This is a genomic window from Bradyrhizobium sp. HKCCYLS3013 (assembly GCF_051167615.1).
Taxonomy (GTDB): Bacteria; Pseudomonadota; Alphaproteobacteria; order Rhizobiales; family Xanthobacteraceae; genus Bradyrhizobium.
Window position 1 is genome coordinate 1 of the sequence record NZ_JBNPTK010000013.1, and the last position, 114438, is coordinate 114438.

Here is a 114438-nt window from a genome sequence, read left to right on the forward strand (position 1 = left end):
CGGGCTCAGATCCAGCGACGGGCGGTTGGTCAGAACCGCCCGTTCGCACATTCTGGCAGGTTTCGAACACACAAGAGTGCGAAGCAGCCGTAACACCATTGCGCAGGGAAGGCCGGGCAAACCCGGCTGAACCTGTGGTTCCTGCCCCGTGCATTCCTTTCCGCACGGGGGCCGCAGGAATCAGCCGATGCCTGGTCTTCCCTGCGCCCTCGATGACGTGAGGGCTTCGCTGCACAAAGCTCGGGCGCCTGACGCGTCGCGACGACGAAACTCCGTGGGAACTCGACACCTGACCCACCGGAACTGGCAGGGAACCGGCCGTCTCCTTGGACGATACCTTTGATTATCGCATGTTAATTCGAACGATCGCCACCCCGGGTCGGGTTGGTTGTTCTCTGGCCTGAGTTCGCGTGAGTGGATGATTTGTCCAAAAACTAATTAGTTCGCCGGGGTTCGGGCGGCACGGATAGCAAACCATTAATGTACGGTTGGTATCGTGCATACAGTCCACGCAACGAGAACCAGAAAATGCGACACCTGACTGTCTATCAGCGTCTCGCGGCGATCATCGCCGTGATGTCGATCGCACTGTTCGCCGTCTCCGCCATGCAGATCCTGATGCTGCGCGGAACCGTTCTCGAGGAGCGGCAGACCATGGTCCGCAACCTCGTCGAGTCCGCCGTCAAGGTGCTGAGCTATTATGACGCCGCTGCGACAGCCGGCAAGATGGCGCCGGAGCAGGCGCGGCAGCAGGCTTACGCCGCGATCGGCGCCATGCGCTGGGGCCAATACAACGACTATCTCGGCGTCTACGGAACAGGATCGTCGGATGCGGGCGTGACCTACGTCCACGCCAACCCGAAATACATCAACGTCAACCGCTGGGACTTCAAGGATTCCACCGGCAAGCTCCTGATCCAGGACATCGTCCGCATGGCCCGCGCCGGCGGTGGATTCGTCGAGTACAAGGTGCCGCGTGCCGGGGGCACGACCGAGCTGCCGAAGATGTCCTATGTCGGCGCCTATGGCAGCGGAGACAAGATGCTGGCGATCCAGGCCGGCGTGTATGTCGACGACGTCGATGCGGTCGTCTATCAGCGCGCGATGTGGGCCGGCTTCGGCGCGCTTGCCGGTCTGCTGGTTGCCGCGATCGTCGCCTTCTGGCTCGGACGCAGCGTCGTCGTTCCGCTCGACCGCACCTGCGCCGTGATGGACGAGCTGAGCAAGGGCAATCTGAGCTTCGAGGTGCCGTTCACCGATCGCCGGAACGAGATCGGCCGCATGGCGCGCAGCCTGCAGATCTTCAAGGAGCATCTCGCCGAGAGCGAGCGGCTCCGGGCCGAGCAGGAGCAGTCCAAGCAGCAGGCCGCCGAGGAGCGCCGTACGGTGCTGGTGCGGATCGCCGACGAGTTCGAGCGCTCGATCGGGGGCGTGATCCAGACCACCGCGACCGCCGCCGGCGAGCTGCAGACCTCGGCACAGTCGATGTCGAGCATCGTCTCCGGCACCACCGACCAGAGCGCGAAGGTGGCCGCGGCCGCGGAGCAGACCGCCAGGAACGTGCAGACGGTGTCGGCATCCGCCGAGCAACTGTCGTCATCGATCCAGGAGATCGCCAAGCAGGTTACGCAGTCGTCGTCGATCGCCCAGAACGCGGTCGGGCAGGCGACGCGGACGGAGGCGATGGTCGACCGGCTGGTCCACGCCTCGCAGAAGATCGGCGAGGTCATGGCGCTGATCCAGACCATCGCCGGCCAGACCAACCTGCTGGCGCTGAACGCCACCATCGAATCGGCGCGTGCCGGCGAGGCCGGCAAGGGCTTCGCGGTGGTCGCCAACGAGGTCAAGGCGCTGTCGGCGCAGACCGCCAAGGCGACCGAGGAGATCACCAGCCAGATCGAAGCCATCCGCGACGCCACCGGCTCCACCGTCAACGCCATCCGCGAGATCGGCGCGACCATCGGCCAGATGAACGAGATCACCGACGCGATCGCGGCCGCGGTTGAGGAGCAGGGCGCGGCGACGAAGGAAATCGCCCGCAGCGTGCAGCAGGCGGCGCAGGGCACGCAGGGCGTCATGCAGCACATCGTCGGCGTGCGCGAGGCGTCCGGCCAGGTCGGCGCCGCGGCGGCGCAGGTGCTGAGCGCAGCCTCCCAGCTCGGCAGTCAGTCGGATCAGCTCAAGACCCAGACCGGACGATTCCTCGGCAACGTCCGCGCGGCGTGACGCCGGCGGCGGATGGTGACAGCTCACCCTCCGCCGATCGCCACGAGGCGGTCGAGCAGTGTGGCCTGGGCCGGATTGATCCGGACCCTCGCCTCGGCGAGGTCGAACCAGGCGGCGCGGTCGACCTCGGGAAAACGCTGGAGACGGCCGCTGCGCGGCGGCCATTCGAGCTCGAATGCGTTGCTGGTGATGCCGCCGGCATCGAGATCGGTCTCGGCGGCGAATGCCTCGACCACCTTGCCGCCGCGCTGCTTGATCTCGCCGAGCGGGACGAGCGGCACCGTCAGCGCGGTGCCAAGCTCCTCGGCGAATTCGCGCCGCGCCACGGCTTCGGCCGCCTCGCCGGCGCCGAATTCGCCCTTCGGGATCGACCAGGCGCCGAGATCCTTGTGGCGCCAGAACGGGCCGCCGGGATGCACCAGCAGTACTTCCAATCCGTCGGCGGTCCTGCGAAACGCGAGCACGCCCGCGCTGCGCGCCGGCATGCCGCTACGCCTCGCCGGTGCGCTGGATGAGATCGCGCTCCCAGCCGAACACCGAGCGGCCGTCGAGCTCGGGCGAGGCGGCGCGCTCGGTGGCGATGTAGGCCTCGAGCGAGGGGCCGGTCGCGCTGCGCTCCAGCCGGCGCGCTTGGTCGTCGAGCCGCTTCAGGGCCGACAGCGCCTCGTCGCGGCCGAGCCTGGCGTTGCCGACGGCTGATTTGAGCACGCGGATGGTCTCGTCATAGACCTTGATCGGCACCGGATAGGGATGCCGGTCCTTGCCGCCATGCGCCAGCGAGAACCGCGCCGGATCGCTGAATCGATAGGGCGCGCCGTGCACGACCTCGGCGACCATGGCGAGCGAGCGCACGGTGCGGGCGCCGACGCCCGGCGTCAGCAGCAGGTCGGGAAAGTCGACGGGACCGCGCTCGGCCGCGGCAGCGAGCGTGCCGTGGAGGCGGCGGGCGAACACGTCCTTCGGCCTGACGTCGTGATGATCAGGCATGACCAGATGCGGCAGCAGGCCTTGGGCGGGCTCCGGCGTGCTCAGCCGCTCGAACTCGGTGACGACCCGGTCGGGGCCGAGATCGGTGAGCAGCTCGAGCTGCGCGTCGCGCGACGGCGCGGCGCGCTTGTCGGTGAGGTTGACGATCTCGCCCTGGACGGGACCATCGATGGCGCTGTGCGGCGCGTCGACGAAGCTCGCAAGCTCGCGCGAGTGCCAGTGATAGCGCCGCGCTTGGCGGGCGTCGCCATTCATGCCCTGCTGCACCACGGTCCATTTGCCGTCCGCGGTGACGAAGAAGCCGTGCAGATAGAGGTCGAAGCCGTCCTGCACCGCGGCGCTGTCGACCTTGGCGACCAGCTTGCTGGTCCGCACCAGCTCCTCGCCGTCGAGGCCGAGCCGGTCGCTGAGCAGGCGCAACTCGTCGGGCGTCTTGCGCGAGTGTTCGCCGCGGCCGCCGCAGACGTAGATGCCGAGCTCGCCGGACAGCGGCTTCAGTCCGCGCTTCAGCGCGCCGATCACGCTGGTGGTGATGCCGGAGGAATGCCAGTCCATGCCCATCACGGCGCCGAACGACTGGAACCAGAACGGATGCGACATCCGCGCCAGGAATTCGTCGCGGCCGTAATGATGCACGATCGCCTGGGTGATGATGGCGCCAAGCGAGGCCATGCGCATGCCGAGCCAGGCCGGCACGCGTCCGGAATGGAGCGGAAGATCGGCGCTGCCGGTACGTCGGGCCATCGGAACCTTGCAGAGGAGGCGTGTCGCACCAATCTAACAGAAGGCGCGCCGATGCGCGATCGATCCGATGTCGGGCGGACTTTGGCGTTAGCCGGTCTGCCCGAGATGGGCGATCCAGTTCCTGAACAGCGTCTGTGCAGCGCTTTCGGCGGCGAGGTCAGGCCGCAACGTCAACCCCGGAAGCTCGGCCGCCAGCGTCGGGTCGCGCCTTTCCTTGGCCCGCCACTCGAACGCGTTGAGCACCGCCTCGCTCTCGGCGCTGAAGTAGGATTTCGGCAGCCGCGGATAGTCGTCGCGCTGACCGGCGAGAAACCGCGCGATGTCGCGCATGTATTCGCGCTGCAGGGAGAGCGCGTCATATTCGGGATGGCCCTGGAAGAACACGAACCGGCTTGGCATCGAGCGCGCGAAGATGTCGACGCCGACCTCGTCAGACCGGGTCAGGATGTCGTAGCCGCGCTCCGCCAGCAGCGGCTCGTTGACGGCGTTGAGGCGGGAGTGCGGCACTTGGAGCGGCAAATGGATGCCGTGCGTGAGCCAGTCGTCCTGGACCTTCTCGCAGTCGAAGATGCCGGAGCATTTGCTCGCCAGCCGCTGCCGCTCGATGTCGTCGAGATGCAGCACGGCCGCGTGGGCCGCGAGACAGGACCAGATCGTCGAGCGGGTGTTGGTTCTGGCCCAGTCGATGACCGAGGTGAGGTCCGACCAATAAGGCTCGTCGCGCAAGGCCGCCGCGACGGGCTCGGCGCCGGTCACGATCAGGCCGTCGATGCCGAGCCGGTCGAGCGACCCGATGTCGGCGTAGGACTGGGCGACGTGGTGCCTCGCCGCCTGCGAGCGCATGATGGAGGGCAGCGAGAAGCAGTGCAGGCGGATGCGGACGTGCCGCGGCGCGCACTGTTGCAGCAGGCGGGCGATCTGGAGATCGGTCGCCTTCAGGGCGCTGTCCGGCATGTTGTTGACGAGGCCGATCGACAGCTCGACCGGGCGCCGTCCGCTGTCATCGAATTCGGCGGGCGCGAGGGCAGGGCTCGCGATCCTGCGATGTCGGTCGAACAGCAGGGTCATCGGCTGATCGCTCTACTCCGCCGCATCCAGCTGGCGCGGGCGAGGGCAGGCCTGGGCTAGCGCCTGGTCGAGATCCTCGATGATGTCGCTGATGTGCTCGATGCCGATCGACAGCCGGATCGTCTCGGGCAGGACGCCCGCCTTGCGCTGGTCGTCCGGCGGCATCTGCCGATGCGTGGTCGATGCGGGATGGCAGGCCAGCGACTTCGCATCGCCGATATTGACCAGCCGCGTGACCAGCTTCAGGGCGTCGTAGAACGCTTTGCCCGCCTCCATGCCGCCCTTGATCCCGAACGTGAACAGCGACGACGCGCGACCGTCGAGATATTTCTGTACCAGCGGGTAATAGCGGCTGTCGGCGAAGCCCGCGTAGTTGACCCATGCCACGCGCGGATCGTTGCGGAGGAATTCGGCGACCTTGCGCGCATTCTCGACGTGACGCTCCATGCGCAGCGCGACGGTCTCGATGCCCTGCAGCAGCAGGAAGGCATTGAACGGCGACAGCACCGCGCCCATCGTGCGCTGATAGACGCTGCGCGCGCGCTGGATATAGGCGCTGCGGCCGAAATGATCAGTGTAGACCATTCCGTGATAGGACGCGTCGGGCTGCGTGAAGGCGGGAAAGCGGTCGGCGTGATCCTTCCAGGGAAAGTTGCCGCTGTCGACAAGCATGCCGCCCAGCGTCGTGCCGTGACCGCCGAGAAACTTGGTCAGCGAATGCACCGCGATGTCGGCGCCGTAGTCGAACGGCCGCAGCAGGATCGGCGTTGCGACGGTGTTGTCGACGATCAGTGGCACGCCGTTGCGATGTGCGACCTTCGCCAACGCTTCGATGTCGCAGACATTGCCGGCGGGGTTGCCGATCGTTTCGGCAAACACGGCCTTGGTGTTGTCATCGATGAGACGCTCGATGGCGTCGGGCGCATCGCTGTCGGCAAAGCGTCCAGTGATGCCCTGGCGCGGCAGGATGTGACCGAGCAGCGTGTGCGTGGTGCCGTAGAGCTGCGGCACCGAGACGATGTTGCCGCCGCCATCGGCGAGGTTGACGAATGCAAAGTGGAGCGCCGCCTGTCCGGTGCCGACGGCGAGCGCGCCGACGCCGCCCTCGAGCTCGCTGACGCGCTTCTCGAGCACCGCCGTGGTCGGGTTGGAGATGCGGCTGTAGCGGTAGCCCTCGGTTTCGAGATTGAACAGGGCGGCGCCGTGGTCGGCGCTGTCGAAGGCGTAGGCGGCGGTCTGATAGATCGGAACCGCGACGGCCTTGGTGGTCGCCTCCGGCTCATAGCCGGCGTGGATTGCAATCGTCTCGTTGCGCATCGGCGATCTCCCCGCTCGCTTCGATCAACGCGGCGAGCTGCTCGTATTCCGCGAGTGGTGCCGTTGTAGGAGCGCAGGCGTAAAGCGGGCAATAATTCGCGACAACAACGACGAAATAACCCTAACGAGATGTGGCCGAAGAACTTCGAATTAGCGCATAGAAGAAACCCGCAGCAGCGACCGGATCTGCTGCCCGACCAGCTCCAGCGCGACCTTGGCCTGCGGCAGGATCGCACCGAGCGCGTGGAAATTGTGGACCATGCCGTCGTGACAGACATGCGCGACCGTGACGCCGGTCTCCGCAAGCCGTGCCGCATAGGCATTGCCCTCGTCACGCATCGGATCGAACTCTGCGGTGTGGATCACGGCGGGTGGAAGCCCGGCCAGCGTCTCGCGGCACAGCGGCGATATCAGTGGATGCGCGACATCGGTCTTGCCGTCCAGACAGTCGGCGAGGTCCGCCTGCCACGTTCCCCTGTCGATCAGGTAGCCAGTCCCGAACAGCTCGCGCGACGGCCAGGGATTGAAAAAGTCGAGCACCGGGCAGATCAGGCACTGCACCGCGATTCTGAGGTCGGCGCGGACGTGGGCCTGCTGACAAACCGCGGCGGCGAGCGTCGCGCCCGCGGAATCGCCGCCGATCACCATCCGATTGCCGTCGATGCCGAGTACGGCCGCGTGATCGATGGCGAAGTGAACCGCGGCGATTGCATCCTCGACCGCTGCGGGAAACGGGTGCTCGGGCGCGAGGCGATAGTCGATCGAGAGCAGCCGGCAGCGGGAGGCGGCGGCAAGCGCGGCGGCGACCTTGTCGTGCGTGTCGATGCTGCCCGCCACGAGACCGCCGCCATGAAAATAGACGAAGCCAGGGCGCGCTCCGCTATCGTGCGGATCTGCTGCCGGCGTATAAAGGCGATAACGAAGCGGCCCGGAGGGGCCGGCGAACGTGCCATCCCGCGTGATGACGGCGCCGCAGTCGTTCCGCGCGAACTGCATCAGCTTGGCCAGCGACTGCCGGCGTTGCCCGACACTCGGATGCTGCCGGCTTTCCGGCATAGCGGCAGCTACCATCGAAAGCAGGCGCTGGGCGCGAGGGTCGAGCGGCATGACAGCTCCAGTTAACCAAGGCAGCGACCATTGTGCCCATCAGCAGTGAATCGATCATGAGCGGCAGGCCGCGGCGGGGAAATCCTTAAAATCTTCAAGCCAGAAGTGCAGATACGATCGATGCCGAACGGGAGCGCCGCCATGACCCACATCGTCAAGCCTGTCAGCTACTCGCAGACCTGGACCTTCTTCGACGGCGAATGGCGCGAGGGCAATGCGCCGATCATGGGCGTGCGGACCCACGCGACCTGGCTCGCATCGACCGTGTTCGACGGGGCGCGCGCGTTCGAAGGCGTGACGCCCGATCTCGATCGGCACTGCGCGCGTGTGAATCAGTCCGCGATCAATTTCCGGCTCAAACCCGTGGTGGACGTCGAGACCTGGATGGGGCTGGCGCGGGAAGGGATCGCGCGGTTCGGAGCGGGAGCCGAGCTCTACATCCGCCCGATGTACTGGGCGCAGCATGGCGCCGGCGGCGGTGTCCTTTTCGATCCCGAGACCACCAATTGGTGCCTCTGCATCTATGAGGCGCCGATGCCGCAGCCGACGGGCAACGCCATCACGCTCTCGCCGTTCCGGCGGCCGACGGCCGAATGTGCACCGGTCGATGCCAAGGCGGCCTGCCTCTATCCGAACAATTCGCGCGCGCTGATCGAAGCGGCCTCGCGCGGCTTCAACAACTGCCTGATGCTGGATCTGCTCGGCAACGTCGCGGAGTTCGGCAATGCCAACGTGTTCATGGTCAAGGACGGCGTTGTCTTCACGCCGGTGCCGAACGGAACCTTCCTCAACGGGATCACGCGACAGCGCGTGATCGAATTGCTGCGAGGCGATGGTGTCAGTGTGGTCGAGACGACGCTCCGATATGACGATTTCCTGAACGCCGACGAGATCTTCTCGTCGGGCAACTTCGCCAAGGTCGCGCCGGTGATCCGCATCGACGACCGGACGCTGCCAATCGGTCCCGTCTTCAGCCGCGCACGCAGGCTGTACTGGGACTATGCCCACCGGGTCAGGGCCGCGGCATAGGTCAGGACCCATAGACGGGAAGTTCGGTATCGCTGAGCTCGCCGAGCCGCCCCGGCTCCGGTCCCTTGATGTATTTGCGGCCGCGGCGTTCGGTGTAGACGCCGTAGAGCCCGGCAATCGGCCCGTCGGCGTCGACGACGACGGACACGCGTCCGCGCGGCAGCAGAAAACGGCCCACGGCGCCGGCGCAGGCAACATAGTCGGAGGTGTCACGGCAGTAGATCAGCTGCATTGCCGGCAATGCGAACCGTCCTTGCCGGACCCGGAGCTGCTGCAACACCAACGGAATCGGGCCATGCTTCGACCGGACCACGATGCTGAGGCAGCCATAGCCTGCGTGGCGGATCAGCAGGTCGGCCTCGCTGGGCGGAAGTCCATCAAGCGCCTGGGCGTCAGCGGCGACCTGCTCCACTTGCGCGCCGCGGCCGGCAAATGACATGGCGGGCACTGAAAAGAACAAGCCGTGACAATAGGGACGAAAGCCCTGCGCCTCGATGATCGGCCATGTCTGGCGCGCGGCGCTGATGTTGATGTAGGTCACCTCAGGCAAACGCTGTGCGATCCGGGTCAGCATCGTCGCATAGTTGCGAAACGACGGCTCGACATACCAGCTCGACAGGTTGCACCAGATCTGCGGCTGCGCGGGTGTGCCCCGGTTGCTGTAGATCAGCAGCAGCACGCCGGCGGCCGCGCCGTCGTTCTCGAGCAGATAGCCATAGCGGGGATAGCCTCCGGGCGCCGGACGCGTCGTCTGTCGGTGCAGGCCCGTGGCCCAATACGCGCGGGACCGCCGCGGAAATCCGCGCGTGAGCAGATCGGCGACCGCGTCGAGATCGGGCTCCCCGATCTCCCGGCAGCGGATCAGCGGCTTGCGCGCGGTCATGAGATTGCCTGCCGATCTCCCGACGATGGCGGTAGGACGTCAGCCGACGACGTCGGGCTGACGCTCCACCAGCAGCGCGTCGCGCACGCGCGACGGCCAGCGCGTCGGATCGATGCCGTGCGTGTGGAACAGCGCGACCGCGAGGCGGTCCATGCCGAACGCCACGCAACCGGTGTGCGCCGGCGCGCCGTCGGCGTCGTCGATGCCCCAGGTCGTGCCGAAATGCTCGCGGTGATAGTTGAAGCTCATGCAGGCGGTCGGCTGCTCTTCCGATCGCAACGGCACCAAGAGCTCGAATTTCAGCGCCTGCTGCTTCTGGCTGACCGCCTTCATCTGGCCGACGCGACCGAAGAACGGGTCGCTGGCGTGATCGACGCGGAACGACAGCCCGAGATCGTGGGCGATCGTTTGCGCCTTCACCATCCAACGGTCGCGGAATGCCGAGACGTCGTCGGGTGTGCCGATGCAGACATATTCGCGCATACGGAACGACTGCAGGCGGTCGAGATGCCGCGACGGCTCGCGGCGGAAGCAATCGGCCGCGACGTCGAAGCGTAGGCCGCCGACCGGCAGTGCACCACGGCTCGCCGCGATCGGATACACCGGATAGCAGGCTGCGGGCGACAGCACGAGGTCGGCCGGCGACAACGAGGTGGTCCAGTCGCCGCCCTTGTCGAAACGTGCCACGGCTTCGTGGATGTCCCGCTCGGTGCCGTGCAGGCCACAGACGCAGCCGAGCAGATTTGGAAAGCTCTTGAGATAGCCGGACTTCTCAAGCTGCGTCCGGCTCATGACCGGCGGGAAGCGCATGACCTCCGTGCCGGGCTCACGATGCCGCGTGATGAGCGTCGTGAGCCGCTCCACAACACCTTCATACAGCGCGGTCCGTGCATAGACGCCATCCGCGCCCATGCGATGGAACAGGGCGTCGGTCAGATGATCGAGCGCGTCGGCCGGCTGGGGCGCAATCTCGGGCGACTGCGGGAGAACGGGGATCGTCATTGTGCAAATCCTGGGTGGAGGCAATGGCTGCGATCGGCGCGGTCATTCATGGAGCGAGGCCGGTACCGTGCTCATCAAATTGGCCGTGGCAACGTTCGTGAGAATACGGTCGTTGTTGATCATGATCGGCGCCGACAGAACATCGCGCAGGTGGCGGCCGATCGAGAACTCGCCGTCGTTGCGATAACCCGAGAGCCCGCAGGCGCGCATCGCATGCATCACGGTCTCAACGGCAAGCTCCGAGGCCTGCACCTTCAACAGCGTGATCGAGGATTGGAAGTCGAGCGAGCTCAGCGCCCGCTCGTCATATTCATGGGCGACGAAGGCATCCGTGTTGGTGACGATCATTGCGCGCAGCCGGGCCAGCGCCATCTTAGCCGCGGTGTAATGTGCAGCTGCCGGCGGCATCTGTCCGCCGGCGCCGCGAGCGGCCTTGCGCAGGAAGCGCTGGGCGCGCTCCACCGCGGCCGCAGCAATGCCGGCCCAGGCCGATGACCAGCAGAGATGCGCGAACGGCGTCATCGTCTGGCCGTGGATGCGGTCATAGGATTCGGTGAACATGCGGTCGGACGGACAGCTCACCTCCAGCGCGAATCCTGTCGAGCAGGTGCCGCGCATGCCCAGCGTTTCCCAGCCAAGGGTACGCGAGATCGTATAATCGTCCGTCGTCAGCGCCAGCAACACCTGATCAGAGGCGGCTGCGCTGTCGGCGCGACGGGCAATGGTGACGAGGCCGTCGGCTTCGGCACCATAGGAGATCACCGTGGCGTCGCGCTTCAGCGAGATGCGGTTACCGTCGTGGCCGACGGCCGCGGCGCTGGCGCGGATGTTGCCGCCGTTCTGTCCCTCGGTGGTGGAAGAGGCCATCAGCAGCTGCTCGGATGCGATACGGCGCATCAGGGATTCCATGTAGGCGCTGCCGCGGCCGTGACGCACAAGGCAGGCGACCTTGGTCTGGTGCATGGCGAAGATCATGGCGCTGGAGGCGCAGGCGCGGCCGAGCGCATAGCAGACGTCGGCGATGTCGTGGATCGAGGCTCCGAAGCCGCCGAACTCGACCGGGATCTGCATCCCGAGCAGCTTGTGCTCGCGTGCCGCATCGATTGCGGCCTTGGGGAAGCGGCCGTCACTGTCGACCTCGTCGGCTTCCGCGGCGGCCTGCGCCGCAACAGCGGCGGTCCGCTGCAGGAACAAGGAGCTGCGATCGAGCAGAAGGCTCTCGCCATCATCGGGGATCGGGTTGCGAAGCGCGGTTCCCTGGAGAGTCATGACCGATCGATACTCCGGATTTTGTCTCGTTGAGAGATCGGCACGTGCGTCCTCGCAAGATCAGGACAGATGCACTGCGCCTTCTTTTTTGGGCTGCACGCAGGGTATGGATTTGATTCAAATACGTCGACGAAATTCAGGGTAAACGCTGTGCGATCGACGGGTGGGGGTTAATTCCTGGTTGTTTCGGTCCGAGAATTTCGGGCCAAGCCGTTAGCGTTAAGACGAGTTCAGACCTGGAACGGGGATGCGGCGTAACTCTTTCGCCGCCGGATTGCGTTATCTCCTGCGCGAGCGTCGATCAGATTCGACGTGCCGGAACAAGCCGCGAGTGAAGAGGTCCCCATGCCGAGTTTCGATGTCGATGTCAGTCACAGGATCGTGGCGCTCGTGCGCGATATCCTCGCGCAGAACGCCAGTTCTACCGACGTGACGGCGGATGCAAAGCTCGTCGACATCGGGCTGACGTCCATGGACATGGTCAACCTGATGCTGGCGCTCGAATCGGAGTTCGATTTCACCATTCCGCAGGAGCTGATCACGCCGGAGAACTTCCAGTCTGTCGCCACGCTGGAGCGTCTGGTGAGCGGTCAGCTGGCGGCAGCGAAGGCCGCCTGACCCGCTGCCACGCCCCGCGGTTCACCGCGTCGCTGTTTTCAATCCGTCGCAAAGCTGGCATTCTCGTCTCCGTTGGAGATGGGGACGTCATGACGAAGGCTGTGCTTGGCATTATCGGCGGCTCGGGCATCTATGATCTGCCGGGACTGGAAGATGCCCGCGAAGAGGTGATCGCGAGCCCCTGGGGCGAGCCGTCGGCGCCATTGCGCCGGGGAACGATCGCGGGGCTGCCGATCGTGTTCCTGCCGCGCCATGACAAGGGACACCGGCTGTCCCCGTCCGACATCAACTACCGCGCCAACATCGACGTGCTGAAGCGCGCTGGCGTCACCGACCTGGTGTCGCTGTCGGCCTGCGGCTCGTTCAAGGAAGAGCTGCCGCCGGGCACCTTCGTGCTGGTCGATCAGTTCGTCGATCGCACCTACAAGCGCGAGAGCTCGTTCTTCGGCAGGGGATGCGTCGCTCACGTCTCGATGGCGCATCCGGTTTCACCGCGGTTGCGCATTCACCTGGCGGCGGCGGCCGAGGCCGAAGGCATCGCGATCGCGCGCGGCGGCACCTATGTCTGCATGGAGGGACCGCAATTCTCGACCTATGCCGAGAGCATAACCTACAAGGCGTCGGGCTATTCGGTGATCGGCATGACCAACATGCCGGAGGCGAAGCTCGCTCGCGAGGCCGAGATCTGCTACGCGACGGTCGCGATGGTGACCGACTTCGACTGCTGGCATCCGGATCACGACGCCGTTACCGTGCAGGACATCATTCGCGTGCTCACCACCAACGCCGACAAGGCCAAATCACTAGTGGCGCGGCTCGCCCGCGAGTTTCCGCGCGAGCACGAACCGTGCCCGATCGGCTCCGACCGTGCGCTCGACACCGCCTTGATCACTGCGCCGGAGGCGCGCGATCCCGAGCTTCTGAACAAGCTCGATGCGGTCGCAGGCCGTATCTTGCGCGGTTGAAGGGGGATCGAACATGAAGGTGGACGGCCGGCACTATCGCAGCATCTGGCTCGACTCCGACGGCTGGTCGGTCTGCGCGATCGATCAGCGCCGGTTGCCGCACGAGTTCGTGGTGGCGAAGATCACGACATGCGAGGTGGCGGCGGACGCGATCCGCGGCATGCTGGTTCGCGGCGCGCCGCTGATCGGCGCCACCGCCGCCTTCGGCATGGCGCTGGCGATGCGCGACGACCGCTCCGATCCCGGCATCGACCGCGCCTACGAGATGTTGATCGCGACGCGGCCGACGGCGATCAACCTGAAATGGGCGCTCGACACGATGGGCACGATGCTGCGCCGGCTGGCGCCGTCGGAGCGGCGAGATGCGGCGTATTCCCGCGCCGTCGACATTGCCGGCGAGGACGTCACGATCAACCAGGGCATCGCCACGCATGGCCTCGCGCTGATCGAAGCGGCCGCGGCGCGCAAGAAGCCGGGCGAAATCGTGAACGTGCTGACCCACTGCAATGCCGGCTGGCTTGCGACCGTCGATTGGGGCACGGCGACCGCGCCGATCTATCTCGCGCATGATCGCGGCATTCCGATCCATGTGTGGGTCGACGAGACCAGGCCGCGCAATCAGGGCGCGTCGCTGACCGCCTGGGAGCTCGGTCATCATGGCGTGGCGCACACCGTCATCCCGGACAACACCGGCGGCCACCTCATGCAGCATGGGATGGTCGATCTCGCCATCGTCGGCACCGACCGCGTCGCCGCCAACGGCGATGTCTGTAACAAGATCGGCACCTATCTCAAGGCGCTCGCGGCGCACGACAATGGCGTGCCGTTCTATGTCGCGCTGCCGTCGCCGACGATCGATTTCGCGGTCGCCGAGGGACGACAGATCCCGATCGAGCAGCGCAGTGCGCAGGAAGTGACCGAGATGACCGGCCGCACCGCCGACGGCCGTATCGAGACCGTGCGCATCGTGCCGCCGGGATCGCCGGTCGCAAACTACGGCTTCGACGTCACGCCGGCGCGGCTGGTGAGCGGGCTGATCACCGAGCGTGGCGTGCTGCGGGCCGACGGCGCGGCACTGGCGGCGGCATTTCCGGATCGGGCCAAACAGACGAACGATTAGGATCAGCGCCGTTGCGAGGGCAGCGACGTAATCCAGAATCCCACGAAGCCTTCGGATTGCTTCGGCGCAAGGATGCCTCGCAACGACGATCAGCGCAGGCTCAGACCCGTCGCGGCTTCCAACTCGGCGATCGCCTGCGCTGCGCTGATCACCTTGATCGTCGTCATGCCCATCTCGCGCGCCGGCTTCAGGTTGATGCCGAGATCGTCGAGGTAGACGCAGTCCGCGGGGCTGACGCCCAGCGTCTCGGTCATCATCTGGTAGATCCGGGGATCGGGCTTGCGCAGGCCGATCTTGGCCGACTCGATCACGTGATCGAACAGCGCCATCACCTCCGCGACGTACAACGAGCGGCCGCCCTGGCTGCCGATTGCGTTCGCCGGCAGATTGTTGGTGATGCAGCCGGTCTTGCACTCCGCCTTGATGCGGCGGAGCGCCTCGACCATGTCGGGACGGAGGTCGCCGGTGAGCAGTGGCAGCACCTCCCGCCCGCTGACCGCAGCGCCGCCCAGCGCCAGCGACTCCTCCGCGAACAGCCGGTCGAAAGTGTCGAGGTCGATCTCGGCCCGCTCGAATTTCGCCCAGGCGTTCTCGAGATGGTTGGCGGCATTGGTGTTGCGGATGATGTCGACAGGATAGCCGCGCTCCTTCTCGAACCGTGCGAATGCCTCGAACGGCGATGTCGTCAGCACGCCACCGAAATCGAAGATCACCGCCTCGACCATGTCAGTCCTGTCCTTCCTTGATCCCTGGATGATCGCTAGCATGGGATGCCGCACTTGGCGACCTCGGTCGCACTTGGCGACCTCGGCGTCAGCCGCTATTGCTGCCGCGATGAAGCCGTATCACGCAATCATTGCAGCCGCCGCTCTGCTGGCGCCGTCGCAGGCCCTGGCCATCGTCGGCAATGCGCCGGCGCTGAATGATGGCATCGGCCGCGCCGTGGTCACGATCGTCGGCTCGCGCGGCAATTTCTGCAGCGGCGCGCTGATTGCCCCGAAGCTGGTGCTGACCGCCGGGCATTGCGTGCAGCCGGGTCTCGATTACCGCATCGTGGAATACGATCGCGACCGCAGGCCGGTTCTCAAGACGGTCCGGCGGGTGGCGGTGCATCCCAGCTTCAGCGTGCAGGCCATCCTGGCGCATCGCGCCACCGCCGATGTCGCGCTGCTGGAATTGGAGGCGCCAGCGAAGGAGCGCGTGCCGGTGGCGCTCGGCGTGCCGCAGCCGCCGCTTGCCGCCGGCAACGCATTCACGGTCGCAGGCATCGGTGTCGCCGTCCCCGGCGACGGCAAGAGCGGGGGCGTGGTGCGCGGCGCGGCGCTGGTGGCCACAGGCAGGCCGGGCACGTTGCAGATCCGGCTGGTCGATCCGGCGACGCAAGGCGTGCGGTCCGGGCTCGGTGGCTGCACCGGGGATTCCGGCGGGCCTGCATTCGAGACGCAGGCGCAAGGACAGGTGCTGATCGGCGTCATCTCATGGTCGACCGGGCCAAATCTCGGCGATGGCTGCGGCGGCATGACCGGCGTCACGCCGCTCACGTTGTATCGCGATTGGGTCGTGCAGACCGCGCGGCAGTGGGGCATGCCGCTCGGCGGAAATTGAGGCGCAGCGTTCACGACGCCGCGCTTCGCGATGGGTTGACCGTCGCTGTGATCGGGTTCAGCCTGTCACGCGAGGAAACAACATCAAGACCAAAGCCCAGGGACTCCCATGAACGTCATCGCGCCCATCCGGGAGGCCGCGTCCTCTCACGCGACCGAACATTTCGACGTGCTCATCGTCGGCGCCGGCATCTCCGGTGTCGGCAGCGCCTATCAGTTGACCAGGCAGATGCCCGACAAGCGCTTCGTGATCCTGGAGAGCCAGGACGGCTTCGGCGGCACCTGGCGGACGCACCGCTATCCCGGCATCCGCTCCGACAGCGACCTGCACACGTTTGGATACAGCTTCAAGCCGTGGGTCGGGCCGCCGATCGCGACCGCGGAAGAAATCCTCAGCTACATGGGCGAGGTGATTGAAGAGAACGATCTCGGCCGCCACATCCGCTACGGCCATCGCATCGTGTCGGCCAGTTGGTCGAGCGCGACCAATCTCTGGACGGTCCAAGCCGTGAAGGGCAGGGATCAGCAGCCCGTCACCTTCACCACGAATTTCCTCTGGATGTGCCAGGGCTACTACCGCCACTCCAAGGGCTACACGCCGGAGTGGCCGAACATGGCGAAATTCAAGGGCCGCATCGTGCATCCGCAACTCTGGCCCGAGGATCTCGATCTCACCGGCAAGCAGGTCGTGGTCATCGGCTCCGGTGCGACGGCCGCGACCATCCTGCCGTCGATCGCCGGAAAATGCGCGCATGTGACGATGCTGCAGCGCTCGCCGACCTACTTCCGCATCGGCCGCAACGCGATCGAGCTGGCCGAGGAGTTGCGTCGGCTTGATGTCAAGGAGGAGTGGATCCACGAGATCGTCAGGCGCAAGATCCTGTTCGAGCAGGATTGGTTCACCAAGCGCTGCTTGACGGAGCCCGAGCAGGTCAAGAAGGAGCTGATCGGCCAGATCAGCGCCATCATCGGCCCCGAACAGGCGGCCAAGCATTTCACCCCGAGCTATCGCCCGTGGCGACAGCGCATCGCGTTCGTGCCGGATGCCGATCTGTTCGAGGGCATCAAGAGTGGCAAAGCCTCCGTCGTCACCGACGAGATCGAACGCTTCACCGAAGGCGGCATCAAGCTGAAGTCCGGCGACGAGCTCAAGGCCGACATCATCATCACTGCCACCGGCTTTGATCTTTGCGTGCTCGGCGACATTGCATTCTCGATCGACGGCAAGCCGCTCGACTTTGCCGACACCGTGACCTATCGCGGCATGATGTTCACGGGTGTGCCGAACCTCGCCTGGGTGTTCGGCTATTTCCGCGCCAGCTGGACGTTGCGCACCGATCTGGTCGCGGATTTCGTGTGCCGCCTGCTCGCGCACATGAAGGAGAAGGGCGTGAGCAAGGTCGTGCCGGCGCTGCGCCCGGAGGATCACAACATGCCGCTGCTGCCATGGATCGACCCGGAGAACTTCAATCCCGGCTATATGATGCGCAACATGCATCTGCTGCCCAAGCGCGGCGACAAGCCGGAGTGGCAGCACAGCCAGGACTATTGGAGCGAGAAGGACCAGATTCCGGCGATCGATCTGGATGATCCGGCGTTCGTATATGGGTGAGCGCCGAGGGGTGGAGTACTCGCTGTCGCTCTAACCTCGGTGTCATCCCCGCGAACGCGGGGATCCATAACCACAGCCGGATATGTGAGGCACGACGCCAGCTTACATCCTGCCCCAAGCGAGATCACGCGGTATGGGTCCCGGGTCGGCGCCCGTTGACGCTGTGCGTCAGCGGGCTTGCCCGGGACGACAGCGAGTTTCAGAGCGCGCTTCTGAGTGCGCCGCCCGTCTCATCCCTCCCGCCGCGTCACCCCCGTCGCGATCGCCGCGGCGGCGGTTCGGTTCTCGACGCCGAGCTTGGCGTAGATCTGCTCGAGGTGCTTGTCGACGGTCCGCGGGCTCAGTCCCAGGATCTGTGCGATGTCGCGGTTGGTCTTGCCCTTAGAGAGCCATGACAGCACTTCGCCCTCGCGCGTCGTGAGACCGAACTCGCTGGAGAATTCCTTTGGCAACTCACCGGAGGACTCCTTGGCGAGCCGCAGCAGGAACTCGTTGGGCCCGGCTCCGCCCATGTAGTAGAGGCGCAATTCGGGATGATCGGGGATCGAAGCGGCGGCCTTCCCGCCGCCGTTCTGCGCCTGATCCAGCCAGAGCCGCAGCGCTTCGGGAAGAACGAGCTCCTCGGCGGTGCCAAAACTGTCCGACAGCAGCTTCTGCGCCTGCGGCGTTGCCCACATCAGCCGTCCCTCGCGGTTGACGGCGAGCAGGAAGCGGCCGGAGACGTCGAGCGCGGCGCGCGCACTCTGCGTCATCCGGGCGTTGGCGAGATGCACGCGGATGCGCGCCAGCATCTCCGAGACGGCGATCGGCTTGGTGACGTAGTCGACGCCGCCGGCCTCCAGTCCCTTCACGATATGCTCGGTATCGGCGAGCCCGGTCATGAAGATGACGGGGACGTTGGAGAGACCCGTCTCGCGCTTGAGCTTGCGGCACGTCTCGAAGCCGTCCATGCCGGGCATGACGGCGTCGAGCAGGATGATGTCCGGCGTGATCTGGTCGATGATGCGCATGGCCGCGGCGCCATCGAGTGCGACCATGACCGTCATGCCGGCACCATCCAGCGCGTCGGTGAGCAGCCGAAGCGTCTCCGGCGAGTCGTCCACCACCAGCGCGACATCGCGCTTCCTGCTGTCAGTGCTCATAGGCATGCAAGGTCTTCAGAGTGGCCATGTACTGATCGAGATCGAAGCGGTCGATAAGCGTGCGCATCTGGGCGACGAAGTCGGCATGCTCCGGATGCGCGTTGCTGATGTCGTCGAGCTTGAGCTGAATGGCCCTGATGTAGCCGATCTGGCCGAGGCTCATCAGCTCCTCGACATAGTTGAGCGGGGGCCGGGACCCGGTGTCCGGCCGCCAGCGTGGCGGCGCCGCTGGGATGTCGGTCTGGTAGCTCCATTCGAGCTTCAGCAATTGACGTATCGCCTCCAGCAGCCTTGGGATGTCGATCGGCTTCATCAGGTAGCTGTCGTGGAATGGTTGCGCCAGCGGCCGGCCATGCGCTTCGAGCGCGCTCGCAGATGTCATCAGGATCCGGGCCTGATGATGACCGCTGTTGCGCAAGGTCTCGGCCACCGTCCAGCCGTCCATGCCGGGCATCGAGATGTCCAGAATGAACAGATCCGGCTGGCAGTGCTGTGCGAGCGCGAGGCAGGCGGGACCGTCGGGCGCGCTCAGCAGGATGAATCCGAGCGGCGTCAGCACCTCGCGCAGGAGGTCGCGATGAACGGGATCGTCGTCGGTGATCAGGATCGTCCTGCGCGGTCCGAGATAGCCGGCGACCGGCGCCTTCACCGGTGCATGCCGCGTCGGGTTGGTGACCTCGGACAGCAGGATCTTGACCTTGAACGTGCTGCCGACGCCGACCCTGCTCTCGACCTTGATGTCGCCGCCCATCACCCCGGCGAGCAGGCGGCTGATCGTCAGGCCCAGTCCCGTGCCGGTCTGCGGTTGAGCGACCCCGAGCGCGCCGCGCTCGAACGGCGCAAAGATGCGCTCGAGGTCGTCGGGCTGGATGCCGGGCCCGGTATCAATCACCTCGAACTCCGCGACCGGACTGCGATAATGCACGACGAACTGGACGCTGCCTTCCGCGGTGAATTTGATCGCATTCGACAGCAGGTTGATCAGGATCTGGCGCAGCCGTTTCTCGTCGGCGTAGACGACCAGCGGCAGCACCGCCGGCCGCTTGAACACGAAGTCGACGCCCTTGGCGGCGGCTTGCAATCGGAACATGCCCACAAGCTGGTCGAGGAATTCGCTGAGACGGACCTCGTCGCGCGACAGATACAGCCGCCCGGCTTCGATCTTGGAGATATCGAGGATGCCGTCGATCAGGCCGGACAGATGATCGGCGCTGCGGCGGACGACGCGGACCTGGTCCCGCGGCTTTGGTGCGAGGCTCGTGTCCTGCTCGAGCAGTTGCGCATAGCCGGAGATCGCGTTCAGCGGCGAGCGCAGCTCGTGGCTGAGGCCGACGACATAGCGGCTCTTGGCAAGGTTGGCGGACTCCGCAACCTCCTTGGCGCGCTGCAGCTCGGCGTCGGTGCGCTTGTGCGCCTCGATCTCCTGAATCAACAGCTGCGTCTGCCGGCGTGTCTCGGCCTCGGCGGCGCGACGGCTCTGCTGCGCCAGCACGAACAGCCAGGTCACGACGCCGATGATGATGGAGAGAGCGAAGAACACCTTCCACAGCACGTCGGAGATGATGCCCTTGAATCCTGGCAGCGCCGCCGAGGTCTCCAGATAGATCATGCCGAGCGTCAGCGCGACGAGTCCGGCCGATGTCAGAAAGACACCGACATAGTGACCGAGCTGCGAGTTGATCTTGGCGAGCACCGACCCCGGCAGCATGCCGCCAAGCGCCGCGGCGACCTGGGCTTGCGCCCGCGCGTGCGGTTTGCACAGATCGTGACAGCGAGCGTCGAGCGAGCAGCACAGCGAGCAGATCGGGCCGGCATAGGCCGGGCAGGAGGCGGTGTCCTCCGGCTCGAAATGATGCTCACAGATGCAGCATTGGATCTGCTCGATGTTCTGCCAGCTCCGCTTCGGCTTGCGCGCCAGATAGTACTTTCCGTCGGTCAGATAGGCGATCGCGGGCGCGGTGACGAGCGCGACGCCGAGCGCGACGAAAGTCGACAGCGCCTTTCCGGTCGGACCGAACAGGCCATAGAAGGCGCAGATCGAGACGATCGTGGCGATCGTCATCGCGCCGACGCCGACCGGATTGATGTCGTAGAGATGGGCGCGCTTGAACTCCATCTGCGGTGGGCGCAGGCCCAGCGGCTTGTTGATCACGAGGTCCGCGACCAGCGCGCCGACCCAGGAGATGGCGATGTTGGAGTACAGCGCCAGCGTCTGCTCCAGCGCCTTGTAGACGCCGATCTCCATCAGCAGCAGCGCGACAACGACGTTGAATACGAGCCACACGACGCGTCCCGGATGACTGTGGGTCAGGCGGGAGAAGAAGTTCGACCAGGCGATCGAGCCGGCATAGGCATTGGTGACGTTGATCTTGATCTGGGACACGATCACGAAGGTACCTGTCAGCGCAAGCGCCAGGTCCGGCCGGGCCAGCACGTAGCGGAACGCCTCGAGATACATGTGTGCCGGTTCGGCGGCGCGGTCGGCCGAGACTCCATGGCTGAGCGCGAAGTAGGCCAGGAACGAGCCCGCCAGCAGCTTCAGCGCACCGAGCACGATCCAGCCGGGGCCTGCGGATAACAGCGCAATCCACCATGACCGTTTCGACGTGCGGCGATCGCGCGGCAGAAAGCGCAGGAAGTCGACCTGCTCGCCGATCTGGGCGACCAGCGAGAACACGACCGCCGCCGCGGTCCCGAACAGCGCCAGATCGAGATGGCCCATGGGATCGCCATGCTCGCCGGGAAACTGCAGCCAATCGGCGAAGGAGTGCGGGCTCGCATAGGCGATTGCGGCAAAGGGCAGGACGTGCAGCACGACCCACAGCGGCTGCGTCCATAGTTGGAAGCGGCTGATCAGCGTGATGCCGTAGGTCACGAGCGGGATGATGACGACGGCGCTGATGAGATAGCCGACCGGGCGCGGAATGCCGAAGCACATCTCGAGGGCGGAGGCGAGGATCACCGCCTCGATGGCGAAGAAGATGAAGGTGAAGGAGGCGTAGATGAGCGAGGTGATGGTGGAGCCGATGTAGCCGAAGCCGGCGCCACGCGTCAGCAGGTCGATGTCGATACCGCATTTCGCCGCATGATAGGCGATCGGCAGGCCGCAGCAGAAGATGATCACGCTGGCGACCAGGATGGCGGCGGTCGCATTGGTCACGCCGTAGTTCAAGGTGATTGTGCCGCCGATGGCCTCCAGCGCCAGGAACGAGATTGCGCCCAGCGCGGTGTTGGCGACGCGGGCGGCCGACCAGCGCCGCGCGCTCTTGGCCGTGAAGCGGAGCGCATAGTCCTCCAACGTCTGGTTGGCGACCCACTGGTTGTACTGGCGCCTGACGCGGTCGATCCGCTGCCGCCCTGCCACTTTCGAACTCCTCACCCGCGGGCGCTTGTCCGCAACTCGCCTGCCCCTCGCAAGACCTACGCAGAGCCTACGTCGCGCTTTTGCGGTGCAGTATACGCAATCTTGCGTATCCGTGCGTTGCACAAACCGCGCCATCCTTCGTCTGACCCAACGCGTGTCCTCGAACCAATGAATGGGGTGCTCATGTCAGACGAAACCAAAAAGGGCCTGAAGTCGCCGCTTCGGCGCCAATTGCTGATGGGAATGGCCGCAATCCCGGCGCTGGCCATGATGCCGCGGCCATCCTTTGGCGCCGGTCCCGCAACCTCCGCTGTCAACACCACCGGACTTGCAGTCACCGATAGCGAAGTGACGGTCGGCATCCTGCATTCGGTCACCGGCACGATGGCGATCTCCGAGACAGGGTCGGTGCAGGCCGAGAAGCTCGCGATCGAGCAGATCAATGCCGCCGGCGGCGTGCTCGGCCGCAAGATCAAGTACATCCAGGAGGACGGCGCCTCGGATTGGCCGACCTTCGCGGAGAAGGCCAAGAAGCTCCTGGTCAACGACAAGTGCGCCGCCGTGATGGGCTGCTGGACCTCGGCCTCGCGCAAGGCGGTGCTGCCGGTGTTCGAGCAGTACAACGGCATGCTGTACTACCCGACCTTCTACGAAGGCCTCGAGCAGTCCAAGAACGTCATCTACACCGGCCAGGAAGCCACCCAGCAGATCATCGCCGGCCTCGACTGGGTCAACAAGACCAAGGGTGCGAAGACCTTCTACCTGCTCGGCTCCGACTACATCTGGCCGCGCACCTCGAACAAGATCGCGCGCAAGCACATCGAGGGCCATCTGCAGGGCTGCAAGGTCGTCGGCGAAGAGTACTTCCCGCTCGGCCACACCCAGTTCAACTCGGTCATCAACAAGATCAAGCTGACCAAGCCGGACGTGATCTACGCGATCATCGTCGGCGGCTCCAATGTCGCGTTCTACAAGCAGCTGAAAGCCGCCGGCATCGACATGTCGAAGCAGACCTTGCTCACCATCTCCGTGACTGAAGACGAGATCGATGGCATCGGCGGTGAGAACATCGCGGGCGCCTATGCCTGCATGAAGTACTTCCAGTCGCTCGACAACCCCAACAACAAGGCCTTCGTCGCCGATTTCAAGAAGATGTGGGGTGAGAAGACCGTGATCGGCGACGTGACGCAAGCCGCCTATCTCGGTCCGTGGCTGTGGAAGCTGACCGTCGAGAAGGCCGGCAGCTTCGACATCGACAAGGTCGCCGCCGCCTCGCCCGGCATCGAGTTCAAGGGCGCGCCGGAAGGCTATGTCCGGATCCATGAGAACCACCATCTCTGGTCCAAGACCCGCGTCGGCCGCGCCAAGGCGGACGGTCAGTACGAGCTGATCTACGAGACCGCCGACCTGGTCGAGCCCGATCCGTTCCCGAAGGGCTATCAGTAAGTCGCGAGTCGCGCATTGCGACGGCCGATGAAGCGACGCCGTTGCCGCACAACCAGTGCGCTCCCTCCCCCCTTGTGGGGGAGGGTTGGGGAGGGGGGTACCCCACCCACAGTTCGTCGTGTGGACCCCCCTCCCTGGCCCTCCCCCACAAGGGGGGAGGGAACGACCTTACCGGCGGCAATGCTGCGGGCGCCAACGCGCATCGCAAGTCAGTGCGCACCGACACCACGCATCACGAGAGGACGGATCATGTTCGGTGACTATTCCATCGGCGACCTCGGGGCCATCTTCGCGATGCAGGGGTTCGCAGGCCTCATCCTGTTTTCGGTCTACGTGCTGATGGCGCTGGGGCTTGCCATCATCTTCGGCCAGATGGGCGTCATCAACATGGCGCATGGCGAGTTCATGATCCTCGGCGCCTACGTCACCTGGATGACCTCGAACGCCTTCCAGCATTTCCTGCCGTCGTTGTTTCCAGGCTACTTCTTCGTCGCGATGATGCTGGCCTTCATCGCCTCCGGAGCGCTCGGCATGCTGGTCGAGTGGGCGATGATCCGCCGGCTCTACAAGCGGCCGCTCGATACGCTGCTCGCGACCTGGGGCCTCAGCCTGATCCTGCAGCAGGCTTATCGCTCGGTGTTTGGCGCGCGCGAGGTCGGCGTCGAACTGCCTGAGTGGATGATGGGCTCCTGGCAGGCGACTGACGCGATCCAGATTCCGATCAACGGCATGTTCGTGATGTGCCTGACCATTCTGATCACGATCGTGGTCGCCTATGTCCTCTTCCTGTCGCGCTGGGGCAAGCAGGTCCGCGCCGTCGTGCAGAACCGCGTGATGGCCGGCGCCGTCGGCATCAACACCGAGAAGGTCGACCGCTACACCTTCGGTCTCGGCTGCGGCATCGCCGGTGTCGCCGGCTCCGCCTTCACGATGATCGGCTCGACCGGCCCGACCGCCGGCCAGCTCTACATCGTCGACACCTTCCTGGTCGTCGTGTTCGGCGGCGCCGCCAGCCTGATCGGCACCATCGCCTCTGCCTTCACCATCTCCCAGGCGCAGTCGACGATGGAGTTCTTCATGTCCGGCTCGATGGCCAAGGTGCTCACTCTGCTGGCGATCGTCGCCATCCTGATGCTGCGGCCGCAGGGCCTGTTCGCCCTCAAGGTCCGCAAATAGCCGGAACGCGCAGGAATCGGGAATCAGAAAGCACCGTCATGATCATCAATACGCGCTTCTTCAATCGCTCCGAGCTCATCGGCTTCGTCTCTCTGCTGCTTCTGCTCGTGGTCATCCTGCCGCTGGCGGTCGACATCTTCCGCCTCAACCTGGTCGCGAAGTACCTGACGTACTCCTTCGTCGCCATCGGCCTGGTGCTGTGCTGGGGCTATGGCGGCATTCTCAGCCTGGGGCAGGGTGTGTTCTTCGGCCTCGGCGGCTACTGCATGGCGATGTTTCTGAAACTGGAGGCCTCCAGCGTCGCCAACACCAAGATCCAGTCGACCCCTGGCATTCCCGACTTCATGGACTGGAATCAGCTGACGCAGCTGCCGTTCTTCTGGAAGCCGTTCCAGAGCTTCCCGTTCGCGCTCGCCGCGATCATCCTGGTGCCGGCGATCTTCGCCTTCATCATCGGCGCTGCGATGTTCAAGCGGCGTGTCGGCGGCGTCTACTTCGCCATCATCACCCAGGCGATCGCGGCCATCATGACCATCCTGATCGTGGGACAGCAGGGCTACACCGGCGGCATCAACGGCATCACCGACCTGCGCACCCTGCACGGCTGGGACATCCGCACCGATCACGCCAAATACATCCTCTACTTCGTCGAGGTGTTCTTCCTGTTCGCCGCCATCCTGGTCGCGCAGTTCATCCGTCTCACCAAGCTCGGCCGCATCCTGGTGGCGATGCGGGAGCAGGAGGACCGGGTCCGCTTCTCCGGCTACAGCGTCGCGAATTTCAAGATCTTCGCCTTCTGCGCCGCGGCGGTATTCGCCGCGGTCGGCGGCGCGCTGTTCACGCTCGAGGTCGGCTTCATGTCGCCGTCCTTCGTCGGCATCGTGCCGTCGATCGAGATGGTGATCTACACGGCGGTCGGCGGCCGGCTCTCGATCTTCGGCGCGGTCTATGGCTCGCTCCTCGTCAACTTCGCCAAGACCAGCCTGTCGGAGACCTTCCCGCAGCTCTGGCTGTTCGGCTTGGGTGCCTTGTTCATCGCCGTGGTTCTCGCCTTCCCGAACGGATTGGCCGGAATCTGGGGTGACTACGTGCAGCCGCGCATCGACCGGCTGCTGGCGTCCCGCAGCAAGAAGCCCGGCAATGGCGGCCTGGTCGCCAACGGCGCCCCCGCAGAGTGAGGAGACAGCGATGCTCATCGGTCATCAGCCCAAGGAATTCCTGCTCGCGGTCGAAGCCCTCACCGTCTCGTTCGACGGCTTCAAGGCGGTCAACGATCTCTCCTTCTACGTCGAAGAGAACGAGATCCGCGTCATCATCGGCCCGAACGGCGCCGGCAAGACCACGGTGCTCGACCTGATCTGCGGCAAAACCAAAGCGACCTCGGGCTCGATCCAGTTCCGCGGCAAGGAGCTGACCAAGCTGCGCGAGAACGAGATCGTCAAGACCGGTGTTGGCCGCAAGTTCCAGACGCCGTCGGTGTTCGAGGATCTCAGCGTGTTCGAGAATCTCGAGATATCCTTTCCGCGCGGCCGCACCGTGTTCGGCTCGCTGACCTTCCAGCGCGACGCGGTCGTCAAGGATCGCGTCGAGGAGGTCGCGGAGATGATCTTCCTGAAGGATCGTCTCAAGACCTCGGCGGCCGAGCTCAGCCATGGCCAGAAGCAGTGGCTCGAAATCGGCATGCTGCTGATCCAGAACCCGGACCTTCTGATGCTCGACGAGCCCGTGGCCGGCATGAGCGTGAGCGAGCGCGCCAAGACCGCCGAGCTGCTCAACCGCATCATCAAGGACCGCTCGGTGCTCGTGATCGAGCACGACATGAAGTTCGTCGAGGACATCGCCCACAAGGTCACCGTGCTGCACCAGGGGCAGATCCTGTCCGAGGGCACGATGGACAAGGTCAAGAACGACCCCAAGGTCGTCGAAGTCTATCTGGGGCACTGAGCGATGATCGCGATCTTGTTTGCTCCGAGTGACGCTGCGTTCCCCTCCCCCTTGTGGGGAGGGGCTAGGGGAGGGGGCCCACGGCGGCAGTATCGCTTGGGGCTACCCCCCTCCCCAACCCTCCCCCACAAGGGGGGAGGGAGCGCACTGCCGATGTTGCTGCAGCCTTGTCCCAATTCATCACTTTGCAGGAGCCATTGATGCTCGCAATCTCCGATCTCCATGTCGCCTATGGCCAGAGCGAAGTGCTGCATGGCCTGAATGTCAAGGTCGCGCCCAACGAGATCGTTGCGATCATGGGGCGCAACGGCATGGGCAAGACCACGCTGATGAAGTCGCTGATGGGCATCCTGCCATCCAAGAGCGGCTCCATCGACATGAACGGCACCGAGCTGTCGGGCCTGAAGAGCTACGAGCGCGTCGCCAAGGGTCTCGCCTACGTGCCGCAGGGCCGCATGATCTTCTCGACGATGACGGTCAAGGAGAATATCGAGACCGGCCTCGTCGTCTCCGGCGAGTCCGAGGTGCCCGGCGACATCTACGAGCTGTTTCCAGTGCTGCTCGAGATGAAGGGCCGACGCGGCGGCAATCTCTCCGGCGGCCAGCAGCAGCAGCTCGCGATCGCCCGCGCGCTCGCCACCAAGCCGAAGGTGCTGCTGCTCGATGAGCCGACCGAGGGCATCCAGCCGTCGATCATCAAGGAGATGGCGCGCACCCTGAAGCGCATCCGCGACGAGAAAGGGCTGTCCATCGTTGTCTCCGAGCAGGTGCTGAGCTTCGCGCTCGACATCGCCGACCGCGTGCTGGTGATCGAGAACGGCGAGATCGTCCGCGACGATCCGCGCGAGCAGGTCGATGCCGCGCAGGTCTCGAAATATCTGTCCGTCTAACCACTCCGTCCAAGCAAAGGTAAAGGGGAGCTCTTGATGCCTGACACACTGATCAAGGTCGATCTGACCAAGTCGGCCTACGAGAACGACAAGGTGCACAACCGCTGGCACCCGGACATTCCGATGGTGGAGTGGGTCAATCCCGGCGACGACTTCATCATCGAGACCTATGACTGGACCGGCGGCTTCATCAAGAACAACGACTCGGCCGACGACGTGCGCGACATCGACCTGTCGATCGTGCACTTCCTCTCGGGCCCGATCGGCGTCAAGGGCGCCGAGCCGGGCGACCTGCTGGTCGTCGACCTGCTCGACGTCGGTCCGCTGAAGGAGAGCCTGTGGGGCTTCAACGGTTTCTTCTCCAAGCAGAACGGCGGCGGTTTCCTGACCGACCACTTCCCGCTGGCGCAGAAGTCGATCTGGGACATCAAGGGCCTCTACACCTCTTCGCGTCACGTCCCTGGCGTGAACTTCGCCGGCCTGATCCATCCCGGCCTGATCGGCTGTCTGCCTGATCCGAAGCTGCTCGCGACCTGGAACGAGCGTGAGACGGCGCTGATCGCGACCAACCCGACCCGCGTGCCGGGCCTCGCCAATCCGCCATTCGCGCCGACCGCGCATGCCGGCCAGGCCAAGGGTGACGTCAAGGCCAAGATCGGCGCCGAGGGTGCCCGCACCGTGCCGCCGCGCGAGCATGGCGGCAATTGCGACATCAAGGACCTGTCGCGCGGTTCGAAGATCTACTTCCCCGTCTATGTGCCCGGCGGCGGCCTCTCGATGGGCGATCTGCACTTCAGCCAGGGCGACGGCGAGATCACCTTCTGCGGCGCCATTGAAATGGCGGGCTGGCTGCACATCAAGGTCGACGTCATCAAGGACGGCGTGGCGAAATACGGCATCAAGAACCCGATCTTCAAGCCGTCGCCGATCACGCCGAACTATCGCGACTACCTGATCTTCGAGGGCATCTCGGTCGACGAGGCCGGCAAGCAGCATTACCTCGACGTCCATATCGCCTATCGCCAGGCCTGTCTCAACGCGATCGAGTACCTGAAGAAGTTCGGCTACTCCGGCGCCCAGGCCTATTCGATCCTCGGCACCGCGCCGGTGCAGGGTCACATCTCCGGCGTGGTCGACGTGCCCAATGCCTGCGCGACCTTGTGGCTGCCGACCGAGATCTTCGACTTCGACGTGATGCCGTCGGCGGCAGGCCCGATCAAGCACATCAAGGGCGACATCCAGATGCCGATCTCGCCGGACAAATAACCCTCTCCCTGTGCGACGGGATGCGGGACGGCCGCGTATTTGGCCGCCCCGCATCCGCCGCGCGGACGAGAGAGACGATGTTGCGCAGGAGACGAGACAATGCCGGTCTATGAATATCTCTGTGACGAATGCGGCCCCTTCACCGACATGCGCCCGATGTCGGAATGTGATGAGCCGCAGGTCTGTCCGCAATGCCAGAACATGGCGCCGCGGGTAATCCTCACCGCGCCCGCCTTCGCCTGCATGCCGGCGGAGCGGCGTACGGCGCATGCCACCAACGAGCGCAGCCGCCACGCGCCGCAGACAGTGGCCGAATACAAGGCCAAGCACGGTGCGGGCTGCGGCTGCTGCTCGCCGAAGAAGCCGGCGCGGCTGATGACCAAGTCCAAGAGTGGCGCCAAGGGCTTTCCGACGGCGCGACCGTGGATGATCAGCCACTGAGCGAATGCGAGGGGCGGCGCGGCCGCCCCTCAGCGTGACGCCGGCACCCGCCGCGGTCCCGGCGCGGGCTGGCCGCCGAACTTGACGCTCATCGCATTGGCGCCGTCGCTGATGTCGAGCAGCGTCTTGCGGCTCTCGTCGATCACCTTGGCGGACTTGCGCTTGAAGCCGTCGACGAGCTCGCGCATCGATTTGATCTGATCGAACAGCTGCCCGGGATTGCCGTCGGCGAAACCGGGAATGGCGCCGTCGATCTTGGTCACCAGCGTGTCGAAGCCCTTGAAGATGTCCTCGGCCTTGTCGATCGCGGAGTCGAAGGCCGCGGTCTTGGCCTGGAGCGAGGCGGTCTCGGTCTCGAAGCTCTGCAGCGCATCCTTGATCGCCGGCGCATTGCTGACGATGTATTTGTCGATGTTGTGCACCGTCTCGACCATCGTCTCCTGGTCCTTGAGATCGGCCGTCAGCACCGGCACGCCGTCGCGATCGAGCGGGACCGGCGGGGCCGTTGGCGCGCCGCCGACCAGCGAGATCGCGGCGATGCCGGTCAGGCCCTGGAACTCGATGCCTGCCGTTGTGTCCCTGCGGATCGGCGCCGAATTGTCGAGCGTGATCATGGCAACGATCTTGCGCGGGCTTTCGAGCTTGATCGACAGGATCTGCCCGGCCTGTACGCCGTCGAAATTCACCGGCCCGCCCTTGCGCAGGCCCGCCGCCGAGCCGCCGTCGAACACGACACGCATCATGCTGCGCTGCTCGGCAATGCGACGCTTCTGTTTGATCAGGACGCCGCTGATCCCGGCCGCGACGGCGGCGATCGTCAGGGTTCCCACGATGAGATTGATGGCGCGCATTCCGTGTCCACTGCTGCCTCTGCTCGATTTTAACCGCAATGTCTCCCGGTTGAAAGCTCAGCGCGCGAGGCCCGGCCGGGAGGGCGCGGCGAGGCCGGCCAGCAGCACCGCCAGGATACCGGTGAGAAAAATGCCATCGAACGTCCCGGCGCCGCCGATCGAGGCCACGGGCGCGCCGAGGCTGCCGATCTTGTCGAGGTTCATCAGGTCGGCGCCGACCAGCGTGCCCATCGAGCCGCCGATATAGGCCAGCGGCGCGGCATATTCGCGCGACAGCAGGAACGCCAGGATCGCGGTCACGACCACCGGCGCGAACACCGGCACGGCGATGCCGACGCCCTGCACCGGCGTCGCCATCGCGTGGATGATCACGGCGATCACCAGCACCGCGATCGCGGCGCGCAGCCAGAGCTGGTAGCGCAGCATGAGATAGGTCGACATGATCGTCGGGATCACCGCGCCGCCGACATTCACGGCGAGCAGAGTACCCGGCCATTGATGCACCAACGGCACGACATATTGCATGCCGAAAAAGTCGATGATCTCGCCAGAGCGCGCGACCTGCCCAGGCAGCATGGTGATCGGGATGTTGAAATAGCTGCCGACCAGCGAGCCGAACAGCAGCAGCATCGCGGTGCCCGAGCTGACGCCGAGCTTCATGTAGGCGTAGCGCAGGATGCCGAGCTGGATCAGGACGATCAGGACGCCGAAGGCGAGCACCAGGATCGCAAAGAATACGGGCGTGATCGGCAGATATTGGATCTGGGAATGCATGTCGAAAGCGCTTCGATGATGGACCGTGCCGCCCGCGCAGGATCATCTCACGCGGGCGACAGGGTGACAAATGGTCATTCGGCGCCTGGTTCCCAAGGGCAGCCATGGTCTCGTTCATTCTTCAGACGCGATCAGCGTGGCGTGCAGCACGTAGCGCTCCGGGCCCTGCGTCAGCGCGTCGAACGGCCAGCAGGTGGAGAGCACGAGCTCAGGGCGTTCGGTGTCCGGATCGATGCCGGACGCATCGAAACGCACGACGCTGGCCCCGTCGGCGCGATAGCGGAAGGTCTTGCCGTCGCGCCTGACGATGTCGATCTCGTCGCCGATGCTGACGTCCTTCAGGAAGCGGAAGTGCGTGTCGCGATGGGCGGAATAGACGGCGATTCCGGTCTCGCCCGGCTCGGCCGTGCCCTCGACATGGCCGGCGCCGAAGGCGAGTGCCTGGCCGCTCGAGCCGGCCAGCGCGATGGTGGAGACGCCGAGGCTCTTCACCTCGATGCGCGCCACCGGGACCATGTCGGCCCAGGACCACGGCTTGACCGCATGGCCGGTCGCAATGGTCTGGGTGAAGGCGCGATCGAGCAGCACCTGCGCCACGATCGCCTTGGCATGGATGAGGGCGCCGTGGCCGAACAGGATGAGGCCGACAAGCGCGACTGCGAGCGGGATGACAAATCGTGGCATTCTCTCTCCTCCGTCATTGCGAGCAAAGCGAAGCAATCCAGAGTCGTTGTGCAGCCCCTGGATTGCTTCGTCGCTTCGCTCCTCGCAATGACGACATTGCTTAGTTGGCAGCCCGCCGCCTGATCGCGACGAGCCAGATCAGTTCGAGCATCAGCAGGCCCAACCCGAGCAGCATGCTGAGCTCCGCATCGGTCGCCGTCTTCGGCAGCGTGACCGTCGCAGGCGCTGCCGGCACCACCGGCCGCTTCAGCGCGGCGAGCTGGACGTCGTGGTCTGCTTCAGCGCGGCGCTCCTTCTGCATCGCCGGAATCCGGCCGCGTTCGCCGAACACCTTCTCGTAGTCCCAGCCGGCCGGCAGGTTGATCGGCAGTTCGGCGAGCCTCAGCGGCTCGCCGTCGGGACGGCGCGGCGTCTTGTCGACGGCGACGAGGCTGGTCAGGCGGCTCACCAGCTGGTGCTCCAGCGCGAGCTTCAGAATGGCGCCGTCGGCTTCCTCCGGCGTCATCTGCCGCATCGTCTTCGCCACCTCGGCATCGCCGATCTTGCGCCGCGCCCACAGCTTTGAGAGGCCCTTGCCCTCGGCGGCGCCGGACAGCGGCAGCGTGATGGTCCAGGGCTGGTCGCCGATGCGGCCCTTGAGCTGCAGCGATCCGGCGAGGCGATCGATTTTGGCGGCCAGCACCAGCGGCTCGTTGCGATAGACGTCCGGCAGCACCGTGGGCGTGAGGTCGGCAGAGGCTTCGGAGAACGTCGCGCTCAGCCCAGTCACCACCGGGTTCTCCAGCTTGGCGAACAAATCGCGCATGCGGTCCTCGACCTGCTCGACCGAACCGATATGGGTGAAGGCGCCGCGTCCGAGCTCGGCGGCGCGCGTCATCAGATAGGTGTTCGGCGCCGAGCCGATGCCGACCATGAAGATGCGCGAGCGGCCGCGCATCGCGGTGATGGTCTCGAACAGCTGCTGCTCGTTGCCGATGGCACCATCGGTCAGAAACACCACCTGACGCACGCGGTCGGAGTCGCTGCCGTCGTCGGTCAGCGCCGCGCGCATCGCCGGCACCATCTCGGTGCCGCCGCGCGCGTCGAGCGCACTGACGAAGCTGGTCGCGCTGCCGACATGCTCGGCATCGGCCGGCACCGAGGCGGGAAACAGCACGGTCATGGTGTCGTCGAAGCGGATCACGTTGAAGCGGTCGCCCGGCTGCAGGCGGTTCAGCGCATAGAGCAGGCTGGCCTTGGCCTGGCGGATCGAGGTGCCGCCCATCGAGCCGGAATTGTCGATCACGAAGATCACGTCGCGCGGCTGCGGACGCTGTGCCGACGCCGTCACTGCGGGAGGCGTGACGAAGGCGAGCAGATAGTCGGCATCGCCGACCTGCTCGTGGAACAGGCCGACCGACGGCGTCGCGGCGGCCGCCGGCTTCCAGGTCAGCTCGAAATCGCGATCGGCCGGCACCACGCCCTCGGCGAGTGTCACGACACGCGTCTTCGCATCGGGGCTGTCGATCGTCACCTGGTGATGGTGGCTCTTGACCTCGCCGATGACGAAGCCTGCCTGCAGCCGCACCGTGATCCTCGTCGGATTGACCGGATCGGTCTTGGCTGGGTCGAGCACCTCCGGCGAGATGCGGTCGCGATCAGGCACGGGATCGTTGCTCGCTGCGCCCCAGCCGTTGCCGCCCGGGCGCAGATCGACGCTCTGCACGATCGGCGCCGGATTGTAGCGCGGCGCCACGACCAGCGGCACCCGCAGCGAGAACTCGCCGCCGCTCGCGGCCACCGGCTGCTGATATTCGATCTGCACCAGCACGGTCTCGCCGGGGCCGATATTGGCGAGCGAGTTGGTGAAGATGTTCGGTCGCTCCTGCTCGGTGAGCGCCGCGGTCTTGCCGTCGCGCTTGGCCTGCTCATAGATCACCTTGGCTTGTTCGCGCGGCTTGATGTCGCCGACCACGACGCGGTCGCCGACGATCATCTTCAGTGTGTCGACCGCGCTGTCGGGTGGCAGCGGATAGACATAGACCGCCTCCATCCATTGCGAGCTGGTGTTCTTGAACAGCTGCGTCACGCGCACCCGCGCGGTCGGGCCGGAGACGACGATGTCGACATCGATGCCGAGCCGCGGCGCCTCGGCATAGCGGCCGTCGGACTTGAACAGCAGTGCGCCGGAGCGGGCGTCGCCCGGCCTGGTCAGCGGCGCCAATGGCCCTTCGGCGGACCAGCCAGGGGTGACGCTGAGAAACAGCGCCGTGAAGCCGACCAGCAGCACGGCGGCGGCCTGGAGCAGCAGGAATAGCAGCATGGTCACGATCCATGACCTGACCGGATGGGTGCTGCTCCTGATATCGTGGTCCATTGTCTCGCTCATCATTGCCTCCGCAACGAACAAATTCGGCAGGCCGAGACTGGGCGCAGCGCGCCGGCACCGCGAGCGGAATGGTCGGTCTTGTTCGGCCGCCGCCCGCCCGCGCATGTCCTGTCGTGGTCGAGAGCGCGGCTGATCTGTCCGGGTTTGTGCTGATTTGTCCGTCTGCTAGAAGAGGTGCGCATCACGCGGCAGGGGACAGGATGTCGATACCGGACAACAGCGAGCTTTCCGACGAGCAGAGCCGGCAGGTCGCCGAGACCGTCCGCGAGGAGATCGCGCGGCGCCGGATGTCGCGGCAGGCGCTGGCGGAGCAGGCCAAGCTGAGCCTCTCGACCCTTGAGAAGGCGCTCGGCGGCCGCCGCCCGTTCACGCTCGCCACCATTGTCAGGCTCGAGCAGGCGCTCGGCATGTCCCTGCGCAAGGCGCCGAGCGCACCTCTCGCCGCGCCTGCCGCGAGCGGCGGCATTGCACCCGACAGCCTCGGCTCCTATTCGCGGCGGGCTGTGGAGTGGATCGAGGGCACCTACGTCACCTTGCGCCCGTCATTCGGCGACAAGGACGCGATCTACGCCTACCGCACCGACATCGTCTGGGACGATGCCGCGTCGTCGCTGACGTTTCGCGAAGGCGCGCGGCTCGATGCGTCGTTCACGCAGTTCGGCGAGGTGGCCGTGCCAAACCAGTCCGGCTTCGTCTACCTCGTCACCAACCGCCACGGCCAGCACCGCCTGATCACGGTCTCCAGGCCGACCATCACCGGCGAGATGTACGGCATCATCACGACGCTCCTGGCGGGCCGCGGCTCGCTGCTGACGCCGATCGCCGCGCCGATCGCGCTGCTGCCGCTGCGCAATGTGGTGGAGCCGAGCTTCGGCAGACTAGGGACTGACGATCTACATTACGGGTTTTATCGCGAGCATCTGCGCAAGACCGTCGAGGAGCCGTTTGCGCTGTTCGTGCAGGGCGTGCCGTGAGATTTGGGCACACGACTAACCACCGTCATTGCGAGGAGCGAAGCGACGAAGCAATCCAGAGTCGTGAACTCGGCCCTGGATTGCTTCGCTTCGCTCGCAATGACGGAGTTTGTAGTTGCCGCCGTGCTTCTAGCCATGCAGCGTCGTCCCGGCGAACGCCGGGACCCATACCCCCAGGGAGCGGTTTGAGTCCGGCTGGTCATTGGCTTTTTCGCGCCACATCACCGCCGCGGAGTATGGGTCCCGGATCGGCACCGTGCCGCGCTTCGCGCGTCACGGCTTGTCCGGGACGACGGCGGTGGGGTGAGGCGGATTCACGGGATCAAACAGCGCGACGTTCAAGCAGCCGAACGTCTCAACGACAGATCGGATCGATCAGCAGACAATCGACTAAGGACGTGTCATCGCAGTCTCGCGGCGACACTCGCCCGAGGTTTCAATCAGTCCGTCCCTCTTCACGTGCAGAGGGCGCAGGGAATGCCGGGTGAAGGCCTCACCCATGGCCCGCCTGCGAAAAAAATGCAGGCGGCAGGTACCACAGGCAAAGCCGAGCACGCCGGCATTCCCTGCGCGATGGGTTGAACGCTTATACGCAGTCTCCCTGGTGCACCGGCTTGTTGGCCACCATGCCGCGACAATGCTTGCGCGTTGCGCGGGAGACACCAGCTTCGGGGTGTCAGGACGCTGCGACTTCACGTCCGCAAGCGATCGTTCGTCCGCGCCTTCGTAAGAAGACGCTGCGATCTCTCGCGGCCACCGCATCCCCGCCTCGCGTGTCGTGACGATCGCGCGTAACGCCCCTCCGCAGTGAGGCGGGATGGCGAGAGAGAAACATGGATTCGGAAAAATAGCAAGAAGATTTTGCTTGGCAGAATTTGACCCGATACCGGTCGACTCCCCTCCCCGCAAGGGGGAGGGGAGTCGACCGGTATCGTGGTTAGAACGTGGGCATCAATTGCGCGCGGGTCTACCACCCGGCGCGTGCGTGAACCTACCCCCCGACGTCAGCGCTGATGATGTCGCCGAACAGATCCCACTTGCCGCCCTTGAACTGCATCATCTTGAGCTGCTCGATCGGGGCGAAATCATTCGGGCCGGTGTTGACCTTGATGCCGGGGATCAGGGTGTCCGGTGCAAAATCCTTCAGGCTGGCGGCCTGCTTCATGACGTTCTCGCGGGTCAGAGTGTCGCCGCACTGCTTCAGGGTCTGCACCATGGTCTGCGCCGCGGCATAGCCATAGGCGAGGTTGGCGTCGGAGATGTTGGCGCCGGGCATGTACTTGTCGATGAAGGCCATGAACTTCTTCATGCCCTCGTCGTCCTTCCACTGCGGATCCGACGGGTCCTTGAGATAGCCGGCGGAGAGCACGCCCTCGGAGGCTTCGAGGCCGGCCGGCTTCATCACGGCGCCGATCGAGATCGAGACGTCGGTCATCAGGTGCATCGGCTTCCACTCGAGCTCGGCGATCTTCTTGATCGCCTGGGCTGCGAATTTCGGCGTCGCGATGTTGACGAACACGTCGGCGCCGGTGCCCTTCAGCTTGACGATATGAGCATCGATCGACGGCTCCGAGGTCTCGTAGCTCTCCTCGGCCACGATCATGGTCTTGGCCTTGTCGCCCAGTACCTCCTTGATGCCGAGGACATAGTCCTTGCCGAAATCGTCATTGGCGTAGAAGATCGCGATCTTCGCGTTCGGCTTTTCCTTCAAGATATACTTGGCGAAGATCCGCGCCTCGACGCGATAGCTGGGCTGGAAGCCCATCGTCCAGGGGAATTCCTTCGGGTCGTTCCACTTGCTGGCGCCGGTGGCGAGGAACAGCTGCGGCACCTTCTTGGCGTTGTGATATTTCTGCACGGCGGTCTGCGTCGGCGTGCCCAGCGCGTTGAACACCAGGAACACCTCGTCGCTCTCGATCAGCTTGCGCACCTGCTCGACCGTCTTCGGCGGGCTGTAGCCGTCGTCATAGGAGATGAAGTTGATCCGGCGACCGTTGATGCCGCCCTGGTCGTTGATCATCTTGAAATAGGCTTCCTCGGTCTTGCCGATGATGCCGTAGGCCGAGGCCGGGCCGCTATAGGCCTCGACATTGCCGATCTTGATCTCGGTGTCGGTGGCGCCGGTGTCGTATTTCTTTTGCGCAAGGGCGCTCTGGCTCGCCAGTACGGAAAAGGCGGCCGCGGCCGCGAATGAGAGCAGTGTCCTGGTCGTCATCGGCAACATTCCCTGGGCTTCCTCTGGTTGAATTTTCGTGATTGTCGTTCTTGCTCTTGGCCTGCGGCGATGGCGACCGTGCAAGGCCGCTCACCACAACGAGTGGGCAGATGTGTGCAATGCACTGTCTTGCGTCCAGGCGCTGGCCCTGGGAAGCCGGCCGGGCCGACCGGGCGCGCCGCAGGTGATTTTGCCAGCCAGCCACTCCACGCAAGTTGATACGGGCGTTTCCGGCGCATCTTCTGAGGCGCACGAAGCAGGATCCTCCCGGCACCGCCATGACGAAAAGCCCGTTCTATACGGCCGAGCACGAGGCCTTCCGCGACGTCATCAAGCGCTTCGTCGACAAGGAGATCGCGCCGTTCGCGAGCGCGTGGGACGAGGCCGGCGAATTTCCGCGCGCGCTGTATCTGAAGGCGGCGGAGATCGGCCTGCTTGGGCTCGGCTTCCCGGAGGAATTCGGCGGTGTGCCGGCCGACCAGTTCATGAAGATCGTATCGTCGCAGGAATTGGCGCGTGCGGGGGCCGGCGGCATCAGTGCCAGCCTGATGAGCCATACGATCGGCGCGCCGCCGATCGCGCGCGCCGCGCAGCCGCAGGTGAGGGCGCGCGTGCTGCCGGAGATTCTTGCGGGGCGCAAGATCTCGGCGCTGGCGATCACCGAGCCGAGCGGTGGCTCTGACGTTGCCAATCTCAGGACCAGGGCCGTCCGCGACGGCGATCATTATGTCGTCAGCGGCGAGAAGACATTCATCACCTCCGGGATGCGGGCCGACTACATCACCGTCGCGGTGCGCACCGGCGGACCGGGGCCGGCGGGCGTCAGTCTGCTGCTCGTGCCCGGCGACACGCCGGGGCTGACGCGCACCAGGCTCGACAAGATGGGCTGGTGGGCGTCGGACACGGCGACCCTGCATTTCGACGGCTGCCGCGTGCCCGTCGAGAACCTGATCGGAGAGGAAGGGCAGGGCTTCAAGCTGATCATGCACAATTTCAACAGCGAGCGGATGGGCATGGCGGCGAGCTGCACGGGCTACGCCCGTGTCTGCCTCGACGATGCGATCTCCTACGCCCGGGAGCGCCACACCTTCGGCAAGCCGCTCGCGCAGCACCAGGTCATCCGCCACAAGCTGGTCGACATGGCGCAGCGCGTGGCGGCGTCGCAGGCGATGCTGGAAATGCTGGCGTGGCGGCTCGAACAGGGCGACAATCCGGTCGCCGAGATTTGCATGATGAAGAACCAGGCGACGCAGACGATGGCCTACTGCGCCTCGGATGCCGTGCAGATCTTCGGCGGCGCCGGTTTCATGCGGGGTGTCCGCGTGGAACGGATCTATCGCGAGGTCAAGGTCAACGCCATCGGCGGCGGCACGGAGGAGATCATGAAGGATCTGGCCAGCCGGCAGATGGGATTGTGAGTCGCGGCCTCTCCAAGCCCGTCATTCCAGGTTCAAGGCCTGCGGCCTTGAACCGGACTGACGATCGTGAAGCAGTTAGATAAGACATAGCGAGATTCCGGGGTCGGCCGCTGCGCGACCGCTCGGAATGACAGGGAATGAAACATGCTCTTCACCGCCGACCACGACGAACCGCGCCGCATCCTGCAGAAGTTCATCGCCGCCGAGATCAATCCTCACGTCGACGCATGGGAGGAGGCCGGCATCTTCCCCGCGCATGAGCTGTTCAAGAAGCTCGGCGACCTCGGCTTTCTCGGCCTCAACAAGCCGATCGAGTTCGGCGGCCAGGGGCTGGACTATTCCTACGCGCTGATGATGGCGGAAGAGCTCGGCGCCATCAATTGCGGCGCGATCCCGATGGCGATCGGCGTGCAGACCGACATGGCGACCCCGGCGCTGGCGCGGTTCGGCTCCGACGAGGTGCGCAAGGAGTTCCTGGCGCCCGCCATCTCAGGCGACTACGTCGCCTGCATCGGCGTGTCCGAGCCCGGTGCCGGCTCCGACGTCGCCTCGATCAAGACCCAGGCGCGCTCCGATGGCGACGACTACGTCATCAATGGCGGCAAGATGTGGATCACCAACGGCACCCAGGCCGATTTCATCTGCCTGCTCGCCAACACCAGCGACGGACCTGTCCATCGCAACAAGTCGCTGATCTGCGTGCCGATGAAGAGCAAGGGCGTGCAGGTCGCGCGCAAGCTCGACAAGATGGGCATGCGCTCGTCCGACACCGCGCAGATCTTCTTCGACAATGTCCGGGTGCCCAAGCGCAACCGCGTCGGCGAGGAGGGGCAGGGTTTTACCTATCAGATGATGCAGTTCCAGGAGGAGCGGCTGTGGGCCGGCGCCGCCTGCCTGAAGGCGCATGAGGCGATCATCAATGCGACCATCGAGTACACGCGCAACCGCAAGGCCTTCGGCCGCTCGATCCTCGACAACCAGGTCGTCCACTTCAAGCTCGCGGAGATGCAGACCGAGGTCGAGCTGCTGCGCGCGCTGACCTATCAGGCGGCGGAGGCGATGATCGCCGGCGAGGACGTGACGCGGCTCGCGACCATGGTGAAGCTCAAGACCGGCCGGCTCGGGCGCGAGCTCACCGACGCCTGCCTGCAATATTGGGGCGGCATGGGCTTCATGAACGAGACCCCGGTCAGCCGCGCCTATCGCGATTCGCGCCTGAGCTCGATCGGCGGCGGCGCCGACGAGGTCATGTTGACCATCCTGTGCAAGATGATGGGGACTTTGCCCGGCACCGCCAAAGCGGGGAACGCCTGATGATCACGCTGTATCATTGCGACGGCGCCCGGTCGTTTCGCCCGTTGTGGATGCTGGAAGAGCTTCGACTTAACTACGAGTTGAAGATGCTGCCGTTCCCGCCACGGGTGCTGGCGAAGGAATATCTGGCGATCAATCCGCTGGGTACGATCCCGCTTCTGATCGACGGCGAGACGAAGATGACGGAGTCTTCCGGCATCTGTCACTATCTCGGCATCAAGCACGGCCCGACGCCGCTGATGGTCGGACCTGAAGAGGCGGCCTACGGTGCGTTCCTCAACTGGATGTATTTCTCCGACGCGACGCTGACGTTCCCGCAGACGCTGGTATTGCGATACACTCAGCTCGAGCCGGAAGAGCGGCGTTCGCCGCAAGTCGCCGCCGACTACGCCAAATGGTTCCTGGGCCGGCTGCGCGCCGTTGAGGCAGCGACCGCGGGTGCCGAGTTCTTATGCGCCGGTCGCTTTACGGCGGCGGACATCGTGATCGGATATGCGTTGCGGCTCGCCGACACGCTCGGCCTTTCCAAGGAGTTCGGGCCGAATGTGGCGGCCTATTGGGCGCTCCTGCAGCAGCGCGATGGCTACCAGAGGGCGCGCGCCGCCGAGCAGCGCGCAGGTGTGGAGCAGGGCGTCAAGCCGCGCGTCAGGCCGTGAGTTGCGCACGTCATTCGCGGAATGACGGATGCATCCTTGAGCACTGGGTTAACCGCGACAAAAATCGGCAATCGTCGCCGATGACAGCGGCGCGAATTGCGCTATGGTTCTTCTCCAAAGAAGCGGCCGACAGAGCCGCGCCTCAGGAGGAAGACCATGGATGTGAAGACCATGGACGTGACGCGCCGGGACTCCGGCCATCTCATGCTGATCACGCCCGAGCGCGTCTTCTACGCCGGGCTGCTCGGTCGTCCGCGCCAGCGCTGCTCGGGCGCGTGCCATATCTACGTCGCGCTCACCGGCAGCCTGCGGCTGATTCCCGACGGCGGCGAGGAGCGTTGCGGCGAGCTGCTGGTCGTGCCGCCCAACAGGCAGCACACGATCGAGAGTGATTATCGCACCGTCATCGTCGTGACGATCGAGCCGGAGAGCGTGCCGATCGGCGCCTTGGACCGCTTCGCGAGCAAGGTCACCCGCGAGGCGGAGGCCTATGCCTGCCGCATCCGCGCCGCCTATGAGGAGCTGGTGCAGCGGCCGCTGAGCGGCGACGTCACCAGCGCCGTGTTCGACCGGCTGTGCTTCGGCGAGGTGCTGCCGCAGCGGACGCTCGATCCCCGCGTGGTCAAGGCGATCGGCCTGATCAGCCGCTTCTCCGGCGAGCCGGCGACCGCCGAGAGCTGCGCCGCCGCCGTCGGGCTCTCGACGTCGCGCTTCCTGCATCTGTTCAAGGAGGAGACCGACATCTCCTTCCGCTCGTTCCGCGCCTGGAAGCGCGCGCGGCATCTGCTCAACTACGCCAACCAGGACCTCAACCTGGCGCATCTCGCGCAGGACATCGGCTATCCCGATTCCACGCATTTCAGCCACTCGATCCGCCGCTTCTACGGGCTGAAGCCGCGCGCGATCTTCTCCGGCTCGCGCGATCTCGCGATCTACCGCGCCGGCGAGGCGGCCTTGACCACCTGATCCGGCTTGTCCGCGCGCCGCGACAGGGCGGCGCGCAGCGGAAACTTCGACAGTTCGAGCATGATCAGCGTCGTGATCGCGGCGGCTGCAGTCAGCGCGAGATCGTCGGCGTGCAGCGGTCCGAACCGGAACAGCGCCGCAGCGGCAGGCAGCGTCAGACTTGTCGCGAGCACGGCAACGACGAAGCCGATCACCAGCAGCAGCATGCGGTTCGGCCGCAGCAGCGCCTCGCGCAGCGAGCTCGAGAACGAGCGGTTGACGAAGATCAGGCTGACGATCACCGACACCAGGCTGAAGAACACCAGCGCGCGGAGCTCGTCGTCCGGCATGCCATTGCGGTGTGCAAGCAGCAGTACGCCACCCGTGGCGAGCATCGCCAGGATGCCCTGCAACGCCCCCCACAGCACCAGCGGCCGCGGCAGCAAAGGCTCCTGCGGATCGCGCGGCGGCCGCCGCATGATGTCGCTCTCCTCGGTCTCGGCCTCGAACACCAGCGAGCAGACGGGATCGATGATCATCTCGAGAAACGCGATGTGCACGGGTCCGAGCAGGAGCGGCAGGCCGGTGACGAGCGGCAGCAGCGCCAGCCCGGCGATGGGAAAGTGCACGGCGAGGATGAAGCTCATCGCCTTGCGCAGATTATCGTAGATGCGCCGGCCGAGCCGGATCGCCTTGACGATCGAGCCGAAATCATCGTCGAGCAGCACGATCGCCGAGGCCTCGCGCGCGACGTCGGTGCCGCGGCCGCCCATGGCGATGCCGATATGCGCGGCCTTGAGCGACGGCGCGTCGTTGACGCCGTCGCCGGTCATCGCGACGATCTCGCCGTCGGCCTTGAGCGCGGTGACGATGCGCAGCTTCTGCTCCGGCATGATGCGCGCGAACGCCGTCGGCGCGCGCGCCGCAAGCGCCAGGGCGTCGTCGTCGAGATCGGCAAGCTCGGGGCCCGCGATGACGTGCTCGGGATCGATCCCGGCCTGCCGCGCAATGGCGGTGGCCGTCGCGGGATAGTCGCCGGTGATCATGATGACGCGGACGCCGGCGGCGCGGCACTCGGCGACGGCATCCTTCACCTCCGGGCGCAGCGGGTCGGCGAAGCCGACGAGACCGCGGAATGAGAACGCGAAGTCCTGCTGCGCGTCGGGGAGCGCCTCGCCGCTCCAGCTCGCCTCGGCGACGCCGAGCACGCGCAGGCCCTCGGCGGCGAGCGTCTCGACGCGCGCCTGCAGCGCCGCCAGCGCGCCGCCGTCGACGCCGCACAGCTTCGCGATCGCTTCCGGAGCACCCTTGGCCGCCGCGACACCGGCGCCGTCGCGCGACCAGACGTTGGTCATCGCCAGCAGGTCGGGGCGCAAACCGTAGCGCCGCTGCAACGTGGCGCCCGCGGTGGCGTCGGCGCCGAGCGCGTGCAGCGCCTTCTCCATCGGATCATGCGACTGCGGGTCGCAGGCGAGCACGGCGGTGGCGACGAGATCGCGGAACGGCGGTGCGATGGCTTCCGGCGTCGCCGTCGCAGGCTGCAGCACGCCGCCGTCCGGCAGCACCAGCCGGGCCACCATCATGCGGTTTTGCGTCAGGGTGCCGGTCTTGTCGGAGCACAGCACGGTGGCGGCGCCGAGCGATTCGATTGCCGAGGCGCGCCGCGTCAGCACCCGCGCCTGCGAGATGCGCCAGGCGCCCATCGCCAGAAACACCGTCAGCACCACCGGGAATTCCTCAGGGAGCATCGACATGCCCAGCGCGATGCCGGCGAGGATTCCCTCCAGCCAGCCGCCGCGGTACATCGCATAGAGCACGACCGTGATCGCAACCACGATGGCGCCGCCGATCGCGAACGCCACCACCAGACGCCGGGTCTGCTGCCGCAGCCGCGGCGTCTCGGTCTCCAGGGCGGTCACCGACTGGCCGATCCTGCCGATCGCCGTGTGCGGCCCTGTCGCCATCACCTCGGCGATGCCGCCGCCGCGCACCACCAGGCTGCCGGAGAATACGAAGGGCTGGTCGTCGCCGCCGGCGATGGTTGCCGCGTCCATCGCTTCGCCGGCGGCCGGCCGCTTGCGCACCGGCACGGATTCGCCTGTCAACAGCGATTCATCCGTGAGCAGATCGTCGCAGTCGCGCAGCACCGCATCGGCTGCGACGCGATCGCCCTCCGAGAGCACGATGAGATCGCCGCGCACCACCTCGCGGCCGGCGATGCGGATGCGCTCGCCGTCGCGGATCACCAGGGCGCGCGGGCTGGACAGGTCGCGCAGCGATTCCAGCACGCGCTCGGTCCGCGCCTCCTGCACGATAGTGATGAAGACGGAAGCCGAGGCGAATACGCCGAGCAGGATCGCCTCCGCCATGTCGCCCAGCGCGAGATAGATGCCGGCGCCGCCCAGCAGCAACAGCAGCATCGGTTCCTTCAGAACGTCGGCGACGAGGCGCAGCATCGAGCGCGAGCCTGCTTGCGGCAGCTCGTTGAAGCCCTCCGTCTGCAGCCGGCGCGCGGCTTCCGCCGCGCTCAAGCCATCGGGAAACATCGGCGCAGGTTGTGGGTCGGTCGACATTGCACGCCCGTGAGGAGGAGAGCAGGAACCGCTTAGCGCCGTTTCCGGCCGCGGACTTGACGCAAAGCAATATCCGGTTGCGCTGCATGTCACCAGCGAGTCAACGCAAGCAGATCCCGGCGTGCGACCGTCATATACGGACCCTATCAGCACAGCGCCGCCTGCGCGCAGCCCATCGAACGAGTGCCATGAGCGACAAAGCCGTCATCACCTGCGCGCTGAACGGCGTGCTCACCGATCCCAGGCAGCATCACGTGCCGGTCACGCCCAAGGAGATGGCGCGCGAGGCGCGGCGCGCCTATGACGCGGGTGCGGCGATTATGCACATCCATCTGCGCCAGCAGGCCGCTGGCAAAGGGCATCTGCCGTCCTGGGACGTCGACGTCTCCCGCGAGATCCAGCAGGCGATCCGCGAGGCCTGCCCCGGCGTGATCATCAATCACACCTCGGGCGTGTCGGGACCGGACTATCAAGGCGCGCTCGACTGCATCCGGCAGACCCGGCCGGAGATCGCGGCCTGCAATGCCGGCTCGCTGAACTACCTCAAGGTCAAGGCCGACGACACCTGGGCCTGGCCGCCGATGATGTTCGACAACTCGGTGGAGAAGATCCAGGACTATCTCGCCGCGATGAAGGACGCGCACACGATCCCGGAATTCGAATGCTTCGATGTCGGCATCGTGCGCTGCGTCGGCATGTATCGCCAGACCGGCATGTATGACGGCCCGCTCGAATACAACTTCGTGATGGGCGTCGCGTCGGGCATGCCGGCTGATCCCGAGCTGCTGCCGATCCTGCTCAAGCTGAAGCTCGCCGAGGCGCATTGGCAGGTCACGGCGATCGGCCGCGCCGAGATCTGGCCGCTGCACCAGCGCTGCGCCGAGCTCGGCGGCCATCTCCGCACCGGGCTGGAGGACACGTTCTATCTCGCCGACGGCACCAAGGTGACCTCGAACGGCCAGCTGATCGAGGCGATCGCCGCCTGCGCAAGGCGGGCGGGCCGCGAGATCGCAAGCCCCGCCGAGGCGCGGAAGATGTTCGGCACCGTCAACTGATGCGAAGTGCTCCGTCATTGCGAGCGCAGCGAAGCAATCCAGAGTCGTGGGCGGGGCCCTGGATTGCTTCGTCGCTGCGCTCCTCGCAATGACGCCGATGGGGAGGAGTAAATCAATGACCAATCTTGAGACCACCGGCGGCGTGCCCGGTCCGGGCCGGATCGGCCGGGTTGCGATCGGCGATCTCCTGAAGCGCGCGGCGCGGCGCTTCCCGGAGCGGGTTGCGATCACCGATGGCGGCCGCCAGGTGACGTTCACCGAGCTCGAGCGCGATGCCAACCGGTTCGCGAACCATCTCCTCGCCAAGGGGCTGAAGCCGGGCGAGACAATCTCGACGGTCTGCAACAACTCGGTCGAGTTCGTCAAAGCGCTGTTCGGCATCCACCGTGCCGGCCTGGTCTGGGTGCCGATCAATACGATGCTCGGGCCCGCCGACATGGACTACATCCTCGGCCACGCCGAGGTCCGCTTCGCGCTCATCGACGACAATCTGTTTGCGCAGCCGGAGCGGCGGGCGGCGCTGGAACAGCGCGGCGTCGAGCTGATCGCCGTCGATCTCACCGGGACGGCGGGGGCCGCGGGGCTTGCCAGCTTCAACGACCTCATCCAGGGGCATTCGGACGTCGAACCCGAGATCGAGATCAACGACCGCGATCTCGCGATGATCATCTACACGTCGGGCACGACGTCGCGGCCGAAGGGCGCGATGCATTGTCACCTCGCCGTGGTCATGGCCGTGATGAGCAACTGCATCGAGATGCAGCTCTCGCGCGACGACGGCATCACCGGGCAGTTCCCGCTGTTCCACTGTGCCGGCCACGTGCTGCTGCTCAGCTATCTCTCGGTCGGCGGCCGCATGGCGCTGATGCGCGGCTTCGACCCGGTCGCCTGCATGGAGGCGATCGTGCGCGATCGGCTGACCGTGTTCGTCGGTCTGCCGTTGATGTACCAGGCCATCCTCGATCATCCGCGGCGCAAGGAGTTCGACCTCTCGCATCTGCGCACCTGCCTCTACACCATGGCGCCGATGGGTCGGCCGCTGCTCGAGCGCGCGATCAAGGAGCTGTGTCCGAACTTCGCGCTGACCAGCGGTCAGACCGAGATGTATCCGGCGACGACGATGTCGCGGCCCGAGGTCCAGCTCGACCGCTTCGGCAACTACTGGGGCGAGTCGCTGTTCGTCAACGAGACCGCGATCATGGACGATGCCGGCAATCTGCTGCCGCCGGGCGAGATCGGCGAGCTGGTGCATCGCGGCCCGAACGTGATGTTGGGCTACTACAAGGATCCTAAGTCGACCGAGGACGCCCGCAAGTTCGGCTGGCACCACACCGGCGATCTCGCGGTCATCGACAACGGCGAGGTGCTGTTCCTCGACCGCAAGAAGGACATGATCAAGTCCGGCGGCGAGAACGTTGCCTCGGTCAAGATCGAGGAGACCCTGCTGGCGCATCCGGCGGTGCAGAATGCCGCCGTCGTCGGCCTGCCGCATCCGCAATGGGGCGAGGCGGTGTCGGCCTTCGTCAAGCTCAAGCCCGGCGCGCAGGCCAGTGAGACCGAGCTGCTCGAGCACTGCCGCAAGTCGCTCGGCGGCTTCCAGGTGCCGAAGCTGGTGCGGGTGCTCGAGGAGATGCCGATGACGGCTACCGGCAAGCTGCGCAAGGTCGAGCTGCGCCAGGCCTATGGCGAGCATTTCGCGGCGAAGAGCGCGTGAGCCGTCTACTCCACTTCCTCCGTCATTGCGGGATGACCCGAAGGGCCAGGCCCGGAATCCATACTCCCCATCGTGGCGATGGATTCCGGGCTCGCGCTCCACGCGCCCCGGAATGACGCCAAATGAGAGAACCCGTCCGTGGCCGTGATCGACAACACCATCTCTCCGTCCGGCGCCGCCTTCCAGGCCAACCGTGACGGCATGCTCGGCCTGATCGCGCGGATGCGCGATCTCGAGGCGCGCACGCGCAATGCCTCGGCGGGGGCCAAGGAGCGCTTCCATCAGCGCGGCCAGTTGCTGCCGCGCGAGCGCGTCGCCCTGGTGCTCGACCCTGGCGCGCCGTTCCTCGAGCTGTCGACGCTTGCCGGCTACATGTTCGATACGCCGGACCCGGCCAAGAGCGTGCCGGGTGGCGGCGTCATTGCGGGTATCGGCTTCGTCGCCGGCGTGCGCTGCATGGTCTCGGCCAACGACGCCGGCATCGATGCCGGCGCGCTGCAGCCTTACGGCCTCGACAAGACCTTGCGCGTGCAGGAGCTGGCGCTGGAGAACAAGCTGCCCTACGTGCAGCTCGTCGAGAGCGCCGGCGCCAACCTGCTGCGCTACCGCGTCGAGGATTTCGTCCGCGGCGGCAACATCTTTCGCAACCTGGCGCGACTCTCGGCGGCCGGCCTGCCGGTGGTCACCGTGACGCATGGTTCGTCGACCGCGGGCGGTGCCTATCAGACCGGATTGTCCGACTACATCGTCATGGTGCGCGGCCGCACCCGCGCCTTCCTCGCCGGACCGCCGCTGCTGAAGGCCGCGACCGGGGAGATCGCCACCGAGGAGGAGCTCGGCGGCGCCGAGATGCACACCTCGATCTCCGGGCTCGGCGACTATCTCGCCGAGGACGATCGCGACGCGCTGCGCATCGCGCGCGAGATCATGGGCAAGCTCAACTGGGACCGGCCATCGCAGGAGCCATCGCCGGTCAAGCCGCCGCGCTACGATCAGGAGGAGCTGCTCGGCATCATGCCGCTCGACCACAAGCGTCCGGTCGACATGCGCCAGGTCATTGCGCGCATCGTCGACGACAGTGACTTCGTCGAGATGGCTCCGAACTACGGACCGGCCACGGTGTGCGGCCATGCCCGCGTCGAGGGCCAGGCGATCGGCATAGTCACCAACAACGGCCCGCTCGATCCGGCCGGCGCCAACAAGGCGACGCACTTCATCCAGTCCTGTTGCCAGAGCCGAACGCCGATCCTCTATCTCAACAACACCACAGGCTACATGGTCGGCCGCGCCTATGAGGAGGCCGGCATGATCAAGCACGGCTCCAAGATGATCCAGGCGGTGACCTCGGCAACCGTGCCGCAGATCACGCTCTATTGCGGCGCCTCGTTCGGCGCCGGCAATTACGGCATGTGTGGCCGTGGGTTCCACCCGCGCTTCTGCTTCTCCTGGCCCAACGCCAAGACCGCCGTGATGGGCGGAGAGCAGGCGGCGGAGACGATGGCGATCGTGACCGAAGCGGCCGCGGCCCGCCGCGGCAAGCCGGTGGAGCGCGAGAAGCTCGACGCCATGAAGGCGCAGATCATCGGCGTGTTCGACAGCCAGATGGACGTGTTTGCGACTTCGGCGCGCGTGCTCGACGACGGCGTGATCGATCCGCGCGACACCCGCGCGGTGCTGTCGGAGGTGCTGGCGATCTGCCGCGAGGCGGAGGCGCGACAGCCGCAGCGCATGCAATTCTCGGTGTCCAGGCCATGAGCGGAGAGATGACGGGCATGCAACGCAGGCCGTTCCACAAGGTGCTGATCGCCAACCGCGGCGAGATCGGCTTGCGGATCATGCGCACCGCGCGCCGGCTCGGCTACGGCGTGGTCGCAGTCTATTCCGATGCTGATCATGATGCGCCGCATGTCCGGCTCGCCGATCAGGCGGTCCGCATCGGCGCGCCGCCGCCGGCGCAATCCTATCTGAACATTGCCGCGATCATTGCTGCGGCCAAGGCGAGCGGGGCCGATGCCGTGCATCCCGGCTACGGCTTTCTCGCCGAGAACGAAGGATTCGCGCAGGCCTGCGAGGAGGCGGGGCTGGTCTTCATCGGACCATCGCCGGTGGCGATCGCGGCGATGGGCAACAAGGCCGGCGCCAAGGACATCATGCACCGCGCCGGGGTCCCCTGCGTGCCCGGCTATCAGGGCGAGGACCAGGGCGACGAGGCGATGCTGCGCGAAGCGCGCCGCATCGGCTTTCCCGTGATGATCAAGGCCGTGGCCGGTGGAGGTGGCCGCGGCATGCGGCTGGTGACGGATGCGGACGCCTTTCCCGACCTGCTGCGCAGCGCACGCTCGGAAGCCGCGACGGCGTTCGGCGACGGCACCGTCATCCTCGAGAAGGCGATCGCCAATCCGCGCCACATCGAGATCCAGGTGTTCGGCGATTCGTTCGGCAATGCAGTCCATCTCGGCGAGCGCGACTGCTCGGTACAGCGGCGGCATCAGAAGCTGATCGAGGAGGCGCCGTCGCCGGCGGTCGGGCCGGAGCTGCGCGCGCGCATGGGCGCGGTGGCGGTGCAGGCGGTGAAGGCGCTGGGCTATGAGGGAGCGGGGACGCTGGAATTCCTGCTCGACGGCGACGGGCAGTTCTACTTCATGGAGATGAACACGCGGCTGCAGGTCGAGCATCCCGTGACAGAGGCCTTGACGGGACTCGATCTCGTCGAATGGCAATTGCGCGTCGCCGCCGGCGAGCCGCTGCCGTTACGCCAGGAGCAGATCAGCTTCTCGGGTCATGCGATCGAGGTGCGACTATGCTCCGAGGATGCGGCGCACGACTTCATGCCGCAGTCCGGGCGGATGGCGCTGTGGCAGATGCCCGAGACGATCCGGGTCGAGCATGCGCTGGAGTCCGGCGCGGAGATCCCGCCCCATTACGATTCGATGATCGCCAAGCTGATCAGCCATGCTGCGACTCGTGAGGAGGCGCGCGCAAGGCTGATCGCCGGATTGGAGCAGGCCGTTGCCTTGGGCGTCCCGACCAACCGGGCCTTCCTGATGTCCTGCCTGCGGCATCCGGCCTTCGCCGCGGGCAAGGCGACCACCGCATTCATCGCGGCGCATCGCGACGAGCTGCGTGCGCCGGCCGCCGAAGCGGCAGACCTCGCGCTGGGCGCGCTGCTGCTCTCCGTCAGCCATCCGCTCGCGCATCCCGTCCGCCGCGGCCGCTCGCTCGCGGCCGCCTTCGCGACGCCGCTCCGGTTCGAGATCGCCGGCGAGGTGGCCGAGTGCGAGCTGCTGCGCGAGCGTGATGGAATCTATCGCGTGACGCGTGGCGATGCAGAGCATCGCTTCGAGATCGTATCGCTCACGGATGATGCGATTCGGGTTCGTCACGCCGAGATCGTCGAGAGCGTGCGCTTCGTCCGCGACAACGATCGGCTGTTCGTCCAGCATCGCGGCCAGACGCTGGCGCTGCGCGACGTGACGTTGGCCAGGCCGCAATCCTCAGCGGCTGGCGGCGGTGATGGCAGGGTTCGCGCGGCGTTGAATGGTCGTGTGGTCGCGGTGCTGGTGAAGCCGGGCGACAGCGTGGCTGTGGGACAGCCGGTGGTGACGCTCGAGGCGATGAAGATGGAGCACGTCCACACCGCCGGCATCGCCGGAACGGTGACCGCGATCGAGGTTGCCGAGGGCGACCAGGTGACGACGGGCCGGATCGTGGCGGAGATTGCGGCCTGATCGTCGGGCAGGGGAGTGAGCTACGGGAAGATCTGCGACGAAGGCAATCATTGCTTGTCGCAGCGCGTGTGTGCCGACATCTTACGGCTGGCTCGGTGCACCTCTCCCCGCCCGCGGCAAGCGGGGAGAGGCCGGATTGCATCGTCAGATGCAATCCGGGTGAGGGGGGTACAGGTCTATCCACGTATACTTCTCGTGCGGCTGCCCCTCACCCCACCCCTCTCCCCGTAAGAACGGGGCGAGGGAGCCTACCGTCCGTGCCGAAATGGCCCGTTTCTCGTCTCTGCGCGTGTCTCGTCTCCAGCTGTGTGCAAACGAATTCGTCGCGAAGAAGAAAGTACGCGAACCAGCGGGGATTTAAGCTCGGTCGCTTGCGACTCTCACTCGTGCAACTGACGGCGTAGCGCCGCGACCAGCCGTGACGTCTGGAACGGCTTCGACAGCAGCGGTGCCGTGGCGAATTCCTCCGGGCATTGATCGACGGAATAGCCGGTGACGGCGACGAAGGGCACGCCGGCCGCCGCCAAGGCGCGCGCGATCGGCGCCGATGTTTCCTGCCCGAGATTGACGTCGAGCACGGCAAGATCGCAATGATTCAGCTCCAGCAGATGGAGGGCTTTGTGCACGGTCGGCGCCACGCCGACCACCGTGAATCCGGCGGCTTCGAGCTCGACCGCGAGGTCGAAGCCGATCATGGGATCGTCCTCGACGATCAGGAGATGAGTCTTCTCACTGGCGCGCATGATGACGGTCGCGGCAGAGGCGTTGCAGGGGGCACCTCAGGTGCCAGCGCAGTCCGGCCGGCAGGAACTCGACCTCGACCGTTCCATCTAGGCCGGCGCGCACCAGGTCGGAAATCACCCGGCTGCCGAAACCGGTGTGCTCCGGCGGCGCGACCTCAGGCCCGCCGCTCTCGACCCAGGTCATGTCGAAGCTGTCATCGATGCGCGTCCAGCGGACCGTGATCCGTCCGTCGTCGTTCGACAGCGCACCATATTTGGCCGCGTTGGTGGCGAGCTCATGGACTGCCATGCCGATCGACTGAGCTGCCTCTGGCGTCAGCTCGATCGGCGGTCCGTCGATCGCGATGCGGTCGCCGATCAAGTCGCCGAACGCCCCGAGCTGCGAACGGACCAGGCCGCCGAGTGGAATGAAACGCCAGTCGTTCTGGATCAGGAGATCCTGATTGCTCGCGATCGCCTGCAGGCGCTCCAGAAAGCGGTTGAGGTCGAGCTGGCGGCCGTGACGGGTCATCTGCCGGGCGATCGCCTGCACCAGCGACAGCAGGTTCTTGCTGCGGTGGTTCACCTCGGCCAGCAAGGTGCGCAACTGCTCCCTTGTCTGGCGCTTGTCGGTGATGTCACGCACGATCTTGGAGGCGCCGATGATGCGGCCGCTGGAATCCCGGACCGGCGAGACCGTCACCGATACGTCGATGAGTGCCCCATCCTTGCGCAGGCGGATGGTCTCGAAATTGTCGATGATCTCGCCGGACAGCACGGTGGCAAGGATCCGGTCCTCCTCGGCCTGGCGCTCCTGCGGGATGATCGTGCGGATCGAGTGGTTGATCATCTCGCCTTCCGAGAAGCCGAAGATGCGTTCGGCGCTCTTGTTCCAGCTGGTGATCGTGCCGTCCAGCGTCTTGCTGACGACGCCGTCCGAGGACGAGGCGACGATGGCCGCGAGCATCGCCGAAGCACGCTCGGCCTTCTTCGACAGCGTGACGTCGCGGATGATTTTGGAGATGCCGACGATCACGCCGGTGCTGCTGCGGATCGGTGAAAACGTGATGGAAACCTCGATCGGGCGTCCCGGCTTGGTCAGCCGGACGGTCTCGAAGCTCTCGATCGCTTCGCCCGCGTTGACCCTGGCGCGCAAGGCGCTCGCTTCTTCCGCCAGCTCGGGGGGTATGATCTCGGAGACGGGTCTGCCGATCATCTCAGCCGCGGTGAACCCCAGCATCCGTTCGCTAGCCGCATTCCAGCTGCGGATGATACCGTCTGCGGTGGTGCCGACAATGGCGTCGGCCGAGCACTCCACGATCGCCGCCAGATAGGCCGTATCGTCGTCGGTTACGCGTGGGGCGGGGGAGGCGCCGGGCATTCCGTGCACGTCGCAGGCTCCTTGCTAACAGGTCGACAGAGAAGACGCCGCGCACGGGATTACCAACTTGTTTGTGTACAAATGCAAGGGCTATCTCGATCGCTGCTTGTTGTTGGTTTTTCCGGCAACGAGGACAGGACGGCTTGCCGCCAGCAGACCCCCCAGGGGCCGTGCGACGTGCTCCAGCTCACGACGGCGAACACCAAGAACGCAGGCTTGGGCGGTTTGTTCCAAGGGATCCTGTTAAATTGCCGCCGAACCGGCGCCAGGGTGCGCTTGCAGCCGGACGCCGCCGGCCGGGGGCTGCGGCTCAACCCATTGGCGAATGTGGCCTTAACTACTTCCTCAGGCTGAGAATGTAGCCTGCCAGGTCGGCCGCATCATTCGCACTGAGCGGATTGTTGGCCATCGTTGCGTGGGGAAGCAGGAGGAACTTGGTCAGCATCTCCTTCGTCACGTCGTCCCTGGCCGCGATGGCGACGAACGGCCGGGCGCGCCGGAACTTGGTCGGCTTGGTGGCCACCGCGTGGCAGGCGGCGCACCAGCGCTCGGCGAGCTGGCGGCCGTGGTCGAGATCCTCGGCGGCCGCCGGAGCGGAGAGCAGGACCAGCAGCAGCAGCGATGGTACGGAGGCACGTCGCACGCCCGGTTCTCCTCACAGCGGCTGGTCGTCGTCGGTCGACGGCTGGTCCTGCAGCGAGACGATGTCACCGCCGCCGAACTCGTCTTCTGGGGGCGGATAGACCCACATGTGGTCGCGCACGCTCCTGACGCCCTGGACGCTCTTGGCCGCCACGATCGCTGTGGCCCGCTCCTTCTCGTTGCGCACCGCCCCCGTGAGATGCGCGATGCCGTTGCGGACGACGACGTTGAAGCGGCAATGCTTGCAGGCGGCCTGGTCGAGTGAATCGAGGATGGCGCTGCGGATGCCGTCATCGTCGGGGGTGGGGCCCGGAACGGCAGTGGCGAGGTCGGCCACGGTTTGCAGGAAATCCGTATGTGTCACCACGCCGGCCAGCCGGTCGCCACTCATCACCGGGAGACGCTTGATGTTGCGCTTTTCCATGATCTCGGCGATCTCCGCCAGGCTGGCATCGGCGCTGACGGTGACCGGAGGCTGGCTCATGATGTCGCCGACCGTCCGGCCGTGGGAATGGACGAAGTCGGCGCCGATGCGACCGCGGCCGACCAGGAGGTCGAGCCAGCGGCCTTGCCTGCGCTCGGTGCCGAGCTCGGCGCGGCGCAGGAAATCACCGTCCGTCACCATGCCGACGAGCGTACCGGACGCGTCGACCACCGGCAGCCCGCCGATGTGGTTGTGCAGCATGATCCGCGCTGCCTCGGCCACCGGGGTTCCGGGCGTCACCGCGATCACGGATCTGGTCATGATTTGATGAGCGCGCATGTCGTCGTCTCGTGCAATCGCTACGGTCGCAATCGATGAAGAATAGCTCCGCGGCATCGCGCGCGCTTGACCAGGATCAATCCGAGGTCGTGCCGCCCTACACGATCCTTGATGTCTTGTTGCCCCAATAGCGGTCGCGCAGCAGGCGCTTGTAGAGCTTGCCGGTCGGCAGCCGCGGCAGCTCCTTCTCGAAATCGATCGAGCGCGGCACCTTCTGCCGCGACAGCGACTGCCGGCAGAACGCGATCAGCTCCTCTTCCAGCTCAGGCCCGGGCATGATGCCCGACATCGGCTGGACCACCGCCTTCACCTCCTCGCCGAGATCGGGATTGGGCACGCCGAACACGGCGGCATCGGCGACCTTCGGATGCGTGATCAGCAGGTTCTCGCATTCCTGCGGGTAGATGTTCACGCCGCCGGAGATGATCATGAAGGTGGCGCGGTCGGTGAGATAGAGATAGCCGTCGGCATCGACATAGCCGACGTCGCCCACGGTGCTCATGCTGCCGTCGGCCGAACGGGCCTCCTTGGTGCGCTCGGGGTCGTTGAAGTATTCGAACGGCGAGCCCGTCTTGAACCACACCGTGCCGGCGGTCCCGACCGGGCAAGGCTGCATGTTTTCGTCGAGGATGTGCAGGTCGCCGAACAGCACCTTGCCGACCGTGCCGCGATGCGCGAGCCATTCCGCGCTGTCGCAGGCGGTGAAGCCGAGGCCTTCGGTGGCGCCGTAATATTCGTGGATGATCGGCCCCCACCATCTGATCATGTCCTCCTTGACCTGTGCCGGGCAGGGCGCTGCGGCGTGGATTGCGACCTCGAGCGAGGAGAGGTCGTAGCGGGTCCGAACGTCCTCCGGCAGCTTGAGCATGCGCGAGAACATCGTCGGCACCAATTGGGTGTGCGTGATGCCCCATTGCTCGACGAGCTGGAGATAACGCTCGGGATCGAACGTCTCCATGATGATGGCGGTGCCGCCGACGCGGATGGTGAGGTTGACCGCGGCCTGCGGCGCGGAGTGATAGAGCGGCGCCGGCGACAGGTAGATCATGCCCTCGCGGTAGCGCCACAGCCTTTCCAGGAAGTCGAAGATCGGAAGCTGCTGCACCGGCGGCTGCTCGGGCAGCGGCCGCAGGATGCCCTTCGGCCGGCCCGTGGTGCCGGAGGAGTACAGCATTGCGGTGCCGACGCATTCGTCGGCGATCGGCGTCGCCGGCAGGCCGGCTGTGGCCTCGGCGAGGCCGACGATCCCCTCGCTCTCGCCTGCGCCATCGGCGACGATGCACAGCTCGATGCCGGGCGCCTCCTTCAGCGCCTCGCGCGCGACGTCGAGCTTGGCGAGGGAAGTGATCAGGAGCCGCGACCGGCTGTTATTGAGGATGTAGGCCAGCTCGCCGGGCGTGAGGTAGGAGTTCACGCAGGTGAAATACAGCCCGGAGCGCTCGCCGGCGCCGCACGCCTCCAGATAGCGGCTGTTGTTCTCCATGAAGATCGAATAGTGGTCGAGCCGCTTCAGGCCGCGTTGGCGGAACAGATGCGCCAGCCGGTTGCTGCGCGCCTCCAGCTCGCGATAGGTCACGACCTCGCCGGTCGAGGCCATGATGAAGGCAGGCTGCAATGGGCGCAGCCGGGCGTGCTTGCCGGTGTACATGTGTCCTCCTGCCGATACGCGCAGCTCGCCGCGGCGCGCGGGCGGGAGGAAGGCGCCTGCCGCGGCACCTTGGCATGGCGACGCGATGCAGACGATGCTGCCTCACGCGTCCAGGCGGTTTCCGTCCCTGCGCACCATCCCGGCGGGACGGCTCGTTGTTTGGGCGCGAATGTAGCGGAGGAGCCCGCCTCTCTCAACATGGCTGTCAGCCGATTGACTGAGGCGGGAAGGGATGGGCGCGGCCGGGGTTCTGGCATAACATGAGCGCGCATTCCAACGAATGACATCTCAAGACCAAGAAATGCGGGGAGAGACCATATGAAATCGGGTTTGCTGGCTATTGCGGCCGTCGGTGCGCTGCTGGCGGCGGCGCCGGCGTCGGCACAGGTCAAGATCGGCATCCTCAATGACCAGTCCGGCGTCTATGCCGACTACGGCGGCAAATATTCCGTCGAAGCGGCCAAGATGGCGATCGAGGATTTCGGCGGCGAGGTGCTGGGGCAGAAGGTCGAGCTGGTCACCGCCGACCACCAGAACAAGCCCGATCTCGCCTCCACGATCGCGCGGCGCTGGTACGACACCGAGGGTGTCGACATGATCACCGAGCTGACGACCTCCTCGGTCGCGCTGGCGATCCAGGAGCTGTCGAAGGAGAAGAAGAAGATCGACATCGTCGTCGGCGCCGCGACCTCGCGCATCACGGGCGATGCCTGCACGCCCTACGGCTTCCACTGGGCCTATGACACCCGCGCGCTCGCGGTCGGCACCGGCGGCGCGCTGGTCGAATCCGGCGGCGACACCTGGTTCTTCATGACCGCCGACTACGCCTTCGGCTATGCGCTCGAGAAGGACACCAGCGACATCGTGACGTCGAAGGGCGGCAAGGTGCTGGGCTCGGTGCGCATCCCGCTCAACTCGTCGGACTTCTCCTCCTTCCTGCTGCAGGCGCAGAGCTCGAAGGCCAAGATCATCGGGCTTGCCAATGCCGGCCTCGACACCACCAACTCGATCAAGCAGGCGGCCGAGTTCGGCATCGTCAAGGGCGGGCAGAAGCTCGCCGGCCTGCTGATGACCCTGTCCGAGGTGCATGGCCTCGGGCTGGAGGCGGCGCAGGGCCTGATCCTCACCGAAGGCTTCTACTGGGATCGTGACGACAAGTCCCGCGCCTTCAGCGAGCGCTTCATGAAGCGCACCGGCCGGATGCCGAGCATGATCCACGCCGGCACCTATTCCGCGACCTTGTCCTATCTGAAGGCGGTGAAGGCCGCCGGAACCAAGGACTCCGACGCGGTGGCTGCGAAGCTGAAGGAGCTGCCGGTCGACGACGCCTTTGCTCAAGGCAAGGTGCTCGCCAACGGTCGCATGGTCCACGACATGTATCTGTTCGAGGTCAAGAAGCCGTCGGAATCGAAGAAGCCGTGGGACTACTACAAGCAGCTCGCCACGGTGCCCGGCGACAAGGCGTTCTTCACCGCCAAGGAGAGCGGCTGCCCGCTGACGAAGTGATCCTGCCACGCTAAAGGGGTCGTCCCGGCGAAAGCCGGGACGACGGAAGAGGGCGGAGCGGTCAGCCGTGCAGCATGCGCCAGAGAATGGCGATGAGCGCGCCGACCAGCAGCGCCGAGGCGGCGAGCGCCTGCACGCCGAAGCCGGGGCCCCGCTTCTCCGCGGCCTTGGCGTAGGACAACATGTACATCGCGCGGCCCGCGATCCAGACGAGGCCGATCAGGGCCGCGATCGCGTCGCTGACATAGATCGCGAACAGCCACAGCGCCGGCAGGAAGATCGGCAGCCATTCCAGCGTATTCACCTGCACGCGATAGGTGCGCTCGAAATCGAGATTGCCGGTGACGGCCGGCGCCTTCACGCCGAACCGGGCGCGCGCCTGCGCGACGCGGACCGCCATGTAGAAATACAGCATGAGCGCGAGCACGGTGACGAGTGCGGTGAAATGATACATGCGCGGTTCCCCCCTTGATGACGGCCTGTTAATATCCCGTCAGCTCGAGATAGCCCACCCCGGTGTGGCTGCCCTTGAAGCTGATCGGTCCCTCCCAATACGGCACGCGCGTGCCCATCCAGGCCTTGGGGTTGAGCGGCGCGGTGTCGATGGCGATGCCGAGCGCGGCGATCTCGACGCGCCAGCCGACCGGCAGCTTGCGCTCACCGATCGTGACCGTCTCCTTCGGGCTCATGGCAATGTCTCCGGGCCCGAGCGGGCGCGAGGCGCCGTCGGCCGGGATCCAGGTGCCGGACGTGTAGTCGCCGTTGCCCTGCCGCATCCGGTACAGCATCAGCTTCTCGCCGCCGGAAAAATGCAGCGCGAACCAGTCCCAGCCGCTCTGGTCAGAGGCCAGCGGCTGGCTGCTCCATTCGCGGTCGAGCCAAGCCTGGCCTGAGACCTCGACCGGTTGATCGTCGAAGCTGATGCGGCCGCGGGCGCGGTAGAACGGCTGGCTGTAGTAGTAGGAGGCCTGACCGCGCTCGGATTTGCGGCTGTAGCCGCCGATGCCCTGCAGCACCACGGGACGATCGGCCTCGAGATGCAGCGCGTAGGAGAAGTCCGGTCCCGCGGCGCGCATGTCGAGCGGCGCCAGCGCTCGATCGTCGGTCGCGGCGGTACCGCGCAGTTGCCAATCATCGATCCAGGCCTGGAACGGCTTGGCCTCGACGCCGGCCTGGCCGACACCGCCGCGTGCGAACTTTTCCGTCGAGCGGTGGCTGTCGGCGCGCGTCACGGCGGCATGCGCCATCCACAGCTGCTGATTGTCGAAGCCTTCGCCTTGCGGCCCCGGCCGCGCCGCCGAGCGGAACAGCGTCCATTGCAGGCCGTAGGCCTTGCCGCTGGCGTCGCTGAGATTCGCGGTGACGTACCACCATTCGATGCGGAAATCGTCGTGCGGGCCGTGGTCAGCGGGGAATGAGAACGTCCTGCCCGGCGTCACCGGCGCAAAGCCCTCGGCGCTGTCGCTCAGGCCCGCAAAGCCCTGCGCGCGCGCGAGCCGCGGCAGCGCCAGCAGGCCGAGCCCGCCGATCAGCCCGCGCCGCGTGATGATCGCTCTAGCGCTCAATGGTGAAGGTCCTGACCAGATCGGCCGGCTGCATCCGCGCCAGCCGCAGCACCGGCAGCAGCGAGGCGATCACCGCCGCCGCCAACGTGACGATGAGCAGCCGGATGAGCTGCAGCGGAAACACGTCGAACGGCAACCGCCAGCCGAACGCCTTGACGTTGACGATCGCGATCAGGCACCACGCCACGACGAGCCCGAGCGGCAGCGCCAGAAGCGCGGTCAGGCCGGCGAGCGACAGCGTCTTCAACAGCTCCACTTCGGCGAGCCGCCGCCGCGTCAGCCCGATCGCCCAGAGCGGCGCGAGCTGCGGCAGCCGCGAGTTTGCCAAGGTCAGCAGGCTGGTCAGCAGCGCGATCGCGGCGACGCCCAGCGTGAAGGTGTTGAGCGCGCCGGTGACCGCGAAGGTCCGGTTGAAGATCTGCTTCGACTCCTGCTTCACGGTGGCCTGGTCGATGACATTGCGGCCGTCGAGGCCGAACCTGTCGCTGAGAGCAGCGATCAGTCCCGGCACGTCGGCCGGCGCCGCGCGCGCGGCCATGCGCGTGATCGGCGTCGCCGGAAAGCGCCGCGTCAGCGCGGCGACGTTGACCGTGACCTGGCCCTTCGGATTGCCATAGTCGGCATAGATCCCCACGATAGTGATGCGCCAATCGCCGGTCGGCGCGGCGAGGTCGATGCTGTCGCCGACAGACAGATTGAGCCGCCGCGCCAACTGCTCGCTGACGAAGCCTGCGTCGCCGCGCACCAACTGCTTCCACGCGTTGTCGCCGGCCTGCAGCAGCGGCCAGTGGTCGCGATAGGTGTCGTGATCGGGCAGGCCGAGAATGTCGATCGGCGCGCCCGCCAACTGCGTCTCGGCGCGGCCGCCCGGCAGCACGGCCTGGACATCGGGCCGCGCGCGCAGCCAGGTCTGGATGTCGCGCGCCTGCGCTTCATCCGCGGCGCTGATGTAGACGTCGGCGGCGAGCCGGCCGTCGAGCCAGACCAGGAAGGTGCGGCTGAAGGTCTCGACCATCGTCGCGACGCCGACATTGACGGCAAGCGCCAGCAGGAGCGCCATCAGCGCCAGCGACAGGCCCGAGATCTGCTGCCGGCTGTCGGCCCAGAACCACTGCGCCAGCGCCGCGCGCGCGCCGCGCTCGCCGAGCCGCAGCACGAGCTCCAGGATCGCCGGCAGCAGCAGCGCGGCACCGAGCATCATCGCCGCGAGCACGCCGAAGCCGGCCAGCAGCGATTGCCCGAACCACAGCAGCAGGCCGGCTGCGACGAAGAAGGCGAGCGCGAAGGCGCTCTGCAGCCGCAGCCAGCGCCGCTGCGCCTCCTGCCACGCATAGGGCTGCGCGGTGGACAGGATCGGCAGCCGCATCGATTTGATCAGGCTCGTGGTCGCCGCTGCCAGCTCGCCGGCGATGCTGATGACGAGGCCCGCCAGCCACCATTCCGGCTGCAGGCTCAGCTCGCCCGGCACCTGCGCGCCATACAGCCCGCGCAGCGATGCCGCCACGTTCGGCAGCAGCGCGGCGGCGATGACGTAGCCGCACACCAGTCCGGCCAGGCCCGCCACCAAGGCAAAGCCGATCAGCTCGCCGATCAGCACGCCATTGAGCTGCCGCGCCGACACGCCGCAGGCGCGCAAGGTGCGCAGCACCGGCAGCCGCTGCTCGAAGGCGAGGCCGATGGCGGAATTGACGATGAACAGGCCGACGACGAAGGACAGCAGGCCGAAGGCGGTGAGGTTGAGGTGGAAGCTGTCGGTCAGCCGCTCCAGGTCGGTCTCGGCCTCCGGCTGCAGGAGCTGTAGCCGGCCGCCGGCGAATGACCGCAACGGTGGCAATTGACCGGCCGCCTTGCCGACGAGCAGCCGCGACATCTGGCCGGGCTTGTCGAGCAGCCGCTGCGCGTCGCTGATATCGACCACGAGCACGCCGGGCGCGAGCTGCTGCTGCGCCATCAAGGGCGGCAGCTTGACATCGTTGCTGAGCCGCGGCGTCGCGCCGTCCTTGACTCCGAGATCGGCCAGCGTGTCCGGCGAGATCAGCGTCCGGTGCGGCGGTGTCAGGAACGCCTCGAGCTCGCTGCGGCCGACCATCGGCGCATCGCCGACCTCCCGGGGGATGCTGAACGGCTCGATGCCGAGCAGCCGCAGTGAATGGCCGTCGATCTGCACGCGGCCCTCCAGCACCGGCGACACCGCCCAGCCGGCGCGGCGCAATTCCGCGAACACGCTCTGCGGCAGCATCTTGCCGTCGGTCGCGACCAGCATCGGCGTGCGCGCGCCGCCGAAGATCGCGGCGGCGCGGTCATACGAGCTGCGGGCCTGCTGATTCAGCGCCTGCACGCCGCTCCACAGCGCGGTCGCCGAGATCAGCCCGATCAGCAAGGTCGCGAGCTGCATCGGATGCCGGCGCCAGTGGCTGAGCAGCACCGCTAATATCCACAGCGCGCGTCTCATGCGATGCGTCCGGCATGCAGGTGGACGTGACGGTCGAGCATCGCCGCGAGCCGCGCGCTGTGCGTCACCATCAGGAAGCCGCAGCCGGTGCGCGCGACGAGGTCGCGCGTCAGCGCCATCACCTCGTCGGCGGTGTCCTCGTCGAGGTTGCCGGTCGGCTCGTCAGCAAGCAGCAGCGCCGGCTTGATCGCCAGCGCGCGGCCGATCGCGACGCGCTGCTGCTGCCCGCCCGACAATTGCTCGGGATAGCGCTTGAGCAGCGGCTTCAGCCCGAGCCGCTCGACCAGCTCGCTGTGCCACGCCGGATCATGCCGACCGGCCAGCCGCGCCTGGAAACTGAGATTGTCCTGCACCGACAGGCTCGGCACCAGGTTGAACTGCTGGAACACGAGGCCGAGCCGCTCGCGCCGGACCGCCGCGCGTGCCGAATCGTCGAGCGCGCCGACCGCAGCGCCGTCCAGCAGGATGTCGCCACTGTCGGCGGCATCGAGCCCGGCGATCAGATGCAGCAGCGTGCTCTTGCCGGAGCCGGATTCGCCGGTCAGTGCGACGCGCTCGCCGGAGGAGACGTCGAGGTCGACGCCACGCAGAACATGGATCGGCTCGCCGCCGGATCGATAGGATTTGGTGAGATGACGGACGCTGAGCACGGGCATGATCGGGGTTGTTGCGTCACAACATAACAAGGGCCAACGCGAACATCACGTGCTCGTTCTTCGCGACGCCGCCGATGTGATGCCGGCCGCGCGCAATCAGGTTGCGAGGGTATCGCGATGCAGCCCAAGAGGGCGGATTCCCGCGTTGCAGCAACAACTTAGCGCGCGAGCCGGTTGCCTGCGGAGCCGCTTCGTGGGTAGCATCGTCGAAACGCCCGGATGACAGGGGCGGATCATGACAGAACGGGGAACGACCATGGCCGCGCCGACGACGCTGAAGGGCACATCCCGCGCAAGCGCGACCCCGAAGGGGGCCTGGAAGATCACCTTCCTGCTGTTCCTGTTCATGCTGGTGAACTTCGCCGACAAGATCGTGGTCGGGCTCGCCGGCGTGCCGATCATGACCGAGCTCAACCTGAACGCCGAGCAGTTCGGCCTGCTCGGATCGTCCTTTTTCTTCCTGTTCTCGATCTCCGCCATCGTCGTCGGCTTCGTCGTCAACAAGGTGCCGACGCGCTGGGTGCTGCTGGTGCTGGCGCTGATCTGGGCGGTGGCGCAGTTTCCGATGGTCGGCACCGTCGGCTTCACCACGCTGCTGATCTGCCGCGTCATTCTCGGCGCTGGCGAAGGTCCCGCCGCGTCCGTGGCCGTTCATGCCGTCTACAAATGGTTTCCCGATGAGAAACGAGCGATGCCGACCGCGATCCTGTCACAGGGGTCGGCGTTCGGCGTCATCCTCGCGGTGCCCGCGCTGAACTGGATCATTGTCAATCACGGCTGGCACTATGCCTTCGGCGCGCTCGGCGTGGTCGGGCTGATGTGGAGCGTAGCGTGGCTGTGGCTGGGCAAGGAAGGGCCGCTGGCCGAGGTCGAATTCGCCGGCCTGCGCGAGCAGCGCGTCCCGTATCTGCAATTGCTGACGTCGCGGACCTTCGTCGGTTGCGTTGCCGCGACCTTCGGCGCCTATTGGGCGCTGTCGCTCGGGCTCACCTGGTTCACGCCGTTCCTGGTGAAGGGTCTCGGCTTCTCGCAGCAGCAGGCCGGCTTCATCTCGATCCTGCCCTGGATCTTCGGCGCGTGCGTGGTGCTGACCACGGGCTTCGTGTCGCAGACGCTGATGGCGCGCGGCGTATCCACCCGCATGGCCCGCGGCGTGCTCGGCGCGACGCCGCTCGTGATCGGCGGCGCCCTGATGGCGATGATGCCGCATGTCGACGCCGCGTCGGCCAAGATCGCACTGCTCGTGGTCGGATCGGGATTGTGCGGCTCGATCTACGTCGTCTGCCCGCCGATGATCGGCGAGTTCACGCCGGTCAGGCAGCGGGGCGCCGCCATGGCGATCTACGGCGCGCTCTATACGCTGGCGGGCATCGTGGCGCCGGTGGTGATGGGCAAGATGATCCAGGCCTCCGGCAGCCTGCTCGAAGGCTACATGTCGGGCTTCACCATCAATGCGGTCATCATGGTGATCTCCGGCCTGCTCGGCCTGGCGCTGCTCTGGCCCAACAGCGAACGCGCCCGCCTGCAGGCGCAGCAGGCTGTCGCGCCGGAATTTGCGTGATACAACCCCAGCCGGGGGCATCGGGAGGCGGCCTCGCATTCATCCTTGCGGAGGTCCTGCACGATGCGCCTGTTCTATCATATGCTGCACTACTGGCGCGGCGCGCGATGCCTGAAGATCGAGGACTTCCCAGGTGCCATCCTCCACTTCAGCAAGGTGATCCAGCTCAACCCACGCAATTATTACGCCTACCATAATCGCGGTGTCGCACTTCAGGGCAGGGAAGCTACGCCAGTTCGATCGCCGATTTCGGCTTGGCCCTCAAGCTGAAGCCGAACGCGCAGACATTCGGCGCCCGCGGCGTGTCTCGGAAACTCCTTGGCGACTTCGACGGCGCCTTTGATGACCAGACGCGAGCTCTCGCTCTCGACCCCAGGGTCGCCGCGGCTCATGGCGAACTCGCGTTCCTTCATCACGTGAAGGGCGATTCGGATCGCGCGATCGTCGAGAGCACGACGGCGATCGGCCTCGCACCCAAGGACCCCATCATGCAGAGGGGGCGTGGCTATATCCAGTTTTGCCGCGGCAGGTTCGATGCCGCGGCAGCGGACATGGAAAGATCGCTCGCGCTCGAGTTCGATCCCTATGCGGTTCTGTTTCTTTACCTGTCGCTCGCCCGGTTGTCGGGGCGCGCCAGGCCGGACCTCGCCGCTGTCGCATCGCGCTGGACTGCGGCGCAGTGGCCTGGACCGGTGTTCGATCTGCTGATGGAGCGTTCGACGGCGCAGCAGGTGCTGAATGCGACCGCAACGGCTCCCGAACAGGCTGAAGCCTATTTCTACATCGGTGAGTGGCATCTGTTGAACGGCCGCCACGACGAGGCCGCAAGAGCACTCGAAATCGCCCTGCGCTCGTTGCCGCCATGGTTCAACGAATACTCGGCCGCACGATCCGAGCTTGCAAGGCTCGCCGAGACGGTCGCCGCGGCCAGTTGATGTCTCAGCTCACACGGCGCGCCCCCCTGACCAGCCGTCCCGGTCGTGCGCCGGTGGCCTCGCCGTGGCGCCGCGTGACCACGCCGGACACGATCGTCGCGTCGTAGCCGTCGACCTCCTGCATCAGGCGGCGGCCGCCGACCGGCAGGTCGTAATGCACTTTCGGCGGATGCAGGTGCAGCCGGTCGTAGTCGATGACGTTGACGTCCGCCTTGTAGCCCGGCGCGATCAGGCCGCGATCGTCGAGGCCGACGGAGAGTGCGGTCTTGCGCGACTGCGCGGCGACGACGAAGGGAATCGACAGCCTGTCGCCGCGCTTGCGGTCGCGGGTCCAGTGCGTGAGCAGATAGGTCGGGAAGCTGGCATCGCAGATGATGCCGCAATGCGCGCCGCCATCGCTGAGGCCGGGCACGCTGCGCGGGTCACGCAGCATCTCGTAGGTGGCATCGAGATTGCCGTCGGAATAGTTGAGGAACGGCACGTAGAGCATGCCGCGCCCGCCGTCCGTGAGCATCGCGTCATAGGCCAGTTCCTCGGGACGAGCGCCGCGCGCACGGGCCTGGGCGCCGAGCGACCGCTCGGGCGGCTGCTCGTAATCCGGCGGATCGCCGAGCAGGTACATCTTGTCGTAGTTCGGCTTGAAGAACAGCGGATCGTCGGTCGCGCTGGCCTGCTCGCTCAGGATCGCCGCACGAACCTGCGGATCGCGCATCCGGGCGACGCGCTCGGCCAGCGGCAGATGCGCGATCGCCTGATAGCTCGGATGCGTCTGCAGCGGGTTGCGCGACAGCTCCAGCCCGAGCAGCAGTCCGACCGGACGCGCCGCGATCTGCGCCGTCACCGACAGGCCGCGCGCGGCGGCGGCATTGATCTCGGCCAGCGTCTGCCGCCAGCGCTGCGGCGCGCGGTCGTTCTGCGTCACCGAGAACGAGATCGGGCATTTCGTTGCCTCGGCAATGCGCAGCATCATCGGCAGGTCTTCATGGATGGTTGAAATGTCGAGTACGAATTGCAGCACGCTGCGGTCGGCGCCGTGCATGGCCTGCGCGATCGTCGTCAGCTCGTCCTCGCCGGCCTTCAAGGTCGGCGTGTAGTCGCCGGTCGAGGTCCGGTGGTTGAGCGTGCGCGAGGTCGAGAAGCCGAGCGCGCCGGCCTTGACCGCGTCGCGCGCCAGCGCCGCCATCGCGCGGTTGTCGTCGGCAGTGGCGGGATCCCGCCGCGCGCCGCGCTCGCCCATCACATAGACGCGCAGCGCCGCATGCGGCAGTTGCGCGCCGATGTCGAGATCGAATTCACGCTTGCCCAGCCACTCCATGTAGTCCGGAAAGCTCTCCCATTCCCAGGGAATGCCGGCCTCGAGCACCGGCTCGGGAATGTCCTCGACACCCTCCATCAACTGGATCAGCCGCTGATGATCGGCCGGCCGGCACGGCGCGAAGCCGACGCCGCAATTGCCCATGATCGCTGACGTGACGCCGTTCTGCGACGACGGCGAGATGTCGTGGCTCCAGGTGACCTGGCCGTCGTAATGGGTGTGGACGTCGACGAAGCCGGGCGTGACCAGCTTGCCCTTGGCGTCGATCTCCTCGCGGCCTGATGCTGTGACCTTGCCAACCTCGATGATGCGGCCGTCCGCGATCGCAACATCCGCCTCACGCAGCTCGCCGCCTGAGCCATCGGCAACGGTTCCACCGCGGATCACGAGATCTGGCTGCGTCATGGCGTGTCTTCCCCGATATTGTCATTATCGGGACATCATCGACGCATGCACGATGATGTCAACACGCGGGAAGAGACAGCAGCGTTGCATGGAGAGGTGGAAGCGCGTCTCAAACGTCGCGCAACTATCAGAGGTGCTCATGATTGCGTCCTCTCCCCTTGTGGGAGAGGGCATGTAGGACAGATCGGCAAGCTCGGTCGGGTGAGGGGTCTCTCTCCGCCGGCTTCCTTCGCAGAGCGAGCCCCCTCACCCGACGGAGTACGCGGCTGCGCCGGCGATGCCCTCTCCCACAAGGGGAGAGGGCGCTGCATCGGGCAGCGCGGACGAACTAATAGCTTACTGTCCCTAGGGTGGCAAAGCGACGCCATCAGGCGCTGCGTGCCCACCGTTGGTAGCTGTGGTGTCGGTGACAAATGGTGGGCACGCGTCGCTTTGCCCACCCTACGTCGAAAACTACGCCTTGGCCTTCTTCGGCTCGGTGAAGAACGCCAGCACGATGGTCAGCAGCATGAACACGACCGAGGCGCCGAACACCCAGCGGGGTGCGTTCATGTCCATGATCCAGCCGAACAGCAGCGGGCTGACGACGCCTGCGAAGTTGAAGCCGGTGGAGACGATGCCGAAGGCGCGGCCGGCGGCGCCCGGAGGGGCGGCGTTGCGCACCAGCATGTCGCGCGACGGCGCGATCACGCCGCTCATGAAGCCGGCGACCAGCATAATCGCCGTGAGCAGCACGGTTGGCAGGTTGATGAAAGTGATCATCAGCACCAGCACGGCGTTGATCGCATAGGCGACGGCCGCGACCAGGTTGTGATGCCTGATGCGGTCGGCGAGCTGGCCGCCGGCGAGCACGCCGACGGCGCTGGCGCCGAGGAATGCGGTCAGCGCGATATTGGCGGTCGAGAACGAGATGCCGTAGCCGTTCATGAATGCGACCACGCCGAAGCTGGCGATGCCGGCGTTGGACAGGCTGAGCAGCATGAAGAACACGGTCAGCAGCATCAGCATCGGCGTCAGCAGGCTGGGCTGCTTCGCCTTGCTGCCATCGGCAGCGGTGTGATGCGGATGCGGCGGCACCTCGGGCACGTTGCCGACGAGCAGCAGCAGCGCCGCGAGCGGTCCGACCAGGCCGGCCGCGATCAGCGCGCCGGAGCCGCCGACGGTGGTGACCAGGGCCGCCATCACCGCGGGCGCGACGGCGCCGCCGAGATAGCCGGCGAAGGTGTGCACGCCGAAGGCGCGGCCCATGCGCTTCTCGTCCATGTGGGCCGACAGCAGGGCATAGTCCGAGGGATGGTAGACCGCGTTGGCGAGGCCGAGGAGCACCGCCGAGACGACGAGGCTCGTGTAGGTCAGGTAGAACCCGAGCAGCGCCAGCGACAGGCCGCCGAGCGTGAGGCCGAGCAGCAGGATGCGGCGGGCGCCGGCGCGGTCGACGAGATAGCCGACCGGGGCCTGCGTTAGCGCCGACACCACAGCGAACACGGTGAGCGGAAAGCCGAGCTCGACATAGCCGACGCCGAGCTTCTCCTTGAGGTAGGGAAACAGCATCGGCAGCACCAGCATGTGCAGGTGGCTGACCCAATGCGCCAGCGAGATCAGCGCCAGCGTGCGCAGCGGGGAGGCGGCCCGGACCGGAGCACGGACATGTTGCGGTGCGGCGAGAACGTCAGCCATGGTCGATCCGTGTGGCTCCGGTCGTCAGCGATGGAAAAGAGGACGCGTTGCCGGCAAACCGCCGATGCTGCCTAAACAGAGGCGCGCGACACAACGCCACACTATCGGATTGCGGTTCATTGTCCATGAGCGCCCGCGCATGGCACCTGCGCGGGACGGCCGGCGGCCCAGGGGCGGCAAGTCACCCGCCGCCGTTCCGGGGTTGTGGGCAGGAAGGCACGGTGTGTCCCCACCACAGGTGTCGTCCCCGCGAACGCGGGGACCCATAACCACCGGCGGATGTTTGTTGCGCGAGTCGTGCAACACGCAGCCTGCCTCAAGACGGATCACGCGGTATGGGTCCCGGGTCGGCGCCCGCTGACGCTTCCCGTCAACGGTCTTGCCCGGGACGACAGCGAGTGTGGGGCGCGGTCGAAGGCTGCCGAAAGGTGGGAGAGGAGAGCGAGAGCGTAACTCCCTACGGCACCACCGGTCCGCCGGCCTTCTTCCACGCGTCCAGTCCGCCCTCGATATGTGCCGTATTCGCAAGCCCCGCCGCTTGCGCGGTCTGCACGGCCATCGCCGAGCGCTCGCCATAGGCGCAGAAGAACACGATGCGGCGGCCGGTGGCGGCGGCGACCTCGCGCAGCATGCCGCCGGGCTTGAGATTGTCGGCGATCGCAGGATAGGGCGCGTGCAGCGCGCCGGACAGCGTGCCGTGCTTGGCGCGCTCGGCGGCCTCGCGCAGATCGACCAGCAGCACGTCGGGACGTCCCAGGCATTCGATCGCCTCACGTGCCGACAGCGACAGGCCCTGCTTCGCCAGTTCCTCCTGATGCAGCCCGACGCGCATGTTGGCGGGCACCGCGACATCCATCATCTTCGGATTCGGCAGCTTCAGATTCGCCATCAGCGCGACGTAGTCGTCGACCGACTTGACCTGCAGGCGCGGATTGTAGCGGCGCTCCTCGCCGATGGTGGAGACGGTGTCGCCCTTGTAGTCGTGCGCGGGATAGACCAGCGTGTCGTCGGGCAGCCGCAGCAGCCTGTTGAAGATGGAGTCGTACTGCTGCCGCGCATCGCCGTTTTGGAAATCGGTGCGGCCGGTGCCGCGGATCAGCAGCGTGTCGCCGGTGAAGACGCGGTCGCCCATCGAGAAACTATAGGAATCGTCGGTGTGCCCGGGCGTGTACATCACGTCCAGGCTGATGCCCTCGATCGCGATCCGGTCGCCCTCGCTGACGCGCATCGCCACGACATCGGCCTTGGTCTGCTCGCCCATGATGGTGACGCAATGGGTGCGGTCGCGCAAAGCGCCGAGGCCGGTGACGTGATCCGCATGCAGGTGGGTGTCGACGGCCTTCACCAGGCGCAAATCGAGCTCACGCAGCAGCTGACAGTAGCGGTCGACCTTCTCCAGCACGGGATCGATGATGACAGCCTCGCCGCCGGTGCGGCTGGCGAGGATGTAGCTGTAGGTGCCGGAGACGCTGTCGAACAATTGGCGGAAGATCATCGGCGCCTCCTTCCGATCAGGATCGTCGTGGCATTAGCACGATCGGCCCGATGTCACCAATGCGGCGGACGCTTGGCAGGCCGGATTGCACCGCGCCATCCGCGGTCACGATTGCGATGCAAATCCGGGATTGCCGTCGACGCCCGAGAGCGTGACCTTGTTGGTTCCGACCAGCACCAGCTGACCGTCGCGCAGGTGGTTGGCGACCACGTCCCACACCGGCTTGCCGTCCTGCGCGTTCATCGAGGCCCAGCCGGCGACCTTGTAGCTCTTGCGCGCGTCGAGCGGGCGGCCATCGTCGCGCGTGAGATCGGAGATGCGGCGGCCGATCGGCTCGGCGGGCGCGCAGCGGTAGGACAGCCCGCCGGTGCGCACCATGTCGCCGCCCTGCTGCAGATAGGGATCGGCGTTGAACAGATTGTCGCAGACGTCCTCGAGCACGTCTTTGATCTCTGCGCCGGTCATCCGCTGCACATAGGTCTCGGGATAGGTGATGGCGGTCTGCGCCAGCACGTCCTCCAGCAGGATGGACTGGTTGGCGAGCAAGGTCGGACCCCAGCGGAATCCGGGTGACAGCGCAATCTCGGCGTCGAGCTCGCGGCGCAGCGCCGCGCAGATCAGGTCGTCGGTCGCGCCTTCGAAATTGCCGCGCCGGTACAGCAGCCGGTCCGATGTTGCGAGCTTCTCGCTCCAGGCCGCGACCTGCGGCTGCTGCGTCTGGTCGATCAGCGCCTGCATCGCGGGATCGGGCTTCAGCAGCTCCGAGTAGATGGGCAGCAGCCGGTAGCGTGCATCGGCGACGCGGCCCTTGCCGACATCGAGATCGAGCACGGCGAGAAATTTGCCGTTCGAGCCGGCATTGGTGACCAAGGTCGCGCCCTTGGCGTTGCTGACCGCGACCGGCTGCGGAACCGCGTCATGGGTATGGCCGCCGAGGATGACGTCGATGCCGGTGACGCGGCTCGCGAGCTTGAGGTCGACATCCATGCCGTTATGCGACAGCAGGATCACGGCATCGACCTTGTCGGCGCCGCGCAGGCCATCGACCAGCTTCTGCAACTCCTCCTCGCGGATGCCGAACGTCCAGTCCGGCGTGAAGCGGCGCGGATGCGCGATCGGCACGTAGGGGAAAGCCTGGCCGATCACGGCAATGCGGGCGCCGCCGATCTCCTTGATGGTGGCCGGCTTGAACACGCGCCCCGATCCGGGATCGAACGCCTTGGCGTCGTTGAACGCGGCCTCCTCGGTCAGGAACACATTCTGCGCCAGGAACTCGCCCTTGAAGCGGGCGAGGTTGGCGCGCAGCGCCTCCTCGCCATAGGTGAACTCCCAATGCCCGGTCATCGCGTCGATGCCGAGCAGATTGGCCGCGCTCACCATGTCGGCGCCGCGCATCGCATTGGCGAGGCCGGTGCCCTGCCAGAGGTCGCCGCCATCGAGCAGCACCGAGCGATGGTCGCCGGCATCGGCGCGCAGCTTGTCGACCAGCGTCTTCAGATGCGCGAAGCCGCCCATCCGTCCAAAGCGAACGGCGTATTTCTCGAACTCGAACGAGGTGAAGGCATAGGCCTCGGCGCTGTCGGGCCGGATGCCGTAGCGGTCGAGGAAGGCGCGCTCGACCAGATGCGGCGGCCGTCCCCACATCTCGCCGATGCCGAGATTGACGCTGGGCTCGCGGAACAACAGCGGCCGCAGCTGCGCATGCGTGTCCGTGATGTGCAGGATGCGCGCGTTGCCGAATTTCTCGATGTCGTACAGGCTGACGGTGTCGGCGGCGGTCGCGCTGCGCAGCAGCGCCGGCGCGGCGATGGCCGCGACAGCCGATGCTTTCAGAAAATCCCGGCGCCGCATCGTCATGGCCAGCGTTCTAGATCATGATGCGATTCCATGGAATCGCATCATGATCCATCCCTTTGGGTGAGCATGATCTTCGCGCAAACGCCTTCGGCGGTTGTCGCCCGGTTGCCACGTCTCCGGATCATGCTCTAGCGAATCTCCATGTCCTTCCAGCGCTGCTTCTCGCTGGTGGCCTGGACGATCGAGGCCTTGGCGAGCGACTCGGCCTCCTGCGCCGACTTCAGCGCCGAATCGAAATTGCCGGACTCCGCTGCCTTCTTCGCAGCGGTGAGTGCGGCCTGGGTCACGGTCCATTGGTTGCGCAGACGTCCGGCTTCCTTGTTGGCGCTCTCGGCCGCCGCGACCGCCGAGAGATAGTCGGCCTCCGACGCGGCCCGCGCGGAGCCGGCGCCGACCGCCGACACCATCATGGCGAACACGATCTTTTTCATGACGCTTGCCGTCGTGACATTTTTCATGGTCGCGCTCCCGGACCTGAAACCGGCAGGCCGTTCGACACGTAGGACAGGTAATATTCGAGGTTGCGGTATTCGTCCGATTGCGGCTCCAGCGGCACGGCGCGGGTCTGGCTGTTGCAGGTGACGAAGCGCCGGCTGATCGTGCCCATGCCGCTCCATTCCGAGCGGTAGATCGGCATCGCGTTGAGGATGCCGAGCGCCGGCGCCAGGATCTCGGCGCGGATGCGCTCGCCCGGGCTCTGCACATGGCAGCTCGCGCAGGAGAAGTTCAGCTGGCCGCGGCGGGTGTAGAAATATTCCTTGCCCTTCTCGAACGCCTCCAGCGCACGCGGATCGTCGGGGATCTTGATGTCGAAGCGCTTGCCGCGCGACGTGTACGCCATGTAGGCGGTCAGCGAGGCCATCTCGTCCTTGACGTAGGAATAGGGCTGCTCGCCATTGGCCTCGCGGCAGCGGTTCAGCGCCAGCTCGAGGGTGATGACCTTGCCTTCCTTGTCGTCGAAATAGGGATAGTTCTGGCGGATGCCGATGCCACCGTTCGGGAAGCAGTCGGCATAGGTCTTGCCGTTCTTGAACGGCTTGGCGAACATCTCCTTGCCGGCATCGAGCGCGAACTCGTAAGGAGGGAACTCCTCCTTCTCTTCCCATTGCTTGCGCATGTCGGCGTTCATCGAATACGGCCCGTTGACGAAATCATCGAACGGCACCTTCGGAAACTTCTTGACGAAGTAGTCCTGGAACGCCTTGGCGTCGGCGGCCGGGTTCGGCTTGTCCGCAGCCGCAGCGCCGGAGGCGCCGAGAGCGAGCGTGGCCGCGACAGCCAGCGCGAGGCGCGGCGCCCTCATTGGATCGTCGCCGTCAGGCTGTCGGTCGCGCCCTTGCTGTCGACCCAGCTCACCTTGAGCTCGTCGCCCTTGGCCGCGCCCTTGAAGGCGAACTTGACGTAGGGGTCCTTGGACACCGCGGTGCCCCAATCGGCCAGGAACACCGTCTTGTCCTTGTGCACGAAGGTGACCTGCTGGATGTAGTGCGCCGGGATCAGTTCGCCCTTGGCGTCCTTGACCAGGCCCGTGTCCATCGGGTGCTGGATCAGTGTCTGGACCTCGGCGATGTCGCCGTTCAGGACGGCGCGGACGCGGATGCTCGATGCCATGATGATCTCCTGACCTTAGCCGCCACAGCCGCCGACGGTGACCTTGACCTCCTTGGTCGCGCTGTAGAGCTTGCCGCCGGATTCGACGAGCGCGATCACGTTGGAGGTCTTGGCCATCTTCAGCCGGTTCGCCACCGCGGGCACGGTGCCGTCGGGGATGTGGTACGACGCCGCCAGCGCGAACGGATTCTCGCTGACGATGAAGGCGATCGAGGTGACGTTCGGCAGCGACGTCGTCACCGCGATCGGCACCACGCCGCCGTTCTCGGCGATCTCCGGCGCGTCGAGCTTGATCTTGTCGGACGCTTCGTGGTCGCGGCCGTACAGCGCCTTGACAGCGTCGCCCGCGTTCTTCTGCTTGAAGGCGTCTTCCGGATATTTGTTATCGTTGGTCGCCGCGAAGGCGGGCGCGGCGTGCAGCACGGCGTTGCCGAGGCCGATCAGCGCGACGAGGCCGGCGCCCTTCAGGAACAGGCGGCGGTGGGCCAACGGGCCGAACGAGGCAGTCATGGCGGTCTCCAAACGGAATCAGAGGGTCTGCAGGAAATCGACGATGGCGCTGATTTCCTGCTCGGTCAGGATGCGGTTGCGGCCGAACGGCGGCATCACCGTCAGCGGATTGCGCCTGGTCTCGTCGTTGAGAATCGCGATCAGCTCGGCGCGGTCGTATCTCGCCTTGAGGTTCTCCAGCTTCGGGCCGATCGAGCCCGGCAGGTCGCCGCCCTTGATCTCGTGGCAGGTCAGGCAGTTGCCCTTGCCGCGGTCGAAGGCGAGCTTCTGGCCGTCGACGGCACCGGACTGGGCGTGAGCGGCCATGGACATGGCGAGCGAGAGCCCCATCGCCAGGGCGGTACGCAGGACAGGTGTGATCAAGGTGGAATTCCGACGTCTCGGTGATCTCGGTAATATAGGAGCTGCAAAGCATAAAGACCATCGGCTGACAATGCAGCTATGGTGGCCGCCGCAACGCGGTTAACGAAGGCCGTTCATCTGGCGCCGGGAGAGTGGGCATGGCGGAGTATGTCGTGGAGTTCGGCCGGGACGGCCGGCCGGTGGAACCGGACGGACGGCTGGACGCGGCCGCGTTCCACCGCAACCACCAGCCGATCTGGGCGGTGCTGGGACGGCTGCTGGCGGGCAAGACCGGCGACGTGCTGGAGGCGGGCAGCGGCACCGGCCAGCATGTCGTGCATTTCGCCTCCCAGCGCCCGGACCTGACGTGGTGGCCGAGCGATCTCAACGCCAACCACCTCGCCAGCATCGCGGCGTGGCGCCGGCATGCCGGGCGGTCCAACATCCGCGACGCCCAGCGCATCGACCTGTCCGATCCCGGCTGGCCGGCGGCGTTCCGCGCCGCGGGCGGGCCTTCGCAGCTCGCCGCGATCTTCTGTGCCAATGTGATTCACATCGCGCCCTGGGCGGTGGCGGAGGGATTGTTCGCCGGCGCCGGGCAGGCGCTGTCGGCGGACGGCGTGCTGGTGCTCTACGGCCCGTTCAAGCGTGACGGCAAGCACACCGCGGTCAGCAATGCCGTGTTCGACACCTCCCTGCGCGAGCGCGATCCGGACTGGGGCGTGCGCGACATCACCGATCTCGACGCGCTCGCCGCGCGCAACGGGCTCGTCTTGCGCGAGACGGTGGAGATGCCGGCCAACAACATGATCCTGGTGTTCGGTCGGACGTCGTGAGTTGTCGACGGCGCTGCTCCGAATTCCGCCGTCGTCCCGGCGAACGCCGGGACCCATAGCCACAGGGTCCAGTTGTGACGCGAGATCGGCGTGACATCTGCCCTCGCGACAAACTCCTGCCGCGGAGTATGGGTCCCGGCGTTCGCCGGGACGACAGCGGTGGGTGGGGCCGGCAGCACGGTAACGGAGCGTAGGCGCTACGCCATCTCCAGCCCGACATGCCGCGCCAGAAACCGCGTGCCGAGTGTGATGAAGCTGGCGCGCTCGCGGTTGTCGGTGCCATAGCCATGGCCGCCGGCGGCGGGTTCGTAGAACCAGGCGTCGTAGCCCATGGCCTGCAGCTTGGCGGTCATCTTGCGGGCGTGGCCGGGATGGACGCGGTCGTCGCGCCGCGTGGTCGCGATCAGGATCGGCGGATAGGGCTGGCCGGGCGTGGCGGTGTGATAGGCCGAATAGGTCTGCAGCCAGCTCCAATCCTCGTCCTGGTCGGGATCGCCATATTCGGCGATCCAGCTCGCGCCGGCGAGTAGCTTGGTGTAGCGGCGCATGTCGATCAGCGGGATGGTGCAGAACAAGGCGCCGAAGCGCTCGGGGTAGCGCACCAGCATGTTGGTGATCAGGATGCCGCCATTGGAGCCGCCTTGCGCCGCGATGCGCTTCGGCACCGTGACGCCGCGGCGGACGAGGTCGGCTGCGACCGCAGCGAAATCATCATGCGCGAGCCGCTTGCCGGCATAGCGGCCGGCGTCGTGCCAGGCGGTGCCGAACTCGCCGCCGCCGCGGATGTTGGCCTCGACCAGGGTGCCGCCGCGCTCGAGCCACAGCTTGCCCAGTGCCGCATTGTAGGCCGGACGCAGCGTGTGACCGAAGCCGCCATAGGCGCTCATGTGCACCGGCGCGTCGCCGGTCAGCTCGGCCGGTCCGGTCTGGGTGTAGGGAATGCGCTCGCCATCCACCGAGATCGCCTCGTGCCGTGTGACGACGTGCCCCTCGGCGCTGAAGGTGCGAGGCGCCTGCTTCAGGATCACGGGTGCAGCGAAGCCCTCGATCAGTTGCAGCGACGGCGGCGTCAGCGGATCCTGGACATTGGCGAGCAGGTCGCCGTTGCTTTCCGCCTCGTCGGTGTCGAGGCGCCAGACGTCCACCGTCGCGATCTCCGGCAGGCCGGGCAGCCGCTCACAGCTCCACGCCTCCCGTGACGGCGTCCACACCTCGAACCTGGCCCTGAGCTCGTCGAGGATCGACAGCACCAGCCGGCCGCCGGTCCAGGACAGGCCCTGCAGCGCGCGTCGCGGCGCGGGCTCGAACACGCGGGTGAAATCGCGGCGCCCGGCAAGGAATGCCGACAGCCGGAGACCGAGCACCACGTCCGCAGGATGGGTGACCTCGCCGAGGCTCCAGGGCTGGCGCAGCTTGATGGCCATCCAGTCGCCATGCGCCGACATCCAGCAGTCGGTCGGCAGATCGAGCCTGGTCCGCGCGCCGCTGCCGTCGCCGAGCCAGAGATGCTGGTTGAAGAAGTCGATGCCCTCGGCGAACCACACCCGTGCCGGCGCGACGCTGCGATCGACGCCGACATGCACCCATGTCGACTGGCTGCCTTCGGCGCTGAAGATCACCTCCGCCTGCTCGACCGGCTGGCCGCGCCGCCAGCGCCGCACCGTCCGGGCGTAGCCGGACGGCGTCGCCATGCCCGGGCCGAACGCGCTCGCCAGCAGCAGCGTGTCGGCATCGAGCCAGGCGGCGCTGCCCTTGGCCTCCGAGAGCGTGAAGCCGCCCGTGACAAAGCGCTTCGCCGCGAGGTCGAACTCGCGCAGCACCACGGCGTCGCTGCCGCCGCGTGACAGGCTCAGGATGGCGTGCTCATGGGCCGGCGGCAGGCTCGAGACTCCGTTCAGCGCCCAGTCCTCGCCTTCGTCGGCGGCGAGTCGGTCGATGTCGAGCAGGTCATCCCATTGCGGTTGCGCCTTGCGGAACTCCGTCAGCGTCGTACGCCGCCACAAGCCGCGCGGATGCGCCGCGTCCTTCCACTGATTGTACAGCAGCCCGCCGCGTCGGCTCACGAACGGGATGTTGTCGGGCCGGTCCAGAATGGCAGCTAGTGCGTCGCGGTCGCGTGCGAAGGCCGCATCGCCGAACGCGGCGAGCGTGCGCTGGTTCTGCGCCGCGACGAAGGCGAGCGCGCGCTCGCCGTCGATCTCCTCGAGCCACAGATACGGATCGTCATCGGGCGCCGCGATGGTCGGACGATCGTCGATTGACATGGCTCAAGCTCCGCGGGCGCCGTTGACGCGAGAATACCGTCGGCTTGATTAGCCGGGCGGGTCGGGAGTGTCGAATCACGCTCGGTGGCGCGGCCGCTGCCGCATGGCTTGTCTCCGTTCGCGCCCGTTGCCTCGGGCGCGTGCTTCCCCCAATAGTGCGGCTGAACCAGCAAGGCGAAGCGTGCGCGCCACGCCCCCGGATACCTGAGATGATCGATCTGACCGTGAGCGAAGACACTTCCGATGATGCCCGCGCTCGCCGCAACGTGGCGCGGCTCGCGGCCGCCCAGGCGCTGACCGGCGCCAACTCGGCCGTGATCTTCGCGACCGGCGCGATCGTCGGCGTCACCATTGCCCCGAACATCGGGCTCGCGACGGTGCCGATCTCGATGTACGTCGTCGGCCTCGCCGCCGGCACCCTGCCGACCGGCGCGATCTCGCGGCGCTATGGCCGCCGGGCGGCCTTCCTCATCGGTACCGGCTGCGGCGCCGTCACCGGCGTGCTCGGCTGCCTCGCGATTCTGCGCGGCTCGTTCGCACTGTTCTGCCTGGCGACGTTCCTCGGCGGCCTCTATGGCGCGGTCGCGCAATCCTATCGCTTCGCTGCTGCCGACGGCGCCAGCGCCGCGTTCCGGCCCAAGGCGGTGTCGTGGGTGATGGCAGGCGGCATCTTCGCCGGTCTGCTCGGTCCACAGCTCGTGCAATGGACCATGGACGTCTGGCAGCCCTATCTGTTCGCGTTCAGCTATCTGATCCAGGCGGCGGTCGCGCTGGTCGCGATGGGGATCGTGGCCGGCGTCGATCTGCCGAAGCCTGAAGCTGCCGATCTGCATGGCGGCCGGCCGCTGTCCGAGATCGTGCGCCAGCCGCGCTTCATCGCAGCCGCGCTGTGCGGCACCATCGCCTATCCGGTGATGAACCTGGTGATGACCTCGGCGCCGCTGGCGATGCAGATGTGCGGGCTGACGGTGTCGGATTCCAATTTCGGCCTGCAATGGCACATCGTCGCGATGTACGGCCCGAGCTTCTTCACGGGATCGCTGATCGCGCGCTTCGGTGCGCCGGCCATCGTCGCGCTGGGCCTGGGGCTCGAAGCGGTCGCGGCCGTCATCGGCCTGTCGGGCCTGACCGCGATGCACTTCTGGGCCACACTGGTCATGCTCGGCGTCGGCTGGAATTTCGGCTTCGTCGGCGCCTCCGCGCTGGTGCTGGAGACGCATTCGTCCGCCGAGCGCAACAAGGTGCAGGCCTTCAACGATTTCCTGATCTTCGGCCTGATGGCGCTGGGCTCGTTCTCCTCGGGCCAGTTGCTCGCCCATTTCGGCTGGTCGGCGGTCAACATGGTGGTGTTCCCGCCGGTGCTGCTGGGCTTGTGCGTGCTTGCGCTGGTGTGGTCGTCGAAGCGGCGCGAGGCAGCGGGTGTGGCGGAGCGGGGATGAGCTGAGCATCAGTTGAGCGGCGATCTCAGTGCACTCCCCTCCCCGCAAGGGGGAGGGGAGTGCACCGGCATCGTGGCGACAGCGGCGCATCGCAGCTCACGCGCTTCTTACTTCAACTCCGACACCTCGCCTTCCGGCAGATCGAACTCGAACGTGTTCAGCGTCATCGAGACCATCGTGTAGTAGCCGCAGAGGCCGATGATCTCGACGACGCCGCGCTCGCCGAGCGTTGCGATCGCGTCCTTGTAGAGCGCATCCGTCAGCCCATGGCCCTCATGCAGCGACTTGGCGACGTCGTAGATCACTTTCGCCTTGGGATCGGAGAACTCCGGCGTGCGGCGGTCGCGGATGGCGTCGATGATCTTGATGTCCAATCCGCCGGCCAGCGCGAGGCGCTTGTGCGCGTACCATTCGTAATGCGCGGTCCAGTGTCGCGCCGTCACTAGGATCGCGATCTCCGATAATGCTGCCGGAAACACCGTGTCGTAGCGCAGGAAGGCGCCGAGCCGGGTCGCGTGCCGCGCCATCTCCGGGCTGTTGAGCCAGGCCATCATCGGCGGCGGCGGCGCGCCGCGCTTGCTGGCGATCGACTCGTCGTAGGTCTGGCGCTGGTCGGCGCTCATTTCGCCAGGCGAAAGAAGTTTCAGGCGCATGTTCGTTTCCTCGTATTTCACGCGGCGGCATCATGACCATAGAACGCCCGGCAAGGCGAGGGCGCATGGGACGACATCGATGTTGAATTCCGCCAAGCGCTGAGGTTAGGTCGTTCCAAAGACAGCAATCATGGAAACGCGTGAGGACCTGGCATGGCCGATCTCGACACATTCCGCCGCGAAACGCGGGCCTGGCTCGAGGCCAACTGTCCGCCGGAGATGCGCCGGCCGATGACCTCCGAGGAGGACACGTTCTGGGGCGGCCGCAACGCAAAATTCTCCTCCGAGCCGCAGCGCATCTGGTTCGAGCGCATGCGCGACAAGGGCTGGACCGTGCCGCACTGGCCCAGGGAATATGGCGGCGGCGGCCTTGACGGCGAGGAGGCCAAGATCGTGCGCCAGGAGATGGCGGCGATCGGGGCGCGCGCGCCGATCACCTCGTTCGGCATCTCGATGCTCGGGCCGGCGCTGCTGAAATACGGCACCGACGACCAGAAGCGCGAGCATCTGCCGAAGATCACCGCCGGCCTGATCCGCTGGTGCCAGGGCTATTCCGAGCCGAACGCCGGCTCCGATCTCGCCTCGTTGCAGACCCGCGCCGAGAGCGATGGTGATGACTACATCATCAACGGCCAGAAGATCTGGACTTCCTACGCCAACTACGCCGACTGGATCTTCTGCCTGGTGCGGACCGACCCCGCGGCGAAGAAGCATGACGGCATCAGCTTCATCCTGTTCGACATGACGTCGAAGGGCGTGTCGACCAAGCCGATTCTGCTGATCTCCGGCCGCTCGCCGTTCTGCGAGACCTTCTTCGACAATGTCCGGGTGCCCAAGGCCAACGTGCTGGGCACCGTCAATCGTGGTTGGGACGTTGCGAAGTACCTGCTGCAACACGAGCGCGCGATGATCTCCGGCATGGGCGAGCGCGGCAGCAGCCGGCCGCTCGGCCAGGTCGCGGCTGACACCGTCGGCAGCGATGCGCAGGGGCGGCTCGACGACGCGCTCTTACGTGCCGAGATCGCGACCTTCGACGTCGATGAGGCGGCGCTCGCCGCCGCCGCCGAGCGCATGGTCGATCTCGCCAAGGCGGGGCAGGGCCATCCGGCGTTCTCGTCGGCGATGAAGTACTACGGCACTGAGCTCAACAAGCGCCGGTATGAGCTGTTGATGTCGGCCGGCGGCATCGACGCGCTGGAATGGGAGAGCGAACGCTCCCATGAAGGAGCACGTCCCCGTGCCTGGCTCCGCACCAAGGCGAACTCGATCGAAGGCGGTACGTCCGAGGTCATGCTCGGCATCGTCGCCAAGCGCATCCTCGATCTGCCGGGGGCGTAAGCAGCATCTCCTCATCCTGAGGAGCGCGCCGCTTGGCGCGCGTCTCGAAGGATGAGGTCCCAATGTCGGCCCTATGGTTCGAGACGGCGCAAGGGCGCCTCCTCACCATGAGGGTTGAGAGCGAACCGGTTAGACGCAGTTTTTCAAGGAATTCGTCCCATGCCTCTCCTTCTCACCGAAGAACAATCGATGCTGCGCGACAGCGCGCGCGGCCTGATCTCAGATCACGCGCCGGTGGCGCACCTGCGCAAGCTGCGCGACAGCCGCGACGAGACCGGCTTCTCCAAAGAGCTCTGGGCCACCTTCGCCGAGATGGGCTTTGCCGGCCTGCTCGTGCCGGAAGAGCACGGCGGCTCGGGCCTCGGCGCGGTCGAAGCCGGCGTCGTGATGGAGGAGATCGGCCGTACCTTGATGCCGTCGCCGTTTCTCGCCACGGCCGTGCTGTCAGCCTCGGCACTCGCCCGCGCCGGCTCGGCGGCGCAGAAGTCCGAGTATCTGCCGAAGATCGCCAGCGGCGCGCTGCTCGCCGCGATGGCGCTCGACGAAGGTTCCAAGCATCGTCCTCTGCACACCGCGCTGGAGGCCGTGCGCTCCGGCAATGGCTTCAAGTTGAACGGTGCCAAGGCGATGGTGGTCGACGGCCACGTCGCCGATCTTTTGCTCGTCGTCGCCCGCAGCGCCGGCGCGCCCGGCGAGCGCGATGGCCTCACGCTGTTCCTGGTCGATCCCAAGGCGAAGGGCGTTGCGATCGAGCGCACCGTCATGGTCGACGCGCACAACGCCGCGCGCATCACCTTTGACAATGTCGACGTCACCGCGGATCACGTGCTGGGCGAGGTCGATGGCGGCGCTGCGGTGCTGGGCGGCGTGCTCGATCTCGGCCGCGGCGCGGTGGCCTCTGAAATGGTGGGCTTGAGCGAGGAGGTGTTCGGCCGCACCGTTGCCTATCTCAAGGAGCGCAAGCAGTTCGGCAAGGCGATCGGCGAGTTCCAGGCGCTGCAGCACCGTGCCGCGCAGCTCTATATCGAGATCGAGATCACCCGCGCCGCGGTGCTGAAGGCGCTGCAGACGCTGGACGCCGATTCCGCCGGCGCGACGGCCGCCGTGGCCGTGGCCAAGGCCCGCGCCGGCGCCACCGCGACGCGCGCGGTGCAGGAGGGCGTGCAGATGCATGGCGGTATGGGCATGACCGACCAGTTCGACATCGGCTTCTTCATGAAACGCGCCCGCGTCTGCGAGGAATTGCTCGGCGATGCGAACTACCATGCAGTGCAACTGGCTCAGCTCAGGGGATATTGAGGCGAACGGATCTGCTCATCCGGGTTCCGCGTCGCCTACGGCGGGCGAGGCGGAAGGTCTTGAGTGGTCTGGTTGGCGATAGAAGCGCTCTCGCTCCCGAAGACCGCCGTGAATCGACCTGCGCAGCCCCAGCGCATATCATCGTTCGATAGTCAGCATAACCGTGCAAGCATACGGAGCTGATGAGTTTGCCCATTTCTTAGTCGGCAAGCATCTCGGATGATCATGGGAGGTGTGCTCTGTTCCAAAGCAGCTGCCTCGACCAGCTACACGTAAGCGCCGCTGTCCTGAAGCGGATCGCGGCAGTTAAAACTCGGCTTACCAAGCTTCCCAAAACCAACGCTCCATACTGATATGTGAGTCGGCGAGGTGTTCCTCGAGGGCTATCGTCGTCGTTGGCTTTCGATCTCGCGTTTCAAAGTTTTTCACTTGGCCTACGCACCAGGTCGCGTTGCGTGCGTTCCGGCGAATGAAACACTTGCAGGCGGGAGGCAAAGCGGACGACTCAGCTCCTGTTGACGAGACGCCGAGCTATCATCCAATCGGCATCTATTTCAGGCGTGCCGCCGGCCACGTTCGATACCTCAAAGTCAGGTCCTTGGGGTTTGCAAACACAAGGCACTGTTCTCGCATCGACAACTCAAGCGCTCCTCGACGCCTGCAGGATCGAAGACGGCGTCGTGAATTTCAAGATGCTCTCATGTGTGACGTTCATCGGGTAACGCAGAGGTCAGCTATGAATAATGTTCAGATTGCGGTGATTGCGTCTGCAGTAACGGTCCTCACCGTCGCAGGCGGCCTCGCCCTCGCGGAGCAGGACAAGTACACCTTGAGTGTCCCTGGCGGGCTCGCCTTCGCCGAATTCAGGGGCTACGAAGGCTGGCAGGTCGTTGCCACGAGCACCAACGCGAAACTGGTAGCCGTGATCCTTGCCAATCCCGAGATGATCGCGGCCTACAAGGCCGGCATCCCCGGCAATGGCAAGCCTTTCCCTGATGGCGCCAAGATGGCGAAAATCCATTGGACGCCGAAGATGAACCAGTACTTCCCGGACACAACGGTGCCCGGCACCCTGCATGACGTGGATTTCATGGTGAAGGACAGCAAAAGGTTCGCGGACAGCGGCGGATGGGGTTGGGCCGCGTTCGAATATGACGCGGCGTCGGGCACGTTCGCGCCCGGCACCGAGGCCAGCACGCCGCCGCAGGCCAATGACGCCAAGTGCGGCTTTGCGTGCCACACGATAGTGCAGGGAAGGGACTACGTCTTCACGGATTACGGAAAGCGATGACGAGGCTCGATGCTTCGACGGGCAGGAGCTCCGTTCAAAAGCATCGCTGCCCGAATGAAGGCACGCGAGAGCGCGTCGGTCCGCGCGCCACCGCCTGTGCCTTTTCTCGGCGGTCCACAGCGTCATGGCAGACAAAGCCCGGTCATGACGACGTGGGTAACGAGTAGCGTCAGCGGAGCCGCAAGTGGGGGAAGACGAGCGGCGACCATCGCTGATGACCGCCGCTGCTCGAGACCCGCTCAGGGTGATCAGTGGTGCATCGCCGTCTTAGCCGGCGGCAGCAGCACGCTGTCGACCACGTGGATGACGCCGTTCGATGCCTCGATGTCGGGCTGGATCACGTGGGCGTTGTTGACCTGCACGCCAAGCATGGTGCCGTCGACATTGAGGGCCTGGCCCTGCGCGGTCTTGACGCTGAGCTTCCTGCCGGTGACGTCAGCGGCCTTCACGCGGCCGGGAATGACATGATACTTGAGGATCGCGGCGAGCTTGCCCTTGTTCTTCGGCTTCAGCAGCTCCTCGACGGTGCCCGGCGGCAGCGCGGCGAACGCCGCGTCCGTCGGTGCGAACACGGTGAACGGGCCCTTGCTCTTCAGCACCGGCACGACGCCTGCAGCCTTGGCAGCGGCAACCAGCGTCTTGAACTGGCCCGCGCCGACGGCGGTATCGACGATATCGGCGGCACGTGCCGCAGCTGCTGACATGGAGAGCGCGCCCAGCATCAACGCGCCGGCCACGAACGAACGGAATCCCAGCGTCATTCGAGTTTTTCCCTATGAACTGAACTGATGAGTTGGCTGATGCGCAAACAGGATTTGCGGCCCTTGTTCGCCCTGTGGTGCAGGGTCGCATCACCCCGACCGGATTGGTCAGGCTCGTTACGATCGCTGTGTACGGATGGATTTGAGGATGAGTTCACGAACTCGTGAACCGTCCCTGAAGCCTGTAGGACAGTGCATCCGAGAGCCATGAGTCCGCGGGACTAATTGCTTTGTAGGAGCATCCGCATTGCCCGTCGTGCCATTTTGTCGCAACCCGACGGGCGTTGTGTCGTCGGGCAAATCAGCCGCACATTTCCGCTCGTCACGGCCTGCACGAGGGGCGTTTCGCGATCGTCATGAAGCGCGGGCCGGTGATGCGATGGACGCATCGGATCGCAGCGCGCGAGATCGCGCCGACGAACGATGACGATGCGGACGTAAAAGCGCGTGGTCCTGGCGCCCCGATGCTGGCGTCAAGTCGATGGGAGTGATCCCGAACGACGACGGTGGCTAACAGGCCGGACACCGGGGAGAGCGCGCCATAAGCGTTAACACCATCGCGCAGGGAAGGCCGGGTTGTCCCGGCTGAGCCTGTGGTTCTGCCGCCTGCATTTTTTTCGCAGGCGGACCGCAGGTGCCAGTCGGCACCTGGCCTTCCCTGCGCCCTCGATTTACGGAGGGTGGAGATTTGGCAAAGCTCGGGCGCGAGAGGCGTCGCGAGAAGGTTACGTCATGCTCCGTCATTGCGAGCGAAGCGAAGCAATCCAGAGTCTCTCTGACAATCCTGGATCGCTTCGTCGCGTTGCTCCTCGCGATGACGGCGAGGGGGAGCGGAAACCCCTACCTGATCGGCGGTGCGTATTGCACGCCGCCGGCGTTCCAGAGCTGGTTCATGCCGCGCGGGATCTTCAGCTTGGACTCGCTGCCGACATTGCGCTCATAGACCTCGCCGTAATTGCCGACGTGACGGATCACGCGCGCCGCCCAATCCTTCGTCAGCCCGAGGTCCTCGCCGTAGCTGCCCTCGTTGCCGACCAGCCGCATCACGTCCGGCTTCTTCGACTTCAGCGCCTCGTCGATGTTCTTGGAGGTGACGCCGAGCTCCTCGGCATTGATCATCGCGTACAGCGTCCACTTGACGATCATCATCCAGTCGTCGTCGCGCTGGCGCACCACGGGCGCGAGCGGCTCCTTGGAGATCAGGTCGGGCAGGATGTCGTGATCGGCGGGCTTCGACAGCGTCAGTCGCAGCGCGTAGAGCTGCGAGACGTCGGCGGTGAAGGTGTCGCACTTGCCGCTGTCATACGCCTTGATGACGTCGTCGAGCTTCGAAAACTTCACCTCCTCATACTTCATGTTGTTGGTGCGGAAATAGTCGCCGAGGTTGAGCGCGTTGGTGGTGGAATCCTGCACGCAGACCTTGCTGCCGTTGAGGTCGAGCGCCGTCTCCAGCTTGCGCGACCGCGGCACCATGAAGCCCTGGCCGTCGTAATAGGCGACCGCGGGGAAATACAGGTCGTAGTTCTGCTCGCGCGCCATCGACCAGGTGGTGTTGCGCGAGAGGATGTCGACCTTGCGGCTCTGCAGCTCCTTGAAGCGCTCACTGGCGTCGAGCGGCACGAACTTCGCCTTCTTCGGATCATCGAAGATCGCGGCGGCCACGGCGCGGCAGAAGTCGACGTCGAAGCCGCTCCAATTGCCCTTGTCATCGGGAATCGAGAAGCCGGGCAGGCCGGCATTGACGCCGCACAGCACCTCGCCGCGGCGGATGGTCCGCTTCAGCGTGCGGGTGTCGTACATCTCATAGGTGACGGCGAGCGCCGCGACGAGGACGGCGACGGCGAGCCCGATCAGCAGGCCGCCTCGGAAAGTGCGCATGGTCAATCTCTTTCAAAAAATGTCAGGACGAAGCGATGGCTGAATGTCGGGCGGCGGGCGCCGCCGTCACAGTTCCGGCTTCTGCCGCACCACGACCTTGGTGCCGACCGGCACGCGGTCGAACAGGTCGGCGACATCGGCATTCACCAGGCGGAAGCAGCCCGAGGAAATCTTGCTGCCGATCGTCCAGGGCTGGTTGGTGCCGTGGATGCGGTACACGGTGGTGCCCAGATACATCGCGCGCGCGCCCAAGGGGTTGCCGGGGCCGCCGGCCATGAAGCGCGGCAGATAGGGCTGGCGCTGGATCATCTCCGGCGGCGGCGTCCAATCCGGCCACTCGGCCTTCTTGGTGATCGACAGCAGCCCCTGCCACTGGAAGCCGTCACGGCCGACGCCGATGCCGTAGCGGATGGCACGTCCGCCCGGCTGCACGAGATAGAGGTGGCGTTCGGCGGTGGACACGATGATGGTGCCCGGCGGCTCGGTGGTGCGGAAATAGACCACCTGCTTGCGCCATTCGGGATCGAGCTCGTAGCCGTCATCGGCGACGAGGCCGGGCTGATCGCCGGGGTCCTCGGACTGGGCAAAACTATGCGATGTGGACAGTGCCAGCGCAATGATGGCGCTGGCCGCACACAGCAGGCGACGGAAACTCGGCATTCAAAGCTCTCCTCGACGGACCCCTGCGAAGCTTGCCCGATCAAATCCACCCGCCAAATTTCAGGAGCATATTCGCAGCAAAGTCAAGGTGAGCGCAGGGCGCACCCGCTGTCATCCGAGCTTCATCCAGAGCCGCAGCAGGAAGGCCACCGCGCCGACGGTCGCCACGCCGGCGAGCCACAGCGCAACGAACCAGGCGAGGCGCTTCGCGAGTGGGGCAGGCTGCTCGGAGGGCATCAATGATAGCCGCTGTCGTGCCCGACCTTGCCGCGAAACACCCAATAGGCCCAGCCGGTGTAGGCGAGGATCAGCGGCACCAGCACCAGCACGCCCGGCAGCATGATCAATTGGCTGCGTTCGGGTGCTGCCGCCTGCCAGATCGTGATGCTCTGCGGCACGACGTAGGGATACATGCTGATGCCGAGGCCGGCGTAGGACAGCAAGAACAGCGCGAGCGCGAGAAAGAACGGCCAGCCATCGCGCTTCTGGGCGAGGTTCTTCATCATCAGCACGGTGACGCCAATGACGGCGAGCGGCACCGGCGCGGTGAGAATGATCGCCGGCCACCTGAACCAGCGGTCCGAATATTGAATGGTGAGCAGCGGCGTCCACAGGCTGACGGCGGCAATGGCGAGCAGCATCGCAAACAGCAGGACCCAGCTGATGCGGTAGGCCTTGTCGCGCAGGTCGCCCTCGGTCTTGAGGATCAGCCAGGTGGCGCCGAGCAGCGCATAGCCGATCACGAGCGAGACGCCGGTGAGCAGGCTGAACGGCGTCAGCCAGTCCCACCAGCCGCCGGCATAGTTACGCCCCTCGACATGCACGCCCTGCAGGATGGCGCCGAGCGCGATGCCCTGCGCCAGTGTCGCGACCCAGGAGCCGCCGGCAAAGGCGATGTCCCACAGATTGCGCTGGGCGCGGGTGCGCCAGCGGAATTCGAAGGCGACGCCGCGGAAGATCAGGCCGACCAGCATCGCGATCAGCGGCGCATACAGCGCGGGCATCAGGATCGCATAAGCGAGCGGGAACGCGGCCATCAGGCCACCGCCGCCGAGCACCAGCCAGGTCTCGTTGCCGTCCCACACTGGCGCCACGGTGTTGGTGATGACGTCGCGGTCCTGCCTGCCGGGAAACAGCGGGAACAGGATGCCCAAGCCGAGATCGAAGCCGTCCATCACGACGTAGATGAACACGGCGAGCGCGATGATGAACGCCCAGAGGGTGGCGAGATCGACGGTGACGCTCATGATCCGACGGCTCCCTGCACGACACCGGCGGCCGGCGTGATGCCGGCGGTGCGGACCGGCTGCTCGCTGCTCGGGCCCGGCTCGCCGGGATGCGGCGGCTCAGCCATCAGGCGCAGGATGTACATCACGCCGGCGGCAAAGATGATGAAATACCCGACGATGAAGGCGAGCAGCGACGTGCCGACGGCCGGGGCGGCGAGCGGCGACACGGAATCCGCGGTGCGCAGCAGCCCGTACACCGTGAACGGCTGGCGGCCGGTCTCGGTGGTGATCCAGCCGGCCATGACGGCGATGAACCCCGCCGGTCCCATCGCAATCGCGAAGCGGTGCAGGCCGCGGTTGATGTACAGCCGGCCGCGCCAGCGCTCCCACAGGCTGAACCCGCCGAGCGCCAACATCAGCAGGCCCAGGCCGACCATGATGCGGAACGACCAGAACGTGATCGGCACCGGCGGCCAGTCCTGCCGCGGCACGGTGTCGAGCCCGGCCATCGGAGCGTCGATCTGGTGCTTGAGGATCAGCGAGCCGAACTTGGGGATGCCGAGCGCCCATTTCAGCTCGCCCTTGGCCTGGTCGGGCCAGCCGAACAGGTACAGCGGCGCGCCGTCCTTGTGGCTCTCGAAATGGCCTTCCATGGCCATGATCTTCACCGGCTGGTGCTCGAGCGTGTTGAGCCCATGCTGATCGCCGACCAGGATCTGCAGCGGCGCCACCAGGGCGGCCATCCACATCGCCATCGAGAACATCACGCGCGGGCCCGGCAGGTGCGGATTGCGCAGCAGATGCCAGGCGCCGACGGCGCCGACCACGAGCGAGGTGGTCAGATAGGCCGCGAGCACCATGTGCACGAGGCGATAGGGGAAGGACGGGTTGAAGATGACTGCGAGCCAGTCGACCGAGACGAACTGGCCGTCGGCGTTGACGGCATAGCCGGCCGGCGTCTGCATCCAGGAGTTGGCCGAGAGGATCCAGAATGCCGAGATCAGCGTGCCCACTGCGACCATCAGGGTGGCGAGGAAATGCAGCTTCGGGCCGACGCGCTTCAGGCCGAACAGCATGACGCCGAGGAAGCCGGCCTCGAGGAAGAAGGCGGTCAGCACCTCATAGGCCATCAGCGGGCCGATCACCGGGCCGACCTTGTCGGAATACACCGACCAGTTGGTGCCGAACTGGTAGGACATCACGATGCCGGAGACGACACCCATGGCAAACGCGATGGCGAAGATCTTGAGCCAGTAATTGAAGACGTTGAGATAGACGTCGCGTCCGGTCCACAGCCACAGCGCCTCGAGCACGGCGAGGTAGGACGCGAGCCCGATCGAGAAGGCAGGGAAGATGATGTGGAAGGTGACCGTGAAGGCGAACTGCGCGCGCGCCAGCTCAACCGCATCCAAACCGAACATCAGCACCGTCCGTCATTGCCACGGGGCTTGTAGCATCGCCCCATGACGGAAGATTGCACCGGCAACGCACGATATCAAATGGTCAAATCGCCCTATTGGCGGCGTGAGCGATCCCAAACGACGAAGACCCGGCAGGGGCATCCGCCGGGTCTTCGGAGCAACCTTGGAAGGTGGAGGTAACCTTGAATTTGCTCGCTCCAAACCGAGATCAGCTGGGGGACTGAGGCTCGGCTGATGGATAACGTTCTAGCGGCCGAAATTTTCCAGGTGATTTCGCCGATTGTTTCAATTGTTTCGTTCGGCGATTTTCTCGATGTCGTCGTCACGGGAACCCGCCGGGACCTTGGTCCCGACGAGAATGAAGGTGAATCAGGCGGCGAGGCTGTGCACGCCGGCGCCGCGCAGCAGTTCGGCGAGGTGCTTGCGGGCGTAGAACATGCGGGTCTTCACCGTGCTCTGCGGGATGCCGATGATCTGGCCGACCTCCTCCACGGACTTCTCGTGGTAGTAGATCAGGGTGATGATCTCGCGATGCGCCGGCGACAGCTTGGCGACGCAGGCGCGCAGGATGGCGCTGGTCGTCGAACGCTCGAGCGACGTTTCCGGCGTGTCGGAGTCGTCGGCGATCTCGCGCACCTCGTCCTGGTCGATGTCCTCGAACCGGCGCTGGCGCAGTGCGGTCAGCGCCTTGAAGCGGGCGATCGAGAGCAGCCAGGTCGAGACCTGCGAGCGGCCCTCGAACTGCTTGGCGGTGCGCCAGACGTCCAGGAACACCTGGCTGACGAGGTCCTCGGCGACCGTGGTGTCGCGCACGATGCGCAGGATGAAGCGATAGACCCGCACATTGTGGCGCGCATAAAGCGTGTGCATCGCGGTGCGATCGCCATCGGCAATGCTCTCCAGGAGCATGTCGTCCGTGGTCGCCTGGGCTGCGATGATGCCCTGGCTGGCTGCGGAATTGATGGCAACGACGTTCTGCATGGCACTCTCCCGTTCCGCCGCCCCCTTGCGGCGTTTCGACGGGATGGATTGTTAAGGAGCGCCCGTTTCGGGACGTCTGCACGAAAACAGGAAAATGGTTTCGTGCGCCCGCGGAAATGTTTCGTCGCGCCGCACATCGCGAAACAGTCGTGGCGGAATTGTGCCTTATTCCAATTTGCGGAACGAAATGCGGGCGAACAGGTCGCTCCGGCTGCCGCCGGCAGGCCCGCTTCAGGCCTTGTCGCCGGCCGGGGAAAACAGGTAGCCGCCGCCGCGAATGGTCCGGATCACGGCCGGTTTGGTCGGATCCGGCTCGATCTTGCGGCGGATCCGCATGATTCGCAGGTCCACGGCGCGGTCGAACGCCTCGGCATCGCGGGCATTGGCGAGCTCCAGCAGCCGCTCGCGCGACAGCACCCGCTTCGGGTTGGCGGCGAACACTTTGAGCAGGCCGTACTCGGACGCCGTCAGCGGATGCTCGTTGCCCTCGTCGTCGCGCAGCGCCTGGGCATCGAGATCCAGCCATTTGGTGCCGAACCGCACCAATTGCGGGTTTTTGGCCTGGGCCGGAGCGGTCTCCGTGACGGCCGCCGCAGCCTTGGCTGGACCGCTGCGGCGCAGCACGGAGCGGATCCGGGCCATCAATTCACGCAATTCGCACGGCTTGGCGACGTAATCGTCGGCCCCGAGCTCGAGCCCGACCACGCGGTCGATCGGGCTGGCGGTGGCCGTCAGCATGATCACGGGGATGTTGGTGCGGCCCTTGAGATCGCGGATGATCGACAGTCCGTCCTCTTCGGGCATGTTGAGGTCGAGCACGACGAGATCGGCCGGGCCGGTTTCGATGGCGCTGCGCAGGCTCTTGCCGCCATCGCACAAGGTCACGGTGAAGCCGTGCATCTTGAGGTAATCACCCACCATTTCGCGGGCGGGCGCCTCGTCGTCGACGATGATGATGTGCTGGCTCTGACTCATGACAATTCGGCCGCCGGCAGTGTGATGGTGAAGGTCGATCCGGATCCCGGCCCTTCGCTCCTGGCCGTCACCTCGCCACCATGCATGTCGACGATGCGTTTGACAATCGACAGGCCGAGCCCGGTCGAGCTCTCGCCCGCGGTCGGTTTGGCCGACAGCCGCTGGAACCGGCCGAACAGCCGGCCGAGATCCTCCGGCGAGAGGCCAGCGCCCTGGTCGGTGATGCCGATGATGGTGTTGTCGCCATCGTCCGAGGCATTCACGATGATCCTGCCGCCGATCGGGCTGTACTTGATGGCGTTGCTCAAGAGATTGTCGATCGCTTCGCGGATCCGGTCGATGTCGCACATCGTCGACAGCAGCGTCGGCGCCGAGACCTCGATGACCTGTTGCTTGTTGAGGGCGAGCGGCTGGTTGGCCTCGACCACCTCGTGGATCAGGGCTGTGATGTCGACCGGCTCGCGGCGGATGGTGATGTCGAAGGCGTCGGCCATCGCATCCGAGATCAGATGGTCGACCATCGAGGTCAGCCGCTTGGCGGCATCACGGATATGTCCGACCTGGCTGGTGATGCCCTCGGCGGATGCACCGGTTGCGATCAACTCGGTCAGCATTTCCGTGCGGCCGAGAATGACGCCCAGCGGATTCTTCAGGTCATGGGCGACGGTGCCGAGAATCTCGTTCTTGAAGCCGTTGGCGCGCTGCAGCCGCAGCCATTGCGCCGACAGCCGCCGGTTGGCCTGCATCAGCGCGCGGGTGCGCTGGGCGACGCGGTCCTCGAGCTGGGTGTTGGCCTCATGCAGCTGCTGATAGAGGATCACGTTGTCGAAGGCGATCGACAGCCGGCTGGAGAAGATCTCGACCAGCGAGCGGTCGGTCTCGGACAGCGGCCGCTCCGCCTGCAGCAGCACCACGACCTCGCGCCCCGAGCCGGTGCGGACATAGAGCACGGTGCGATGGTCGGCGAATTCGTTGCTGCGCTGCCTGAAGGCGGCCTCGACCATGTCGCGCAGGTCGGGATCGAGCGAGCGCGAGGTGACGGCGCCGGAGAAGCGGCTGTAGCAGCCGGAGCCGGCCAGCACCGAGAAATCCTCGGTCTGGCTGCCGTCGTCGCGCAGCACCAGGATCCCGGCGCAATCGACGTTGAGCAGCGACGCGATCTGGGTCAGCACGCCCTCGGCCAGCCGCTGCATCGACTTGAAATCATACAGCGTCGAGGCGGCGTCGATGATGATCTCCAGGCCGCGCCTTGTCTGCACCATGCGCTCGAGCTGCTGGTAGCTGCGCAGCGCTGCCGTCAGCGAGGTGAACAGCTTGTCGGCGGTGAGCTCGGTCTTGGCCTTGTAGTCGTTGATGTCGTACTGGACGATGACGCGCCGCTCCGGCGCCTGGCCGGGCTGTCCGGTCCGCAGGATGATGCGGACGGTCTCGTTCTTGATCTCGTTGCGGATGTATTCGACGAGCTCGAGCCCGGCGACGTCGGTCTCCATGATGACGTCGAGCAGCACCGCTGCGACGTCGGTGTGCTCCCGCATCAGGGCGCGGCCCTCGGCCGCCGAATAGGCGGAGAGGATTTCCAGCCCCTGGCCGTTCAGGCTGTAGTCCGACAGCGCAAAGCGGGTGCCTTCGTGCACGGCATGGTCGTCGTCGATGACGGCGATCTTCCATTTCCGGGCCGAACCGTCGTCCTCGTCGAAACCGGTATCCTCGATCAGTTGGAGGACATCGTCCTGTTCGGCCATTGCGTCGTTCCGTCACCCATTGCTGTCTCGGCGCCGCCCTTGGCGACCCGCGGCATGATAATCCGAAAGGTGGTGCCTTGTCCCTCGCGGGATTCCAGCATCATGCGGCCGCCAAGCTGCTGCGTCACCAGATTGTAGACGATATGCAGCCCGAGCCCCGTTCCCCCTTCGTTGCGGCGTGTCGTGAAGAACGGATCGAAGGCCTGGCGCTGCACGTCGGGGGTCATGCCGGCCCCGTTATCGGCGAAAATGATCTCGATGTCATCCGCGCCGCGCGGCCGCGCCGTGATCGAGATGGTGCCCGCGCGGCCGTCGGCAAAGGCATGGTTGACGGCGTTGAGGAACAGGTTGGTGAGAATCTGACCGTAGAACCCGGGATAGCCGTCGATGAAGAGCCCTTCGGGGACGTCGACCGCCAGCGTGATCGGCGCGCGCTTGAGCACCGGCTTGAGGCTGGTGATGATCTGATCGGTCGCCTCGCTCAGGACGAAGGTCCGTCGCTCCGCATGGGAGCGGTCGACCGCGACCTGCTTGAACGACTGGATCAACTCGCCGGCGCGCTGCAGATTGGCGACCAGCTGCTCCGATGCATCGCGCGAGGTGCGCACGAACTCCTCCAGCTGCGACCGGCGCAGGCCGCCTTCGGGCGACCGCAGCGCCGCCTCGAACATCTCGACCCGGCGCGCGAAGCTGGAGGCCACCGTCAGGCTGATGCCGATCGGATTGTTCACCTCGTGGGCGACGCCGGCGACCAGCCCGCCCAGCGCCGCCAGCCGCTCGGCATCGATCAGGTTGCGCTGTGCGGCGCTCAGTTCGAGCAGCGCGCTCTCGGCCTCTTCCTTTGCGGCGCGGAGCTCGTCCTCGGTCTTGCGCTTGGCGATCGCGTTCTCGCGGAAGGTCTCGACGGCGCGGGCCATCGCGCCGACCTCGTCGCGCGCCTCGGTGCCTTGGACCTCGCGGTCGTAGTCGCCCAGCATGATCGCGCGCATCGAGGCCATGATCTGCTGCAGCGGCAGCCGGATCGACAAGGCGATCAGCACGCCGGCGGAGAGGATCACTCCCAGGAAGATCACCGCGATCGAGAGGACGCGGCGGGAGATGTCCTTCAACGTCCGATCGAACGTCGCCTGCGCCTTCTGCTCGTGCTGGCGCATCTTCACCGACAGGCCGTCGATGGCGCCGATGGTCTCGGCCTGGCTCGCATCGATGGTGTTGCGCAGCAGCTCGGTGCGGTTGGTGAGCTGATCGGTGAGCTTGGAGAATCCCGCGCGGAGTGCCGCGGTCCGGGCCGACAGCCGCTGCAGCGCCAGGCGCTGCAGATCATTGTCCGCAAGGCTCGACATCACCGGAATGGTCTTCTCGATCGTCTCCGTGTTGCGGCGCGCGTCGTCGGCGGAGGCGGGCGCGAGCGACAGATAGTAGGAATTGGCCGCGACCAGCATGGCGGTGAACGCCTCGCGCGATTTGCCGAGCGAGGGCCAGATCTGCGCGTCGCGATGGCCGGTCGCGCCTTCGATCACCGAATACAGCCCGGCGATGTCGCGGGCGGGGCCGAGAACCTCTTCCTCGTAGGTCTTGGAGATCGTCGCCTGCAGGCTGCGCAGCTCGCCGAAGCCGTCCAGAAAGCGCACGGTGACGCGCTCCAGCTCCTCGACCGATCCCGACAGCATCGGGTCGGTCGAGGCGCGCGTCGTCAGCGTCCCGAGCACGGCCTCGCGCAGCAGCAGGATCTCGGCGAACAGCTCCGGGCTCGGCTGATTGATGTAGCGATGGATGAGGTTATGCAGCCGGCTGGTCTCGCTTTCGAGCAGGGCCAGGACCTTGTCGGATTCGCGGACCTGGCGGACGTCGTCCCAGGCCGTGCCGAGCACCGTCGCGCCATTCCAGATCAGCGCCGCCAGAACGATGACGACCGCCGAGTTCAGCGCGGCGATCGAGAGGATGCGCCAGCGGATCGGAACCGCCCGCAGCGCGCGCACGATTCGTGCCCGCCCCAGGACCGCCAGGCTGAGCGGCCGCGCGACGGATTTCCGCTGCTCGGATCGCGCCACGATCGCTACCTCGGACCGGGCTTACGGAACCGGCCTGCGCGCGATCCGCCGCGGGCACCCGGATTTGTATGCTGCGGCGCATTTAACCGCGCCGCGGAGTACGGGAGGCGTAAAAGGGACGAGCGGTACCGCGCGCCCGCCTCAGCGCGCATCAGCACCGGCGTGACGTCCACTCTCGAGATCGACGAAAGATGGGCGCGGTACACAGGCAACACTTTCCCCTTGATGATGAGGTCGGCCCGGATGTGAAAAGGTTCAATGCTCTCCCGAACAGGTGCTATAAGTCCATTCTGACGTCAAAGCGATACGCGTCAATGGTTTGTTGATAGTTTGTTGCAACTCTGGGTTGCTGGGCCCCATTTTCGGTCCGATTGCGATCTCAGCCCAGGCAGATTCATCCATGGAATTGGAGTTGGCTCCCGGTGACGGTCCTCTGGCGTTCTGTTTCGTCTGCAATCCTGCTCTGGACGGTTGTTTGTGCAAGCACGGCCCAGGCCGCGACCGAGATCGCGTGGTGGCATGCGATGTCGGGCGAACTCGGCAGGCAGGTCGACAGGCTGGCCGCCGACTTCAATGCGTCGCAGGCCGACTACCGCATCGTGCCGAGCTACAAGGGCAGCTATACGGAGACGGTGACGGCGGCCATCTTCGCGTTCCGCTCGCGCAGCCAGCCGGCGATCGTGCAGGTCAACGAGATCGCGACCGCGACGATGACGGCGGCCAAGGGCGCGATCTACCCGGTCTACGAGCTGATGCGCGACGAGCAGGAGAGCTTTTCGCCGTCGGCCTATCTGCCCGCCATCGCCGGCACCTATGCCGACGCTGACGGCAACATGCTGTCGTTTCCGTTCAACGCCTCCACGCCCATCCTCTATTACAACAAGGATCAGTTTCGCGCGGCCGGGCTCGATCCGGGCGCGGCGCCGAAGACCTGGCCCGAGCTCGGCAAGGCCGCCCGGCGGCTGCGCGACAATGGCGTTGCCTGCGGCTTCACGACGTCGTGGCCGGCCTGGATCAACGTGGAGAATTTCTCCGCCTTCCACAATCTGCCGATCGCCACGCGGGCCAACGGCTTTGCCGGACTGGACGCCGTGCTGACATTCAACAATCCACAGGTGATTCGGCACATCGCCCAGCTCGCGGAATGGCAGAAGAGCAAGGTCTTCGACTATGGCGGCCGCGGCCAGGCAGCCGAGCCGCGTTTCCAGAAGGGCGAGTGCGGCATCTTCATCGGCTCCTCGGCGACGCGCGCCGACATCAAGGCGAATTCGAAGTTCGAGGTCGGCTACGGCATGATGCCGTACTGGCCCGATATTGCGGGCGCGCCGCAGAATTCGATCATCGGCGGCGCGACGCTGTGGGTGCTCCGCGACCGGCCCGCAGCCGAGTACAAGGGCGTGGCCAAGTTCTTCGCCTATCTGTCGCGGCCCGATGTTCAGGCCGCCTGGCACCAGAATACGGGCTATCTGCCGATCACGCAGGCGGCCTTCGATCTGACACGCGCGCAGGGCTTCTACGACCGCAATCCAGGCGCGGCGATCTCGATCGAGCAGGTGACGCTCAATCCGCCCACGGAAAATTCGCGCGGCCTGCGGCTCGGCTCATTCGTGCTGATCCGTGATGCCATCGAGGACGAGATGGAGCACGCCTTGAGCGGCCGCAAACCGGCGCAGACGGCGCTCGATGCCGCCGTCGAGCGCGGCAACCGTCTGCTGCGCCAGTTCGAGCGCGCGAGCCCGGATCGCTGATGACGGCGTTGCAGGTGTGAGCGACTGATGGGCCGATTGCCGGACATCACTGCGGGCGCCGAGCTGCGTGGCCTTCGCGCTGACGTCACAGCATGGCTGCCGGTGGCGCGCGATATCGTCCGCCGTCACGGTTGCGAGCATCACGGCCTCACTCCCTTTGCAGCCGGCACCAACCTCGTCGCGGGAATCGGCGGCGAGCTGATCCTGAAACTGTTTCCTCCGTTCCATCGGCGCCAGTTTCTGTCCGAGCGGAGTACGCTGCGCGTGCTCGCCGGACGCTTGAAGCAGGTCGCCACGCCTGAGTTGCTGCACGAAGGTGACCGGGACGGCTGGACCTATCTGATCATGACGCGGCTCGACGGCATTCCGGCCGCTGAGGTCTGGCCCGGGCTCGACGAGCGCGGGAAGCAATCCTTGCTGAGAGACGTCGGAGAGCTGATTGCGGAGGTGCAGCTTGTGCCCCCTGGCGAACTGCTCGCGATCGGCCCGCGCTGGTCCGACTTCCTGCAAGGGCAGTTTGCAGGCTGCCGCGCCCGCCATCAGCGGCTCGGTCTGCCGGAGGCGCTGCTTGCCGGCCTGGATGATCTCCTGCGCGACGCCGCCGCGCTGCCGCCTCCGGACCCACGGCCCGTCATCCTGACCGGCGAATACATTCCGGAGAACTTTCTCGTCTCTCGCCATGGTGACGACTGGCGCATCAGCGGTCTGTTCGATTTCGGCGACGTCATGGCCGGCTTCGGTGAATACGACCTGCTCGGGCCGAGCGCCTTCATGGCCGCGGGCCATCCGGACCGCGTGCGGGCGCTGTTCGCGGGATACGGATTTGCGCCGGCCGACGTCACCTGGGAGCTGAAGCGGCGGCTGCTGGTCTTGATGCTGCTGCATCAGGCCAGCGATCCTGTCCGGCACATCTGCATTCCCGATTGGCCCAGCAGGGTCCGCAACTTCGATCAGTTGCAGGCCCTGATCTGGCCGGACTGATGTTCCGGTGTCCCGCCTGCGTAAATCGGTCGCATGGCATATTGAGAGACTATAATTTGTGCAAATTCGCACTTATGTATGCAATTCTGCATGGAGGTGACGCGACGTTTGAGGTCGTGAGACCCGCAATTTCAACGGCTTAGTCGATCGTGAGGCTTGGCACGAAGCTTGCGATCATCGTTCCCGCCGGTCGTATTCTGGTGGGAGCATTTGATGAAGCGTCGCGATTTTCTGAAATCCGTGTCCGGTCTGGCTGCGGGAGCCGCGCTGCCAATGGCGCCGGCGATCATGTCGTCGGCCAAGGCCGATGCGCGGTCCGAGACGCTGCTCATCGTCTCCGAGGGCGGTCCAAACAACCTCGACATCCACGGCGTCGGCACCAACGTGCCCGGCTATGAGGTCTCGTGGAATTGCTACGACCGCCTGATCAGCCACGAGATGAAGAGCGGCCCGGGCGGCGTGCCGTATTACGACCGCGACAAGTTCAAGCCCGAGCTGGCCGAGGACATGACCATCGGCGACATGTCCGCCACCTTCAAGCTCCGCAAGAACGCCAAATTCCACGACGGCACGCCGGTCACCGCCAAGGACGTGAAGTGGTCGCTCGATCGCGCCGTCAGCGTCGGCGGCTTTCCGACTTTCCAGATGAGCGCGGGCTCGCTGACCAAGCCGGAGCAGTTCGTCATCGTTGACGACCACACGGTGCGGGTCGATTTCCTGAAGAAGGATCGGCTGACGATCCCAGATCTCGCCGTCATCGTACCCTGCGTCGTGAACTCCGAACTGGTGAAGAAGAACGCCACCGACAAGGATCCGTGGGGGCTCGAATACACCAAGCAGCAGACCGCGGGCTCCGGCGCCTACAAGGTGACGAAGTGGACCGCCGGTACCGAAGTGATCATGGAGCGCAACGACGACTGGGTGTGCGGTCCGCTGCCCAAGATCAAGCGCGTGATCTGGCGCATGGTGCCGCAGGCCGGCAACCGGCGCGCGCTGCTCGAGCGCGGGGATGCCGACATCTCCTATGAGCTGCCGAACAAGGACTTCCAGGAGATGAAGTCGAACGGCAAGCACACCGTGATCTCATTGCCGATCTCCAACGGTATCCAATATATCGGCATGAACGTGACCAAGCCGCCGTTCGATAATCCCAGGGTTCGGCAGGCGCTCGCCTATGCAATGCCCTATCAGAAGATCATCGATGCCGTGATGTTCGGCCTTGCCAATCCGATGTTCGGTGCGCCAGCCGACAAGGCGACCGAGGTGGCGTGGCCGCAGCCGACCAAGTATTTCACCGACATGGAGAAGGCCAAGGCGTTGCTGGCGGAAGCCGGCTACGCCAACGGCTTCGAAACCACGATCTCCTTCGACCTCAATTTCGCGCAGGTCAATGAGCCCTTGTGCGTGCTCGTGCAGGAGAGCCTCGCCCAGCTCGGCATCAAGACCACGATCAACAAGGTGCCGGGCGCCAACTGGCGCACCGAGCTGAACAAGAAGGAGATGCCGCTCTTCACCAACATCTTCTCGGGCTGGCTCGATTACCCCGAGTACTTCTTCTACTGGTGCTATCACGGCAACAATTCCGTGTTCAACACGATGAGCTACAAGTCGCCGGAGATGGACAAGCTCATCAACGGCGCGCGTGATGCGGCCGCGGTGGGCGACAAGGCGACCTATGATGCCGATGTGAAGGGCTTTGTCGACCTCGCCTTCGCCGAGGTGCCGCGCATCCCGCTGTATCAGCCGTTCGTCAACGTCGCGATGCAGAAGAACATCTCAGGCTATCAGTACTGGTTCCACCGTCGGCTGGATTATCGCGCGCTGGTGAAGGGATGAGCTGCGTGAGCTGCCTTGGTTATGTGAGCCGAGCTCTCTCACTCCCTCCCCCCTTGTGGGGGAGGGGCGGGGAGGGGGGTAGCCCCACCCACCGTCGCCGCGGCTCACCCCCCACCCCAGCCCTCCCCCACAAGGGGGGAGGGAGCAGACTGCGTATTGTCGTGGGAGCGGTGGAAAATCCGGCGAGGCCTTGGCCATGCTGATGCTCATCGCCAAGCGCCTCGCGTTCGCGATCCCCTCGCTGATCGGCGTCGTGATCGTTACCTTCCTGCTCACCCGCGCATTGCCCGGCGATCCCGCCGCGTACTTTGCCGGACCTGCCGCCACCAAGGAGGCGGTGGAGCAGATCCGCAAGAAGCTCGGCTTCGACAAGCCGCTGATCGAGCAGTTCTTCCGCTACACCGTCGATCTCGCCCATGGCGATCTCGGCAATTCGCTGACGACAGGGCAGCCGGTCGCCAGCGAGATCCGAAACCGCCTGCCGGCCTCGGCCGAGCTCACCTTGCTCGGTCTGTTGGTTTCGGTCGCGATCGCGCTGCCGCTCGGTGTGCTCGCGGCGACGCGGCCGGGGTCGTGGATCGACCATACCTGCCGTATCGTCACGACCGCGGGCGTCTCGCTGCCGGTGTTCTTCACCGGGCTGGTGCTGGTGTATGTGTTCTACTTCCGGCTCGGCTGGTCGCCGGCGCCGCTCGGCCGGCTCGACGTGTTTTATAGCGCGCCGGATCCCGTGACCGGCTTCTACCTCATCGATACGCTGATCGCGCGTGACGGTGAGGCGTTCCGCTCGGCGCTGAGCCAGTTGATCCTGCCTGCCGCGACGCTGGCGATCTTCTCGCTGGCGCCGATCGCGCGCATGACGCGCGCCTCGATGCTCTCGGTGCTGTCGTCGGAATTCGTGCGCACGGCGCGCGCCTCGGGCCTGTCGCCCTCGACCGTCACCGTGACCTACGCGTTCCGCAACGCCATGCTTCCGGTCATCACCACGCTGTCGATGGTGTTCTCCTTCCTGCTCGGCGCCAACGTGCTGGTGGAGAAGGTGTTCGCCTGGCCCGGCATCGGCTCCTACGCGGTCGAGGCGCTGATCGCCTCCGACTTCGCGCCGGTGCAGGGTTTCGTATTGACGATGGCCGTGATGTACGTCGTCCTGAACCTCGTCATCGACATTCTCTATGGCGTCATCGATCCCCGTGTGAGGCTGGAAGGATGAGCACTGTCGCGCCGACCCTCGAGCCCGCTGTCTCCGCCCGCACCTCCGGTCTCATGGCCCTGATCGGGCACACGCGCTATGTGCTGGCCGAGAACAAGGTCACCGGCTTCGCCTTCGGCCTCCTGGTCGTGATCCTGTTCGCGGCGATCTTCGGCTCCTGGATCGTGCCGTATGATCCGCTGGCCAGCGACACGGCGTCGGCGCTGAAGCCGCCATCGGCGGCGCATTGGTTCGGCACCGATCAGCTCGGCCGCGACATCTTCAGCCGCGTTGTGGTCGCGACCCGGCTCGACACCTTCATCGCGGTCGCATCAGTGGCGCTGGTGTTCTTCATGGGCGGACTTGCCGGCGTCGCCGCCGGCTTCTTCGGCGGTTGGACCGACCGCATCGTCGGCCGCGTTGCCGATACGATCATGGCGTTCCCGCTGTTCGTGCTGGCCATGGGCATCGTCGCGGCGCTCGGCAACACCGTGCAGAACATCATCATCGCCACCGCGATCGTGAACTTCCCGCTCTATGCGCGCGTCGCGCGGGCCGAGGCCAATGTCCGCCGCAACGCCGGCTTCGTGCAGGCGGCGCGGCTGTCGGGCAACAGCGAGATGCGCATCCTGCTCGGCCACATCCTGCCGAACATCATGCCGATCATGATCGTGCAGATGTCGCTGACCATGGGCTACGCCATCCTCAATGCCGCCGGCCTGTCCTTCATCGGCCTCGGTGTGCGGCCGCCGACGGCGGAATGGGGCATCATGGTTGCCGAGGGCGCCTCCTTCATGGTGTCGGGCGAATGGTGGATCGCGCTGTTTCCGGGCCTTGCGCTGATGATCGCGGTGTTCTGCTTCAATCTGCTCGGCGATGGCCTGCGCGACATCGTCGATCCGCAGCGCAGGACGTAATGGGATGAGGGTGTCCCAACAAAACTCCGTCACTGCCGGGCTTGACCCGGCAATCCATCCCCTCAAGCGAGACTTCGTCGGTCTGATGGATGCGCGGGCCTTCGCCGCGCCGAAGGGGCTTCGGCCCCGCAGGCGGGTCAAGCCCGCGCATGACGATGGGAATACGCGGAGCCACACATGACCGTCCAGCCGCTGCTCGACGTCCGTGATCTCACGGTTGAATTCTCCACCCGGCGCGGCGTCGTCAAGGCGGTGCAGCATGTCGATATCTCCGTCGCCAAGGGCGAGACGCTCGCGATCGTCGGCGAGTCCGGCTCGGGCAAGTCGGTGACGTCGTATGCGGTGATGCGCATCCTCGATCGCGCCGGGCGCATTGCCGAGGGATCGGTGATGTTCTCCGGCGTCGACGTCAGGGCGGCCGAGGAAAGCGCGATGCGCGATCTGCGCGGGCGCGAGATCTCGATGATCTTTCAGAACCCGCGCGCGGCCCTCAACCCGATCCGCAAGGTGGGCCAGCAGATCGAGGACGTGCTGAAACAGCACGCCCAGGCGGCCGCAACCGATCGCGCCGAGAAGGCCATAGCTGCGCTCGAGCAGGTCAAGATCGCGCGCCCGCGCGAGCGCTACCACGCCTATCCGTTCGAATTGTCCGGCGGCATGTGCCAGCGCGTCGTCATCGCGCTGGCGCTGGCCTGCAACCCGCAGCTCCTGATCGCCGACGAGCCGACCACCGGCCTCGACGTCACCACGCAGAAGGCGGTGATGGACCTGGTCGTCGAGCTCACCAAGAGCCGGGGCATGTCGACGATCCTGATCACGCATGATCTCGGTCTCGCCGCGGCCTATTGCGATCGCGTGGTGGTGATGGAGAAGGGCCGGGTGGTCGAGACCGCCAAGGCCGCCGACATCTTCGCCAACCCGCAGCATCCCTACACGCGCAAGCTGATGCGCGCGACGCCGCGCCTCGGCGTGTCGCTGCGGGATCTGCTGCCGGAGGAGGAGGCGCTGGCGGCGCCTAATACTCTCTCCGTCATGGCCGGGCTTGACCCGGCCATCCATCCCACTTCGCAGGACTCGCTCCAGGCGATGGACCCCCGGGGCAAGCCCGGGGGTGACGAGCGGAGTGGGGAGGGCGAGCGGAGTGCGGGTAGCGTTCGGCCGCTCCTGCTCGTCGACAAACTGGTCAAGGAATATCCGCGCCAGGGCGCTACCGCGACACTGTCAAAGCTGTTCGGACGGAGGCCGGCGGTCGAGCCGGAGGTGTTCCGCGCGGTCGACGGCATCAGCTTCACGGTCGGTCATGGCGAGAGCGTTGGCCTGGTCGGCGAATCCGGCTGCGGCAAATCGACCACGTCGATGATGGTGATGCGGCTGCTCGACCAGACGTCGGGCCGCATCAGCTTCGATGGTGAGGAGATCGGCAACATCCTGCCGCAGGCGTTTGCCCGGCTGCCGCTGCGCAGCCGGATCCAGATGGTGTTCCAGGATCCGACCGATAGCCTCAACCCGCGCTTCACCGCGGCGCGCGCGATCGCCGATCCGGTCCTGCAGCTCGGCGATATCAGGGGCCGCGACGCGCTTCGTGCGCGCTGCGAGGAGCTCGCGACCATGGTCGGTCTGCCGCTCAACCTGCTCGACCGCTTCCCGCATCAATTGTCCGGCGGCCAAAAGGCCCGCGTCGGCATCGCGCGTGCGATTGCGCTGCACCCGAAGCTCGTCATCCTCGACGAGCCGACCGCGGCGCTCGACGTCTCCGTGCAGGCGGTCGTGCTCAATCTGCTGCAGGACCTCAAGCAGCAGTTAGGTATGAGCTATCTGTTCGTCTCCCATGATTTGAATGTCGTGCGGCTGTTGTGCGATCGTGTGATCGTGATGCGGTCGGGTCGAATCGTCGAGGAAGGCACCTCCGAACGTGTGCTAGGTGATCCGCAGGATGCCTATACGCGGGAGTTGTTGACGGCGATTCCGCACCCGCCATTGCCGGCGCATTGAGCGTGAAAGCTTGAAGGGAAAAGCTGATGGCGGAGCCATTGGACGACTACATCGACGCAGTCGGGCGTGCATTGGCCCTGCCGATCGAGGACGCGTGGCGCCCGGCGATCCGGGCCAATCTCGAGGTCTCGCTGAGGATGGCGAAGCTGGTCGACGAATTCTCCCTGCCCGACGAAGCCGAGCCTGCCAGTGTCTTCACCGCTTAGTTCTCCCGAGATGACCGCGAGCGCCGTCGCCGCCGCGGTCGCCGCCGGCAAGCTCACCGCCGTCGAGGCGACCGACGCCGCGCTGGCGCGGATCATGGCCCGCGATGGTGTGCTCAATTCGTTTACCGACGTCACCGCCGAGCGGGCGCTCGCGAAGGCCCGCGCCGTGGATGCCGACATTGCGGCCGGGAAGCCGGTTGGTCCGCTCGCCGGCGTGCCGTTCGCGGTGAAGAACCTGTTCGATGTCGAGGGGCTGCCGACCCGCGCCGGCTCCAGGATCAACCGCGATCGCACCCCGGCGACACGCGATGCGACGCTGATCGCGCGCATGGAAGCCGCCGGCGCCGTCCTGGTCGGTGCGCTGAACATGGGCGAATACGCCTACGACTTCACCGGCGAGAACGTCCATGACGGTCCGTCGCGCAATCCGCACGATCCGACGCGGATGAGCGGCGGTTCGTCCGGCGGCTCGGGCAGCGCTGTCGGCGGCGGCCTGGTGCCGATTGCGCTCGGCTCCGATACCAACGGCTCGATCCGCGTGCCGTCGTCGTTCTGCGGCATCTTCGGCCTCAAGCCGACCTACGGCCGGCTGTCGCGGGCGCGCTCGTTTCCGTTCGTCATGAGCCTGGATCATCTCGGTCCGTTCGCACGCTCGGTCGAGGATCTCGCGCTCGCCTATGACGTGATGCAGGGGCCAGATGCGGACGACGCCGCGTGCACCGCGCGTGCGCCGGAGCCGGTCTCCGGCCAGCTCTCGCAAGGCATCGGCAGTCTGCGCATCGCCCTTGCCGGAGGGCACTTCCAGACGAATCTGTTTCCTGAAGCCGCCGAAGCGGTCGCTCGTGTCGCGGCTGCGCTAGAGGTCACCGAGGTGGTCGAGGTGCCCGAAGCGGCGCGCGCCCGCGCCGCGGCTTATGTCATCAGCACCACCGAGGGCGCCTCGCTGCATCTCGACCGGCTGCGCACGCGCGCGGGTGATTTCGATCCGGCGGTGCGCGACCGCCTGATTGCGGGTGCGATGATTCCGGCGCCGATGGTGGACCGCGCGCAGAAATTCCGCCGCTGGTATCGCGGCAAGGTGCTCGAACTCTTCAAGTCTGTCGACGTGCTGATCGCGCCCGCAACGCCCTGCGTTGCGCCCAGGCTCGGGCAGGCGACCTTCGTGCTCGACGGCGTCGAGCTGCCGGTGCGCGCCAATATCGGCATTCACACGCAGCCGATCTCGTTCATCGGGCTCCCCGTCGTCGCCGTTCCGATTCCGCTGGAGCCGATGCCCATCGGCGTGCAGATCATCGCGGCGCCCTGGTGCGAACATGTCGCATTGCGTGTGGCCCACGCCTTGCAACAGCTTGGCGTCGCCGCTGCGCCGGCCCCGAGAGGAGTTCTGGAGAATGGAAGTCGATCTGCCTGACGTCGTCGCGGAAGTCAGCGCGCAGTTCCAGCGCTACGAACAGGCGCTGGTCCGCAACGACGTCGCCGTGCTCGACGAGCTGTTCAAGCAGGACTCCCGCACGCTGCGCTACGGCATCGGCGAGAACCTCTACGGCTACAGCGAGATCGCGGCGTTTCGCGCCGCGCGCTCGCCGGCTGGACTGATGCGGCGGACCGCCCGCACCGTGATCACTACCTACGGCCGTGACGCTGCGGTCGCCTCGACGCTGTTCTATCGTGACACCGCGCCCGGCAAGGTCGGACGCCAGATGCAGACCTGGGTCCGGTTTCCGGAAGGCTGGAAGATCGTCGCCGCCCATGTCAGCATCATCGACGAAGCAAAGGGCGGCTGAAGATGAGCCTGGACGATCTACCGCCGCGAACGCGCCAGCGGCCCGCCCGCGAGTCCGAGATCAAGCGCATCGACCGCGCGCCGCCTGCGGTCGCGAAGATCACGCGCGCGGAGGAGCTGCGCCTGCAACTCGCCGACGATATCGTGCGCGGCGCGCTGGCGCCGGGGGCGCCGCTGGACGAGACCGAGATCGCCAAGCGCTTCAACGTCTCGCGCACGCCGGTGCGCGAGGCGCTGCGTCAACTAGCGACGTCGGGGCTGATCGAGGCGCGTGCGCATCGCGGCGCCGTCGTGGCGCGGCCCTCGGCCGACCGCCTCACCGGCATGTTCGAGGCGATGGCCGAGCTCGAGGGCCTGTGCGCCGGTCTCGCGGCGCAGCGCATGACGCCGGTCGAGCGGCAGCGGCTGGAAGCCATCCACGAGGAGCTGCGCAATCTCAGCCACGCCGGCAATCCCGAGCGCTTCCACGAGGTGAACGAGCGCTTCCACAACGCGATCTATGCCGGCGCACACAATGCCTACATCGCCGAGATCACCCTGGCGACGCGGGTGCGGGTGCAGCCGTTTCGCCGCGCTCAGTTCCGCAATCTCGGCCGCCTTGCCAAGTCGCATGCCGAGCACGACCGCGTTGTCGTCGCCATCCTGCGCGGCGACAAGGCCGGCGCGGCGAACGCGATGCGCGCCCATATCGAGCTGGTGCGCGGCGAGTACGAGATCTACGCGGTGTCGGTGTAGGTTTTCGTTCGAGCGGTAGGGTGGGCAAAGCAGCCGCCGTTCGGCGGCAGCGTGCCCACCGTCCCACGGCGAGCTGATCACCAGCGGCATGGTGGGCACGGCGCCGCTGCTATCTCGCTCGGCGAGAGCGTGTGAACGCGCCTTTGCCCACCCTACGATTTTGCGCGTGGAGCCGTCAGTCCTTCTGCGCCATATACGCGCGCCAGCCGCCGAACTCGGAGATGTCGCGCGCACCACCGAGCGCGGCGGGCTCGACGAGGAATCCCTTGGCGGTGCGGCCATCCGCCAGCCGGATGGTGCCGATCGACAGTGGCGGCGGGATCAGGTTGACGAATTGGCCGAAGCCGGCGGCCGACAGCGCCCAGATCTCGACCGCCATGGCGCTGCCCTTGCCATCGTCGATGCGCAGCATGCCGGGCTTGGGCGGCGTGGTCGACAGCGCATAGAGCTTGTAGTCCGGCGCGGTGGTCGTCGCCTCGAGCAGACGCCCGCCGAGGCTGGTCAGCTCGTGGTTCAACGCCATGCCCGAGAGATGCGCGCCGACGACGACGATGGCGATCTCGTCGCCATGCAGTGACGGTGACACAGGCGCGAGCGGCGGCAGCGGGATCGACTTGGCGCCGACCGGCAGCGCCGTGTCGGCATGAAAGGCGCGGCCGAGGCTGGCGAGCGCCGCATCGCGCCCGGCCGGCGCGAGCAGCGTGACGCCGAACGGAATGCCGTCGCTGCGCATGGCGGCAGGCACGGCGAGCCCGCAAAGATCGAGCAGGTTGACGAAATTGGTGTAGGTGCCGAGCCGGCTGTTGAGCTCGATCGGGTTGGCGAGCACGTCCGCGGTGGTATAGGCGGTCGGCGCCGTCGGCAGCACCAGCGCGTCGACGTCTGCGAACGTGCGCTCCGCCACCTTCCGCAGCCCCTGCAGACGATACAGCGCGGCAAACGTGTCGGCCGCGCTACCGCGCGCGCCGCCGATGGTGATCTCGCGCGTCACCGGATGGATCGCGTCGGGATCGGAGGCGAGGAGATCGCGGATCACGAGATAGCGCTCGGCAACCCACGGGCCTTCGTAGAGCAGCCGCGCGGTCTCATAGAACGGCTCGAGGTCGAATTCGACGAGCTCGGCGCCGAGCTTGGCGAAGCGTGCGGCCGCGGCGGCATAGGCTGCTTCGGCGGCCTTGTCGCCGAAGAAGATCAACTGGCCCGAACGGGGAATGCCGAGCTTCACGCCCTTCGGAAAGGCCGTCACAGCGGCCACGGGGCGGTCGCGCGAAAACGGATCGAGCGGATCGGGCGCTGCCATCACCGACAGCGCCGCGACCGCGTCGTCGACCGTGAGCGAGAACACCGAGATGCAGTCGAGCGTGCGGCACGCCGGCACGAGGCCCGTGGTCGAGATCATGCCCAGACTCGGCTTCAGCCCGACGATGTTGTTGAGCATCGCCGGCACCCGGCCCGAGCCGGCCGTGTCCGTCCCGAGCGACAGCGGCACGAGACCGGCCGAGACGGCCACGGCAGATCCCGAGCTCGATCCGCCCGGCACGAGGTCGGCGCGCACCGGGTTCTTCGGAATGCCATAGGGCGAGCGCACGCCGACGAGGCCGGTGGCGAACTGGTCGAGATTGGTCTTGCCGACGATGATCGCGCCGGCCGCGCGCAGCCGCCCCACCGCGGTGGAATCGCGAGATGGCGTGTACGCGAAGGCCGGGCAGGCGGCGGTGGTCGGCAGCCCCGCCACGTCGATGTTGTCCTTCACCGCGACGGGCACGCCGTAGAGCGGCAGCGATCTGTCCTTGTCGGCGAGGGCTTCGGCCTCCGCGAGCGCGTCGTTCTCGCCGCGCAGGCTGATGAAGATGGCGGGGTCGTTGTGCGCGCGAATCCGGGCGTAACAGCGCGCGATCGTGTCGCTTGGCTTTGTCAGGCCGGCGCGATGGGCGGCGACGATCTCGGCAATGGTCTCGGTCACGCGGCGCTCCGCGTCTCGTCCGAGCCCCAACTCTGGCCTGCCATTCTATTGCGCTCCGCTTCGCCAATCCTGCTGCGAACGTAGCAAGCCATGTGCCATTGTGTACACGGCTGGGATGCGGGCCCGACAAGGGAAAAATCTTGAAAGTCAGTGAGTTGGTATGCCGTCCGACAAGCCGTTGGGCGATCGGACACGGTTGCCGAAGGCGATTTGCCTAATTGATGGGCAGGTTGGGCGCCGGCGCCACCTAGTACCCGCGCCGCTCGGCCTCCCCGCCGGTGATGCGCGCGAGCCGTGCCTCGGTGGCCGAGCCCGTGCCACGGGCTGTCCGGAGCGATGCAGACGGCGGGCGGCTCACGGTGGCTCCCGACGACGGTGCGTCGTCAGCCCCACTGGGGAAGAACAGCAGCGCCACGCTCAGGCCGAGATTGACCAGCGCGCCAACCCACGTGCCGTGGTGCGATGATGTCGCCGCGTATTCGGGAAACCGGCCGGCGATCACGTAGTCCAGCACCATGACGGCAATCCAGGCCGGGATCACGCAGACCGGGTCCCAGCCGATGTCGCGGAAGCGCATCGCCTGCAGCATCAGGTTCGCGACCAGGCAAAGGCCAATCAGCACCATGATCGGCAAGCTCACCGTCAGCGCCGACGTCTGCGGGGCGAGCGCGGCAAGGCCGACGGCCACAACCACGATCATGACCACAGAAACCAGCGCAAGACCGAGCGAGGCGAGAAAATATTGCAGACGGCCGAGACGCGCATTGAAACCGAAAATGAACCCCAACATCCGCCACTCCCCGCAGGCCGAGCCGCAATCGAGGGCGCGGCCGACATGGCATATCAGGCTGAAATTGCCGCCCGCCTTCGCCGATAATTAGAATTGCATCGATCGCGTGCGACGGCGCTTTCGCGCTGCGACATCCCGCGCGGCCGAAAATATATCGTTGCTAAAGCAACTAATCTGTGGAACGATCGACCCGATCAGCAATGAGGCGCGGAATGATCCGCGTCTTGAAGAAGGGACGGGAACGTGATGCGCAGCCTGCTCGACGCAGGCGCGGCCGCTTGCGCGCGCGCCAACAGATTGCCGCAGCGGACAGGGCGGCCGCTCGGCGGTGGCCGCCGAAGTGGCTCAGCTCGCGCCCGTGACGGCGTCGAGATTGTCGTGGATCCGGCGCAGCAGAGTGATCAGGACTTCCCGCTCATCCTTGTCGAGACAGGCGAGCAGACGCCGCTCGCGTTCCAGCGCGGCGACGATGACCTTGTCGTGCGTCGCGCGGCCCTTGGCCGTCAACGAAATCGAATGGCTACGGCCATCCGCCGGATCGTTGCGGATCGCGATCAGGCCGCGGCCCTTCATCAGCGCCAGGGTGCGGCTGACCGGCCCCTTGTCGAAGCCGATCACGCTGCAGATGCGCGAGGCCGGGATGCCCGGCTCGATCGCCAGCAGCGACATGATCCGCCATTCGGTGACGTTGACGCCGAAATTGCCCTGATAGAACGCGGTGGCGCTGTTCGACAGCTTGTTGGCGATGAAGGTGATGAAGGCCGGCACATAGCGGTCGAGATCGAGCGTGAGGCCGTGCCCCTCAGGCTCGCGCGGCGGTGCCTTGCGCGGCGTCCCGGATTTCTCGCTCATGATCCCCAGCGTCTATGCATCGCCACTCATACGGATAGGAAAAGCCGCATGACAAGGCCAAACTTCGGGAGCTCCGCATGAACCCAACAGGTCTTTCCCCCGCTGCCGGCGTGGCGCCGGCCATCCCGCACCTCGCCATCGATCCGTTTTCGTATGAATTCTTTGACGATCCCTATCCGGCGCATCAGGAGATGCGCGAGGCCGGCCCCGTCGTCCATCTGGACGCGTGGAACGTCTACGGCGTCGCCCGCTATGCCGAGGTCTATGCCGTCCTCAACGATCCCCAGACATTCTGCTCCAGCCGCGGCGTGGGCTTGAGCGACTTCGCCAAGGAAAAGCCGTGGCGGCCGCCGAGCCTGATCCTCGAGGCGGATCCGCCTGCGCATACGCGCACCCGCGCCGTGCTGAGCAAGGTGCTGTCGCCGGCCGTCATGAAGCGGCTGCGCGACGGCTTCATGGCGGCGGCCGAGGCCAAGATCGACGAGCTCGTAGGCCGGAGCTCGTTCGACGCGATTCCGGATCTCGCGGAGGGCTATCCGCTGTCGGTGTTCCCCGATGCGCTTGGGTTGAAGCCGGAGGGGCGCGAGCATCTCATTCCCTATGCGAGCCTGGTGTTCAACGCCTTCGGTCCGCCGAATGAGCTGCGACAGCAGGCGATCGAGCGCTCGGCGCCGCACCAGGCCTATGTCACGGAGCAGTGCCAGCGCGACAATCTCACGCCCGGCGGCTTCGGCGCCTGCATCCATGCCTTCAGTGACACCGGTGAGATCACGCCGGCCGAGGCGCCATTGCTCGTGCGCTCGCTGCTGTCGGCCGGCCTCGACACCACGGTCTATGGCATCGGCGCCGCGGTCTATTGTCTTGCCCGCTTTCCAGACCAATGGGCGCGGCTGCGCGCCGATCCGTCGCTGGCGCGCAACGCGTTCGAGGAGGCCGTGCGCTTCGAAAGCCCGGTGCAGACCTTCTTCCGCACCACCACGCGGGACGTCGAGCTTGGCGGTGTCGTCATTCCCGAAGGCGAGAAGGTGCTGATGTTCTTAGGTGCCGCCAATCGCGATCCCCGCCGCTGGGAGCAGCCGGACAGCTACGACGTCACTCGAAAAGTCTCAGGTCACGTGGGCTTCGGCTCGGGCATCCACATGTGCGTCGGTCAGTTGGTTGCGCGCCTCGAAGGCGAGGCGGTGCTGACGGCGCTTGCGCGCAAGGTCGGGAGCATCACGATGAGCGGCCAGCCGAAGCGCCGCTACAACAACACGCTGCGCGGGCTGGAGAGCCTGCCGGTGACGTTCACTCCAGCCTGCACTCCAGCCTGAGTCATGCCATGACGACGATCACTTTCCTTCACCCCGACAACCGCAGCGAAAGCGTGGAGGCCGAGGACGGCGCCAGCGTCATGCTCGCGGCGCTGACCCACGGCATCGATGGCATCGTCGCCGAATGCGGCGGCAATGCCGTCTGCGCCACCTGCCACGTCTATGTCGACGACGCCTGGACAGCGAGGCTCGATCCGGTCTCCGACGACGAGGATGCGCTGCTCGATGGCACGGCGGCGGAGCGGCTGCCGAACAGCCGCCTGTCCTGCCAGATCAAGGTGCAGCCGGCGCTGGCCGGTCTGGTCGTGCGTATCCCGGACAAGCAGAGCTGACGGCTTCGACAACAATCAAAACAAGCAACACATGGGGAAGGAACACATGAAGCAACTCAGGACCTGTGCGCTCGCGCTGGCCGCATCATTGGGCGTCTCGGCCGGAGCATCCGCCGGCGAGATCTCAGACAACGTCGTGCGCGTGGGCGTGCTCAACGACATCTCCGGCATCTTCCAGGACACCAACGGCATGGGCTCGGTCGAGGCCGCGCGCATGGCGGCGGAGGATTTCAACGGCGGCGGCAAAGGCATCAAGGTCGAGATCGTCTATGCCGATCACCAGAACAAGGCCGATGTCGGCTCGGCGATCACGCGGAAATGGCTCGATGTCGACAAGGTCGATGCCGTCGTCGACGTGCCCAACTCGGCCGTCGGCCTCACGGTCAACGAGCTGCTGCGCAACAGCCGCATGACTTTCCTGGCCTCGTCGACCGCAAGCTCCGATCTCACCGGCAAGGCGTGCTCGCCCAACACCATTCAGTGGGTCAACGACGCCTGGGCGACCGGCAACACCACGGCGGCCGCGATGATGGGCCGTGGCGGCAAGGACTGGTACTTCATCACGGTCAACTACGCGCTCGGCCAGGGCATCGAGGCGGAGGCCACCAACTACATCGAGAAGCACGGCGGCAAGGTGCTGGGCTCGGCGAAGCATCCGCTCGGTACGACGGACTTCGCCTCGTTCCTGCTGCAAGCGCAGGGCTCCAAGGCGAAAGTCATCGGGTTGGCGAACGCTGGCGGCGACACCATCAACGCGGTCAAGCAGGCGTCCGAGTTCGGCATCCAGCAGGGCGGTCAGTCGCTGGTCGCGTTCCTGCTCTTCATCAACGACATCCACGGCATGGGCTTGAAGGCGGCGCAGGGCCTGCAACTGCTCGAAGCGTTCTACTGGGACATGGACGACGACACCCGCGCCTTCGCCAAGCGCTTCGCGGCGCGCCCCGGCATGAACGGCAAGATGCCGAGCGGCAACCAGGCCGGCGTCTATGCCTCGACGCTTGCCTACCTCAATGCGGTTGCGGCCACCGGCAGCGACGATGCCAAGGACGTCGTTCCGCAGATGAAGACGGTGAAGGGCAAGGACAAGCTGTTTGGCGACACCATGATCCGCGCCGACGGCCGCGTGGTGCATCCGATGTATCTGTTCGAGGTGAAGAAGCCGGAGGAGTCGAAATATCCGTACGACTACTATCGTCTGGTCTCGACGATCCCGGCCGAGCAGGCGTTTCGTCCGATCGCTGAAGGTGGTTGCGCGCTGGTGAAGTGACGCTCTTTGCGGGTGCCATGACGAGCATCCCAGCCGGCCGTGTCATGCTGACGCGGCCGGCTTCTGCTGTGCTGCAGTATCCTTAACAAGCACTATAGTTCTTGCCTTTGCCCGTTTCCGGGAATTATGGTGCATGGGCCGATCGCGCGCAGGATGAGCACCGCGCGACGGATGCTGCGGCGAAACGCCGCCGCGGGTCGTGCTGCTGCGTGGCGGCGACGAAACAACGATAAGAACGAATTTGTTTGAGGGGAGGGAAGACCATGAAGAGCTTCTGGCTGGCGAGCGCCGCGGCACTGCTGTTTTCGAGCACGGCCTTTGCCGGCGACACCATCAAGATCGGCTTCGTCTCGACGTTCAGCGGTCCGACCGCCGTGATCGGCAACGACATGCGCAACTCGTTCGAGCTCGCGCTCGACCATCTCGGCCGCAAGATCGACGGCAAGCCGGTCGAGGTGATCTACGAGGACGACCAGCAGAAGCCTGACGTCGGCAAGCAGAAGACCGAGAAGCTGGTGCAGTCCGACAAGGTGGACTTCATCGTCGGCTACATCTGGTCGAACGTGCTCTTGGCCTCGCTGAAGACCGCGGTGGATTCCCAGACCTTCCTGATCTCGGCCAATGCCGGCCCGTCGCAGCTCGCCGGCGAATTGTGCTCGCCTTACGTGTTCTCGACCTCCTGGCAGAACGACCAGACGCCCGCGGCGATGGGCCTCTACATGAACCAGAAGGGCGTCAAGTCGGTGTTCCTGATCGGCCCGAACTATGCCGCCGGCAAGGACATGCTGGCCGGCGTGAAGAGCACCTTCAAGGGCCAGGTCGTCGGCGAGGAATACACGGTGTGGCCGAGCCAGCTCGACTTCTCCGCCGAGCTCTCCAAGGCGCGCGCCTCCGGCGCCGAGTCGATCTTCGTGTTCTATCCAGGTGCGGCCGGCGTGCAGTTCCTCAATCAATACGCGCAGGCCGGGCTCAAGGAGAAGATGCCGCTCTACACCGCCTTCACCGTGGACGAATTGTCGCTGCCGCTGCAGAAGGACAATGCGATCGGCGTGCCCGGCGCCCAGGAATGGGTCAACGACCTGCCGAACGAGCAGAACAAGAAGTTCGTCGCCGACTACCGCAAGAAATACACCGGCCTGCGTCCGACCTATTACGGCGCCCAGGCCTATGACGCGGCCCAGCTGATCAACAGCGCCGTGGTTGCGGTCAAGGGCGACACGTCCAAGAAGGACGCGATGAAGGCCGAGATGGAGAAGGCCAACTTCAAGTCGCTGCGCGGCTCCTTCAAATTCGGCAACAACCACATCCCGATCCAGAACTTCTACCTGCAGGACGTGGTCAAGGACGCCGACGGCCAGCTCTCGCTGAAGACGGTCGCCACCATCGTCGAGAACGACCAGGACCGCTTCCACGACAAGTGCCCGATGAAGTGAGCGCAAAGAATTCCGGGCCAGGCGCCGAAACAGGCCTGGAATTTGCTTGAAGCTTAAAACATCTCCGGCCTAAGATCGGGACGGACATGGCGGCAGCGCCTGGAACGGGTTCTGCCGCCGTCTTTTTAAGCGTGAAGTGAGGGGCATGCTTCTCGTCGTCGAACAATTCCTGAACGGGCTGCAGTTCGGACTGCTGCTGTTCCTGCTGGCCGCCGGCCTGACGCTGGTGTTCGGCATCATGGATTTCGTGAACCTCGCCCACGGCTCGCTCTACATGATGGGCGCCTATTTCGCGGCGACCTTCGTGGCCTGGACCGGCAGCTTCGTGTTCGGTGCGGTCATGGCGCTCGGAGCCACGCTTCTGCTCGGCATCGTGCTCGAATTCACGGCACTTCGCCATCTCTATGGGCGTGATCACCTTGACCATGTGCTCGCGACGTTCGGCCTGATCCTCTTCTTCAACGAGGGCGTCCGGCTGATCTGGGGCCCGGCGGGACTGGCGCTGCCGCTGCCGTCCTGGCTCGCCTTCCCGGTCACGATCCTGCCCGGCATCCAATATCCCGCCTATCGGCTCGCCATCATTGTCGTGGCGCTCCTGGTGGCGCTGCTGCTCTACCTCGGCGTGATGCGGACGCGGATCGGCATGCTGATCCGGGCCGGCGCCTCCAACCGCGAGATGATCGGTGCGCTCGGCATCAACATCAAGCTGCTCTATACGCTGGTGTTCGGCCTCGGCGCCGCGCTGGCGGGC

At 66.0% G+C, this 114438-nt stretch carries 97 protein-coding genes (1 of these 97 only partly in view); 47 read left to right on the forward strand and 50 right to left on the reverse strand.

The genetic code is table 11. The features are described 5' to 3' along the window. The first annotated feature begins 528 nt into the window (after positions 1-528). Complete coding sequence (locus tag ACQR1F_RS22185; RefSeq protein WP_434881456.1) at positions 529-2226, forward strand: methyl-accepting chemotaxis protein; 1698 nt, start codon at positions 529-531, stop codon at positions 2224-2226. Between the two features lie 23 nt (positions 2227-2249). On the opposite strand, the gene ACQR1F_RS22190 is transcribed toward ACQR1F_RS22185, so the two are convergent. The 5 genes from ACQR1F_RS22190 to ACQR1F_RS22210 form a co-directional block, all read right to left on the reverse strand. After that, positions 2250-2711 carry an NUDIX domain-containing protein gene (locus ACQR1F_RS22190; RefSeq protein WP_315801700.1) on the reverse strand — a complete coding sequence of 154 codons (462 nt, stop codon included), beginning with the start codon at positions 2709-2711 and terminating at the stop codon, positions 2250-2252. 4 nt (positions 2712-2715) lie between these two features. After that, positions 2716-3957 carry a DUF763 domain-containing protein gene (locus ACQR1F_RS22195; protein ID WP_434898846.1) on the reverse strand — a complete coding sequence of 414 codons (1242 nt, stop codon included), beginning with the start codon at positions 3955-3957 and terminating at the stop codon, positions 2716-2718. A gap of 87 nt (positions 3958-4044) precedes the next feature. Next, positions 4045-5025, reverse strand: coding sequence for a homoserine O-succinyltransferase MetA (gene metA / locus ACQR1F_RS22200; RefSeq protein WP_434913868.1), 981 nt, complete (start codon positions 5023-5025; stop codon positions 4045-4047). A 12-nt stretch (positions 5026-5037) separates the two neighbouring features. Next, positions 5038-6342: an O-acetylhomoserine aminocarboxypropyltransferase/cysteine synthase family protein gene (locus ACQR1F_RS22205; protein WP_434913869.1), complete on the reverse strand. Its 1305-nt coding sequence runs from the start codon at positions 6340-6342 to the stop codon at positions 5038-5040. Between the two features lie 150 nt (positions 6343-6492). Beyond that, entirely contained in the window at positions 6493-7449 is a 957-nt protein-coding gene (locus ACQR1F_RS22210; protein WP_434913870.1) for an alpha/beta hydrolase, read from the reverse strand. 141 nt (positions 7450-7590) lie between these two features. Here ACQR1F_RS22210 and ACQR1F_RS22215 point away from each other — a divergent pair, with 141 nt between their 5' ends. Continuing rightward, positions 7591-8478, forward strand: coding sequence for a branched-chain amino acid aminotransferase (locus ACQR1F_RS22215; protein ID WP_434889711.1), 888 nt, complete (start codon positions 7591-7593; stop codon positions 8476-8478). 1 nt (position 8479) lies between these two features. Here the strand turns inward: ACQR1F_RS22215 and ACQR1F_RS22220 are convergent, their stop codons facing one another. From ACQR1F_RS22220 to ACQR1F_RS22230, 3 genes are read right to left on the reverse strand one after another with little or no spacing between them, the layout of a single operon-like run. Beyond that, the gene (locus ACQR1F_RS22220; RefSeq protein WP_434913871.1) at positions 8480-9361 is read right to left on the reverse strand and encodes an acyl-CoA acyltransferase; all 882 of its coding nucleotides are present in this window, start codon (positions 9359-9361) and stop codon (positions 8480-8482) included. Between the two features lie 39 nt (positions 9362-9400). Further along, positions 9401-10363: an amino acid--[acyl-carrier-protein] ligase gene (locus ACQR1F_RS22225; RefSeq protein WP_316179339.1), complete on the reverse strand. Its 963-nt coding sequence runs from the start codon at positions 10361-10363 to the stop codon at positions 9401-9403. A 42-nt stretch (positions 10364-10405) separates the two neighbouring features. Continuing rightward, positions 10406-11632 (reverse strand): acyl-CoA dehydrogenase family protein, encoded by a 1227-nt coding sequence (locus ACQR1F_RS22230; protein WP_434913872.1) that lies wholly within the window; start codon positions 11630-11632, stop codon positions 10406-10408. Positions 11633-11977: 345 nt separating this feature from the next. Here ACQR1F_RS22230 and ACQR1F_RS22235 point away from each other — a divergent pair, with 345 nt between their 5' ends. The 3 genes from ACQR1F_RS22235 (at position 11978) to mtnA (ending at position 14335) form a co-directional block, all read left to right on the forward strand. Continuing rightward, entirely contained in the window at positions 11978-12250 is a 273-nt protein-coding gene (locus ACQR1F_RS22235) for a phosphopantetheine-binding protein (protein ID WP_315801779.1), read from the forward strand. Between the two features lie 89 nt (positions 12251-12339). Beyond that, positions 12340-13215 carry an S-methyl-5'-thioadenosine phosphorylase gene (locus ACQR1F_RS22240; protein ID WP_316215238.1) on the forward strand — a complete coding sequence of 292 codons (876 nt, stop codon included), beginning with the start codon at positions 12340-12342 and terminating at the stop codon, positions 13213-13215. 13 nt (positions 13216-13228) lie between these two features. Further along, the gene (gene mtnA / locus ACQR1F_RS22245) at positions 13229-14335 is read left to right on the forward strand and encodes an S-methyl-5-thioribose-1-phosphate isomerase (RefSeq protein ID WP_434913873.1); all 1107 of its coding nucleotides are present in this window, start codon (positions 13229-13231) and stop codon (positions 14333-14335) included. Between the two features lie 89 nt (positions 14336-14424). Here the strand turns inward: mtnA and ACQR1F_RS22250 are convergent, their stop codons facing one another. Further along, positions 14425-15060 (reverse strand): HAD-IA family hydrolase, encoded by a 636-nt coding sequence (locus ACQR1F_RS22250; RefSeq protein WP_434913874.1) that lies wholly within the window; start codon positions 15058-15060, stop codon positions 14425-14427. A gap of 109 nt (positions 15061-15169) precedes the next feature. On the opposite strand from ACQR1F_RS22250, the gene ACQR1F_RS22255 reads away from it, so the two are divergent. Together ACQR1F_RS22255 and ACQR1F_RS22260 are read left to right on the forward strand one after the other, a co-directional pair. Continuing rightward, a complete protein-coding gene (locus tag ACQR1F_RS22255; protein ID WP_434838168.1) occupies positions 15170-15940 on the forward strand; it encodes a S1 family peptidase in 771 nt (256 codons plus the stop codon). A 108-nt stretch (positions 15941-16048) separates the two neighbouring features. Then, positions 16049-17551 carry a flavin-containing monooxygenase gene (locus ACQR1F_RS22260; RefSeq protein WP_434913875.1) on the forward strand — a complete coding sequence of 501 codons (1503 nt, stop codon included), beginning with the start codon at positions 16049-16051 and terminating at the stop codon, positions 17549-17551. A 230-nt stretch (positions 17552-17781) separates the two neighbouring features. Here the strand turns inward: ACQR1F_RS22260 and ACQR1F_RS22265 are convergent, their stop codons facing one another. Together ACQR1F_RS22265 and ACQR1F_RS22270 are read right to left on the reverse strand one after the other, a co-directional pair. Next, complete coding sequence (locus ACQR1F_RS22265; protein ID WP_316179431.1) at positions 17782-18693, reverse strand: response regulator transcription factor; 912 nt, start codon at positions 18691-18693, stop codon at positions 17782-17784. After that, complete coding sequence (locus ACQR1F_RS22270; RefSeq protein WP_434913876.1) at positions 18683-22057, reverse strand: hybrid sensor histidine kinase/response regulator; 3375 nt, start codon at positions 22055-22057, stop codon at positions 18683-18685. Before ACQR1F_RS22270 ends, ACQR1F_RS22265 begins: the two co-directional genes overlap by 11 nt. A gap of 183 nt (positions 22058-22240) precedes the next feature. Between ACQR1F_RS22270 and urtA the strand changes: the two genes are divergently transcribed. From urtA to ACQR1F_RS22305, 7 genes are all read left to right on the forward strand, one after another. After that, the gene (urtA, locus tag ACQR1F_RS22275; RefSeq protein ID WP_315801686.1) at positions 22241-23503 is read left to right on the forward strand and encodes an urea ABC transporter substrate-binding protein; all 1263 of its coding nucleotides are present in this window, start codon (positions 22241-22243) and stop codon (positions 23501-23503) included. 249 nt (positions 23504-23752) lie between these two features. Then, positions 23753-24679, forward strand: coding sequence for an urea ABC transporter permease subunit UrtB (urtB, locus tag ACQR1F_RS22280; protein WP_315801685.1), 927 nt, complete (start codon positions 23753-23755; stop codon positions 24677-24679). Between the two features lie 38 nt (positions 24680-24717). Continuing rightward, entirely contained in the window at positions 24718-25857 is a 1140-nt protein-coding gene (gene urtC, locus ACQR1F_RS22285) for an urea ABC transporter permease subunit UrtC (RefSeq protein WP_315801684.1), read from the forward strand. A gap of 10 nt (positions 25858-25867) precedes the next feature. Beyond that, the gene (gene urtD, locus ACQR1F_RS22290) at positions 25868-26623 is read left to right on the forward strand and encodes an urea ABC transporter ATP-binding protein UrtD (protein WP_315801683.1); all 756 of its coding nucleotides are present in this window, start codon (positions 25868-25870) and stop codon (positions 26621-26623) included. Between the two features lie 200 nt (positions 26624-26823). Next, positions 26824-27513, forward strand: coding sequence for an urea ABC transporter ATP-binding subunit UrtE (gene urtE, locus ACQR1F_RS22295; RefSeq protein ID WP_434913877.1), 690 nt, complete (start codon positions 26824-26826; stop codon positions 27511-27513). 36 nt (positions 27514-27549) lie between these two features. Then, a complete protein-coding gene (gene fmdA, locus ACQR1F_RS22300; protein WP_009031409.1) occupies positions 27550-28779 on the forward strand; it encodes a formamidase in 1230 nt (409 codons plus the stop codon). Positions 28780-28878: 99 nt separating this feature from the next. After that, a complete protein-coding gene (locus ACQR1F_RS22305) occupies positions 28879-29220 on the forward strand; it encodes an FmdB family zinc ribbon protein (RefSeq protein WP_434913878.1) in 342 nt (113 codons plus the stop codon). A gap of 29 nt (positions 29221-29249) precedes the next feature. Here ACQR1F_RS22305 and ACQR1F_RS22310 read toward each other — a convergent pair whose 3' ends face one another. From ACQR1F_RS22310 to ACQR1F_RS22325, 4 genes are all read right to left on the reverse strand, one after another. Then, the gene (locus ACQR1F_RS22310) at positions 29250-30071 is read right to left on the reverse strand and encodes an MlaD family protein (protein WP_434913879.1); all 822 of its coding nucleotides are present in this window, start codon (positions 30069-30071) and stop codon (positions 29250-29252) included. A gap of 57 nt (positions 30072-30128) precedes the next feature. After that, positions 30129-30845: a DUF1614 domain-containing protein gene (locus ACQR1F_RS22315; RefSeq protein ID WP_434838162.1), complete on the reverse strand. Its 717-nt coding sequence runs from the start codon at positions 30843-30845 to the stop codon at positions 30129-30131. Positions 30846-30959: 114 nt separating this feature from the next. Beyond that, positions 30960-31529 carry a class GN sortase gene (locus tag ACQR1F_RS22320; RefSeq protein ID WP_434913880.1) on the reverse strand — a complete coding sequence of 190 codons (570 nt, stop codon included), beginning with the start codon at positions 31527-31529 and terminating at the stop codon, positions 30960-30962. Positions 31530-31629: 100 nt separating this feature from the next. After that, positions 31630-33897 carry a marine proteobacterial sortase target protein gene (locus ACQR1F_RS22325; protein ID WP_434913881.1) on the reverse strand — a complete coding sequence of 756 codons (2268 nt, stop codon included), beginning with the start codon at positions 33895-33897 and terminating at the stop codon, positions 31630-31632. A gap of 200 nt (positions 33898-34097) precedes the next feature. On the opposite strand from ACQR1F_RS22325, the gene ACQR1F_RS22330 reads away from it, so the two are divergent. Further along, positions 34098-34871, forward strand: a complete 774-nt coding sequence (locus ACQR1F_RS22330; RefSeq protein WP_434913882.1) for a helix-turn-helix domain-containing protein — start codon at positions 34098-34100, stop codon at positions 34869-34871. A 991-nt stretch (positions 34872-35862) separates the two neighbouring features. Here the strand turns inward: ACQR1F_RS22330 and ACQR1F_RS22335 are convergent. Next, on the reverse strand, positions 35863-37095 hold the full coding sequence (locus tag ACQR1F_RS22335) for an ABC transporter substrate-binding protein (protein WP_316179363.1): 1233 nt from the start codon (positions 37093-37095) through the stop codon (positions 35863-35865). 269 nt (positions 37096-37364) lie between these two features. Between ACQR1F_RS22335 and ACQR1F_RS22340 the strand changes: the two genes are divergently transcribed. The 4 genes from ACQR1F_RS22340 to ACQR1F_RS22355 all read left to right on the forward strand — a co-directional run bounded on the left by ACQR1F_RS22340 (position 37365) and on the right by ACQR1F_RS22355 (position 41440). Beyond that, complete coding sequence (locus tag ACQR1F_RS22340; RefSeq protein ID WP_434913883.1) at positions 37365-38504, forward strand: acyl-CoA dehydrogenase family protein; 1140 nt, start codon at positions 37365-37367, stop codon at positions 38502-38504. 144 nt (positions 38505-38648) lie between these two features. Further along, complete coding sequence (locus ACQR1F_RS22345; RefSeq protein ID WP_434913884.1) at positions 38649-39818, forward strand: acyl-CoA dehydrogenase family protein; 1170 nt, start codon at positions 38649-38651, stop codon at positions 39816-39818. Further along, the gene (locus tag ACQR1F_RS22350) at positions 39818-40474 is read left to right on the forward strand and encodes a glutathione S-transferase family protein (RefSeq protein WP_434913885.1); all 657 of its coding nucleotides are present in this window, start codon (positions 39818-39820) and stop codon (positions 40472-40474) included. The genes ACQR1F_RS22345 and ACQR1F_RS22350 overlap by 1 nt, the downstream gene beginning before the upstream one ends. 171 nt (positions 40475-40645) lie before the next feature. Next, a complete protein-coding gene (locus ACQR1F_RS22355) occupies positions 40646-41440 on the forward strand; it encodes a helix-turn-helix domain-containing protein (protein WP_315801776.1) in 795 nt (264 codons plus the stop codon). On the opposite strand, the gene ACQR1F_RS22360 is transcribed toward ACQR1F_RS22355, so the two are convergent. Further along, on the reverse strand, positions 41407-43992 hold the full coding sequence (locus ACQR1F_RS22360) for a cation-translocating P-type ATPase (RefSeq protein WP_434913886.1): 2586 nt from the start codon (positions 43990-43992) through the stop codon (positions 41407-41409). The two genes, ACQR1F_RS22355 and ACQR1F_RS22360, sit on opposite strands and share 34 nt — an antisense overlap. Positions 43993-44180: 188 nt before the next feature. On the opposite strand from ACQR1F_RS22360, the gene ACQR1F_RS22365 reads away from it, so the two are divergent. From ACQR1F_RS22365 to ACQR1F_RS22380, 4 genes are all read left to right on the forward strand, one after another. Then, the gene (locus ACQR1F_RS22365; protein WP_434913887.1) at positions 44181-45047 is read left to right on the forward strand and encodes a 3-keto-5-aminohexanoate cleavage protein; all 867 of its coding nucleotides are present in this window, start codon (positions 44181-44183) and stop codon (positions 45045-45047) included. A 115-nt stretch (positions 45048-45162) separates the two neighbouring features. Beyond that, complete coding sequence (locus ACQR1F_RS22370; RefSeq protein WP_434913888.1) at positions 45163-46761, forward strand: AMP-binding protein; 1599 nt, start codon at positions 45163-45165, stop codon at positions 46759-46761. 138 nt (positions 46762-46899) lie between these two features. Beyond that, positions 46900-48516 carry an acyl-CoA carboxylase subunit beta gene (locus tag ACQR1F_RS22375; protein ID WP_434913889.1) on the forward strand — a complete coding sequence of 539 codons (1617 nt, stop codon included), beginning with the start codon at positions 46900-46902 and terminating at the stop codon, positions 48514-48516. 17 nt (positions 48517-48533) lie between these two features. Further along, a complete protein-coding gene (locus tag ACQR1F_RS22380; RefSeq protein ID WP_434913936.1) occupies positions 48534-50489 on the forward strand; it encodes an acetyl/propionyl/methylcrotonyl-CoA carboxylase subunit alpha in 1956 nt (651 codons plus the stop codon). A gap of 380 nt (positions 50490-50869) precedes the next feature. On the opposite strand, the gene ACQR1F_RS22385 is transcribed toward ACQR1F_RS22380, so the two are convergent. The 5 genes from ACQR1F_RS22385 to ACQR1F_RS22405 form a co-directional block, all read right to left on the reverse strand. Continuing rightward, positions 50870-51232 (reverse strand): response regulator, encoded by a 363-nt coding sequence (locus ACQR1F_RS22385; RefSeq protein WP_316218711.1) that lies wholly within the window; start codon positions 51230-51232, stop codon positions 50870-50872. After that, positions 51219-52601 (reverse strand): sensor histidine kinase, encoded by a 1383-nt coding sequence (locus tag ACQR1F_RS22390; RefSeq protein ID WP_434913890.1) that lies wholly within the window; start codon positions 52599-52601, stop codon positions 51219-51221. The genes ACQR1F_RS22385 and ACQR1F_RS22390 overlap by 14 nt, the downstream gene beginning before the upstream one ends. Positions 52602-52929: 328 nt before the next feature. Continuing rightward, complete coding sequence (locus ACQR1F_RS22395; protein WP_316218713.1) at positions 52930-53235, reverse strand: c-type cytochrome; 306 nt, start codon at positions 53233-53235, stop codon at positions 52930-52932. A 12-nt stretch (positions 53236-53247) separates the two neighbouring features. Then, positions 53248-53997 carry a CBS domain-containing protein gene (locus ACQR1F_RS22400; protein WP_315801664.1) on the reverse strand — a complete coding sequence of 250 codons (750 nt, stop codon included), beginning with the start codon at positions 53995-53997 and terminating at the stop codon, positions 53248-53250. A gap of 97 nt (positions 53998-54094) precedes the next feature. Then, positions 54095-55645, reverse strand: a complete 1551-nt coding sequence (locus ACQR1F_RS22405; RefSeq protein WP_434913891.1) for an AMP-binding protein — start codon at positions 55643-55645, stop codon at positions 54095-54097. 318 nt (positions 55646-55963) lie between these two features. Between ACQR1F_RS22405 and ACQR1F_RS22410 the strand changes: the two genes are divergently transcribed. Continuing rightward, complete coding sequence (locus ACQR1F_RS22410; protein ID WP_434891632.1) at positions 55964-57151, forward strand: ABC transporter substrate-binding protein; 1188 nt, start codon at positions 55964-55966, stop codon at positions 57149-57151. Between the two features lie 61 nt (positions 57152-57212). On the opposite strand, the gene ACQR1F_RS22415 is transcribed toward ACQR1F_RS22410, so the two are convergent. The 4 genes from ACQR1F_RS22415 to ACQR1F_RS22430 are packed head-to-tail and all read right to left on the reverse strand — an operon-like array spanning position 57213 to position 61824. Continuing rightward, positions 57213-57605, reverse strand: a complete 393-nt coding sequence (locus ACQR1F_RS22415; RefSeq protein WP_316238072.1) for an MAPEG family protein — start codon at positions 57603-57605, stop codon at positions 57213-57215. Positions 57606-57633: 28 nt separating this feature from the next. Further along, positions 57634-58716, reverse strand: a complete 1083-nt coding sequence (locus tag ACQR1F_RS22420; protein WP_434913892.1) for a lipocalin-like domain-containing protein — start codon at positions 58714-58716, stop codon at positions 57634-57636. Next, positions 58706-61168 carry an FtsX-like permease family protein gene (locus ACQR1F_RS22425; protein WP_434913893.1) on the reverse strand — a complete coding sequence of 821 codons (2463 nt, stop codon included), beginning with the start codon at positions 61166-61168 and terminating at the stop codon, positions 58706-58708. Before ACQR1F_RS22425 ends, ACQR1F_RS22420 begins: the two co-directional genes overlap by 11 nt. Then, the gene (locus tag ACQR1F_RS22430; RefSeq protein WP_316218720.1) at positions 61165-61824 is read right to left on the reverse strand and encodes an ABC transporter ATP-binding protein; all 660 of its coding nucleotides are present in this window, start codon (positions 61822-61824) and stop codon (positions 61165-61167) included. Before ACQR1F_RS22430 ends, ACQR1F_RS22425 begins: the two co-directional genes overlap by 4 nt. Positions 61825-62080: 256 nt before the next feature. On the opposite strand from ACQR1F_RS22430, the gene ACQR1F_RS22435 reads away from it, so the two are divergent. The 3 genes from ACQR1F_RS22435 to ACQR1F_RS22445 all read left to right on the forward strand — a co-directional run bounded on the left by ACQR1F_RS22435 (position 62081) and on the right by ACQR1F_RS22445 (position 64320). Further along, complete coding sequence (locus ACQR1F_RS22435; RefSeq protein WP_434913937.1) at positions 62081-63385, forward strand: MFS transporter; 1305 nt, start codon at positions 62081-62083, stop codon at positions 63383-63385. A 63-nt stretch (positions 63386-63448) separates the two neighbouring features. Further along, on the forward strand, positions 63449-63655 hold the full coding sequence (locus ACQR1F_RS22440; protein WP_434913894.1) for a hypothetical protein: 207 nt from the start codon (positions 63449-63451) through the stop codon (positions 63653-63655). Next, positions 63640-64320, forward strand: a complete 681-nt coding sequence (locus ACQR1F_RS22445; RefSeq protein ID WP_434913895.1) for a tetratricopeptide repeat protein — start codon at positions 63640-63642, stop codon at positions 64318-64320. Before ACQR1F_RS22440 ends, ACQR1F_RS22445 begins: the two co-directional genes overlap by 16 nt. A gap of 4 nt (positions 64321-64324) precedes the next feature. Here the strand turns inward: ACQR1F_RS22445 and ACQR1F_RS22450 are convergent, their stop codons facing one another. From ACQR1F_RS22450 to soxX, 9 genes are all read right to left on the reverse strand, one after another. Beyond that, the gene (locus ACQR1F_RS22450) at positions 64325-66040 is read right to left on the reverse strand and encodes an N-acyl-D-amino-acid deacylase family protein (RefSeq protein ID WP_434889727.1); all 1716 of its coding nucleotides are present in this window, start codon (positions 66038-66040) and stop codon (positions 64325-64327) included. Positions 66041-66493: 453 nt separating this feature from the next. Continuing rightward, the gene (locus tag ACQR1F_RS22455) at positions 66494-67717 is read right to left on the reverse strand and encodes an MFS transporter (RefSeq protein WP_315801655.1); all 1224 of its coding nucleotides are present in this window, start codon (positions 67715-67717) and stop codon (positions 66494-66496) included. 457 nt (positions 67718-68174) lie between these two features. Further along, positions 68175-69212 (reverse strand): MBL fold metallo-hydrolase, encoded by a 1038-nt coding sequence (locus tag ACQR1F_RS22460; RefSeq protein WP_316179393.1) that lies wholly within the window; start codon positions 69210-69212, stop codon positions 68175-68177. A 105-nt stretch (positions 69213-69317) separates the two neighbouring features. Further along, on the reverse strand, positions 69318-71069 hold the full coding sequence (gene soxB, locus ACQR1F_RS22465; protein WP_434838143.1) for a thiosulfohydrolase SoxB: 1752 nt from the start codon (positions 71067-71069) through the stop codon (positions 69318-69320). Positions 71070-71197: 128 nt separating this feature from the next. Beyond that, positions 71198-71500, reverse strand: coding sequence for a hypothetical protein (locus ACQR1F_RS22470; RefSeq protein WP_434913938.1), 303 nt, complete (start codon positions 71498-71500; stop codon positions 71198-71200). A gap of 23 nt (positions 71501-71523) precedes the next feature. Beyond that, a complete protein-coding gene (gene soxA / locus ACQR1F_RS22475) occupies positions 71524-72372 on the reverse strand; it encodes a sulfur oxidation c-type cytochrome SoxA (protein WP_434913896.1) in 849 nt (282 codons plus the stop codon). Next, positions 72369-72680, reverse strand: coding sequence for a thiosulfate oxidation carrier complex protein SoxZ (soxZ, locus tag ACQR1F_RS22480; RefSeq protein WP_315801650.1), 312 nt, complete (start codon positions 72678-72680; stop codon positions 72369-72371). Before soxZ ends, soxA begins: the two co-directional genes overlap by 4 nt. A 15-nt stretch (positions 72681-72695) precedes the next feature. After that, complete coding sequence (gene soxY / locus ACQR1F_RS22485; RefSeq protein WP_434913897.1) at positions 72696-73190, reverse strand: thiosulfate oxidation carrier protein SoxY; 495 nt, start codon at positions 73188-73190, stop codon at positions 72696-72698. An 18-nt stretch (positions 73191-73208) separates the two neighbouring features. After that, positions 73209-73502: a sulfur oxidation c-type cytochrome SoxX gene (gene soxX, locus ACQR1F_RS22490; protein ID WP_315717170.1), complete on the reverse strand. Its 294-nt coding sequence runs from the start codon at positions 73500-73502 to the stop codon at positions 73209-73211. 188 nt (positions 73503-73690) lie between these two features. On the opposite strand from soxX, the gene ACQR1F_RS22495 reads away from it, so the two are divergent. Then, complete coding sequence (locus ACQR1F_RS22495) at positions 73691-74368, forward strand: DUF938 domain-containing protein (RefSeq protein WP_434847317.1); 678 nt, start codon at positions 73691-73693, stop codon at positions 74366-74368. Between the two features lie 197 nt (positions 74369-74565). Here ACQR1F_RS22495 and ACQR1F_RS22500 read toward each other — a convergent pair whose 3' ends face one another. After that, positions 74566-76632, reverse strand: a complete 2067-nt coding sequence (locus ACQR1F_RS22500) for a prolyl oligopeptidase family serine peptidase (protein WP_434913898.1) — start codon at positions 76630-76632, stop codon at positions 74566-74568. 209 nt (positions 76633-76841) lie between these two features. On the opposite strand from ACQR1F_RS22500, the gene ACQR1F_RS22505 reads away from it, so the two are divergent. After that, entirely contained in the window at positions 76842-78071 is a 1230-nt protein-coding gene (locus ACQR1F_RS22505) for an MFS transporter (RefSeq protein WP_434838140.1), read from the forward strand. Positions 78072-78178: 107 nt separating this feature from the next. Here the strand turns inward: ACQR1F_RS22505 and ACQR1F_RS22510 are convergent, their stop codons facing one another. Continuing rightward, positions 78179-78724, reverse strand: coding sequence for a carboxymuconolactone decarboxylase family protein (locus ACQR1F_RS22510; protein ID WP_434913899.1), 546 nt, complete (start codon positions 78722-78724; stop codon positions 78179-78181). 153 nt (positions 78725-78877) lie between these two features. On the opposite strand from ACQR1F_RS22510, the gene ACQR1F_RS22515 reads away from it, so the two are divergent. From ACQR1F_RS22515 to ACQR1F_RS22525, 3 genes are all read left to right on the forward strand, one after another. Continuing rightward, on the forward strand, positions 78878-80062 hold the full coding sequence (locus ACQR1F_RS22515) for an acyl-CoA dehydrogenase family protein (protein ID WP_434913900.1): 1185 nt from the start codon (positions 78878-78880) through the stop codon (positions 80060-80062). A 159-nt stretch (positions 80063-80221) separates the two neighbouring features. Continuing rightward, positions 80222-81361, forward strand: coding sequence for an acyl-CoA dehydrogenase family protein (locus tag ACQR1F_RS22520; RefSeq protein WP_434913901.1), 1140 nt, complete (start codon positions 80222-80224; stop codon positions 81359-81361). A gap of 736 nt (positions 81362-82097) precedes the next feature. Next, positions 82098-82652 carry a cytochrome P460 family protein gene (locus ACQR1F_RS22525; RefSeq protein ID WP_434913902.1) on the forward strand — a complete coding sequence of 185 codons (555 nt, stop codon included), beginning with the start codon at positions 82098-82100 and terminating at the stop codon, positions 82650-82652. 248 nt (positions 82653-82900) lie between these two features. On the opposite strand, the gene ACQR1F_RS22530 is transcribed toward ACQR1F_RS22525, so the two are convergent. From ACQR1F_RS22530 to ACQR1F_RS22575, 10 genes are all read right to left on the reverse strand, one after another. Further along, the gene (locus ACQR1F_RS22530; RefSeq protein WP_434913939.1) at positions 82901-83356 is read right to left on the reverse strand and encodes a fasciclin domain-containing protein; all 456 of its coding nucleotides are present in this window, start codon (positions 83354-83356) and stop codon (positions 82901-82903) included. A gap of 897 nt (positions 83357-84253) precedes the next feature. Further along, entirely contained in the window at positions 84254-85291 is a 1038-nt protein-coding gene (locus ACQR1F_RS22535) for an amino acid ABC transporter substrate-binding protein (protein ID WP_315801642.1), read from the reverse strand. A gap of 66 nt (positions 85292-85357) precedes the next feature. Next, positions 85358-85951, reverse strand: coding sequence for a L,D-transpeptidase (locus tag ACQR1F_RS22540; protein WP_315717095.1), 594 nt, complete (start codon positions 85949-85951; stop codon positions 85358-85360). Between the two features lie 111 nt (positions 85952-86062). After that, positions 86063-86188 (reverse strand): DUF2474 family protein, encoded by a 126-nt coding sequence (locus tag ACQR1F_RS22545; RefSeq protein WP_315801641.1) that lies wholly within the window; start codon positions 86186-86188, stop codon positions 86063-86065. Beyond that, on the reverse strand, positions 86188-87198 hold the full coding sequence (gene cydB / locus ACQR1F_RS22550; RefSeq protein WP_315801640.1) for a cytochrome d ubiquinol oxidase subunit II: 1011 nt from the start codon (positions 87196-87198) through the stop codon (positions 86188-86190). Before cydB ends, ACQR1F_RS22545 begins: the two co-directional genes overlap by 1 nt. Continuing rightward, a complete protein-coding gene (locus ACQR1F_RS22555; protein WP_434913903.1) occupies positions 87195-88601 on the reverse strand; it encodes a cytochrome ubiquinol oxidase subunit I in 1407 nt (468 codons plus the stop codon). Before ACQR1F_RS22555 ends, cydB begins: the two co-directional genes overlap by 4 nt. A 369-nt stretch (positions 88602-88970) precedes the next feature. After that, positions 88971-89582 (reverse strand): sigma-70 family RNA polymerase sigma factor, encoded by a 612-nt coding sequence (locus ACQR1F_RS22560; RefSeq protein ID WP_434847323.1) that lies wholly within the window; start codon positions 89580-89582, stop codon positions 88971-88973. Positions 89583-89813: 231 nt separating this feature from the next. Beyond that, positions 89814-90557, reverse strand: a complete 744-nt coding sequence (locus ACQR1F_RS22565) for a response regulator (protein WP_315801637.1) — start codon at positions 90555-90557, stop codon at positions 89814-89816. Then, entirely contained in the window at positions 90554-92299 is a 1746-nt protein-coding gene (locus ACQR1F_RS22570) for an ATP-binding response regulator (protein ID WP_434913904.1), read from the reverse strand. Before ACQR1F_RS22570 ends, ACQR1F_RS22565 begins: the two co-directional genes overlap by 4 nt. Continuing rightward, on the reverse strand, positions 92269-94254 hold the full coding sequence (locus ACQR1F_RS22575; RefSeq protein WP_409997902.1) for a sensor histidine kinase: 1986 nt from the start codon (positions 94252-94254) through the stop codon (positions 92269-92271). Before ACQR1F_RS22575 ends, ACQR1F_RS22570 begins: the two co-directional genes overlap by 31 nt. Positions 94255-94772: 518 nt before the next feature. Between ACQR1F_RS22575 and ugpB the strand changes: the two genes are divergently transcribed. From ugpB to ACQR1F_RS22625, 10 genes are all read left to right on the forward strand, one after another. Continuing rightward, on the forward strand, positions 94773-96098 hold the full coding sequence (gene ugpB, locus ACQR1F_RS22580) for a sn-glycerol-3-phosphate ABC transporter substrate-binding protein UgpB (protein WP_434913905.1): 1326 nt from the start codon (positions 94773-94775) through the stop codon (positions 96096-96098). Between the two features lie 27 nt (positions 96099-96125). Continuing rightward, on the forward strand, positions 96126-97079 hold the full coding sequence (locus ACQR1F_RS22585; RefSeq protein ID WP_434913906.1) for an aminoglycoside phosphotransferase family protein: 954 nt from the start codon (positions 96126-96128) through the stop codon (positions 97077-97079). 213 nt (positions 97080-97292) lie between these two features. Beyond that, on the forward strand, positions 97293-98915 hold the full coding sequence (locus tag ACQR1F_RS22590; RefSeq protein ID WP_434913907.1) for an ABC transporter substrate-binding protein: 1623 nt from the start codon (positions 97293-97295) through the stop codon (positions 98913-98915). A gap of 196 nt (positions 98916-99111) precedes the next feature. Beyond that, complete coding sequence (locus ACQR1F_RS22595; RefSeq protein WP_316218731.1) at positions 99112-100125, forward strand: ABC transporter permease; 1014 nt, start codon at positions 99112-99114, stop codon at positions 100123-100125. Next, positions 100122-101021, forward strand: coding sequence for an ABC transporter permease (locus ACQR1F_RS22600; RefSeq protein WP_434884740.1), 900 nt, complete (start codon positions 100122-100124; stop codon positions 101019-101021). The genes ACQR1F_RS22595 and ACQR1F_RS22600 overlap by 4 nt, the downstream gene beginning before the upstream one ends. Before the next feature lie 177 nt (positions 101022-101198). After that, a complete protein-coding gene (locus tag ACQR1F_RS22605) occupies positions 101199-103013 on the forward strand; it encodes a dipeptide ABC transporter ATP-binding protein (protein ID WP_434913908.1) in 1815 nt (604 codons plus the stop codon). Positions 103014-103039: 26 nt separating this feature from the next. Beyond that, positions 103040-103219 (forward strand): DUF4089 domain-containing protein, encoded by a 180-nt coding sequence (locus ACQR1F_RS22610; RefSeq protein ID WP_315801629.1) that lies wholly within the window; start codon positions 103040-103042, stop codon positions 103217-103219. Between the two features lie 10 nt (positions 103220-103229). Next, positions 103230-104630, forward strand: a complete 1401-nt coding sequence (locus tag ACQR1F_RS22615) for an AtzE family amidohydrolase (protein WP_316237367.1) — start codon at positions 103230-103232, stop codon at positions 104628-104630. After that, positions 104611-105003 (forward strand): oxalurate catabolism protein HpxZ, encoded by a 393-nt coding sequence (hpxZ, locus tag ACQR1F_RS22620; protein ID WP_316182039.1) that lies wholly within the window; start codon positions 104611-104613, stop codon positions 105001-105003. The genes ACQR1F_RS22615 and hpxZ overlap by 20 nt, the downstream gene beginning before the upstream one ends. 2 nt (positions 105004-105005) lie before the next feature. After that, the gene (locus ACQR1F_RS22625; protein ID WP_315801626.1) at positions 105006-105737 is read left to right on the forward strand and encodes a GntR family transcriptional regulator; all 732 of its coding nucleotides are present in this window, start codon (positions 105006-105008) and stop codon (positions 105735-105737) included. 175 nt (positions 105738-105912) lie between these two features. On the opposite strand, the gene atzF is transcribed toward ACQR1F_RS22625, so the two are convergent. From atzF to ACQR1F_RS22640, 3 genes are all read right to left on the reverse strand, one after another. Continuing rightward, positions 105913-107700, reverse strand: coding sequence for an allophanate hydrolase (gene atzF / locus ACQR1F_RS22630; RefSeq protein ID WP_434913909.1), 1788 nt, complete (start codon positions 107698-107700; stop codon positions 105913-105915). 247 nt (positions 107701-107947) lie between these two features. Next, positions 107948-108490, reverse strand: a complete 543-nt coding sequence (locus tag ACQR1F_RS22635) for a DUF805 domain-containing protein (protein WP_316237364.1) — start codon at positions 108488-108490, stop codon at positions 107948-107950. Positions 108491-108835: 345 nt separating this feature from the next. Further along, positions 108836-109342, reverse strand: a complete 507-nt coding sequence (locus tag ACQR1F_RS22640; RefSeq protein WP_315801623.1) for a MarR family winged helix-turn-helix transcriptional regulator — start codon at positions 109340-109342, stop codon at positions 108836-108838. Positions 109343-109419: 77 nt separating this feature from the next. Between ACQR1F_RS22640 and ACQR1F_RS22645 the strand changes: the two genes are divergently transcribed. From ACQR1F_RS22645 to ACQR1F_RS22665, 5 genes are all read left to right on the forward strand, one after another. Beyond that, positions 109420-110655: a cytochrome P450 gene (locus tag ACQR1F_RS22645; protein ID WP_434838131.1), complete on the forward strand. Its 1236-nt coding sequence runs from the start codon at positions 109420-109422 to the stop codon at positions 110653-110655. An 8-nt stretch (positions 110656-110663) separates the two neighbouring features. Beyond that, the gene (locus ACQR1F_RS22650) at positions 110664-110987 is read left to right on the forward strand and encodes a 2Fe-2S iron-sulfur cluster-binding protein (RefSeq protein WP_315801621.1); all 324 of its coding nucleotides are present in this window, start codon (positions 110664-110666) and stop codon (positions 110985-110987) included. Between the two features lie 46 nt (positions 110988-111033). After that, positions 111034-112254: an ABC transporter substrate-binding protein gene (locus tag ACQR1F_RS22655; protein WP_315801620.1), complete on the forward strand. Its 1221-nt coding sequence runs from the start codon at positions 111034-111036 to the stop codon at positions 112252-112254. Between the two features lie 263 nt (positions 112255-112517). Continuing rightward, entirely contained in the window at positions 112518-113687 is a 1170-nt protein-coding gene (locus tag ACQR1F_RS22660; protein ID WP_434913910.1) for an ABC transporter substrate-binding protein, read from the forward strand. A 145-nt stretch (positions 113688-113832) separates the two neighbouring features. Beyond that, positions 113833-114438: the 5' portion of a branched-chain amino acid ABC transporter permease gene (locus ACQR1F_RS22665; RefSeq protein WP_434913911.1), read on the forward strand. Its footprint extends 312 nt past the window's final position; the window shows 606 of its 918 coding nt (coding positions 1-606); its start codon is at positions 113833-113835; its stop codon lies off the right edge, out of view.

Excerpts from the sequence above, each read along its gene's own strand:
- ACQR1F_RS22235 (WP_315801779.1), top strand. The coding sequence starts at position 11,978 with ATGCCGAGTTTCGATGTCGATGTCAGTCACAGGATCGTGGCGCTCGTG.
- ACQR1F_RS22340 (WP_434913883.1), top strand. The coding sequence starts at position 37,365 with ATGACGAAAAGCCCGTTCTATACGGCCGAGCACGAGGCCTTCCGCGAC.
- ACQR1F_RS22360 (WP_434913886.1), bottom strand. The coding sequence starts at position 43,992 with ATGTCGACCGACCCACAACCTGCGCCGATGTTTCCCGATGGCTTGAGC.
- ACQR1F_RS22470 (WP_434913938.1), bottom strand. The coding sequence starts at position 71,500 with ATGAAAAAGATCGTGTTCGCCATGATGGTGTCGGCGGTCGGCGCCGGC.
- ACQR1F_RS22450 (WP_434889727.1), bottom strand. The coding sequence starts at position 66,040 with ATGACGCAGCCAGATCTCGTGATCCGCGGTGGAACCGTTGCCGATGGC.
- ACQR1F_RS22230 (WP_434913872.1), bottom strand. The coding sequence starts at position 11,632 with ATGACTCTCCAGGGAACCGCGCTTCGCAACCCGATCCCCGATGATGGC.
- ACQR1F_RS22370 (WP_434913888.1), top strand. The coding sequence starts at position 45,163 with ATGACCAATCTTGAGACCACCGGCGGCGTGCCCGGTCCGGGCCGGATC.
- ACQR1F_RS22525 (WP_434913902.1), top strand. The coding sequence starts at position 82,098 with ATGAATAATGTTCAGATTGCGGTGATTGCGTCTGCAGTAACGGTCCTC.
- ACQR1F_RS22615 (WP_316237367.1), top strand. The coding sequence starts at position 103,230 with ATGACCGCGAGCGCCGTCGCCGCCGCGGTCGCCGCCGGCAAGCTCACC.
- ACQR1F_RS22460 (WP_316179393.1), bottom strand. The coding sequence starts at position 69,212 with ATGATCTTCCGCCAATTGTTCGACAGCGTCTCCGGCACCTACAGCTAC.
- ACQR1F_RS22315 (WP_434838162.1), bottom strand. The coding sequence starts at position 30,845 with ATGCATTCCCAGATCCAATATCTGCCGATCACGCCCGTATTCTTTGCG.
- ACQR1F_RS22655 (WP_315801620.1), top strand. The coding sequence starts at position 111,034 with ATGAAGCAACTCAGGACCTGTGCGCTCGCGCTGGCCGCATCATTGGGC.
- ACQR1F_RS22350 (WP_434913885.1), top strand. The coding sequence starts at position 39,818 with ATGATCACGCTGTATCATTGCGACGGCGCCCGGTCGTTTCGCCCGTTG.
- ACQR1F_RS22325 (WP_434913881.1), bottom strand. The coding sequence starts at position 33,897 with ATGAGCGAGACAATGGACCACGATATCAGGAGCAGCACCCATCCGGTC.
- fmdA (WP_009031409.1), top strand. The coding sequence starts at position 27,550 with ATGCCTGACACACTGATCAAGGTCGATCTGACCAAGTCGGCCTACGAG.
- ACQR1F_RS22555 (WP_434913903.1), bottom strand. The coding sequence starts at position 88,601 with ATGTTCGGTTTGGATGCGGTTGAGCTGGCGCGCGCGCAGTTCGCCTTC.
- soxY (WP_434913897.1), bottom strand. The coding sequence starts at position 73,190 with ATGACTGCCTCGTTCGGCCCGTTGGCCCACCGCCGCCTGTTCCTGAAG.
- ACQR1F_RS22650 (WP_315801621.1), top strand. The coding sequence starts at position 110,664 with ATGACGACGATCACTTTCCTTCACCCCGACAACCGCAGCGAAAGCGTG.
- ACQR1F_RS22225 (WP_316179339.1), bottom strand. The coding sequence starts at position 10,363 with ATGACGATCCCCGTTCTCCCGCAGTCGCCCGAGATTGCGCCCCAGCCG.
- ACQR1F_RS22195 (WP_434898846.1), bottom strand. The coding sequence starts at position 3,957 with ATGGCCCGACGTACCGGCAGCGCCGATCTTCCGCTCCATTCCGGACGC.
- ACQR1F_RS22585 (WP_434913906.1), top strand. The coding sequence starts at position 96,126 with ATGGGCCGATTGCCGGACATCACTGCGGGCGCCGAGCTGCGTGGCCTT.
- soxB (WP_434838143.1), bottom strand. The coding sequence starts at position 71,069 with ATGACGATGCGGCGCCGGGATTTTCTGAAAGCATCGGCTGTCGCGGCC.
- hpxZ (WP_316182039.1), top strand. The coding sequence starts at position 104,611 with ATGGAAGTCGATCTGCCTGACGTCGTCGCGGAAGTCAGCGCGCAGTTC.
- ACQR1F_RS22355 (WP_315801776.1), top strand. The coding sequence starts at position 40,646 with ATGGACGTGACGCGCCGGGACTCCGGCCATCTCATGCTGATCACGCCC.
- ACQR1F_RS22505 (WP_434838140.1), top strand. The coding sequence starts at position 76,842 with ATGATCGATCTGACCGTGAGCGAAGACACTTCCGATGATGCCCGCGCT.
- ACQR1F_RS22535 (WP_315801642.1), bottom strand. The coding sequence starts at position 85,291 with ATGCGCACTTTCCGAGGCGGCCTGCTGATCGGGCTCGCCGTCGCCGTC.
- mtnA (WP_434913873.1), top strand. The coding sequence starts at position 13,229 with ATGAAGGTGGACGGCCGGCACTATCGCAGCATCTGGCTCGACTCCGAC.
- ACQR1F_RS22265 (WP_316179431.1), bottom strand. The coding sequence starts at position 18,693 with ATGAGCACTGACAGCAGGAAGCGCGATGTCGCGCTGGTGGTGGACGAC.
- ACQR1F_RS22435 (WP_434913937.1), top strand. The coding sequence starts at position 62,081 with ATGGCCGCGCCGACGACGCTGAAGGGCACATCCCGCGCAAGCGCGACC.
- ACQR1F_RS22530 (WP_434913939.1), bottom strand. The coding sequence starts at position 83,356 with ATGTCAGCAGCTGCGGCACGTGCCGCCGATATCGTCGATACCGCCGTC.
- ACQR1F_RS22430 (WP_316218720.1), bottom strand. The coding sequence starts at position 61,824 with ATGCCCGTGCTCAGCGTCCGTCATCTCACCAAATCCTATCGATCCGGC.
- ACQR1F_RS22205 (WP_434913869.1), bottom strand. The coding sequence starts at position 6,342 with ATGCGCAACGAGACGATTGCAATCCACGCCGGCTATGAGCCGGAGGCG.
- soxA (WP_434913896.1), bottom strand. The coding sequence starts at position 72,372 with ATGAGGGCGCCGCGCCTCGCGCTGGCTGTCGCGGCCACGCTCGCTCTC.
- ACQR1F_RS22260 (WP_434913875.1), top strand. The coding sequence starts at position 16,049 with ATGAACGTCATCGCGCCCATCCGGGAGGCCGCGTCCTCTCACGCGACC.
- ACQR1F_RS22210 (WP_434913870.1), bottom strand. The coding sequence starts at position 7,449 with ATGCCGCTCGACCCTCGCGCCCAGCGCCTGCTTTCGATGGTAGCTGCC.
- ACQR1F_RS22415 (WP_316238072.1), bottom strand. The coding sequence starts at position 57,605 with ATGTATCATTTCACCGCACTCGTCACCGTGCTCGCGCTCATGCTGTAT.
- ACQR1F_RS22660 (WP_434913910.1), top strand. The coding sequence starts at position 112,518 with ATGAAGAGCTTCTGGCTGGCGAGCGCCGCGGCACTGCTGTTTTCGAGC.
- ACQR1F_RS22500 (WP_434913898.1), bottom strand. The coding sequence starts at position 76,632 with ATGTCAATCGACGATCGTCCGACCATCGCGGCGCCCGATGACGATCCG.
- ACQR1F_RS22320 (WP_434913880.1), bottom strand. The coding sequence starts at position 31,529 with ATGCCACGATTTGTCATCCCGCTCGCAGTCGCGCTTGTCGGCCTCATC.
- soxX (WP_315717170.1), bottom strand. The coding sequence starts at position 73,502 with ATGTCCATGGCCGCTCACGCCCAGTCCGGTGCCGTCGACGGCCAGAAG.
- metA (WP_434913868.1), bottom strand. The coding sequence starts at position 5,025 with ATGACCCTGCTGTTCGACCGACATCGCAGGATCGCGAGCCCTGCCCTC.
- ACQR1F_RS22635 (WP_316237364.1), bottom strand. The coding sequence starts at position 108,490 with ATGTTGGGGTTCATTTTCGGTTTCAATGCGCGTCTCGGCCGTCTGCAA.
- soxZ (WP_315801650.1), bottom strand. The coding sequence starts at position 72,680 with ATGGCATCGAGCATCCGCGTCCGCGCCGTCCTGAACGGCGACATCGCC.
- ACQR1F_RS22185 (WP_434881456.1), top strand. The coding sequence starts at position 529 with ATGCGACACCTGACTGTCTATCAGCGTCTCGCGGCGATCATCGCCGTG.
- ACQR1F_RS22565 (WP_315801637.1), bottom strand. The coding sequence starts at position 90,557 with ATGAGTCAGAGCCAGCACATCATCATCGTCGACGACGAGGCGCCCGCC.
- ACQR1F_RS22250 (WP_434913874.1), bottom strand. The coding sequence starts at position 15,060 with ATGGTCGAGGCGGTGATCTTCGATTTCGGTGGCGTGCTGACGACATCG.
- ACQR1F_RS22405 (WP_434913891.1), bottom strand. The coding sequence starts at position 55,645 with ATGTACACCGGCAAGCACGCCCGGCTGCGCCCATTGCAGCCTGCCTTC.
- ACQR1F_RS22455 (WP_315801655.1), bottom strand. The coding sequence starts at position 67,717 with ATGGCTGACGTTCTCGCCGCACCGCAACATGTCCGTGCTCCGGTCCGG.
- ACQR1F_RS22215 (WP_434889711.1), top strand. The coding sequence starts at position 7,591 with ATGACCCACATCGTCAAGCCTGTCAGCTACTCGCAGACCTGGACCTTC.
- ACQR1F_RS22255 (WP_434838168.1), top strand. The coding sequence starts at position 15,170 with ATGAAGCCGTATCACGCAATCATTGCAGCCGCCGCTCTGCTGGCGCCG.
- ACQR1F_RS22605 (WP_434913908.1), top strand. The coding sequence starts at position 101,199 with ATGACCGTCCAGCCGCTGCTCGACGTCCGTGATCTCACGGTTGAATTC.
- ACQR1F_RS22310 (WP_434913879.1), bottom strand. The coding sequence starts at position 30,071 with ATGCGCGCCATCAATCTCATCGTGGGAACCCTGACGATCGCCGCCGTC.
- ACQR1F_RS22625 (WP_315801626.1), top strand. The coding sequence starts at position 105,006 with ATGAGCCTGGACGATCTACCGCCGCGAACGCGCCAGCGGCCCGCCCGC.
- ACQR1F_RS22560 (WP_434847323.1), bottom strand. The coding sequence starts at position 89,582 with ATGCAGAACGTCGTTGCCATCAATTCCGCAGCCAGCCAGGGCATCATC.
- ACQR1F_RS22335 (WP_316179363.1), bottom strand. The coding sequence starts at position 37,095 with ATGTTGCCGATGACGACCAGGACACTGCTCTCATTCGCGGCCGCGGCC.
- ACQR1F_RS22570 (WP_434913904.1), bottom strand. The coding sequence starts at position 92,299 with ATGGCCGAACAGGACGATGTCCTCCAACTGATCGAGGATACCGGTTTC.
- ACQR1F_RS22515 (WP_434913900.1), top strand. The coding sequence starts at position 78,878 with ATGGCCGATCTCGACACATTCCGCCGCGAAACGCGGGCCTGGCTCGAG.
- ACQR1F_RS22365 (WP_434913887.1), top strand. The coding sequence starts at position 44,181 with ATGAGCGACAAAGCCGTCATCACCTGCGCGCTGAACGGCGTGCTCACC.
- ACQR1F_RS22520 (WP_434913901.1), top strand. The coding sequence starts at position 80,222 with ATGCCTCTCCTTCTCACCGAAGAACAATCGATGCTGCGCGACAGCGCG.
- ACQR1F_RS22510 (WP_434913899.1), bottom strand. The coding sequence starts at position 78,724 with ATGCGCCTGAAACTTCTTTCGCCTGGCGAAATGAGCGCCGACCAGCGC.
- ACQR1F_RS22440 (WP_434913894.1), top strand. The coding sequence starts at position 63,449 with ATGCGCCTGTTCTATCATATGCTGCACTACTGGCGCGGCGCGCGATGC.
- urtB (WP_315801685.1), top strand. The coding sequence starts at position 23,753 with ATGTTCGGTGACTATTCCATCGGCGACCTCGGGGCCATCTTCGCGATG.
- ACQR1F_RS22425 (WP_434913893.1), bottom strand. The coding sequence starts at position 61,168 with ATGAGACGCGCGCTGTGGATATTAGCGGTGCTGCTCAGCCACTGGCGC.
- ACQR1F_RS22190 (WP_315801700.1), bottom strand. The coding sequence starts at position 2,711 with ATGCCGGCGCGCAGCGCGGGCGTGCTCGCGTTTCGCAGGACCGCCGAC.
- ACQR1F_RS22595 (WP_316218731.1), top strand. The coding sequence starts at position 99,112 with ATGCTGATGCTCATCGCCAAGCGCCTCGCGTTCGCGATCCCCTCGCTG.
- ACQR1F_RS22645 (WP_434838131.1), top strand. The coding sequence starts at position 109,420 with ATGAACCCAACAGGTCTTTCCCCCGCTGCCGGCGTGGCGCCGGCCATC.
- ACQR1F_RS22305 (WP_434913878.1), top strand. The coding sequence starts at position 28,879 with ATGCCGGTCTATGAATATCTCTGTGACGAATGCGGCCCCTTCACCGAC.
- ACQR1F_RS22610 (WP_315801629.1), top strand. The coding sequence starts at position 103,040 with ATGGCGGAGCCATTGGACGACTACATCGACGCAGTCGGGCGTGCATTG.
- cydB (WP_315801640.1), bottom strand. The coding sequence starts at position 87,198 with ATGAGCGTCACCGTCGATCTCGCCACCCTCTGGGCGTTCATCATCGCG.
- ACQR1F_RS22410 (WP_434891632.1), top strand. The coding sequence starts at position 55,964 with ATGAAATCGGGTTTGCTGGCTATTGCGGCCGTCGGTGCGCTGCTGGCG.
- ACQR1F_RS22640 (WP_315801623.1), bottom strand. The coding sequence starts at position 109,342 with ATGAGCGAGAAATCCGGGACGCCGCGCAAGGCACCGCCGCGCGAGCCT.
- urtD (WP_315801683.1), top strand. The coding sequence starts at position 25,868 with ATGCTCATCGGTCATCAGCCCAAGGAATTCCTGCTCGCGGTCGAAGCC.
- ACQR1F_RS22545 (WP_315801641.1), bottom strand. The coding sequence starts at position 86,188 with ATGCCCTCCGAGCAGCCTGCCCCACTCGCGAAGCGCCTCGCCTGGTTC.
- ACQR1F_RS22330 (WP_434913882.1), top strand. The coding sequence starts at position 34,098 with ATGTCGATACCGGACAACAGCGAGCTTTCCGACGAGCAGAGCCGGCAG.
- urtE (WP_434913877.1), top strand. The coding sequence starts at position 26,824 with ATGCTCGCAATCTCCGATCTCCATGTCGCCTATGGCCAGAGCGAAGTG.
- ACQR1F_RS22240 (WP_316215238.1), top strand. The coding sequence starts at position 12,340 with ATGACGAAGGCTGTGCTTGGCATTATCGGCGGCTCGGGCATCTATGAT.
- ACQR1F_RS22380 (WP_434913936.1), top strand. The coding sequence starts at position 48,534 with ATGCAACGCAGGCCGTTCCACAAGGTGCTGATCGCCAACCGCGGCGAG.
- ACQR1F_RS22590 (WP_434913907.1), top strand. The coding sequence starts at position 97,293 with ATGAAGCGTCGCGATTTTCTGAAATCCGTGTCCGGTCTGGCTGCGGGA.
- ACQR1F_RS22495 (WP_434847317.1), top strand. The coding sequence starts at position 73,691 with ATGGCGGAGTATGTCGTGGAGTTCGGCCGGGACGGCCGGCCGGTGGAA.
- urtA (WP_315801686.1), top strand. The coding sequence starts at position 22,241 with ATGTCAGACGAAACCAAAAAGGGCCTGAAGTCGCCGCTTCGGCGCCAA.
- ACQR1F_RS22385 (WP_316218711.1), bottom strand. The coding sequence starts at position 51,232 with ATGCGCGCCAGTGAGAAGACTCATCTCCTGATCGTCGAGGACGATCCC.
- ACQR1F_RS22540 (WP_315717095.1), bottom strand. The coding sequence starts at position 85,951 with ATGCCGAGTTTCCGTCGCCTGCTGTGTGCGGCCAGCGCCATCATTGCG.
- ACQR1F_RS22345 (WP_434913884.1), top strand. The coding sequence starts at position 38,649 with ATGCTCTTCACCGCCGACCACGACGAACCGCGCCGCATCCTGCAGAAG.
- urtC (WP_315801684.1), top strand. The coding sequence starts at position 24,718 with ATGATCATCAATACGCGCTTCTTCAATCGCTCCGAGCTCATCGGCTTC.
- ACQR1F_RS22220 (WP_434913871.1), bottom strand. The coding sequence starts at position 9,361 with ATGACCGCGCGCAAGCCGCTGATCCGCTGCCGGGAGATCGGGGAGCCC.
- ACQR1F_RS22600 (WP_434884740.1), top strand. The coding sequence starts at position 100,122 with ATGAGCACTGTCGCGCCGACCCTCGAGCCCGCTGTCTCCGCCCGCACC.
- ACQR1F_RS22400 (WP_315801664.1), bottom strand. The coding sequence starts at position 53,997 with ATGCGCGCTCATCAAATCATGACCAGATCCGTGATCGCGGTGACGCCC.